This window comes from Pseudomonas sp. C 49-2 (assembly GCF_003970195.1).
Taxonomy (GTDB): Bacteria; Pseudomonadota; Gammaproteobacteria; order Pseudomonadales; family Pseudomonadaceae; genus Aquipseudomonas; species Aquipseudomonas canadensis.
On record NZ_RXYG01000001.1, the window covers coordinates 453,181 to 563,583 of the forward strand.

A 110,403-nucleotide genomic window follows, 5' to 3' on the forward strand; every position below is an offset into this window, starting at 1 on the left:
CATTTCAGGTCAACTATGCAGTCCAGGGAGACTTGCGGATCACCTCCACAAAATTCATCGGCTTGAATCCCGGCTCCTGATCCACCAGCACATCCGTCTTCACGTTGCCAAACGTGGTCTGCGGACGATGGCGCAAGCCGTCGGCAAACGCGCAAATGATGCACTCCTTGAACCCTTCACCGCGTGGATGCGCATGCACCACAGCTTCGCGCTGCACGCTGGAAAACGCGGCGTAGTCCATGCCCAGCACGTCCATTTCCACACCGGCCGTCACCAGCGCCACAGTCGGACGCAGATGCTGCGGTACGCCCGGTGTGGTGTGCAGGGCGATGGACAGCCACACTTGTTCGATGTCGTCATCGCTCAGCCCGTAAGGCTTGAGGAAAGCGGCGGCGGCGTTGGCACCGTCGACTTCGAAGCGCTCGTTGTCACTGCGAAGGCCTTCCACCAGGCCCAGGTCATGGAACATCGCGCCGACGTAGAGCAGCTCCGGGTTGTAAGCGAGTTGCTTGCGTTCGCCGCTCAAGGCGCCGAACAGGAATACCCGGCGAGAGTGGTGGTAGAGCAGGTCGGATTCGACGTCGCGGATGTATTCGGTGGTGGCCTTGGCCAGGGCGCTGTCCGGGATCTGGATGCCGGCGATGGTGGTGCTCATGGTCGTTCTCCTCTGGAAAGATTCCAGTCTGGTCTTGTGCCAGCGAAGGGGCCATTGCGGCGAGGGAGCAATCCCGGCCAATGTGGTTGTACATCGTGCCAAAGGTGTACTCGGTCAAATGTGGGAGCTGGCTTGCCTGCGATAGCATCGACTCGGTATACCTGAATGATCGAGGCGTCTGCATCGCAGGCAAGCCAGCTCCCACAGGGGTTCTGTGTTTATCCAGTTAGAGAAGGTGTGCCTGCTCATGAGCAAAACCGTCGCCATCCTGATCTTCCCCGGCGTCCAGTCACTGGATGTGACCGGCCCCATGGATGTTTTCTGCGAAGCCAACCGCTTTCTGCCGCCGCAAGACCATTACCAATTGGAAGTTATCGGCTTCAGCCACGGCAACATGGCGGCTTCCAACGGCCTGTCATTGCAGGCCCACCGGCACTACAGCGAAGCCCTGCGAGCCTACGACCTGCTGCTGGTCGCCGGCGGCCCGCAGTTGCCCTTCGAAGACTTCGGCGCCGAGTTTGATGACTGGCTGCGCGGCGCTACCGCCCGTGCGCAACGTTTCGGCTCGATCTGCAACGGCGCCTTCATGCTGGCACGCGCCGGGCTGTTGGACGGCAAAACCGTGACCACCCACTGGAATGACGCGGCGGATCTGGCGCGCCTGTGCCCCACAGCCCAGGTCGAAGCCGACCGCCTCTACGTGCAGGACGGCAATCTCTACACCTCGGCCGGGGTTACGGCAGGCATCGATCTGTCGCTGTATTTGCTGGCCCAGGATCACGGCCCGGAAGTCGCGTTGAGCGTGGCCAAGCGCCTGGTGGTGTTCACCCAGCGCTCGGGCGGGCAGTCACAGTTCAGTCCGTTCCTCACACCCCACGCCGAAACCACCTCGGCGGTGGCGCTGGTGCAACTGTACGTGTTGGCGAACCTGACAGGGGATTTGACCATTGCCGACCTGGCCAAGGCGGCCAATATGAGCGCGCGTAATTTCTCCCGGGTGTTTGCCCGAGAGGCGCGGATCACGCCAGCGGAATTTGTCGAGCGGGCGCGGGTAGACGCGGCACGGGTCATGCTCGAAAGCAGCCCCGCGCCGCTCAAGACCGTTGCCTACCAATGCGGCTTTCGCGACGCCCAGCACATGCGCAGTGTGTTTAACCGCCGGCTGGGCGTGACGCCGCAACAGTTCCGGCTTAACTTTGCGGCGCCGGTTTGAGGGTGTCGTAGGCTTCCAGTGCGCGCAACGAGTAGATGTACGCCGCACCCGCATTCAGCGAGATCGCGGTGGCCAGGGTTGCGGCGACTTCTTCGCGAGTGGCGCCGGCCTTGATCGCCGCGTCGGCATGCACGCCGATGCAGCCGTCGCAGCGCGTGGTGATGGCCACGGCGATGGAGATCAGTTCACGGGTCTTGGCGTCGAGCACGTTGTTTTCTTCGGCGGCCTCGCCCAGCGCCATGTAGGCTTTGACCATCTTCGGGTTGCTCTTGCCCAGTGTGCCAAAGGCTTTCTTTACGGTAGGCAGCAAGTCGGACCAGTTATTGAACATTGCGGTAACTCCTGAACAGGTGTGGGTGGTGTGGAGCCAGTCTCTTCCGTTCAGAGTTAGCGGTATTGTTCAATCCGCTCATCTTTTTGACCGATGCTCGCAAATGAATTCGATCGACACGCTCATCGCGCTGGCCAACCTGCGCGGCAGTCTAGATCTACGTTGCCAATTCCAGGGGGAGTGGGCCCTGGGTCATTCACCGGAAAGCCTCGGCGTGGCGCCTTACCACATCGTGCTCAGCGGCACCTGTCGTGCCGAGTTGTCCGGCGGGCAGCAGGTGACGCTGGAGGAGGGCGATATCCTGCTGATGCCCGGCGGTGCCACCCATTTGCTGCGCAGCCAGGGTGCGCGGATTCGGCCGATGCAACCGCAAGTGGTCAGCGGTGGCCTGCTCCCGGTGCATCGCCTGGGCGGCGACCGACCAGACTTGGACATGCTCTGTGGCAGTTTCCACTACAACCGTCAGTCATTGCTGCTCGGCGCGTTGCCGGAGTACCTGGTGGTGTCCAGCCGCGAGTGGCAGGGCGACGGCCAACTGGCGGCGTTGATCGCGTTGTTGCGCAGTGAAGCGGACGGCCAGCAATTGGGTGCGCGCTCCTTTATCGATGCGTTGTCGTCGGCGCTGTTCACCCTGATCCTGCGTACTTGGCTGGCCCGTCAGACACCCGTGGCCGGCACCTTCGCGTTGCTCGCCGACAAGCGCTTGAGCAAAGCCTGGCAAGCGATGCTGGCCGATCCGGGGCATGAGTGGACCATCGACAGCCTGGCGGCTGCCGCGACGATGTCACGCGCCACCTTCATGCGTGCGTTCGTGAAAGTGGCGGGCGTATCGCCGTGGGTGCTGCTGACCCAGTTGCGCATGGAGTTGGCCTTCAACCTGTTGCGCCAGTCGCACCTGAGCCTGCTGGATATCGCCGCCCAGGTGGGTTACCAGTCCCAGGCGGCGTTCAGCAAGAAATTCAAGGAGGCCTATGGCGAGGCGCCGGGGCGCCTGCGTTCATCGGGCGGGTAGCAGCTTGAGAGTGCCACGGGTGTTGGCGGTGACTTCCTCGTCGGTGAAATGCGCCTGCTCATAGCCGCCTTCGATGTAGGTTTCTGCCTGGTCGCCATAGTGCTTGTCGAACGGCACACCGCTTTGGCCGACCGGGTTGATGGTCAGCGCGTGGGCCGCGTCGGCGAAGTCGATCAGGCGGCGAGTCGAAGGCCCGTAGGTGACGGGCCACGGTGCCGGGCCGATGTTGGCTGACTGGTTGTTCGGCACTTCGTGGGTGCCCGGCGCCGGGAACGGGCCGACATTGACGATCAGGTCCAAGGGTTTCTGCGAGCCCAGCGGATGGCCGTGGGTCAGGGTATGGGCCTTGCCCCACTGCCATTGGCTAGGATCATCGCCAAAGGTGGCCTTGAGGTGCGTTAGGCTGTTGTCCCAGGCGAGCTTGACGGTGTCGGCGCGCTTGCCGTCCCACCACGGTGAATCCGGCGCGGCGGCCAGGCGTGGCAAGGCAGCGTCGATCACGCGGGTGCCGAGCAGGGTCTTGAACATTCCGTCACCCAGTTTCGGGTGGAAGGCGGCGTCGGCCAGGTTGAACAGGAACTGGTTGAACAGCGTGGCGCTGGTCGAGTCCAGCGGGTAGTCACCTTTCCAGCTTGCAAGCTGCTCCACCAGTTTCAACTGTGCCGGATCCTTGACCACCTCACGCAGCACCGGCAACAGCGGCGCCAACAGGCGTGGGCCAAAGGCGGTGGTGGTGCCGAGCTGCAAGGCCTGGCTGTTGTTCACATCCCACTTCACGCTCTTGTCGCTCAACTGCGCGTTCAACTGTTGGCCGCGATCGGCCAGGTTGTAGTAACCGGGAATCTCCATGCCAGTCGGCGAGACCGGCTGGGCATTGGCCGATACCACGTAACCGCGCCCCGGATTTTCTTCCTGGGGGTTGGCGCTGAAAGGGTAGAAGCCCAGCTTGTCGGCCTGGGCGGTGCTGCCGTCAAGGATAAACCCGGCGTTGACCCCGGCCGGGCGGATCGGCAACTGCGCCGCCGCCCACCAGCCGATATCGCCCTTGGCGTTGGCCCACACAATGTTCAGCCCCGGCGCCGACACCTTGGCCGCCGCCGCACGGGCCTTCACCAGCGTGTCGGCACGGTTGAGCTGGTAGAAGCCCTCAAGGATCGGGTTCTGGGTATCGAGAAACGCCCACCACATGGCAATCGGCGTCTTGCCGGCGTTTTCGCCCAGCACGTCATTGATGATCGGGCCGTGGGGGGATTGACGCAGGGTCAACGTCACCGGCGCCTGGCCTTTCACGGCGATTTGCTGCTCGGCGCTGCTCATGTCGACCCATTGGTCGTGGTACCAGACCTGGTTGGGGTTGTCCGGGTTGACCTTCTCGGCGATGAGGTCGAGGTCATCGTTCTGGAACATGGTCAGGCTCCAGCCGAAGTCCAGGTTGTGCCCCAGGAACGCCACCGGCACCAGTGCGTTGTGGTAGCCATATAGCTCGAACCCCGGCGCAGACAGCTGCGCCTCGTACCACACCGACGGTACCGAAAAACGGATATGCGGGTCACCGGCCAGCAACGGTTTGCCGCTCTTGGTGCGGTTGCCGCTGATGGCCCAGGCGTTGCTGCCTTCGAACTGCGGCAGGCCGTTGTCGGCCAGGGCCTGTTCGCTCAGGGCGGCGATGGCACCGAGGGCCTGCCAATCGCTGGTGGCGAGGTTGAGGGCGCCCTTGGGCTGCCAGTCCAGGTCGAAGACTTTCAGGTAGTCACTGCCCAGTTGGTCGCGGATGTACGTCAGCACAGGCTCGGTACGAAACGCGGCGGCAAAGCTGTAGGCCATGTACCCGGCGACGCTGATGGTGTCCTCGGCGGTAAACGGTCGTTTAGGGATGCCCAGCACGTCGAACTCCATCGGGCTGGCGTGGTTGTCCTGATACTGGTTGATCCCGTCCAGATAGGCTTGCAGGGCCTTCCAGTGCGCTGACTCGTGGTCGAGTTGCGCGACATAGGTGGCCGCACGGTCGCGAATGCGCAGGCTGCGGAACAACTTGTCGGTCTCCAGCACCTTGGGCCCGAGCACCTCGGCCAGCTCGCCCCGGGCCAGGCGCCGCATGATCTCCATCTGGAACAGCCGGTCCTGGGCGTGCACGTAGCCCAGGGCGCGGTAAAGATCGGTTTCGTTCTCGGCTTGGATGTGTGGCACGCCACGGTCGTCGTAACGCACGGTGACCGAGCCTTGCAGGTTGGCCAGTGTTGCCGTGCCCTGGCGGGTGGGCTGCTTGCTGTACAGGTACCAACTGGCGCCGAGGGCGACCAGCACGACAAGAACCGCGAGAACCCGCAAGACGCGCTTCATGAACATTCCTTACCAAGAGTGGGGTGGCGAGTTACGAGCCTTTTGGCCACGAACAATAGCAGCCCACCGCCAGGGTGTGCGTGGCATTTACCTCGCGTCCTGTTTCAAGGGCCTTCAAGATCGGCTCAATAAAACTGTTGCTGGAATTACACGTGAGGCCTTCGCTGTAGGGCCCGAAGTACGCGAGCTTGCCGCTGCGATCCCAGATACCCACGGCCGGGCTGGCCGGCACCTGCTCCGCGCCGGGCAGGGCGGTGAGGGTTTTCATGCTGCGCAGGTTGTCGGGCAGTTGGCCGTGGCTGCCGGGCTTTTGCAGCGCGTAGAACTCAACGCCTTGGGGCGCGTACTGCTCGATCAGCTCGCCCAGGTGCTGCTGGTTGCCGACGTTGCACGGACAAGCCGGGTCCCAGAAGTGCACCAGGCGAATCGGGCCGGGGCCGGCAAGGTCGGCGGGTAGCTTCAACGGGTCGCCGGAAAACACCGCCGTGTGCTCGCTGAAGGCGCGCAGGTAGCGGCCCTGGAACCAGTCATACGCCGCCCACAGCACGCCGGTGCAGATAACCAGGATCAGGCTGGCGAACAAGGCGGTGCGGTAGGGCTGTCGCATTCAGTTGTATCCTCGAAGGTCGCGTAGCTTGCCATGCTTGTCCTGACAGATGAATATCGCAGCTCGATATTCATCTTTGCCGCAAGTCTGGAAGCCTTTATGCCTGTTACCTTTGACCCTGATCATCTGCGCGAAAGCTTGCGGCCCCTGGTGGATGCGCAACCGCTTTCAGCCGAGGCGCGGGTCTACCAGCGTTTTTACGGTCTGGACCAGGCCGTGAGCCGTCTGGGGCGTTTCGAGGTGGAGGATTTTGAGGTGGTGGCGCAGGTGTGGTGGCCGCCCACGCCGGTGGCGACGATGTTCATGTTCCACGGTTTCTACGACCACATGGGGCTGTACCGCCATGTGGTGAAGTGGGCGCTGGAGCAGGGTTTCGTGGTGATCGCCTGCGATTTACCGGGGCACGGCCTGTCCAGTGGCGTGCGTGCCAGCATCGATGATTTTGCGGTGTATCAACAGGTGGTGAATGCGCTGTTCACCCAGGCGCAAGCGCTGCAACTGCCGCAACCCTGGCACCTGTTCGGGCAAAGCACCGGCGGCGCAGTGGTGGTGGATCACCTGCTCAACCATGGCGCCGACAGCCCGGCTCAGGGCAAGACTTTCCTACTGTCACCCCTGGTGCGGCCGCGTGCCTGGGGGTGGTCGCAGGTCAGTTACTACTTGTTGCGTCCTTTCGTCAAAGGCATTGCGCGGCGATTCAGCGAGAATACCCACGATCCGGCATTCAAGCCGTTCCTGGAAGCCGACCCGCTGCAGCCGCGCCAACTGCCGACCGCCTGGGTCGGCGCCTTGGCGCGCTGGATCAAACGCATCGAAGCCGCACCGCGCAGCGCCCGGCGACCGGTGATCGTTCAAGGTGAGGAAGATATGACGGTGGACTGGCAGCACAACCTGCAGGTGTTGCGCGGCAAGTTCGACCAGCCCGAGGTGTTGATGCTGCCGCGTGGCAGGCATCACCTGGCCAATGAGATTCCGGAGATTCGTGAGCAGTACTTCCGGTATCTCACTGACCACCTGCGGTAACACTATCCAAATGTGGGAGGGGGCTTGCCCCCGATAGCGGTGGTTCAGCAAACAATAGATGTCTGACAAATCGCCATCGGGGGCAAGCCCCCTCCCACATTTTTTACTGCGTGAGGCTTGAGGTGCTCTGACCGACTGCAAGTCCGGCGCGAATGGCCGCAAGGGCCGCCTGGTAATACGCCTTGCCCTCCGGCGACTCGGCAAACGTCGCGAATTCTTCCAGCTCCGGGTCGGACAAATCCCGATAGACGTACAGCAGCGTGTTGTTCAGATCCTTGTCGATCTGCTGCATCAACCGCTCACGCTGGCCGTTCAACATGCCTTGGGCCTGCCCGCCGCCCAACAGGCCGGGAATCATCTGGCTCAGACTATCGGCCGCCACACCAGCAATCGCCAGGCTGACTTCCGCGCCCGCTTCACGGGCCGGCAGGGCCTGGGCCAGGTGGCCGATGATCAGGCTGCGAGTCGCGTCGGCTTCGATTTTCGGCAGGCCTTGGGCGTTTTTCGCCAATTGATCACGGCGCGTGGCGAGCAACTCGGCGGCGACAATCTTGCGGCCCAGGGGCGATTGGAAAAACGCCAGGGCCGGCTTAGGGTCCGCCAGGTTTTTGCGCAACTGTGCTTCGGCACGCTGGTCCACCGCCTGGGCGGCGAAGCGCTTATTGCTGTTGTCCACCAGCGCCTGGTACACCGCCGGCGGCAGGCTGTTGCGGTAGCGCTGCTGGGCGGCACTGAGGGCGTCATTGAAATGCGCACGTTGTTCGGCCCAGCCGGCGACCTTGTACAACTGGTCATGGCCGTCTGCCCAGGCGGGCAAAACGCAGAACATCAGCAAGGAAAAAAACAAACGACGCATATGGACTCCTGTCAGTCGGCCACTATTGTCCGTGTCGGGCGTAGGATTTGTCGAGAAGTCCTATCAGTCACCTGACTAAAGTGCAGTCAGACGCTCGGTGGCTCTGTCGGATTCACAGGCGTATGGATACTATGCGCGCCATGCAAATACCCCTCGATCACCCCTTGCTGCAACGTATTGTCGACGACCTGGCCGAAAAGGGCTGGTCCCGGCAGGACGGCTTCCTGCCCCAGGCTCTGACCCTGGAACTGGCGGCTGAGTGCCGTAAACGTGCGGCCGAGGGTGAACTGGCCCCAGCGGCGGTAGGGCGTGGCCCGGCCCAGGAGATTCGCGAAGGCATTCGCGGTGACCATATCCAGTGGCTGGAAGAGGGCGATGCGGCGGTCTGCGACACCTATATGGCTTTGATGGACAGCCTGCGCCTGGCGATGAACCGCAGCCTGTTCCTGGGCCTGGAAGACTTCGAAAGCCACTTTGCGATGTACCCGCCGGGGGCGTTCTACCTCAAGCACCTGGACCGTTTTCGCGACGATGACCGCCGCATGGTCTCGGCAGTGATCTACTTGAACGATGCCTGGCTGCCCGAGCATGGCGGCCAGTTGCGCATGTACCTCAAGGACGGCGTCGAATACGATGTGGTGCCCACCGGCGGTTGCCTGGTGGTGTTCCTGTCGGGCGAAGTGCCCCACGAAGTCCTGCCCGCCACGCGCGAACGCCTGTCCCTCACCGGTTGGTTTCGCCGGCGGGGTAACGAGCCGTTCTGAGTATGCAAAAGATTCTGATCAGCCGCTGCCTGCTGGGGCACAAGGTGCGCTACGACGGTGGCGCCAGCGGGCCGTTCGACCAACTGGCGGTATGGCAGGCCGAAGGGCGTGTGGTTGCCATCTGCCCGGAAGTGTCGGGTGGTTTGCCGACGCCACGCCCCGCTGCCGAAATTCCAGGCGGGCAAGGCGTGGATGTCTGGGAGGGCCGCGCCCAGGTACTCACAGCCGAGGGCGAAGATTTCAGCGCGGCGTTCCTTGAGGGTGCGCGCCAGGCCCTGGCGCTGGTGCAGCGCCATAACATCCGCATCGCCGTGCTCAAGGCCAATAGCCCGTCGTGCGGCAATCTGCTGACTTACGACGGCACCTTCAGTGGCGTGAAGGTGAGTGGCGAAGGTGTGACGGCTGCGCTGCTCAAGCAGCATGGGGTGTTGGTGTTCAGTGAGCTAGAACTGGCACAAGCCGCGCAGGCATTGCAGGCCGGCGGTTATTGAGTCTGGGCCGCCGGACGGTTGGGGTAATCTACAAGCCACTTCTGCAACAGCTCCCTGAATCGATCGTCGGATTTGAGTCGTTGCAGTGCGTTGTTCAGGCTTGACTTGAATGCCGGGTTGCCCTTCTGGAACGGCATCGCATAAAGGGTCGACGGGCCTGTCATGCGCCCACGGGATTCGCCGTAAGGCTCACTGAAATCGAACCGATCCTGCAATTCGGGAGTCACAGCGATATAGTTCATCGCTACGTCGTACTTGCCGCTTTCCACTCCTGGCAGCAGGTCAGTCGCATCGGTGGTGATGAACGATGCGCGCACGTCCATCTCCTTGGCCAGTTGCTCGCCGAGTTCTACTTCCAAACCGGTGAGTTTGTTTCCTTCCTTGAAACTGTATGGCGGGTTGTCGGCCACGAGTGCAATGCGCAGTTCGCCTCGATCAAATACATCATCGAGCAGTTCGGCATGCGCCAAGGGACTTAGAAGGGGAAGCAGCAGTAACAGGCCAGGCGAAAAGCGCATGGTCACTCCTAGAGATTTTTAATGTGCGAGGCGCCGTTCAGCATCGCTTTGCTATGGTGTTGAGTGCCTTGGACAGCAATTTGTCGCGAAGTTGTCATAACCCTACAGATTTCATAGAAAAACTGGAGAAGCGAATGAACGCCTTTTTGTCCCGTGCCACCCTGGCCTCCCTGATGCTGGGTGCTTCGATGTTGGCCACTGCTGCGGACGGTATCCCGCGCAGCGCTCCACCTGCAGATGCCAAAGTATTTATCGTCTCGCCAAAAGACGGCGCCACGGTCGATAAAACCTTCACCGTGAAGTTCGGCATGGAAGGCTTGAAGCTGGCCCCGGCCACCAGCCAGAACCCAGGCACCGGTCACCACCATCTGCTGATCGACCAGCAAGAGCTGCCTGACGCCAGCGTGCCGATCCCGGCCACAGACACGGTGATCCACTACGGCAAGGCCCAGACCGAAGCCGAACTGACCCTCACCCCAGGCAAGCACACCCTGCAACTGGTGGCCGGGGACAAACTGCACATGCAGTTCAACCCGACTGTATCCTCTAAAGTGATCACGGTTAACGTCAAATAAGATTTGTTCAGATGCAAAAAAGGGAGCCCCGAGGGGCTCCCTTTTTCATGTTGCGGCGAAACCTTAGAACAACACGCGGCTACGAATCGTACCGTTGATGTGCTGCAGCTTCTCTTGCGCCAGGTCCGAGTACTCGGCGTCGACGTCGATCACCACGTAGCCAACCTTCTCGTTGGTCTGCAGGAACTGACCGGAGATGTTGATGCCGTTTTCCGCGAAGACCTTGTTGATCTCCATCATCACGCCAGGGATGTTCTGGTGGATGTGCAGCAGACGGTGCTTGCCTGGGTGAGCCGGCAGGGCCACTTCGGGGAAGTTCACCGACGACACCGAGGTACCGTTGTCGCTGTACTTGACCAGCTTCTCCGACACTTCCAGGCCAATGTTGGCTTGGGCTTCAGCGGTGGAACCGCCGATGTGCGGGGTCAGGATCACGTTGTCCAGGCCACGCAGCGGGCTTTCGAAGATGTCGTCGTTGGAGCGCGGCTCCACCGGGAACACGTCGATGGCGGCGCCGATCAGGTGCTTGTCCTTGATCGCGTCGGCCAGGGCGTCCAGCTCGACCACGGTGCCACGGGCAGCGTTGATCAGGATGCCGCCTTTCTTGATGGCGCGGATTTCCTTCTCGCCGATCATCCACTGGGTCTCAGCGGTTTCCGGAACGTGCAGGGTCACGATGTCGGACATGCCCAACAGCTCGGTCAGGCTGGCCACTTGCGTGGCGTTGCCCAATGGCAGCTTGGTCAGGGTGTCGTAGAAAAACACCTGCATGCCGAGGCCTTCAGCCAGGACCGACAACTGAGTACCGATCGAGCCGTAACCGACGATACCCAGCTTCTTGCCGCGGATTTCGAAGGAGTTGGCTGCGCTCTTGATCCAGCCGCCACGGTGGCAGGAAGCGTTCTTCTCTGGAATGCCGCGCAGCAACAGGATCGCCTCGGCCAGCACCAGTTCCGCAACGGAGCGGGTGTTGGAGTACGGTGCGTTGAACACCGCGATGCCGCGCTCGCGCGCTGCGTTGAGGTCGACCTGGTTGGTGCCGATGCAGAAACAGCCGACCGCCACGAGTTTCTTGGCGTGATCGAAGATCTCTTCGGTCAGCTGAGTGCGGGAGCGAATGCCGATGAAGTGCGCGTCGGCGATCTTTTCCTTGAGTTGGGCTTCCGGCAGAGAACTGGTGATGTACTCAATGCTGGTGTACCCGGCGGCTTTCAGAACGTCGACAGCCGATGGGTGGACGCCTTCCAGAAGAAGGAACTTGATCTTGCTCTTATCGAGAGAAGTCTTGCTCATCTGCGTAAACCTGTATCCCGGAGAAAAATGGCAGGGAATCGAGCAGCACAAGCTGACCCGGACGGCAGGAAAGCCGTCACCGCAGAAACGCCCTTGGGCTCTGTCCTGCGGGGGCGGTATGCTAGCATACGCGCCCCGCTAAACACCTATTCCTGCGACGTGAAGCGTTCTCAGGATGACCATGAATTGTTCGAGAGTTCTGTCGATGACCCATCCTGCCCTGATTGATGAGCTAAAGACCCTGGTTGAGCCCGGCAAAGTGCTGACCGATGCAGACTCCCTGGAGGCTTACGGCAAGGATTGGACCAAGCACTTCGCACCCGCGCCGACCGCCATCGTCTTCCCCAAGACCACTGAGCAGGTCCAGGCCATTGTGCGCTGGGCCAATACCCACAAGGTGGCGCTGGTGCCATCGGGCGGTCGTACCGGCTTGTCGGCCGCTGCCGTGGCGGCGAATGGCGAAGTGGTTGTGTCGTTCGACTATATGAACCAGATCCTCGACGTGAACCTCACCGACCGCACCGCCGTGTGCCAGCCGGGCGTGGTCACCAAGCAATTGCAGAACGTCGCTGAAGAAAAGGGCCTGTACTACCCGGTGGACTTTGCATCGTCCGGTTCCAGCCAGATTGGCGGCAATATCGGCACCAATGCCGGCGGGATCAAGGTGATTCGCTACGGTATGACCCGCAACTGGGTGGCCGGCATGAAGGTTGTCACCGGCAAGGGCGACGTACTGGAGCTGAACCGCGACCTGATCAAGAACGCCACCGGCTACGACATGCGCCAGCTGTTCATCGGCGCCGAGGGCACCTTGGGCTTTGTGGTCGAAGCCACCATGCGCCTGGACCGTGCGCCGAAAAACCTCACCGCGATGGTGCTGGGCACCACCGACTTTGATTCGATCATGCCGGTATTGCACGCGTTCCAGAGCAAACTGGACCTGACCGCCTTCGAATTCTTCTCCGACAAGGCTCTGGCCAAGGTCATGGGCCGTGGCGATGTGCCGGCGCCGTTCGACACCGAGTGCCCGTTCTACGCGCTACTGGAATTCGAAGCCACCACCGAAGAAGTCGCCAACCACGCGCTGGAAACCTTTGAGCATTGCGTCGAGCAGGGCTGGGTGCTGGACGGCGTGATGAGCCAGAGCGAAACCCAACTGCACAACCTGTGGAAACTGCGCGAGTACATCTCCGAAACCATTTCCCACTGGACCCCGTACAAGAACGATATCTCGGTAACTGTCTCCAAAGTACCGGCGTTCTTGAAGGAAATCGACGCGATTGTCGGCGAACACTACCCAGATTTTGAAATCGTCTGGTTCGGCCACATCGGCGATGGCAACCTGCACCTGAACATCCTCAAGCCAGAAAACCTGAGCAAGGACGAGTTCTTCGCCAAGTGCGCCACCGTGAACAAGTGGGTGTTTGAAACCGTCGAGAAGTACAACGGTTCGATCTCCGCCGAACACGGCGTGGGCATGACCAAGCGTGACTACCTGACCTACAGCCGCTCGCCGGTTGAAATCGAATACATGAAGGCCGTCAAAGCCGTGTTCGACCCGAACGGGATCATGAACCCTGGCAAGATTTTCGCTGTTTAATCGCCCTGAAGGAGTCGTTCCATGAGCTACCAGCACAAGTATGTCGACGGCACCAACATCCACTTTCCGCTCGGCAAAGTGGTGTGTATCGGGCGTAACTATGCCGAACATGCCAAGGAACTGGACAACCCGGTGCCCACCGAGCCGCTGCTGTTCATCAAGCCGGGTAGCTGCGTGGTGCCGCTGGAAGGCGGTTTCAGCATCCCGACCGAACGCGGCTCGGTGCACTACGAGGCGGAAATCGCGGTATTGATCGGCAAACCCTTGTCGACCAAGCCCAGCCGTGAAGAAGTGTTGGATGCGATTTCCGGCTTCGCCCCGGCCCTGGACCTGACTTTGCGCGACAAACAGGCCGAGCTGAAAGCCAAGGGCCTGCCGTGGGAAATCGCCAAATCCTTCGATGGTGCGGCGGTAATCGCGCCGTTCGTGGTGGGCAGCACCTTCCCGGACGTGACCGACATCGGCATCCGCCTGAGCATCAATGGCGAAGTGCGCCAGGATGGCAACAGCGCGCAGATGCTCAACCCGATCATTCCGATGATCCAGCACATGGCCGGCTGCTTCTCGCTGCAAGCGGGCGATGTGATCCTCACCGGCACCCCGGCCGGCGTGGGCCCGCTGAATGTAGGCGATGAGCTGGTGTTGGAGCTGTCGGGTGTGAACCGCTTCGAAAGCAGCGTTCGCTGAACTCTGGCGAAACGCGGTTAAAAATGTGGGAGCTGGCTTGCCTGCGATAGCATCACCCCGGTGTCATCTGAAAAACCGAGGTGCCTGCATCGCGGGCAAGCCCGGCTCCCACAAGTTCTGTGTGTGCCTTGAGTTCTGTGTTTTGCATTTTTTTCACACGCCATCCGGATAATCCTCAGCCTCTTGCGCGCGGGCCTGTGGTTCCTGTGCTATCACCTAACGCTGTCTTTCCGGAAAAAGCGCTCAATGGCCGTGTCCTTGCCCTCCGCTACACCCAAGCCGCGTTCTCGTTTTGCCTTGCGCTGGTATTCCTGGCTGTTGCTGGTGGGAGTGATTTCCTACGGCGTAGCCTGGATCATGCACTGGGATGATCGGGGTGTGCTGTGGGTGTTGGAGCGTTTTGAATCGCCGGCTGAACGCCAGGAAAGCATCTGGCTGCCGGACTACCACGCCGTGATCGATGGCAAGCTTTTGCCGGGCATGGAGAAGGACGAAGCGTCCGACGTCTCCTACAACCCTCAGACCAAAACCCTGTTTTCCGTGATGGGCAAGAACCCGTTCCTCGCTGAGTTGAGCCTGCAAGGCGATGTGCTGCGCAAGATGCCGCTCAACGGCTGGGATAACCCGGAAGGCGTGACAGTGATGGAAAACGGCCTGATCGCCGTGGTCGATGAGCGCCAGCACACACTGACCATCGTCAAGGTTGACGCCACCACCGCGGCGTTGAACAAGGCCGATTTCCCGAGTTATGACCTAGGCCCGTCCAAAGACCAGAACAAAGCCTTTGAAGCCATCACCTGGGACAAGCGCAACCAGCAACTGGTGCTGGGCGAGGAGCGCCCGCCGGCGCTGTTCACCTGGAAAAGCGACGGAGGCCCGACCCTGTCTGGCGATAAGCAAAAGCTGACCAGCAAAGAATTGGACATGCGTAACCTCTCGGCCCTGGCCGTCGACCCGCGCACCGGGCATCTGCTGGTGCTGTCGGCCGACTCTCACCTGCTGCTGGAGTTGGACGAGAAGGGTGAGCAAGTCAGCTTCATGACCCTGCTCGGCGGTTTCAACGGTCTCAAAAACACCATTCCACGGGCGGAAGGCGTGACCATGGATGAGGACGGCACGCTGTACATTGTCAGTGAGCCAAACCTGTTCTATCGTTTCGAAAAGCAGAAATAGCACACCGATTACGTCGGATATGTCTCTATGAGCGGCATTCGCCAGACATCAGGGCGCGTTTAAGTTTAAATTCAGACAGGCGTGATATTCATTCGCCACTTTTGATTTTGAGCCCGCCCGATGCGACGACTAGCCAGCCCCAAACCCCTTCTCATCATGCTTGCACTGATCGCCTTGGTCAGCGCCGGGGCCGTTGCGCAACATTTCCGCCTGTTCGAGCGCGCCTGGTTCAACTGGCAGGCGTGGCGCCAGCCGACGGATGAGCGCTCCATTGGCCTGGCGGACTACCGTGTGACCCTGGAAGCCCAAGTGATCGAGGGGTTGGACGACGATGTGTCGGCCTTGACCTTCGACCCGGTGCGCAAAAGCCTGTTTACCGTCACCAATAAAAACGCCGAACTGATCGAGCTGTCCCTTGAGGGCAAGATCCTGCGGCGGATTCCCTTGATAGGGTTTGGCGATGCCGAGGCGGTGGAATTCATCAGCGACAACATTTACGTGATCAGCGATGAGCGCCAGCAGCGGCTGATCAAAGTGCATGTGGACGACGACACCCAATTCCTCGACGCCGCCGATGCGGAGCAAATGACCCTGGGCCTGCACGTGGGCGGCAACAAGGGGTTTGAGGGGCTGGCTTATGACTCGGTGGGCAAGCGCCTGTTCGTGGCTAAAGAGCGTGATCCGATGCTGATCTACGAGGTCCACGGTTTTCCCCACTTCAAGCCGGAAAAAACCTATTCGGTGCACGTGATCAACAACCCGAAGCGTGATGCCGGATTGTTTGTGCGTGACCTGTCGAGCCTGCAATACGATGAGCGCAGCGGCCATTTACTGGCGCTGTCGGATGAGTCGTTCCTGGTGCTGGAACTGGATATCGACGGTCGCCCGCTGAGCAGTCTGTCACTGCTGAACGGGCGCCATGGCCTGAAAAAGCGGGTGCCTCAGGCCGAAGGGATCGCCATGGATGACGAGGGCGCGTTGTACCTCGTCAGCGAGCCGAACCTGTTTTACGTGTTCAAGAAGCCTTGAGGGTTTTCACGCCTTCGGAGGTGCCCAGCAACAGCACATCCGCCGGACGCGCGGCGAACAGGCCGTTGGTGACCACGCCGACGATCGCGTTGATCTGAGTTTCCAGCTCCACCGGATTAGTGATCTGCATGTTGAACACGTCGAGGATGATGTTGCCGTTGTCGGTCAATACGCCTTCGCGGTACACCGGGTCGCCGCCCAGTTTTACCAGCTCGCGGGCCACGTGACTGCGGGCCATAGGGATCACTTCCACCGGCAGCGGGAACGCGCCGAGTACGGGCACCAACTTGCTGGCGTCGGCGATGCAGATAAAGGTCTTGGCCACGGCTGCGACAATTTTCTCGCGGGTCAGGGCTGCGCCGCCGCCTTTGATCAGGTTCAGGTGCTCGTCGCTTTCATCGGCGCCGTCGACGTAGAACTCCAGGTCGCTCACGGTGTTGAGCTCGTACACCGGAATACCATGGCCTTTCAGGCGCGCGGCAGTGGCTTCGGAGCTGGCCACGGCGCCGTCGAATGCGCCCTTGTGTTGGGCCAGTGCGTCGATGAAGCAGTTGGCGGTGGAGCCGGTGCCGACACCGACGATGCTCTTGTCGTCGAGTTTAGGAAGGATTAAATCGACGGCGGCCTGGGCCACTGCCTGTTTGAGTTGATCCTGGGTCATGCGGGCTCCGGAACGGGCGGGGAGTTATCGAGGGGCGCGAGTATAACCCAACAAAACCTCTGGATTCGTGTGGTCGCCCGGCCAAACGCTGGGTTAGACTCCTTGGCCCTGCCCAACCTGCTCAGTGATTCCCGCCGATGCTTGAACAGTACGTCAAAAAGATCCTCACCTCGCGCGTCTACGACGTTGCCGTAGAAACCCCGTTGCAGACCGCCCGCCAGCTCTCAGAGCGGCTGGGTAATAAGGTCTGGCTCAAGCGTGAAGACTTGCAGCCGGTGTTCTCGTTCAAGATTCGCGGCGCGTACAACAAGCTGACCCAACTGACGGCTGAGGAACGCGCACGCGGCGTGGTCACGGCGTCGGCCGGCAATCATGCCCAGGGCCTGGCCCTGGCGGCCAAGGTGCTCGGGGTGAAAGCCACTATCGTGATGCCCAAGACCACCCCGGAAATCAAGGTCGAAGGCGTGCGCTCGCGTGGCGGCAAAGTGGTGCTGCATGGTGATTCCTTCCCGGAAGCCCTGGCCTACTCGCTAAAACTGGTCGACGAAAAAGGCTACGTCTACATCCATCCTTATGATGATCCGCACACCATTGCCGGGCAGGGCACCGTGGCGATGGAGATCCTGCGCCAGCATCCGGGGCCTCTGGACGCGATTTTCGTCCCGGTGGGCGGCGGCGGGCTGATTGCCGGGATTGCGGCGTACGTGAAATACCTGCGCCCGGACATCAAGATCATCGGTGTCGAGCCGGACGACTCCAATTGCCTGCAAGCCGCCCTGGCCGCGGGCGAGCGCGTGGTGTTGCCAACCGTTGGTATCTTCGCCGATGGCGTGGCGGTAGCGCAGATCGGCCAGCACACGTTTGATATCTGCAAAGATTATGTAGACGAAGTGATCACCGTGAGCACCGATGAAATCTGTGCGGCGATCAAGGACATCTACGACGACACCCGTTCCATCACCGAGCCGGCAGGGGCATTGGGTGTGGCCGGGATCAAGAAGTACGTCGAGACCCGTGGCGTCACCGGGCAGACCCTGGTTGCCATCGACTCCGGCGCCAACGTCAACTTCGACCGCCTGCGCCATGTGGCCGAGCGCGCCGAGTTGGGTGAGGGCCGCGAAGCCATCATCGCCGTGACCATCCCCGAGAAGCCCGGCAGCTTCAAGGCGTTCTGCGAGGCCGTGGGCAAGCGCCAGATCACCGAATTCAACTACCGCTTTCACTCCGGCAGCGAGGCGCACATCTTTGTCGGCGTGCAGACCCACCCGGAAAACGACCCACGCAGCGCGCTGATCGCCAGCCTGACAGGCCAGGGTTTCCCGGTGCTGGACCTGACCGAGAACGAACTGGCCAAGTTGCACATCCGCCATATGGTCGGCGGCCATGCGGCTCACGTCAGCAATGAAGTGGTGTTTCGCTTCGAATTTCCGGAGCGTCCGGGGGCCTTGTTCAACTTTCTTAACAAATTGGGCGGGCGCTGGAACATCTCGATGTTCCACTATCGCAACCACGGCGCAGCCGACGGTCGTGTGGTCGCCGGCCTGCAAGTGCCGGCGAACGAGCGTCACCTGGTACCGGCAGCCCTGGAGGCCATCGGCTACCCGTACTGGGATGAAAGCGATAACCCGGCCTACAAACTGTTCCTCGGTTGAGCGACTACGCTGATTGGGGCGGCCTTTAAGGAAGACGAGACATGGAAACCCTGATCACCCTGAAAGTTATCCACATCGCGGCCACGGTATTGCTGCTGCTTAGCGGCCTGGGCCTGGCGATACTGGCCTGGCGCAAACGCAGCGCGGGCCCGGCGGTGACCGTGCAGCGCCCGTGGGCGTTCGTCTGGTTGTTGATGGGCGTGTGTGTGGTGAGCATGCCGTTTACCGGTTGGTGGCTGGTGCACCTGGTCGGCTGGCCGCTGGGGCAGACCTGGATCCTGGGTTCCAGCCTCCTCTATACCGTGGCGGCGCTGGCCTGGTTCTGGTTGGTGGCGCGGCTCAATCGCCTGCGCAAGGGAGAGGGTGGTAGCCTGAACTTCACGCTGGTGCTGGCGGTGGTCAGCCTGGTGGGGTTCGTGGCGATTGCCGGATTGATGGGTGCCAAGCCGGTTTAAGGCTTTGGACCGCGTTGATTGCATCGGGGGCAAGCCCCCTCCCACACAATGTGGGAGGGGGCTTGCCCCCGATAGCTTCATCAGTTGCGCAGCGTGATCACCGGCCAGCCACGCTTTAGCGCCTCGGCCCGCAGATTCGGATCCGGATCCACCGCCACCGGGTGAGTCACTTGCTCCAGCAACGGCAAATCATTCATCGAATCGCTATAGAAGTAACTGTCTTCCAGGCTATACCCCGTCTCTGCCAGCCAACGGTTCAAGCGCGTCACCTTGCCCTCACGGAAGCACGGCACGTCGGTGCTGCGCCCGGTGTAGCGGCCGTTTTCCATCTCGCATTCGGTGGCGATCAGGGTTTCCACGCCCAGGCGTGCGGCAATCGGCGCGGTGACGAAACGGTTGGTGGCGGTGATGATCACCAGCTTGTCACCGGCGGCGCGGTGCTTGGCCAGCAGTTCCACGGCTTTAGGCAGCATCAGCGGTTCGATGCAGTCGCGCATGAAGTCGTTGTGCCACTCGTCCAGTTGGGCCCTCTCGGTGCGGCCGAGGATTTCCAGGCTGAAGTTCAGGTAGGCGGCGTTGTCGAGCTTGCCGGCCAGGTAGTCCTGGTAGAACTCGTCGTTGCGCGCCTTGTAGGCCACCGGGTCAAGAATCCCGCGTTCACAGAGGTAATCGCCCCAGGCGTGATCGCTGTCACCGCCGAGGAGGGTGTTGTCCAAGTCGAATAAAGCCAGGCGCATTGCAGTTACTCGCTGAAATGTCTGTAAAAAGGCGTCCAGAATACGGTCTTTTCACAAGAGTGCACATAAGGTAAGAAGCCTCGTTGCCGCTTCATCAACCTTTGTGGAACAATGCGGCGACATGCGTTTGCGAGGTTGTTGCCGTGATCGACCCCGATGGTTTCCGTCCTAATGTCGGGATTATTCTTACGAATGATGCCGGACAGGTGCTATGGGCTCGCCGAATCAACCAAGATGCCTGGCAGTTTCCTCAAGGTGGAATCAACCCCGACGAAACCCCTGAAGACGCCTTGTACCGTGAGTTGAATGAAGAAGTCGGCCTTGAGCGCGAAGATGTACAAATTCTGGCCTGTACCCGTGGCTGGTTGCGCTATCGTTTGCCGCAACGCCTGGTACGTACCCACAGCCAACCGCTGTGCATCGGCCAGAAGCAGAAATGGTTTCTCCTGCGCCTGATCTCCAACGAGCAGCGGGTGCGGATGGATTTGACCGGTAAACCGGAGTTCGATGGTTGGCGCTGGGTCAGCTATTGGTACCCGTTGGGCCAGGTGGTGACATTCAAGCGCGAAGTTTATCGTCGCGCTCTCAAAGAGCTTGCCCCGCGCCTTTTAGCGCGCGACTGACGACGGAGTTCGACCCCGAGCCATGCTCAATACGCTGCGCAAGATCGTCCAGGAAGTTAACTCCGCCAAGGATCTCAAGGCGGCGTTGGGGATTATTGTGTTGCGCGTCAAGGAAGCCATGGGCAGCCAGGTCTGCTCGGTTTACCTGCTGGACCCCGAGACCAACCGTTTTGTGCTGATGGCCACCGAGGGCTTGAACAAGCGCTCGATCGGTAAGGTCAGCATGGCGCCCAATGAAGGTCTGGTGGGCCTGGTGGGGACGCGTGAAGAACCCCTGAACCTTGAAAACGCGGCCGATCACCCGCGTTACCGCTACTTTGCCGAAACCGGCGAAGAGCGTTACGCCTCGTTCCTAGGCGCACCGATCATTCACCACCGCCGCGTCGTCGGCGTGTTGGTCATCCAGCAAAAAGAACGCCGCCAGTTCGACGAAGGTGAAGAAGCCTTCCTCGTGACCATGAGCGCGCAGCTTGCTGGGGTTATCGCCCACGCCGAAGCCACCGGTTCGATTCGCGGCCTGGGGCGTGAGGGCAAGGGCATCCAGGAAGCCAAGTTCGTCGGCGTGCCGGGTTCACCGGGCGCTGCGGTCGGTACGGCGGTAGTCATGTTGCCGCCAGCGGACCTGGATGTGGTGCCGGACAAGACCGTCAACGACATCGACGCTGAAATCAAACTGTTCAAAACCGCCCTGGAGGGCGTGCGCGCCGACATGCGCAACCTGTCGAACAAGCTGGCCACCCAGCTGCGCCCCGAAGAGCGTGCGCTGTTCGACGTGTACCAGATGATGCTCGACGACGCGTCGCTGGGTAACGAAGTCAAGACGGTGATCAAGACCGGCCAGTGGGCCCAGGGCGCACTGCGCCAGGTGGTCACTGATCACGTCAACCGTTTCGAAATGATGGATGACGACTACCTGCGTGAGCGGGCCTCGGATGTGCGCGACCTCGGTCGCCGTCTGCTGGCCAAGCTGCAGGAAGACCGCACCACCAACCTGGTTTACCCCGACAACACCATCCTTATCAGTGAAGAACTGACCGCCACCATGCTCGGCGAAGTGCCCGAGGGCAAGTTGGTGGGCCTGGTCTCGGTACTCGGTTCGGGCAACTCCCACGTTGCGATCCTGGCGCGTGCCATGGGCATCCCGACGGTGATGGGCCTGGTCGACCTGCCGTATGCCAAGGTCGACGGCATCGGCATGATCGTCGATGGCCATCGCGGTGAAGTGTTCACCAACCCCAGCGAAGTGTTGCGCAAGCAATACGCCGAAGTGGTTGAGGAAGAGAAACAACTGGCGCTGGGCCTCGATTCATTGCGCGAACTGCCGTGCGTAACCACCGACGGCCATCGCGTGCCGCTGCTGGTCAACACCGGCCTGCTGGCCGACGTGGCCCGTGCGCAACAGCGCGGCGCTGAAGGCGTGGGGCTGTACCGCACCGAAGTGCCGTTCATGATCAACCAGCGTTTCCCGAGCGAGAAGGAGCAGCTGGCGATTTATCGCGAGCAACTGCAGGCCTTCCACCCGTTGCCGGTGACCATGCGCAGCCTGGATATCGGCGGCGACAAGTCACTGTCTTATTTCCCGATCAAGGAAGACAACCCCTTCCTGGGCTGGCGCGGCATTCGCGTAACCCTCGACCACCCTGAAATTTTCCTCGTACAGACCCGCGCCATGCTCAAGGCCAGCGAAGGCCTGAACAATCTGCGCATCCTGCTGCCGATGATCTCCGGCACCCACGAGCTGGAAGAGGCGCTGCACTTGATCCACCGCGCCTGGGGCGAAGTGCGCGACGAAGGCGCCGACGTACCGATGCCGCCGATTGGCGTGATGATCGAAATCCCGGCGGCGGTTTACCAGGCCAAGGAGCTGGCGCGCCAGGTGGACTTCCTCTCGGTAGGTTCCAACGACCTGACCCAATACCTGCTGGCCGTGGACCGTAACAACCCACGGGTGGCCGACCTTTACGACTACCTGCACCCGGCGGTTCTGCAAGCACTGCAACATGTGGTGCGCGACGCCCATGCCGAAGGCAAGCCGGTGAGCATCTGCGGCGAAATGGCCGGCGACCCGGCGGCGGCAGTGCTGTTGATGGCGATGGGTTTTGACAGCCTGTCGATGAACGCCACCAACTTGCCGAAAGTGAAGTGGATGTTGCGCCAGGTTGAGTTGAGCATGGCCAAGGACTTGTTGGCGGAGTTGATGACCATCGACAACCCGCAAGTTATCCACAGCTCGCTGCAGTTGGCGCTGAAGAATCTGGGGCTGACGCGAATGATCAACCCGGCCTCCGCTAAAACCCTCTAGACCGAGTCGCCTTTTTCGCAGGCAAGCCAGCTCCCACATTGGAATGCATTTCAACTGTGGGAGCCGGGCTTGCCCGCGATAGCGCTCGCTCAAGCACCGCTAAATCCTCAGTTCGACCTCGCCAAGTCGGCCACCATGCGGCCCAAAACTACGCTCCACCATCCGCCGCGTCCCGTCGGCATTTACAATCAGCGCCGTACTCGCCCGCGTCCCATAACTTGGGCTGGCGATAAACACGCTGGATAAAAGACTTTCCGTCGCCAAGCCCACTCCGGTATCTGGCAGGTCTGCAAACGGCGCCGTTTGAGGATCACTCAAAATCCCCAACAAGGCTTCCGGCTGTGGATCATCCAATACCGCGCTCAACGCCGTCTTGGCTTTGAGCAACTTTGGCCACGGCGTATCCAACCCGGCGTTGGACAACCCATACACCCCGGCCTCCAATCGCGTCGGCTCGGTGTGATTGGCGTTGTAATGCCACAGCTCATCGCGCGTGCCTATGAGCAGGTTAAACCCGGCATATTCAATCGAGCGGCCGTTAACGTCGGCCAAATACTGTTCAATCGGCAGCGAACCGCTGAGAAATCGCGCGACCAACTCGCCACGGGACTTACGGGCCGGTGGCTGGTGCGGGTCGCGGATATTGGTCAGCGCGGCAAAGCGTCCATCGGCATTCACCCCCAGCCAAGTACCGCCGGCTTCCTGGTCACGGCCGGCGTAGACCTCGGGCGCATCCAGCCACTGGGCCAGCGGCAGGCTGGGGCGGGCGTAGAACTCATCGCGGTTGGCCGCGACGATCAGTGGCTGGGCGTGGCCCGGCCGCCAGGCGAAAACAATCAGGCACATCAGGCGATCCCTTTTGTGTTTTTAGCCACTCTACCCACTCAAGCCGAGGCGTTCCATCGTATGCAGTTGGGTCGCATGCCTTCCATCCGTTAACATGCCGGACTTGGTTCGGGGGCTCCCATGGAATTTCTGCTGTATTTGCTGCTCGGTGCCTGTGCGGGTGTACTCGCCGGGCTGTTCGGCGTGGGCGGCGGGATCATCATTGTGCCGGTACTGGTGTTCAGCTTCACCTTGCAGGGCTTCGACCCGCAGGTGCTGACCCACCTGGCCGTGGGCACCTCCCTGGCGACCATCATTTTTACCTCGGTGAATGCTGTGCGCGAGCATCATCGACGGGGCGCGGTGCGTTGGCCGATCTTTGTGTGGATGACCGTGGGCATCCTGATCGGCGCCGGTTTTGGCGCATTGACCGCCGAGGCGATTTCCGGCCCGCACCTGCAAAAGATCATCGGCGTATTTGCCTTGCTGGTGGCCGTTCAACTGGCACTGGAGGTGAAGCCCAAGGCCAGCCGGACGGTGCCGGGCAAGTTTGGCTTGACCGTCGCCGGTACGTTTATCGGCTGGGCCTCGGCGATTTTCGGGATTGGCGGCGGCTCGCTGACAGTGCCGTTTTTGACCTGGCGCAGCGTGCCTATGCAGCAAGCGGTGGCCACTTCATCGGCTTGCGGCCTGCCGATTGCGCTGGCCAGTGCATTAAGTTTCATGATTCTGGGCTGGCATGACCCGCTGTTGCCCGCTCATAGTCTAGGGTTCGTGTATTTGCCGGCGCTGCTGGGCATTGCCCTGACCAGCATGGTGTTTGCCCGCTTCGGCGCACGCTTGGCACATCGATTGTCGCCGCGTCTGCTCAAGCGCTTGTTCGCCGGGCTGTTGTTCTGTGTCGGTCTGAACTTTTTGCTTTAAAGAATTTGAATAATGCAGGCTTAATCGCGGCCCGGCATGGTCCCGGTCGCCATAACGAATGATTAACGAGGAGTCGCAATGCTGCCTTACCCGCAGATCGACCCGGTGGCCCTGGCCATCGGTCCGCTGAAAATCCACTGGTACGGGTTGATGTACCTGATCGGCATCGGCGGTGCCTGGTTTCTGGCCTCTCGACGCCTGAACCGGTTCGACCCGACCTGGACCAAGGAGAAACTCTCCGACCTGATTTTCTGGCTGTCGATGGGGGTGATTGTCGGCGGACGCCTGGGGTATGTGTTGTTCTACGATCTCTCCGCGTACATCGCCAACCCGACGCTGATCTTCGAGGTGTGGAAGGGCGGCATGGCGTTCCACGGCGGCTTTATCGGCGTGATGATCGCCGCCTGGTGGTTCGGCCGTCGCAACGGCAAATCGTTCTTCCAGCTGATGGACTTCGTTGCGCCGATGGTACCGATCGGCCTGGGCGCCGGGCGTATCGGCAACTTTATCAACGCCGAACTGTGGGGCAAGCCGACCGACGTGCCGTGGGCCATGGTGTTCCCGCCGTTCAGTGACCCGGCGCAACTGCCGCGCCACCCGTCGCAGCTTTATCAGTTCGCATTGGAAGGCGTGGCGCTGTTCCTTATCCTGTACATCTTCTCGCGCAAACCGCGCCCCACCATGGCGGTGTCGGGCATGTTCGCGTTGTTCTACGGGATCTTCCGCTTCATCGTCGAGTTCGTGCGCGTGCCGGATGCACAGTTGGGCTATTTGGCGTTCGGTTGGGTGACCATGGGCCAGATCCTCAGCTTGCCGATGATCCTCGGCGGCCTGGGCTTGCTGTGGTGGGCGTACAATCGCCCGCAACCTTTGAAGAACACCGCGCTTTAAATTCGAATGCCGAGGCTGTTGCGCAGCCTCTGCTTCAACGATACGGGTAAAAAAATGAAGCAATATCTCGAACTACTGAACGACGTCGTGACCAATGGATTGACCAAGGGCGATCGCACCGGCACCGGCACCAAGGCCGTGTTTGCCCGTCAGTATCGGCATAACTTGGCCGACGGCTTCCCGCTGCTGACCACCAAGAAGCTTCACTTCAAAAGCATCGCCAACGAACTGATCTGGATGTTGAGCGGCAACACCAATATCAAATGGCTCAACGAAAACGGCGTAAAGATCTGGGACGAATGGGCCACCGAAGACGGTGACCTGGGCCCGGTGTACGGCGAACAGTGGACCGCCTGGCCGACCAAGGACGGTGGCACGATCAACCAGATCGATTACATGGTCCACACGCTGAAGACCAACCCCAACAGCCGCCGCATCCTGTTCCACGGCTGGAACGTCGAGTACCTGCCCGACGAGACCCAGAGCCCGCAGGAAAACGCGCGCAACGGCAAGCAAGCCCTGCCGCCGTGCCACCTGCTGTACCAGGCGTTTGTGCACGACGGTCACCTGTCGATGCAGTTGTACATTCGCAGCTCCGACGTGTTCCTCGGCCTGCCGTACAACACCGCCGCGCTGGCCTTGCTCACCCATATGCTGGCCCAGCAGTGCGACCTGATCCCTCACGAGATCATCGTCACCACCGGCGACACCCATGCCTATAGCAACCATATGGAGCAGATCCAGACCCAGCTGGCGCGCACGCCGAAGAAACTGCCGGAGCTGGTGATCAAGCGCAAGCCTGCGTCGATCTACGACTACAAGTTTGAAGACTTCGAAATCGTCGGTTACGACGCCGACCCAAGCATCAAGGCCGACGTCGCCATCTGATCAATGTGGGAGCGAGCAAGCCCGCTCCCACATTTAGCCGGTGTTCACTTGATTTAGTGGCCGTGGCTTCTGCCTACATGCGAGGGTTCAGCCTCGCTGGCTGCCACACTCCCGCTGACTTCCAGCCGCTGCAGAATCCCGCACTCGGGCCCGCCGCCACAGCGTTGGCGCAAGTCCAGCAATTGCTCCTGCAACGCCAACAGCCCATCGATCCGCGCCTTCACATGGTGGATGTGCTCGTCAATCAACGCATTCACGTTTTCACACTGGTCCTGGGGGCTGTCGCGCAAGCCCAATAGGCTGCGGATTTCCTCCAAGGTCATGTCCAGGCTGCGGCAATTACGGATAAACACCAGTCGCTCGGTGTGCGCTTGGGTGTAAACGCGGTAATTGGCGTCGGTGCGCGCCGGGGGTGGCAGCAGGCCTTCCTTCTCGTAGTAACGGATGGTTTCCACCGGGCAGTCGGTCAGTTTGGCCAGTTCGCCGATCTTCATCGCAGCAATCTCCAAATGGGTGCTTGACCCTATAGTGGCTACAGGGTCTTTACTTGGCAACAGGCACCTTTACGGACGCGACAGAATGAGCGATTCCATCCACACCCCGCATAAACACGAGCATGATCACGACCACGATCATGGCCCGAAAAAACTCACGCCTGTGCATGACCACGGCCACGGCGGTTCCTGCTGTTCCGGTACTCCGGCCCCGGCGTTGGTGCAACTGAGCGAGGCGCCCACCGCCGGTTCGCGTTTGAGCACCTTCCGCATCGAAGCCATGGACTGCCCCACCGAGCAGACGCTGATCCAGAACAAGCTGGGCAAGCTGGCCGGCGTGCAGCAGCTGGAGTTCAATCTGATCAACCGCATCCTCGGCGTCACTCATGACTTGCCGAGTACTGCACCGATCATCGAAGCGATCAAATCCCTGGGGATGCAGGCTGATCCGATCGAAGAGGGCACCCCGGCCGCAGAGCCACCGGCCAAGAAACGTTGGTGGCCCCTGGCGTTGTCCGGCGTGGGTGCGTTGGGTGCCGAAGTGCTGCACTTCAGTGGCGTCGCGCCCACCTGGGTGATCGCATTGGTAGCGTTGGTGTCGATCCTCAGCGGCGGCCTCACCACGTACAAAAAGGGCTGGATTGCCCTGAAAAACCTCAACCTGAACATCAATGCCCTGATGAGCATCGCCGTCACCGGTGCGATCCTGATCGGGCAATGGCCGGAAGCCGCCATGGTGATGTTCCTGTTCACCGTGGCCGAGTTGATCGAAGCCAAGTCCCTGGACCGTGCGCGTAATGCCATCAGCGGCTTGATGCAGATGACGCCGGAGCAAGCCACGGTGCGGCAGGTGGATGGTTCCTGGGTTGAAAAAGAAGTCAAAAGCATTGAGTTGGGCGCAATCGTGCGGGTAAAACCTGGCGAGCGCATTGGCCTGGACGGGGAAGTCACCGCCGGCCAATCCACCATCGACCAGGCACCGATCACTGGTGAAAGCCTGCCAATCGAAAAGACCGTGGGCGACAAAGTCTTCGCCGGCACCATCAACCAGGCCGGTTCCCTGGAATACAAAGTCACTGCAGCGGCCAACAACTCCACCCTGGCGCGCATCATTCACGCGGTGGAACAGGCCCAGGGCGCGCGCGCGCCGACCCAGCGCTTTGTCGACAGCTTCTCGAAAATCTACACCCCGGCGGTGTTCCTGTTCGCCCTCGGCGTGGCCATTATTCCACCGCTGTTCATGGCCGGCGCCTGGTTCGACTGGATCTACCGCGCCCTGGTGCTGCTGGTGGTGGCGTGCCCGTGTGCGCTGGTGATTTCCACCCCGGTGACCATCGTCAGCGGCCTGGCGGCGGCGGCGCGCAAAGGCATCTTGATCAAGGGCGGCGTGTACTTGGAGGGTGGTTACAAGCTCGACTATTTGGCCCTCGACAAGACCGGCACCATCACCCACGGCAAGCCGGTGCAAACCGATTACCTGGCGCTGTTCCCCAATGTTGCAGACAGCGCGCCGGCTTTGGCCGCCAGCCTGGCTGGGCGTTCCGATCACCCGGTGTCGCTGGCGATTGCCAACGCGGCTGTGGATAAAAACCTGCCCACCCATGTTGTGGATAACTTCGAGGCCCTGGCCGGTCGGGGCGTGCGTGGCGACATCAACGGCGAAACCTACCACCTGGGCAACCACCGCCTGGTGGAAGACCTGGGTCTGTGCTCGTCGGAACTGGAAGAAAAACTCTTCGCCCTGGAAAAACAGGGCAAATCGGTGGTGCTGTTACTCGATAAGTCCGGCCCATTGGCACTGTTCGCTGTGGCCGACACGGTCAAGGACAGCAGCCGCGAAGCTATCCAACAACTGCACGAGCTGGGCATCAAGACCCTGATGCTCACCGGCGACAACACCCACACCGCCCAGGCGATTGCCGCCCAGGTGGGCATCGACCAGGCTCAGGGTGACCTGTTGCCGACGGACAAGCTGCAAGCCATCGAAGCACTCTACGGCCAAGGCCACCGCGTGGGTATGGTCGGTGACGGCATCAACGATGCCCCGGCGTTGGCCCGTGCCGAGATCGGTTTTGCCATGGCCGCAGCGGGCACCGATACCGCCATCGAAACCGCCGACGTGGCCTTGATGGACGATGATTTACGCAAGATTCCGGCATTCATTCGTCTGTCGCGGCAAACGTCGAGTATCCTCAAGCAGAACATCGCCCTGGCGTTGGTGATCAAGGCGATCTTCCTGGCGGTCACCTTCCTGGGCATGGCCACCATGTGGATGGCGGTGTTCGCCGACATGGGCGTGAGCCTGCTGGTGGTGTTCAATGGTCTGCGCCTGTTGCGCAAATAGAGATGAGAGGGTGGTGTGCTGAGTGCCGAGTTAAAGGCTTTTTTCATGGTCGCCCGCCTGGGTAGCATCACCCAGGCGGCGAAAAAGCTCGGCCTGAGCCAACCCACGGTCACCACCCAGATCCGTAACCTGGAAAGCCAGTACGGCGTCGAGCTGTTCTACCGCGGCGGCCGCCGCCTCACCGTCAGCGACGAGGGTGCGCGGCTCCTGCCGATGGTCAAGGCGCTGTTGCAGCAAGAAGCGGACATCGAGTTTTTCTTGCGCAACAGTGGCCAGGTCCAGGGCGCATTGAGGATTGCCGCCACGGCGCCTTACTACATCCTCGACCTGGTCAAAGCCTTCCGCGAGCGTCTGCCGCAAGTGGAAGTGTCGGTGGAAATCGGCAACTCCCAACAAGTGCTTGAAGCCTTGGACGACTACCGCGTCGACGTCGCCGCTTCCTCGCAACTGCTGGAGGACCCGCGCCTGATCCGCCGTGTGCTGGGCACCGACCCGCTGGTGCTGGCAGTGCATCGCAACCATCCGCTGGCCAAGCTGGATCATGTGCCGCTCTCGGCGTTGGCCGGGCACACATTGTTGATGCGCGAGGCGGGCTCAACCACGCGGAGCCTGACTGAAGAACTCTTGTAAAGCGCCAACGTGAGCTACGGCCCCTTGCTGGAAATCGGCAGCCGCGAGTCGATCCGTGAGGCGGTGTTGCGCAACATTGGCATCAGCATCATTGCGCGGCAGGAAGTGCCACACGATCCGCAATTGCGGGTGCTGACCTTCGAGAATGCGCCGCAGATTCCCGAGTATCTCTACTGTCTCAAGGAACGCAAAGGCGCACGGTTGCCGGCGGCATTTCTGGGGTTGGCGCAGGAAATGTCGCCGCTTTAACCAAAATCCACCAATACCACTATCACTCCCTTTTGCCTTTCTGCCACATGAGGGACGCATTGCCTGCCTAGCATGGGCTTCATCAGTTCGATGAGGTGCCTTGCATGAACACAGCCCTGACCCAACCCGGCGCGCCGATGAAAGTGCGCGGTATCCAGAAACGCTTCGGCGCCTTTACCGCGCTGGACAACGTCTCCCTGGACGTCGCCGCCGGCGAGCTGGTGTGCCTGCTGGGCCCGTCCGGTTGCGGCAAGACCACCTTGCTGCGTTGCATCGCTGGCCTGGAGCGCCAGGACAGCGGCGAACTGTACCTGGGCAGCCGTGATGTTTCCCTACTGCCGCCCCAGGCACGGGACTACGGCATTCTGTTCCAGTCCTACGCGCTTTTCCCCAACCTTACCGTCGAAGCGAACATCGGCTACGGCCTCACCGGCAGCGGTCGCGAGGAAGTGCGCAAGCGTGTCGGGCAGATGCTGGAATTGGTCGGCCTGGTCGGCAGCGAAAAGAAATACCCCGGCCAACTCTCCGGCGGACAGCAACAACGCGTCGCCTTGGCCCGTGCTTTGGCGCCTGCGCCTTCGTTGTTGTTGCTGGACGAGCCAATGTCGGCCCTCGACGCCCGCGTCCGTGAGCATCTGTGCACCGAGTTGCGCCAACTGCAACGCCGCCTGGGCGTCACCACGCTGATGGTCACCCACAACCAGGACGAAGCCATGCTGATGGCCGACCGCATCGCCGTGATGAACAACGGCAAGGTCGAGCAGTACGCTACGCCCCAGGAAATCTACGACCGCCCGGCCACGCCGTTCGTGGCGGAGTTTGTCGGCCAGGGCAACTGGCTGCCGTTCAGTCGCAACAGTGCCAGTCACGCCCAGGTCGGTGGGATGAACATGCGCCTGGCCGACGATGCCGGTGTGGCCAAGTCCGGCCGCTTGTTCTGCCGCCCTGAGGCGATCAGCGTCAACCCGCCGGTGCATGAAGAAAACCTGTTTCCGGCCAAGGTCCGCGAGATCACTTTCCTCGGCAACCGTTGCCGCATGAGTTTCGAACTGGAGCAACTGCCCGGTCATCCGCTGCTCGCTGAATTGGCCCCGGAAGCCATGCCGCGCCTGGGCGCCCAGGACATCTGGGTGGCCTTGCCGCCGCGCAGCCTGCAGGTGTTTGCCTGAGATGGCCGCTGTCATGACGCTGCCACGACCGGTGTCCCGCGCCGAAACCGGTGACCGAATTTTCGTCGTCGGCGGCAAACTGCTGTGGCTGTTGTTGCTGGGCCTGGCTGTCTTGATGCCGCTGCTGGCGATCTTCTGGCGCGGTTTCAGTAGTGAAGCCGGGCAGGGCGGTGGTCTGGTGGCTGCACAGGAACTGATCACCAGCGCCAACTTCCACTGGCTGCTGGGCAATAGCCTGAAAGTTGCCCTCAGCGTGGCGGCTATCGTCGTACCGCTGGCCTACCTGTTTGCCTACGCCCTGCAACGCACGTTGATCCCCGGCAAAGCGATCTGGCGCGGCATGTCGTTGCTGCCGTTGATGGCGCCGTCGATGTTGCCGGGCATTGCGCTGGTCTACCTGTTCGGCAACCAGGGCATGCTGCGCGGGTTGCTCTCGGACAATATCTACGGCTTCTGGGGCATTGTGCTGGGTGAGGTGATCTACACCTTCCCACACGCTTTGATGATTTTGCTGTCGGCGCTGTCCCTGGCGGATGCGCGCCTGTTCGATGCGGCCTCCAGCATGGGCGCCAGCCCGGCGCGGGCGTTTCGCAGCATTACCTGGCCGGCCACGCGCCAGGCCGTATTCGCCGCGTTCTGCCTGGTGTTCACCCTGACCATCACCGACTTCGGCGTGCCCGTGGTGGTTGGCGGCGATTATCAGGTGTTGGCGCTGGAAGCCTACAAGGCGGTGGTCGGCCAGCAACAGTTCGGTCGCGGCGCGCTGATCGGCATGGTGTTACTGCTGCCGGCGCTGTTCAGCTTTGCTGTGGATGCCTGGCTGCGCCGCCGTCATGGCGATTCCATGAGCGGCCGTGCCCAAGTGTTCCAACCGGCGCCATCGCGCATGAGGGACGGCTGCTACCTGGCCATCGTGCTGCTGATCTGCGCCGTGTTACTGCTGGTGTTCGGCATGGCGGTGTATTCGTCGCTGGTGAAGTTCTGGCCGTACAACCTGTCGCTGTCGCTCAACCACTACCAGTTCGAAGACACGGCTGGCGGCGGCTGGCTGGCCTATCGCAACAGCCTGACCATGGCGCTGTGCACCGCATTGATCGGCAGCGTGTTGATCTTCACCGGCGCGTACCTGATGGAAAAGACCAAGGGCCAGAAGGGGCTGAACCTGGCCCTGCGCATGCTCAGCTTCGTACCGATGGCCGTACCGGGCCTGGTGCTGGGCTTGGGCTACGTGTTCTTTTTCAACCTCAATGGAAACCCGCTGCATGTGTTCTACGGGACCATGACGTTGCTGGTGGTGTGCACCATTGCTCACTATTTGACCACCGCGCAGATGACGGCCACCACGGCGCTGCGCCAACTGGACGCCGAGTTCGAAGCCGCCGCCTTGTCCCTCAAGGCACCGCTGTACCGGCATTACCTGAAAGTGACGGTGCCGATCTGCCTGCCGGCGTTGCTGGACATCGTGCGCTACCTGTTTGTGTCGGCGATGACCACTGTGTCAGCCGCGATTTTTCTCTACAGCCCCGACACCATCCTCGCCGCCGTCGCCGTGTTGAACATGGACGACGCCGGCAACGTGGGCGGCGCGGCGGCCATGTCGACCCTGATCCTGTTCACCTCAGCCGGCGTCTCGCTGCTGCTGGCGTGGGCCTCACGTGGCGCGTTGCGCCGCTCCCAAGCCTGGCGCCAGAGCGCACCCGGCCAATAAATATCCCTGAAGGAGGTGCTCCATGTTCAAGCCCCTGGCGCTGGTCGCTGCCGTACTGACTGCATTCAGCCTGAATGCCTTCGCCAAGACCGAGTTGACCGTGTACACGGCCCTCGAAGCCGAGCAGTTGAAGACCTACAAAAAGGCCTTCGAACAGGCCAACCCTGATATCGAAATCAAATGGGTGCGCGACTCTACCGGCATCATCACCGCCAAGCTGCTGGCCGAGAAAGACCGCCCGCAAGCCGACGCAGTCTGGGGTCTGGCCGCTTCCAGCCTGGCGATCCTCGATCAGCAGGGCATGCTGGACAACTACGCGCCGAAGGACCTGGACAAGATCGGCAAGAACTACCGCGACACCGCCAACCCGCCGGCCTGGGTCGGCATGGATGTGTGGGCCGCAACGATTTGCTTCAACACCGTCGAAGCCGAAAAGCAGGGCCTGACCAAGCCGGTGAGCTGGCAGGACCTGACCAAGCCTGAGTACAAGGGCAAGATTGTCATGCCCAACCCGGCCTCCTCCGGCACCGGTTTCCTGGACGTCAGCGCCTGGTTGCAGACCTACGGCGAGAAGCAAGGTTGGCAGTACATGGACGACCTGCACCAGAACATCGGCCAGTACGTTCACTCCGGCTCCAAGCCGTGCAAGCTCGCGGCTTCGGGTGAGTTTCCGATCGGTATTTCCTTCGAATACCCGGCCGTGCAGTTGAAACGCCAGGGCGCGCCGCTGGACATCATCCTGCCGAAAGAAGGCCTGGGCTGGGACATCGAGGCCACTGCCGTCATGAAAGGCACCCACAACGCCGACGCCGCGAAAAAGCTCGCTGATTTCTCCGCCAGCCCGGCTGCCATGGACCTGTACAAGGACAACTTCGCCGTCCTCGCTCAGCCTGGCATTGCCAAGCCGCAGACCGAATTGCCGGCCGACTATGAACAACGCCTGATCAAGAACGACTTCGCGTGGGCCTCGAAGAACCGTGACAGCATTTTGACCGAATGGCGCAAGCGCTATGACGGCAAGTCGGAGAAGGTAGCGGGTCAATAAGGTTTTCGTTAGGGCTGATGGCCTCTTCACAGGCAAGCCAGCGCCCACATTTGAAGGTGTTCGCAATTCAAAATGTGGGAGCTGGCTTGCCTGCGAAGGCGGCTTCGAATACAGGACATCACTTCATGACACACCACAGCGATCTGCTGATCATCGGCGCCGGCATCCTCGGCCTGTCCCACGCCTTTGCCGCCGCCAAACGCGGGCTCAAGGTCAAGGTGTTCGAACGCAGCGCCACGCCACTGGGCGCCTCGGTGCGCAACTTCGGCCAGGCCCTGGTCACCGGGCAACCGCCGGGGCCGATGCTTGACCTGGCACGGCAAAGCCGTGACATTTGGGGCCATTGGGCGCAAGTCGCCGGGCTGCAACTCAAGCTCAACGGCGCGTACCTGTTTGCCCGCACCGAAGCGGAAGAGCACTTGCTGGAAGCCTTCTGTGAGGGGCGTGCACACGAGCACGGCTACAACGTCGAACTGCTGCAAGGCGCGGCGATGAAGGACCTGTATGGCGGCCAGTTTCGTCATCACCGCGCTGCGCTGCACGGCAAGGACGATCAGCAACTGTATTCCCGTGAAGCGATCCCAGCGCTGATCAACTACCTGGCGCAAGAGCTGAACGTGGAGTTTTATTTCTCCACGTTGGTGCGTGATCTCGAACCGGGCCAGTTGCACAGCACGGCAGGCAGCTTTCGCGGCGAACAGATCATTGTGTGCTCCGGCCACGACTACCAGACCTTGCTGGCCGAAGCGATGGCCGAACTCAATCCGAGTATCTGCCGTCTGCAAATGTTACGTGCCCGGCCCGCCGTCAACCTGAACCTGCAACACGCGTTGCTCACCGGCTTGAGCTGCGTGCACTACGGCGCTTTCGCCGACCTGCCGGAAGCGGCGCCGGTGCAGGCGCAAATCCTGCGCGATGCTCCGTACCTGCACGAACACGGCATTCACCTTCTGATCAGCCCGACGCCCCATGGCGAATTGATCATCGGTGATTCCCATGACTACGGCAGCGACGCGTCGCCCTTCAACGCCGAGCAGGTGGATGACTGGATGATCGAACTGGCTGAGCAGACCTTGGGCTGCAAAATCCAGGTGGTGGAGCGTTGGCAGGGTGTGTACGGCTCGCGGGGGCCGGGGCCGTTTTCATTCCTGCGCGTGGCGCCGGGAGTGAGCGCCGCGTTGATGCACACGGGCGTGGGCATGAGCGTGGGGCCGGCGATGGCCGAGCACAATATCAGTACCCTGTGGGGAGCTGCGTGATGAACCCGGAACAGACCATCGCCGAGGTCTTCGGCTTGTATGAGCAGCACGGCACGGCGGATTACATCGGCGAGCCGGTGTCGCAGATCGAGCACATGTCCCAGGCCGCGCAACTCGCCATGGCCGAAGGCTTTGATGATGAAGTGGTGCTGGCGGCGTTTTTCCACGACATCGGGCATCTCTGCGGCCAGGGCGAGGAAAACATGGGGGGTTATGGCGTGGTCAGCCATGAACGGCTGGGGGCCGACTATCTGCGTCGCGCAGGGTTCAGCGAGCGCATGGCCACGTTGGTGGAGTATCACGTGCAGGCCAAGCGCTACCTGACCTTCAGCCAGCCGGACTATTACGCGTGCCTGAGCGAAGCCAGCCGTCGCACCTTGGCGTATCAGGGTGGGGTGATGAGTGCCGAGGAGGCTCAGGCGTTTGAGCAGGACCCGCTGTGCGCCGTGAGTTTGCGCATGCGTCATTGGGATGAACAGGCCAAGCAGAGGCATGTGCCGGTACTTGACCTGCAGATGCTCAAGGCAAAGGCTGCGCGGCTACTGGTTGCGTAGACAGGCCTTACAACCAACGCAGACTCGCCGTCTGGAGGCGGGGGCATTGCGTCGTTAAGGTGTTTGCTTCTTACCTTAAGGAGCAACACGGATGCGTTACTTGAAAGCCACTGCCCAGGACATGAGTGGTAATGGCCGCGCCGATACGGTCATCCTGCATTTTTATGAGCATCAGGCAGGTTGCCCGGATGAACTGGTTCACGAGATCTTCGCGGTGGACATGAGTGCCGATGGCCGTGTCGATCTACAGTGGGCGGAGGATCTGAACCCCGTCAGCCGGCCACGTGTGCTGGATACAGAGCAGGTTGATAGTTTTGCCGACAGTTTCTTGAAACTGGGCTGGTTCAATCAGCGCAGCCATTGGCAGCGTACGTTGACGATGTACGTCGATCACTTCGGTAAAACCGGAACGCCCAACGCGATCAAGCTCGACTTCCATGAGCGCACGACGTCTGGGTGCAGGTCGTCGCTGGTTTACCAAGCGGCTGCTTATGACGGCGACAGTGACGGCGTGTTGGAGTCGTTCACCAATAGCGACATCGACCGCAATGGGGTGGCCGATAAAGCCGATAAAGAACTGATTCGCTCGCTCTGTAGGGCTTTCCTGGCGTTTGGGTGGTTTGTGCAATAACTCGGTCAGGTCTCATCAAGCCGAGCGGCCAGGGCTTCGACCTGCTCCTGGCGCTCAGCCTGGCTCAACTTGGCGTGAGGATTGAGGGACGACCATTGCGGATGGGCGCGGGCTTTGTGTAGTGCGTCCGGCAACTTGCCTTCGCGCCAGGTCTTGTCCTGGGGTGTGTCGACCTTGATGCTGTGCATCGCCGCATGGCCGCGCAGGTTCAGGGCCTTGAGCAACTGGCGTTGACGCAAAGCGAGCAGGCGCAGCACGCTGTCATCGACGGTCAGCTCGCGCTGGCCTTTGATTTTGCCCAGCAACCGGCTGCCATAGCTGCGCGCAGTCTGCAGGGCGCCACCGGCAATCGCGCCGGCCAGGGCGGCGGCGCCCAAGGTCAGGCCGCCGACTAGCAGGTCCACACCCGCACCGGCTGCCGCGCCTGCGGCGATCCCGCCACCGACGCGCACGCCGAGTTGCTTGAGGGTTTCCGGATTGAACAGGTCATCGCCCCAGCGCCCGTCGAGCAAGGGCAAGTCACTGGCAGCGGCGTCCTGCGGGCGGAAGCCGAACAGTTTGAGCAGGGCTTCCACACATTTTTGTTCACGCTGGCGCACGGCTTTGCGCAGGTCGCTGATGGCTTGTTGCTCATCTTCAGTGACCACACTGCGGCGACAGGCGGCGCAGTCGATCAGCAGCTCGGCGATCAGTCGCGCAGCACTTTGCTGGCGGGCCTGGCGCTGGGCCTCCTGGTCAAGAATCAAGCGCTCCAACTGTGGTCGCGCGCTTTCCAGTAGCAGGGCGAGGCTTTCGTACAAGCGCCGTTCGCCGTCTTCCGGCGGCGCTACGCTGTCAAATCGCACCAGCGCATGCAGGCCAAGGCGGGCCAGGGCCTCGCGCCAGTCTGGCTCGCGGTGGTCGCTGCTGCTGACGAAATTAAGCACGGGCAGCAACGGCTTGCCGCAACTGGCCAGCACTTGCAGCTCGTCGCGATACTTGGCCAGCACCGGCTCGCGGGCGTCGATCACATACAAGCCGGCATCGGAGGCCAGCAGTTGGCGCAGCACCTTGGCTTCCTGTTCGAAACGCTGGCGGGCTTCGCTGCCTTCCAGGAAGCGCGTCAGGCGGGCCGGCCCATCGAGGCGTTCGCCGGGGCGATCCAGGCGTTCCAGGTAATCGAGCAGGGCGATGGCGTCTTCCAGGCCGGGTGTGTCGTACAGCTCCAGCAAGGCTTCGCCGTCCACCGACAAGCGCGCGCCTTCCACATGCCGTGTCGTGCTGGGGCGATGGGAGACTTCACCGAAGCCAACATCACGCGTGAGGGTGCGCAGCAACGACGTCTTGCCGACATTGGTGTGGCCGACCACGGCGAGTTTCAGCGGTTTAGTCATGACCCGTCTCCAGCCAGTTCAACGGCGCGCAGTCGGCGAAAGGTAACTCCAGTTGCTGCAACGCGGCGTGCCAGTCGCCTAGGCGTTCGGCGTCCAGCGCCTGGCCGGGTGGCGCTTGCAGCAGCCACACGCGGGTGGCGGTGGCGCTGCGCGCGAGTTCGGCGATCAGCGCCAGGCTGCCGCGATCCGGCGAGCGCCGTGGGTCGCAGGCGACGGCCAGGCGTGCAGGCGGGAAGCGCGAGAGTTGCTCCAGCAGTTTGTGGCGTGATTCGCGGCTGTCGAGGATGCCGGCGTTCTTCACGCTGGCGGGCAGTTTGGGCGGCCAGGGATGTTGGTCGTCCAGTTCGATGGCAACCAGCAGGGCGCCGTCGCTTTCCAGTTCACTGACGCCGCCGCTGACGTGGTGCAACTGCTCGGGCGCGGCATCGTTGACCCCAAGGCGTTCGCTGCTCGGCATCAGACGCTCGCGCAATTGGCTGTAGCCGGGCAGGTTGAGGTCCAGGCGCAGGGCGGCGCGCCCGCGTTTCCAGCGCCACAGGCACAGCAACCCGAGGATCAGGCGGGGCAGCAGGCCATAGACCAGCAGCACGCCGACCAGCCAGGCGGCCCAGGCTTGGCGGGCGCTTTCGATATTCAGGGCGGAGTCGCCGCTGGCGCGGATCATCTCGACGGTCGGCACATTGAAGCCCAACAGAGCAGGCAAGGTGCCGAGGGCCTGGGTGACGGCGACGAAGGTGTCGGCACCGAGAATGGTGGTTTCCCACACGAAGCCGTAGCGGCGGGTAGCGAGTAGCGTAAGCAGAATCACCATGGCGCTGAGCAACGCCAACAACCATAGACTGTTGACCAGCACGCCTACGGCCCAGCGATTGAGTTTCTGCCGTTGCAGTAGCAGTAACAGTGCTGGCGCCAGTTGGGCGGCTTTGGCATCACGGGCGAATTTTTCGCTGAGCCACAACCATAGTCGCCCCAGGCTGGCACTGTGCTCACCGGCAAACAGCAGGCCCAACGCCCAACTGATCAGAAGGATCAGGTTCAAGCCAAGCAGGCTGCCCAAGGCCCAGAACACATTCACCGGCGTTAGACCGTTGCCCAGTGCAGCAAACGCCAGCCCTGCGCCGCTGATGACCGCGACGATTGCCAGCAGCACCAGCGCCAGACGCGCACCTTGCAGCCAGCGAGTGAGGGCCGCCGCTAGCCCATCGCGTTCGGCCAGGTGCAAGGCGCGCTGCTGGATACGTGTCGGCAGGTCGCCCCCGGCCGAGCGGGCCAGGCGGTTGGCTTCCAGGTCTTCCAGCGGGCCTGCGTGTTCTTCGCGCAGGCGCACGGTTTCTGTCAGCCAGAGTGTGTGCAGTGGAGTCACGCGTAGTCCTGTTGTGTTTGTGAGCCTGGAGCATAACCCCTGGCTCGGGGCTCTGGTATTCTCGTCGCCATGAAAAAAACTCTCCCTTTAAGCCTGATCGCAGCCCTCGGTGAAAACCGTGTGATCGGCGTCGACAACAGCATGCCCTGGCATTTGCCGGGGGATTTCAAATATTTCAAGGCCACTACCCTGGGCAAGCCGATCATCATGGGGCGCAAGACCTGGGATTCCCTGGGCCGACCGTTGCCGGGGCGCTTGAACATCGTGGTTAGCCGTCAGACCGATCTGGCGCTTGAAGGTGCGGAAGTTTTTCCGTCACTGGAGGCGGCGGTAGAACGCGCTGAAGAATGGGCCAAGGCGCAAGGCGTGGACGAGCTGATGCTGATCGGCGGTGCGCAACTGTATGCGCAGGGGCTGGAGCAGGCGGATCGGCTTTATCTGACGCGGGTGGCGTTGAGTCCGGAAGGGGATGCTTGGTTTCCGGAGTTTGATACGAAGCAGTGGAAGCTGGTGTCGAATGTCGAGAATGCGGCTGAGGGAGATAAGCCGGCGTATAACTTCGAGGTTTGGGAAAAGGCCTAGGAGCATCGCCGGCAAGCCGGCTCCTACAGTTGATTGCGTTACCCTGTAGGAGCCGGCTTGCCGGCGATAGCGGTCCATCAGGCCTGCGCTAACTCAGCATGCTCATCGGCATTCAACAACGCTTTATCCGTCTGCCCCATGACCTGGCTGGTGATCGCACCGGCCGTCATCGATCCATTTACGTTCAGCGCCGTGCGGCCCATGTCGATCAGCGGCTCTACGGAAATCAGCAGCGCCACCAGTGACACCGGCAAGCCCATGGCCGGCAGTACGATCAGCGCAGCAAAGGTCGCACCGCCGCCCACGCCGGCAACGCCTGCCGAACTCAAGGTCACGATCGCCACCAAAGTCGCGATCCACAGCGGGTCCAGCGGGTTGATGCCTACGGTCGGCGCGACCATCACCGCCAACATCGCAGGATAAAGACCGGCGCAACCGTTCTGGCCGATGGTCGCGCCAAACGAGGCAGCGAAACCGGCGATGGACTGTGGGATGCCCAGGCGACGGGTCTGCGCTTCAATGCTCAGCGGGATCGCCGCTGCGCTGGAGCGGCTGGTGAAGGCAAAGGTCAGCACCGGCCACACTTTGCGGAAGAAACGCAGCGGGTTGATCCCGGCCAGGGACAGCAGCAGGCCGTGCACCACGAACATCAGGCCCAGGGCCAGGTACGACACCACCACAAAACTGCCGAGCTTGATGATGTCTTGCAGGTTGGAACCGGCGACCACTTTGGTCATCAGCGCCAATACGCCGTACGGGGTCAGCTTCATCACCAGGCGCACCAGACGCATGACCCAGGCTTGCAGGGTGTCGATGGCGTTGAGGACTTTCTGGCCTTTTTCCACGTCATCCTTGAGCAGTTGCAGCGCGGCAACCCCCAGGAAAGCGGCGAAAATCACCACGCTGATGATCGAGGTCGGCTTGGCCCGGGCCAGGTCGGCAAACGGGTTGGCCGGCACGAACGACAGCAGCAGTTGCGGGATATTCAGGTCGGCAACCTTGCCGGCGTAATCACTCTGGATCACTTGCAGGCGCGCCATTTCCTGGGTGCCGGCCACCAGGCCCTCGGCGGTGAGGCCGAACAGGTTGGTCAGGCCGATACCGATCAACGCCGCAATCGCTGTGGTGAACAGCAGCGTGCCGATGGTCAAGAAGCTGATCTTGCCCAACGACGACGCGTTGTGCAGACGGGCCACGGCGCTGAGGATCGAGGCAAATACCAGCGGTATCACGATCATTTGCAGCAGTTGTACGTAGCCGTTGCCGACCAGATCGAACCAGCCGATGGAGGCCTTGAGCACCGGATTGCCATCGCCGTAGATCGTGTGCAGAACGGTGCCGAACACCACCCCGAGTACGAGGGCGAACAGGACCTTCTTGGCGAGGCTCCAGTTAGTACGACGGGTTTGTGCCAGGCCCAGCAACAGGGCCACGAACACCAGTAAGTTGAGAATCAGGGGCAGATTCATTGAAGCTCCGTTGAGAAGGCAGCCAATCGCGTGAGCCTGCGATTGCGAACCGGAAAGCCTAACAGCTTGAAATATATTGATTTAATACCGATATGGAATGGTGACTGTCGTTTTTGGAATAAGCGTTTGACGCTCAGGCACATGCCGTTGGCGCGATCACGACGCAAGCGGTCGCGCTCGGGAGATAACTGTCACAGGGATTTGTTAGCGTCGGTGTCTTTCACTCAGGGAGAAAACGCATATGAAGCTCGCTTCGAGATTGTTTGCCGCCGCGCTGTGCCTTGGCCTTGCCGGCCAAACCATGGCCGCCACCGAGTTGAAACACTGGCCGGCCCCCGCCGCCAAGCAACTGAACGAAATGATCGCCGCCAACGCCAACAAGGGTAACTTCGCGGTGTTCGACATGGACAACACCAGTTACCGCTACGACCTCGAAGAATCCCTGCTGCCCTACATGGAAAACAAAGGCCTGATCACCCGCGACAGCCTTGATCCGTCGCTCAAGCTTATGCCTTTCAAAGACACCGCCGACCATAAGGAAAGTCTGTTCAGTTACTACTATCGCCTCTGCGAAGTGGACGACATGGTCTGCTATCCGTGGGTCGCCCAGGTGTTTTCGGGGTTCACCCTCAAGGAACTCAAAGTGCAGGTCGATGAGCTGATGGCCTCCGGCAAGCCCGTGCCCGTCAGCTATTTCGAAGGCGATGTGGTGAAGAAGTCCGAGGTGCAACCGCCGAAAGTCTTCACCGGCCAGGCCGAGCTGTACAACAAACTGATGGAAAACGGCATCCAGGTGTATGTGATGACCGCCGCCTCGGAAGAACTGGTGCGCATGGTCGCCGCCGATCCCAAGTACGGCTACAACGTCAAACCCGAGAACGTCATCGGCGTGACCACCCTGCTCAAGGACCGCAAGACCGGCGAACTGACCACCGCACGCAAACAGATCACCGCCGGCAAATATGACGAGAAGGCCAACCTCGGCCTGGAACTCACCCCTTACCTGTGGACCCCGGCGACCTGGATGGCGGGCAAGCACGCGGCAATCCTCACCTACATCGACGAGTGGAAAAAACCGGTATTGGTAGGTGGCGACACGCCGACCAGCGATGGCTACATGCTGTTCCACGATGTGGACGTGGCCAAGGGCGGCATCCACCTGTGGATCAACCGCAAGGACAAATACATGACCCAACTGAACGGCATGATCGCCAAGCATGCGGCGGCGCAGGCCAAGGAAGGGTTGCCGGTGACGGCGGACAAGAACTGGGTGATCGTCAAGCCGGAGGAGATTCAGTAACACTGAGTCGCCTGCATCGGGGGCAAGCTCCCTCCCACATATTGATGTGTGAACACATTCAAATGTGGGAGGGGGCTTGCCCCCGATGGCGGCCTCAATAACACCGCAAAGCCTAGGCAAAAATAGATATCAATTGCGAACCAATCTCATCCTCTGCTAGCGTGCGCACTTCCTGAACCCTCCGTTCTTCTCAAGGTAGTGCTGTGTCCTCCTGGAATTCGCAGATCGCGCGCCTGTTCGCGGAGCAGAAGAAAGCCCTCGAAGCCTTCGTCACCCGTCGCACGGGTAGCGCTCAGGTGGCCGCTGACTTGACCCAGGAATCGTTCCTGCGCCTGGCGCGCCTGGATTCCGGCGAGAAGATCGACAACCTCCCAGCCTTCCTTTTCACCATCGCCAGCAACCTGGTGCGTGATCACCAACGCCAGGCCATCCGCCGCGAGCGCCTGGATGCCGGTGAACCCAGTGAAGAACTGCCTTGCAGCAATCCTGGCGCCGATGAGCAATTGGCCGCCTATCAGCAGGAGCAACTGATGCAGGACGCTATCCTGGCGTTGCCCGAGGCGACTCGGCAGATCTTCCTGCTCTATCATGTCGACGAACTTTCCTACCGCGAGATTGGCGAGCGACTGTCGATCACCCCGCGCAGCGTGGAATACCAATTGCGTCGCGCCTTGATTGAATGCCGCGCCTACATCAAGACGCGGCTCGCCAGCGACACACAAGGACGTCGGTCATGACCGCCACACCCACTGCCGACGAATTGTTCGAAGAAGCGTCTGGCTGGTATTTCCGCCTACAGGCCGAAGATGTCACGGCAGCCGAAATGGACGCCTTTGCCGCCTGGCTTGGGCAGGGCCAGCCACAGGATGACGCTTGGCAGGAAGTGCAGGCCATGCTCGGCGGTTTGCGTGAACCGGCGCGGGTGATCCGCCGCGCCGAACAGGCTGCCTGGCGCCAACCTGCGCGCCGTTGGGCATATGCCGCTGCCATATTGCTAGCAGTGGGCCTGACCGTGCAAAACACCCCCTGGCTCGACCGCCTGCGCGCGGACTACGCCACCCGCACCGGCGAATCGCGCACTGTCGAACTGGCCGACGGCTCCCAGTTGCAACTCAACACTGACAGCGCGATTCAAGTGCGCATGAGCGGCGGTGAGCGTCAGATTCGTCTGCTGCGTGGTGAAGGGTTTTTCAGCGTGACCAAGGACCCGGCGCGGCCTTTCGTGGTGCAGTCCGGCGATGGCTGGGTGAAAGTGGTCGGCACACAGTTCAGCGTGGCGCGGCGTGATGCACAGACGCGTGTGCAGGTGGCTCAGGGCAAGGTGCAGGTCAGTGCGGGCAGTGGTGAGCCGGTCTTCCTGGAGCCAGGCCGGGCGGTGGAGTATCAGGACCAGCACCTCGCAGAGGTACATGGCTTCGACCCGGCCAGCGGTTTCGCCTGGCGCCAACGGCAACTGGTGTTCCGCCAGCAGCCCCTGTCGGAAGTGGTCAGCGAGTTGAATCGCTACTGGCCCGGCAAGACTCTGGTGCTGGGCGATGCGCTGCGCAATCGCGTGGTGTCCGGCGTGTTCGAGATCGACAAACCCGACGCCGTGATCAAGGCGCTGGAATACACCCTCAATCTGCAGGCCGAGCACTACACCCCGTATTTGCTGGTGTTGCGCGAAGGCAAAGCGTCCTGACGACAACTTTTTCAAAATAGTTTCAGGGTTTCCCCGCAAGCCATCGTCCTTGATCACTGAGGCGTAAATAGTAAGCACTCTCAAGTAGTGCGGCGCCGATCACAGACTTTTTTGCACCGGGGAGCTTCATCCATGGCACACCGATACGCCGCACGGCCTTTGCTGGCACTGGCCATTTCCTTGGCCTGCGGCACTGCACCGCTGTACTTGCAGGCCGCTGAGACCACTCAAGCACAGACCTACCGTTTTGATATTCCAGGGCAGAGCCTGGACGGTGCGCTGGCAGCGTTTTCGGCGGTGACACGGGTGCAGGTGTTGGTGAGTGGTGAATTGACCGAGGGGGTGGTGTCGCCGGGGGTGAGTGGCAACCTGGGCCAGCGTGAAGCCTTGGGGCAACTGCTCGGCGGCACTGGGCTGAGCGCGGCGTTTATCAACGCCGATACCGTCACCCTGGAAAAACGCGTGGACACCGGTGGCGCCCTCGAAGTCGGTGCCACCACCATCAGCGCTGAACGCTTGGGTGCGACCACCGAAGGCACCGGCTCCTACACCACCGGTGTCGTGACCATCGGCAAAGGCGAGCAAAAGCTAAAGGACATCCCGCAATCGGTCAGCGTCATGACCCGCAAGCAGATGGACGACCAGAACACCACCAAACTCTCCGAAGTGGTCAAGCGCACCCCCGGCCTGACGGCGACCAAGTCCCCAGGCCCCGGCATGTTTATCTTCTCCCGTGGTTTTGAGGTCGGCACCCTGCAATACGACGGCGTCGGCATTCCGCGCAACACCTACGCGCTGGGCAGCTACCTCACCGAAAACATGGCGATCTATGACCGCGTGGAAACCCTGCGTGGCCCGGCCGCCTTGCTGCAGGGCGCGAACAGCCCCGGCGGCACGATGAACCTGGTGCGCAAGCGCGGGCAACAGGCGCCGACCGTCACCGTCACTGCCAAGGCCGGTTCCTGGGACCACTACGGCACACAAGTGGACGCGGGTGGCCCGCTCAATACCGAAGGCACCTTGCGCGGCCGTTTTGTGGCGGACTACGACACGACCGATTCTTTTGTCGATTACGCCGGCGGTTGGAACCAGACGGTTTATGCAGCGGTGGACTACGACTTCACGCCAGACACCACCGTCGGCGTGGGCATCAGCAACCAGAAGGGGCACTCGCGGCCCAACTTCATGTCGCTGCCCCGGTACGCCAACGGCAGCGATATCGGCCTGTCGCGCTCGACCTTTGTCGGCGCCAGTTGGAACCGCAACGTCAATAACCAGACCCAGGTGTTTGCCGATATCGAGCATCGCTTCAACGATGACTGGAAAGTGAAGGCCGCTCTGGTGGCCATGGATGAACACAACGACGCGACCTACCAGGCCACGTGGGACACCATCCCCAATCCCGGTGACACCGGCACCGTGCGTTACGTGGACTGGGTCACTGACTTCAACACCAAGAGTCGCGGTGTGGACGTGTATGTCGACGGCAAGTTCGAAGGCCTGGGGTTGCGGCAGGAGATGGTGGTGGGCGCCAACTATTCCAAACTCACCACGGATGATTTCTGGGCGCGCGCGGCGACGCCGGGGGCAGATATCTTCAACATCGACCACAACCGTCCGCAGCGCGACAGGAACCAGTTGTTCCAGGCTGGGAATGCGACGAAGAGCTGGTATGACATTCGCCAGAAGGGGATTTATGGCACCTGGCGCGTCCAAGTACTGGACCCGCTGACGTTGATCCTCGGTGCGCGTACCAGTTGGTATGACTATTCCTATCAGGACGAGAGCGGTGCCAGGGGGGTGTACGGAGAGCCGACCAGCAGCACCACGCAAAGCAATGGTCACGTCACGCCCTACGCCGGCCTGGTTTATGCGCTCAACGAGCAATGGTCGGCCTATGCCAGCTATACCGACGCCTTTGAGCCCCAAACCAACCTGACCACCTCATTGACCGTGCTCAAGCCCATTGAGGGCCAGAACTACGAGCTGGGCCTGAAGGGCGAACTGGCGGATGGCCGCCTCAATACGTCGTTCGCTGTCTTTCGCTATGACCAGGAAAACCGTGCGGCTCAAGATCTGCAAGGCGGCAAGGTTTGTGGCGGCTGGTACTGCTCGCTCGCGTCCGGCAAGGTTCGCAGCCAGGGCTTCGAGGCCACCTTGAGCGGTGAGGTGCTGCCGGGCCTGCAACTGGTTTCCAGCTACACCTACAACACCACCAAATTCATCAAGGACGACACTTACGAGGGCAAGATCTTCAGCACCTGGACGCCCAAGCACCTGCTCAAGGTCTGGGGTGACTACCAGTTGCCGGGGGACTGGAGCAACGTCAGCGTCGGCGCCGGTGTGACCGCGCAAAGCAGCACCGTCGCCTATGACCGCACATTCAGCGTGCCCGGCAATGCCTTGTGGGATTCGCGGGTGGCCTACAAGATCAATCAGGAATTCACCGTCGCGGCGAACCTGAACAATATTTTCGACAAGAAGTACTACATCCCTGCGTATAACGCGAACTGGGGCAGTAACTACTATGGCGACCCGCGCAATGTGATGTTCACCATGACCTACACGCCGCAGTTCTGATTACGATCGGCAAAAAAATGCCCCGCACTTGGCGGGGCATTTTTATGGGCGCAGCTTACAGACCGTCAAGCATCGCCTTGTTACGCACAGCACCCTTGTCGGCACTGGTGGCCAGCAGGGCGTAAGCCTTCAACGCGGTAGTCACTTTGCGTGGACGCTTCTCCACTGGCTTCCAACCCTTCTTGTCTTGCTCAACCCGGCGCGCGGCCAGCTCTTCATCGCTGATCAACAGGTTGATCGAACGGTTCGGAATGTCGATCAGCACCTTGTCACCATCCTGCACCAGGCCAATCGCGCCGCCGGCAGCGGCTTCTGGCGAAGCGTGGCCGATGGACAGGCCCGACGTACCACCGGAGAAACGGCCGTCGGTCAGCAGAGCGCAGGCTTTGCCCAGGCCCTTGGATTTCAGGTAGGACGTCGGGTACAGCATCTCCTGCATGCCCGGGCCGCCTTTCGGGCCTTCGTAGCGGATGATCACGATGTCGCCTTCCTTCACTTCGTCGGCGAGGATGCCGCGAACCGAGCTGTCCTGGCTTTCGTAGATCTTGGCGCGGCCTTCGAAGACGTGGATGGACTCATCCACACCGGCGGTTTTCACCACGCAGCCGTCGAGGGCGATGTTGCCGTAGAGAACGGCCAAGCCGCCTTCTTGGGAGTAGGCGTGCTCGACACTGCGGATGCAGCCGTTTTCACGGTCGTCGTCCAGGGTGTCCCAACGGGTCGACTGGCTGAACGCAGTTTGCGTAGGGATACCCGCTGGGCCTGCCTTGAAGAAGGTGTGCACGGCTTCGTCGTCAGTCTGGGTGATGTCCCACTTGGCGATGCCTTCGGCAATGGACTTGCTGTGCACGGTCGGCAGATCGGTGTGCAGCAGGCCACCACGGGCCAGCGAACCGAGGATCGAGAAGATCCCGCCGGCGCGGTGCACGTCTTCCATGTGGTACTTCTGGATATTCGGCGCGACTTTGCACAGTTGCGGCACGTGACGGGACAGGCGGTCGATGTCGCGCAGGTCGAAATCGATCTCGGCTTCCTGGGCCGCAGCCAGCAAGTGCAGGATGGTGTTGGTGGAACCGCCCATGGCGATGTCCAGGGTCATGGCGTTCTCGAACGCCTTGAAGTTGGCGATGTTGCGCGGCAACACCGACTCATCGTTGTCGTGGTAGTAGCGTTTGCACAGTTCGACGATGGTGCGGCCGGCCTGCAGGAACAGTTGTTCACGGTCGCTGTGGGTCGCCAGCGTGGAACCGTTGCCCGGCAAGGCCAGGCCCAGGGCTTCCACCAGGCAGTTCATCGAGTTGGCGGTGAACATGCCGGAGCACGAACCGCAGGTTGGGCAAGCGCTGCGCTCGTATTCCGCGACCTTCTCGTCAGAAGCGCTGGAATCGGCTGCGATGACCATGGCGTCGACCAGGTCGAGGCCGTGGGAGGCGAGCTTGGTTTTGCCGGCTTCCATCGGGCCGCCGGAAACGAAGATCACCGGGATGTTCAGGCGCAGGGAGGCCATCAGCATGCCGGGGGTGATCTTGTCGCAGTTGGAGATGCAGACGATGGCGTCGGCGCAGTGGGCGTTGACCATGTATTCCACGGAGTCGGCGATGATCTCGCGGCTCGGCAGGGAATACAGCATGCCGTCATGGCCCATGGCGATGCCGTCATCTACGGCGATGGTGTTGAATTCTTTGGCGACACCGCCGACGCGTTCGATCTCGCGGGCGACCAGTTGGCCGAGGTCCTTGAGGTGGACGTGGCCCGGTACGAATTGGGTGAACGAGTTGGCAATCGCGATGATCGGCTTCTTGAAGTCGTCATCTTTCATCCCCGTGGCACGCCACAGTGCGCGCGCGCCGGCCATGTTGCGGCCGTGGGTGGATGTTTTCGAGCGGTAATCAGGCATTGGAGCACTCCGGGCGGCTAATCGGTATCAATGGGGAGTGAGCTTCTATTGACGTCTGGAACACTCAGAAATGGCCGTGTGTCCGGAAGTTGCCACTCGCATCGCGGGATCGCCGCTTGCTTGGGCCTCGAGCTCATAAACCCGCCGGGGGATGACTGGCGATGAATAGCGTCGATTCTACACCGCTGGCGGCTGGAGGGAATGGCCGAAACCGTGAAGATAACGGCTACGGGACGTGCGGGTGGCGCCGCGCCCATGCGTTCAAGACCAGGGCGGCGATGCTCAGGATCAGAAAGCACAGACCCAGCGCCGTGCTCAGGTGGTAGGTAAAGGTGCTGATGAACGCACTGATGAGACCTCCCGCAATAAATAACTCGGCTGCCACGGCAGAGGCTGCCGTACCTGCATTGTCTGGGAACAGGCCCATGGCTTCAGAGTTGGAGATAGGTCGGGTGATGGTGGTGCCCGCTGTGCAGAGCAACATGGGGATCAGCACGGTCAGGGTTGATAAGCCGAACTGGTAGGTCAGAAAAAGCATGACCACGCCAGAGATCGCGATCAGCACCAGCCCGATGGCCATCTGGGTAGCTGCAGCAAGCCGTTTGTGCAGGATGCCTGCACAGATACCACCCAGTACGTAAGCGCCGCCGTAGAGGAGCAAGGTTAAGGAGTACTCGTGGGGCGACAGCTTGAGTTGGTCCATGAAAATGAGTGGAGAAACCACGATGAATGAGAAATGGCAGGCGAAGGTAATCGCCGAAATCGTGGCATAGCTGGTGAAATGGCGGTTGGCGAAGACCTTGGTGTAGGCCTTGAGAATACTCTGTTGGCGTGGTGCCGCTCGAGCCAGTCCGCCATGCAGTAACCGCTGAGCCATGATCAAGGTTGCTGCACTGAGGGCTATAAACACGTAGAAGCTGGCTTGCCATCCCCAGTGCAGTTGCAACCACGCGCCCAGTAACGGAGAAATTGATATGAAGATGCCCCCGGCCGTGGCCATTGCTATGCGCAAACGCACTTGTTCCCTGCCGGAAAAAAGGTCCTGCACCAGCGCTTGAGACAGTATGAAACCTCCGCAGCCGATGGCTTGAATGACGCGGAAGAACAGGAATTGGGGCGTGTTGCTGGCAGCCAGGCACCCGGCCGCGCCAATGATTGCAACGACCATGCTTGCCAGTAGCAGCTTCTTGCGGCCGATCCTGTCGGACAGCGGGCCGATCAGCAGCATGGAGCAGGAAAAGCCAATGGCGAACAGGCTGACTGAGCGGGCGATCTGGGTGGTCGAGGTGGAGAAGTGTTCCGCCAGGGCGGGAAAGGACGGCAGCACGACGTCAAGCGGGAAGACGCCCAGCAGCGTCATGGTCATCAGCCAGAAAACAATGAAGGGTTTTTCAGCGTGCGTGATTGCCGACGACATGGACGAGCCTCGATTCCTTGAGGGAGTGGAGAATCGAGCCTTCGCGGAGGAAAGTCAAAGCATGGCGTGCGATGAAACTTCCTGAAAACCTGTAGGAACCCGGAGGCTCCTACAGGCCAACGGCATCAGCTGTTCGGCAGCAACCGGCACGTAATGCTCTTGATGTAACGCGTCTCGGCAATTGCCGGATGCACCGGGTGGTCCGGGCCCTGGCCGCCACGCTCCAGCATCTGGATATTGCGATCCAAATGACGGGCGCTGGTCAGCAGGATGTTTTGCAGGTCATCTTCCGGCAGGTGCATGGAGCACGACGCGCTGACCAGGATGCCGTCCTTGCTGAGCAGGCGCATGGCTTGCTCATTCAAGCGGCGGTAGGCGCCTTCGCCGTTCTTCATGTCTTTTTTGCGTTTGATGAAGGCCGGTGGGTCGGCGACGATCACGTCGAAGCGTTCTTCGCTGGCTTTCAGTTCTTTCAAGGCTTCAAACACGTCGCCTTCGATGCAGGTCATCTTCTCGGCAAAGCCGTTCAGCGCGGCATTGCGCTCCACGCCGTCGAGGGCGAAGGCGGAGGCGTCGACGCAGAACACTTCACTGGCGCCGAAGGCCGCAGCTTGCACGCCCCAGCCGCCGATGTAGCTGTACAGGTCGAGCACGCGCTTGCCTTTGGCATACGGGGCCAGGCGTGCGCGGTTCATGCGGTGGTCGTAGAACCAGCCGGTCTTCTGGCCCTGGATCACCGGGGCTTCGAATTTCACGCCGTTTTCTTCCAGCGCAACCCACTCCGGCACCAGGCCGAACACGGTCTCGACGTAGCGGTTGAGGCCTTCGGCGTCGCGCGCGGCGGAGTCGTTCTTGAACAGGATGCCGCTTGGCTTGAGCACTTGGGTCAGCGCGGCGATCACGTCTTCTTTATGCGCTTCCATGGTCGCCGAGGCGATCTGCACCACCAGGATGTCGCCGAAACGGTCGACCACCAGGCCTGGCAACAGGTCGGAATCGCCGTAGACCAGGCGGTAGAACGGCTTGTCGAACAGGCGATCACGCAGGGACAGGGCGACGTTCAGGCGGTGCACCAGCAGCGACTTGTCCAGTGGCAACTTGATGTCGCGCGACAGCAGGCGGGCGCAGATCAGGTTGTTCGGACTCATGGCCACGATGCCCAGGGTCTTGCCGCCGGCCGCTTCCAGGATAGCCTGGTCGCCTGCCTGGAAGCCGTGAAGTGGGGTGGCGGCCACGTCGATTTCGTTGCTGTAGACCCACAGGTGGCCGTTGCGCAAACGACGATCGGCGTTGGCTTTGAGACGCAGGCTTGGCAGGGACATGACGTCGCTCCGGAAAAAAGAGCGGGAGTATACCTGTTGCGGCGCGGTTCATGTGGGAGTGGGCTTGCCCGCGATGCAGGCGGCGCGGTGTATCTGACGTACGGCGGTGATGCAATCGGGGGGCAAGCCCCCTCCCACATTTAGTCCGATTTCAATCGGGCATTTGGGTGTCGGTCAGGTTTGCTTAGAGGTTAGAATCCCCGCCTAGCCCAGAGTGTGTACTTATGTCCCAAGAGCTTTCCGCCGAACAGATCCAACAGGCCCTGCAAGGCATCAGCGTGCCGCCCCAACCGCAAATCATGGTGGATTTGCAGATGGAGCAATACATGCCTGACCCGGACCTGGAAGTGATCGCACGGTTGATCGCCCAAGACCCGGGCCTGTCCGGTGCATTGCTGAAGATCGTCAACTCGTCGTATTTCGGCCTGAGCAACAAGATCGCCTCGATCCAGCGCGCCGTGAACCTGCTGGGCAGCCGTTCGATCATCAACCTGATCAACGCGCTGTCGATCAAGGGCGAAATGAGCGACGACACCATCGTCACCCTCAACCGCTTCTGGGACACCGCGCAGGATGTGGCGATGACCTGCCTCACCCTGGCCAAGCGTACCGGCGCCCAGGCGGTGGACGAGGCTTATGCCCTGGGCCTGTTCCACGATTGCGGCGTGCCGCTGATGCTCAAGCGTTTCCCCAATTACATGTCGGTACTGGAGCAGGCCTACGCCAATGCCGGCCCCGACTGCCGCGTGGTCGACACCGAGAACAACGCGTTCAACACCAACCATGCCGTGGTTGGTTACTACACCGCCAAGTCCTGGCGCCTGCCGGAACATGTGACTGACGCCATCGCCAACCACCACAACGCCCTGGCGGTGTTCAGCGATGAGTCTTCGCGCAATTCTCAGCTAAAAAATCTGCTGGCGATCCTGAAGATGGCCGAGCACATCTGCTCGTCCTATCGTGTGCTGGGCAACCAGGCGGTGGACCATGAGTGGAATGCCATCGGCCATCTAGTGCTGGACTACGTGGGCCTGTCGGACTACGACTTCGAAAGCATGAAGTTGTCGATCCGCGAACTGGGCGCCCACTGACCCTTTCTTCAAGAGGTACACATGCCCGAGTTACCCGAAGTCGAAACCACCCGACGCGGCATCGCGCCACACCTGGAAGGCCAGCGGGTCAGCCGCGTGGTGGTGCGTGAACGGCGCCTGCGCTGGCCGATCCCGGAAGACCTCGATGTGCGCCTGTCCGGGCAGCGCATCGTGCTGGTGGAGCGGCGGGCCAAATACCTGCTGATCAATGCCGAAGTGGGCACCTTGATCAGCCACTTGGGTATGTCGGGCAACCTGCGTCTGGTGGAAGTCGGCATGCCAGCGGCCAAGCATGAGCATGTGGATATCGAGTTGGAGTCGGGCCTGGCCCTGCGTTACACCGACCCCCGACGTTTCGGCGCGATGCTCTGGAGCCAGGACCCGCACAACCATGAACTGCTGATCCGCCTGGGACCCGAGCCGCTGACGGATCTGTTTGACGGCGAGCGCTTGTTCCAGCTGTCCCGTGGTCGTTCGATGGCGGTGAAACCGTTCATCATGGATAACGCGGTGGTGGTGGGTGTGGGCAATATCTACGCGACGGAAGCGCTGTTCGCGGCGGGCATTGATCCGCGTCGCGAGGCGGGCGGCATTTCGCGAGCGCGTTACTTGAAGCTGGCGATTGAGATCAAACGCGTGCTGGCCGCTGCCATCGAGCGCGGCGGTACCACGTTGCGGGACTTTATCGGTGGCGACGGGCAACCGGGGTATTTCCAACAGGAATTGTTCGTCTATGGCCGTGGTGGCGAGGCATGCAAGGTCTGCGGGAGCGAGTTGCGCAATGTGGTGCTGGGGCAGCGCGCGAGTGTGTTTTGCCCCAAGTGCCAGAGCTGATGCTGCGTGAGGCCTTCAGGCTTTACCGGTAATCAACCGGTACTTGGCCATCAACTGCTCTTCCGTCTCCGGATGGGCTTCATCCAGCGGGATGCAATCCACCGGGCACACTTGCTGGCACTGAGGCTCGTCGTAGTGGCCGACACACTGGGTGCACAGGTTGGGGTCGATCACGTAGATCTCTTCGCCCTGGGAAATTGCGGCGTTCGGGCACTCGGGTTCGCAGACGTCGCAGTTGATGCAATCGTCGGTGATGATCAGGGACATGGAAACTCCTGCCAGGGCTGTCAGCCAAGGCATCTGAAAACTAATGCGCGCAATTGTGCCGCATTGGCGCCCGCAGTGCGAGCAGGCGCCGATTGAACGGTGTTACTTCTTGAAGCGCAGCGTCAACGCATCCGCCACAGCCGGATGCACGAACTTGGTGATATCCCCGCCCAAAGCGGCGATTTCACGGACCAACGTCGAGGAAATGAACGAATAACGTTCCGACGGGGTGAGGAACAGGCTCTCCACGTCCGGCGCCAGTTGGCGGTTCATATTGGCCAGCTGGAATTCGTATTCGAAGTCCGACACCGCACGCAGGCCGCGCAGGAACACATTGGCGTTCTGTTCTTTGGCGAAATGCGCCAGCAGCGTCGAAAAGCCCACCACTTCGACGTTGGGCAGGTGCTTGGTGACCTCACGCGCCAGTTCCACGCGCTGTTCCAGGGGAAACAGCGGATTTTTCTTGGGGCTGGCTGCGACCGCGATGATCACATGGTCGAACAAGCGTGAGGCACGTTCGACCAGATCGCCATGGCCTTTGGTAATCGGGTCGAAGGTTCCTGGGTACAACACTCGGTTCATCGCGTCGTCCTGGCGGAGTCCGTTGGGGAACCGGATGGTATCGCAGCCATCCCGGTCGGCCAAGTCGACTTATGTAGATACATACCGCTAATCGCGCGTTTTTTCATGCCGTTTTCAGACGTTCGGCCAAAGCTGTCGCCAGTTGGGCAGTTAAACCGTACACCGATAATTGTGGGTTGGCCCCAATGCTGGTGGGGAATAAAGACCCGTCGTGGATCGACAGGTTGCGCAATTGGTGGTGGCGACCGAGGCTGTCGGCCACTGCATTTTTCGGGTCCTCACCCATGGCACAACCGCCCATCACATGGGCGCTGCCCAGACAAGTGCGGTGCAATTCCAGGTTGAGCTCCTCGATCATCGTTCGGGCTTCGCCCAGTGTTTTCACGTAGCGCGCATCGTGATGCAGCGGCTTGACCGACTTGGCGCCCGCGGCGAACTGGATCTCGGCCATGCTGTGGAACGCACGGCGCAATCCATCCCAGGCGTAATCCGATACCTGGTAGTCGAGCACCGGCGTGCCATCACCGCGCAGCTCCACGCTGCCGCCCGGGCTGTCGGGGTGGAAACCATCGCGCAGCAGCGCCAGCATCGCGTGGGTATTGGGCAATTGGCTCATGTCCAAGGCGTTCTGAGTGCCATAACCGCCGAGCAACGTGCTGGCCAACGCAGGATGTAGAGGCGGTGCCTCCAGCTTGTAGGACATTTTGCCGGTGGTGCCGTCCTGCCACTGGAAATGGTCGGAATAGATCGATTGCGGCGCACCGTAGAACGGGTTGATGACCTCATCGAACAACCCGGCGGAGAAATTCACCAGGTGCAGGAAGGTGCGTTTGCCCAACCGTTTGTGCGGGTCGGGCGCATTCGAACGCATCAGCAGCGCCGGGCTGTTGATGCCGCCGCCGGAGAGCACATAGTGCTTGGCCTTCACTGTGATTTTGCGGCCAGTCGGCGCCACGCACAGGTTATCCATGGCCACGCATTCCAGGCTGCTGATCGTGTCGCCGCTGTAGAGCAGACGTTCGGCGCGGGCCAGGTAGAGCAGTTCGCCGCCTTTTTCCAGGGTGGACGGGATTGTGGTCACCAGCATCGATTGCTTGGCATTGACCGGGCAACCCATGCCGCAATACCCCAGGTTGAAGCAACCACGCACGTTGCGTGGGATCACGTGCCAGCTGTAGCCGAGCTTCTCGCAGCCTTTGCGGATCACATCGTTGTTGGGGTTGGGCGGCAGGGCCCAGGGCGCGATGCCCAAGCGCTGCTCCATCTTTTCGAACCACGGTGCCATTTCGGCGCTGCTGTGGCCCTTCACCGCGTATTCGCTGGCCCAGTGGCTGAGGGTGGCGTCCGGCGTACGGAAGCTCGACGTCCAGTTGATCAGCGTCGTGCCGCCCACTGCACGGCCCTGCAGGATGGTGATCGCGCCATCCTTGCTCATGCGGCCGATGCCCTCCTGATACAGGCTGGTGTAGGCCTCGTCTTCCAACAGCTTGAAGTCGCTGCTGGTCTTGAGCGGGCCTTCTTCGATTAGCAGTACTTTGTAGCCGGCGGCGCTGAGGATTTCGGCGGTGGTGCCGCCACCGGCACCGCTGCCGATGATCGCCACATCGGCTTCCAGAGTCAGGTCGTTGTCGAGGGCGGCGCCATTGTGGGTTTTCCAGCCACGGGCCATGCCGTCGCGGAAGGGATCGGGTACGGGCATCAGGGTCGTCTCTAGTTTTTATTGTGGGGGGAGGCGATTCAAATTTTCGGCGGCCCGGGGTAGCCGCAATGGGCCCAGGACGCCGGCTGGAAATACCAGGCCATGATCACCAGCTTGAGTAGCGAGCCCTGGCCCATGCGCAGCAGGTTGAGGTAGCTGTTTTCCCAGCGGTGCAGAAAGTTGCGGATTTGCTCGCCGCTGGCGTTTTCCCAACTGCCCCAGATCCCGGTCAGCGGGCCACGGGTGATGGCCATGCCCAGCACGTCGAACAGTTGCTGGGTGAGCTTGAACATCTCCGGCGACAGGCGTTGCAGGCTGAAGTCGAGTTTCTTGAGGGTGTCTTCAACGCCGCTGGCAACTGCCTGGGCACTGGCCACACCTTCCAGCAGCACCGGGATCACGGCGCGCAGGAACGGTAGATCACTGCTACGCAACATCACGAAACCGCTGGCCGGCGTGCTGCTGGAGCAACCGCTGAGACTGGCACCCAGCCCGGCGGTAGCCAGGAAGGCGCTGGCACACAGGCCGATTTTCAGGACGCCGCGCCGCGACAGCGCGGGTGTTTCAGTCAGGCTAGGGTTCATTGTTATTGTTATCCCGTGGGTGGCGGTTTCAGCGGACGAACAGTTTCTGGATCAACTTCTGGATCGATTTGCCGTAAGGCGGATAGATCAACTTCGCCGCGTTCAGGCGCTGTTTCACCAGCACGCCTTTGGCTTTGCTGAAGGTGAGGAAGCCTTCGTGGCCGTGGTAATGGCCCATGCCCGACGGGCCGATACCGCCGAACGGCATGTCGTCCTGGGCCACATGCAGCAAGGTGTCGTTCAGGCAGACGCCGCCGGAATGGGTTTCGTGGAGCACACGATCCTGCTCGCCCTTGTTGTAGCCGAAGTAATACAGGGCCAGTGGGCGAGGGCGTTGGTTGATGTAGGCAAAGGCTTGGTCGATGCCGCGATAGGGCACGATCGGCAGCACCGGGCCGAAGATTTCGTCCTGCATCACGGTCATGTCGTCGCTGACATTCAGCAACAGGCTATGGGCCATGCGCCGCGCTTGGCCTTGGTCGTATAGCGGAATCAGGGTGGCGCCTTTGTCGGTAGCGTCCTTGACGTAGGCGTTGAGCCGGGCCAGTTGTCGTTCGTTGATGATGGCCGTGTAGTCCGGGTTGTCGACCAGGGTCGGATAAAACCCGCGAACGGCCTGGGTGTAGGCTTCGACAAAACCTTCGACGCGATCCTCCGGCACCAGCACGTAGTCGGGTGCCACGCAGGTTTGCCCAGCGTTCAGCGCTTTTCCGAAGGCGATGCGCTCGGCGGCGTCCTTGAGCGGCACATCGGCGGACACGATGGCGGGCGACTTGCCACCCAATTCCAGGGTGACCGGCGTGAGGTGTTCGGCCGCCGCACGCATCACGTGCTTGCCAATGCTGGTGGCGCCGGTAAACAGCAGGTGATCGAAGGGCAGCTTGGAGAACGCCATGCCCACTTCGGCCTCACCCAGCACCACGCACACCAGGTCCTCGGGGAAGATCTTCGCCAGCAGCGTCTTGAGCAGCTCGCCGGTGGCGGGTGTCGATTCGCTGAGCTTGAGCATCACCCGGTTACCCGCCGCCAATGCGCCGACCAACGGGCCGATAGCCAGGTACAACGGATAGTTCCAGGGCACGATCACGCCGACCACACCCAGGGGTTGATAGATGACTTTGGCTGACGCGGGCTGGAAGGCAATGCCTACGGCGCGACGGGAAGGTTTCATCCAACCCTTGAGGTGTTTGCTGGCGTAGTGAATGCCGTGCAGGCTGGGCATCAGTTCAGCGAACAGGGTTTCGTCCGCACTGCGGTGGCTGAAGTCCTGGCTGATCGCGTTGATCAGCGCCTGACGCTCGTCGCTGAGCAGGTCACGCAGGGCCTTGAGCCATTGCTGGCGTTGTGCGGCCGGCGGCATCGGGTTGGCGGCGTAGGCTCGGCGCTGGGTGTCGAACAGGCTCTGGAGCTGGTCCAGCGCCTGGGAATCTTGCAGGTAGGCAACGTTGGCAGACATGGCGGCGTTCCCGATTGTTATAGGTCTGCCTGGATTTTTAGAGTCATTGCTCTAAATTGTCAAATATCATTACGCAGTTGCGGATTTATCCTCGCAAGATTAGGCCGTAAGATGCCCCATCACGTGTACAGAAGCTGATCCCCTATGGCACCCCGAGTAAAGACCAGCGAGCGCATTGTGCAAACCAGCCTGGAGCTTTTTAACCAGCAGGGCGAGCGCAGCGTGAGCACCAACCACATCGCCGCCCATATGGAAATTTCGCCGGGCAACCTGTACTACCACTTCCCCAACAAGCAGGCGATCATCGCCGTGCTGTTTCGCGAATATGAAGCGCTGGTGGACAGTTTCCTGCGCCCGCCCCAAGGTCGCGCCGTTACTGTCGAAGACAAGCGTTTCTACCTGCAGGCCGTGTTGGCCGGCATGTGGCGCTACCGTTTCCTGCACCGCGACCTTGAACACCTGCTGGAAAGCGACCCGGAACTGGCCACCGGCTATCGGCGCTTCTCCCAGCGTTGCCTGACCCAGGGCGGGGCTATTTACCAAGGGTTCGTCGACGCCGGCATCCTCAATATGGACCCGGTGCAAACCGAAGCCCTGACCCTCAATGCCTGGATCATCCTCACCTCCTGGGTGCGTTTCCTGTGCACCACCAATGAAAACTCTGCCCACTTGAGCGCCGAGGCGATCAAGCGCGGGGTGTATCAGGTGCTGGTGCTGGAGGCTGGGTTTGTCACGCCCCAGGCCAAAGAGGCGGTAGATGCCTTGTTCAAAGAGTTTTACGTGCCGTTGAATCAAGCATTGGAAGAAGTGAAGTAGGACCTTTCCCGAATCTGTTCACTAGGAGTCCGTCATGCCGCTTGCCCAACTGATCAGCCCCCAGCAACTGGCCGAGCGCCAGAAGGCCGGCGGGGTGGTGATCCTGGATTGCCGTTTTGCCTTGGAAGACCCGGACTACGGGCGTTGCAGCTATGCCGAAGGGCATATCGAAGGCGCGCAATACGCCGACCTGGAGCGACACCTCAGTGGCCCGGTGACCAAGGGGGTCACTGGACGTCACCCATTGCCGGCGGCGGACACCTTGGTTCAGCAATTGCGGGCCTGGGGCATCAGCGCAGATACCGATATTGTGCTGTATGACGACGGCCCCGGCGCCTATGCCGCCCGCGCCTGGTGGCTGCTGGCCTGGCTGGGCAAGCGCGATGGCGTGTTTATCCTGGATGGCGGCCTCAAGGCCTGGCACTCCGCCGGTTTCCCGCTGAGCCTGGACGCGCCGCTGGTTGAGCCTGGGAGCTTCGCCGGTACGCCGGACAACCGCCTGCTGCTGGACGCCGAACACCTGCAAAAACGCTTGGGCCAGCCGGGTCTGACCCTGATCGACGCCCGCGCTCAACCACGTTTTCGCGGCGAAGTGGAGCCGATCGACCCGATCGCCGGGCACATCCCTGGCGCGCAATGTGCGGCCTTCAACGAAAACCTGGGCGCCGATGGCCGCTTCCTTCCGCCTGAACAGCTCAAGCAGCGTTTCGCCGCCCAACTGCAAGGCCGCTCGCCGGATGAACTGGTGGCGTATTGCGGTTCCGGCGTGACGGCCTGCCACAATCTGTTCGCCCTGAGCCTGGCGGGTTATCCGTTGGGCAAGTTGTATGCGGGGTCGTGGAGCGAGTGGATTACTGATCCGGCACGGGCAATCGCTACCGGCGACTGAGCAACCAGGCGGGAATGCGGCGCTCCAGGTAATAACCGGGGCGCTTGAGGGTTCCATCGACAAAACCGACATGCCCACCCTTGGCCAGCAGCTCAAACTCCGTGCATGCCGACAATTCGCTCGCCTCAGGCAGGCTGTGGGCGAACACAAACGGGTCATCGGCAGCCTGGATGATCAGGGTGGGCGTGCGGATATCGCCCAGGTAATAACGGCTCGATGCGCGGCGGTAATAGTCCTCGGCACTCAGAAACCCGTGGAGCGGCGCAGTCACCCGGCCATCGAAATCCCAGAACGTACGCATCTTCTCCAGTGAGCCCAAGGCTTCCAGGGTTTTGAGCCCGTCTGCCCGGCCATCCTGCAGAAAACGGCTCTGCTTGACGCGGATATACGCCAGCATCTCACGCATGAAATGCCTCTGATAAACCCGCGAGAAGCCCAGGCCGATGCGGTCCGCACATTGGTCCAGGCGAAACGGCACCGACACCGCCGCCGCGCCTTGCAGTCCCGATGCCGCGCCGGTTTCACCCAGATGCTTGAGCAGCACATTGCCGCCCAGCGAATAACCCACTGCATACAGCGGCGCCAACGGGCGCTTGGCGTGCAGATGGGCGATCGTTGCCGCGAGGTCTTCGCTGGCGCCCGAGTGATAGCTGCGCGCCAACAAGTTCGGTTCACCCGAGCAGCCACGCCAGTTCAACGCAGCGCTGGCCCAGCCTTGCACAGCCAGGGCTTTTTGCAGGCCGGCCACGTAGGGCGAGTTGGATGAACCGGTCAGTCCGTGCAGCACCAGCACCAACGGCGCTTGCGCGTCATGGGGGCCGTGCCAGTCGAGGTCGAGGAAGTCGCCGTCGTCCAGCCACAGGCGTTCGCGTTGGCGTTCGATGTGGGTGGTGGGACGCCACAACGGCCCCCACAGTGTTTGCAGGTGGGGGTTGCCGAGGCCGAAGGCGGGGGTGAACAAGTCGACGGAAGGCTTCATGAAACTCTCGGTGGCGAACGCACTTAATTGTGGTGAGCGGCGCTCTCGACCAGCCGATGCCACAACGCGTAATACACCCGCCCAGACTTCTGTTCCCGGTGCAGGCGCCAGCCTGCCGGCAGGCCCAGGGTCGAAGGCGCGGTCTCGCTCTCAGTGTAGATCCACGCATCCGGCGCCAGCCATTGGCGCTCTTCCAGCAGCGTGCACACGGTCGGCAGCAGGTTCTGGTTGAACGGCGGGTCGAGGAACACCACGTCGAACTGGCTGGCCGGCTGGGTTTCCAGGTAGCGCAGGGCGTCGGCGGTCTGGACCTGGCCGGTGGTGCAACGCAGGGTGCCAAGGTGTTCCTTGAGGCTGGAAACGGCCACGTTGCTGGCGTCCAGCGCCTGGCCCAGGGCGGCGCCACGGGACAGCGCCTCCAGGAACAACGCGCCACTGCCGGCAAACGGATCCAGCACCTTGGCACCGGCGATGTAGGGCGCGAGCCAGTTGAACAGGGTTTCACGTACGCGGTCCGGCGTCGGGCGCAGGCCTACGACGTCGGGGAAACTCAGCTTGCGGCTGCGCCATTCGCCGCCAATGATGCGCAGCTGGCCCACACCGTTATGCACGTTGTGGACAGGTTTTTTCGGGCGAGATGAACTGGCCATTAATGCTCCGGAACCCCGAGCGGCTGCTCGGCGGGTTTATCAGTGGGGGGCGGTAGTGGCTTTTGCGCAATCGTCGGGCCGGCGGTCACGATGACCATCTTGTCGGCGCTCAAGTGTTTGTTCATGGCAGCCTTGACCTGCTCTACGGTCAGGGCCTGGGATTGTTTCATGAAATCTTCCAGATAGGTCAGCGGCAGGTTGTAGAAACCCATTGCACCCAACTGCCCGACGATATCGGCGTTGCTCGCGGTGGACAGCGGGAAGCTGCCGGCCAGCTCACGCTTGGCGTCATCCAGTTCCTTTTGCGTCGGGCCGTTGTCGAGGTAGTCCTTCACCACGTCTTCCACCAGGCGCAGGGTGCCGCCGCTCATTTCGGCGCGGGTCTGCAGCTGGATCATGAATGGGCCGCGTACCTGCATCGGTGAAAAGCCGGAGTACACACCGTAGGTGAGGCCGCGTTTTTCACGCACTTCGCTCATCAGGCGGGTGCCAAAACCACCGCCGCCGAGGATCTGGTTGCCCAGGGACAGGGCTGCATAGTCCGGGTCGGCACGGTCGATGCCCAGTTGGGCGAACAACAGGTGCGTCTGCTTGGACGGGAATTCGATGCGGTTCAAGCCAGGCTTGGGTTCAGTCGGTTGGGCGATTTTCGGCAAGGCCGGGCCTTTAGGCAGCGAGGCGGAAATCTTGCCCGTCATGGCTTCGGCCTCGGCGCGGGTCAGGTCGCCCACCACTGCGATCACCGCGTTGCCGGCCGCATAGCCTTTGGCGTGGAATGCCTGCAACTGCGCCAGGGTAATCTTCGGAACGCTTTCTGGCGTGCCTTCGCTCGGGTGTGCGTAAGGGTGATCGCCGTACAAGCGCTTGAACAGCTCCAGACTCGCCAGCTTGCCGGGGTTCTGCTTCTGGTACTCAAAGCCGGCGAGGATCTGGTTCTTGATCCGCGCCAGGGAATCGGCGGGGAAGGTCGGCTGGCCGATCACCTGGTCAAACAGGCTCAGGGCGGCGTCACGTTTATCGCTGTCACTGAGGCTGCGCAGGGACACCAGCGCCATGTCGCGGTACGCGCCATTGCCAAAATCTGCGCCCAGGCCCTCGAAGTCACGGGCGATCTGGCTTACATCCTTGCCCGGCACGCCTTCGTTGAGCATGGCGTTGGTCATCAGCGCCAGGCCCGGCACGTTGCCGTCCTGGCTGCTGCCGGCGGCGAACAGGATGCGCACGTCGAACATCGGCAGTTCATGGGCTTCGACGAACAGCACCTTGGCGCCTTCGGCAGTGTTCCAGGTTTGTACGTCGAGCTTGCGGTTGGTCGGTGCCTTGTCGTCCAGCTCTGCCAGGGATTGTAGCTTGTTGCTCGACTGGGCTTTTTCCAGTGCCGGGCTGGCGACGGAGTCACTCGGGCGCAGGAAATACACGGCGGTGGCGGCGATCAGGGTGACGACGATCAGGCCGGGGAAGATCAGGCGGCTGCTTTTGCGATCACTCATGAGCGGTCTCCAGAGGCAAGACATGGGCGACGCTGAGACGTTCGCGGGTGAAATAGGTGCGCGCGGCTTTCTGGATATCTTCCGGGGTCACGCTTTGCAGGTCGGCCAGTTCCGTGTCCATCAGTTTCCAGGACAGGCCCACGGTCTCCAGGGAGCCAATGGCTGTGGCCTGGCTGGTAATGGAGTCACGCTGGTAGACCAGGCCGGCAATCACCTGGGCGCGGATGCGTTCCAGTTCTTCGGCGGTCGGCGGCTTGGCCTTCAGCTCTTCCAGCAGGCGCCACAGGCCGGCTTCGGCTTGGGCGACGGTCTTTTTCTTCTGCTGGTTGGGGGTGGCGGTTAGCATGAACAGGGTGTCGCCACGGGTGTAGCCGTCGTAGTTGGTGGAGGCAGCGGAAACCAGCTCTTCACCGCGTTCCAACTGCTCGGAGATCCGTGCACTGTAGCCGCCGTCCAGCAAAGCCGAGATCAGGCGCAGGGCCTGTACCGAGCGCTTGTCTTCGGCGGTGGCCAGGCTTGGCACGTTGAAGCCCAGGATCACGCTCGGCAGTTGGGTCTGCACTTTCATGGTCAGCAGGCGCTCGCCGGGCTCGGCCAATTCCATCGGGATCTTGGCCGGTGGCACGTCACGCTTGGGAATCGGGCCAAAGTAGCGCTGGGCCAGGTTTTTCACTTCGTCCGGGGTGACGTCGCCGACCACCACCAACGTGGCATTGTTCGGCACGTACCAGGATTGGTACCAGTGGCGCAGCTCTTCGACCTTCATGCGGTCCAGGTCGGCCATCCAGCCGATGGTCGGCGTGTGGTAGCCGCTGGCCGGAAAGGCCATGGCCTTGAAGCGTTCGTAGGCCTTGGACATCGGGTTATCGTCGGTGCGCAGACGGCGCTCCTCTTTGATGACCTCGATTTCGCGACTGAACTCGTCGGCCGGCAGGCGCAGGCTGGCCATGCGATCGGCTTCCAGCTCGAAGGCCACGCCCAGGCGATCACGGGCCAGTACTTGGTAGTAGGCGGTGTAGTCGTCGCTGGTGAACGCGTTCTCTTCGGCGCCCAGGTCGCGCAGGATCAGCGAGGCTTCGCCGGGGCCGACCTTGGCGCTGCCCTTGAACATCATGTGCTCCAGGGCGTGGGACAAACCGGTCTGGCCCGGGGTTTCGTAGCTCGAACCGACCTTGTACCAGACCTGGGAAACCACCACGGGCGCACGATGATCTTCGCGCACGACGACCTTGAGGCCGTTGTCCAGGGTGAATTCGTGGGTGGGTTGTGGGTCGGCAGCCAAGGCTGAAAGAGGCAGACAAACTGTGCTGAACAGCAGGCCTGCGGCGCGGCGGGCTAGAGCATTCATTCGTTTTTAAACCTGTTGGGCTGCCCGCTTGGTCTTAGCGTCGGCGGGCGAGGAGGTGCTAGGATACTGATCCGACTGAGTGACGGCCACTGCGGCTGTCTTGTTGAGGCCCTATTTTGGCCTTCAAAATGTTGCGCATGAACGAGCTGGCTAAAAAACAGTCTGTTACGCATCGAATTTTATTTACCGACGCGCCTACTGGCGCGTCGCTACCTTGAGATAGCCGTCTCCATGTTTGGTTCCAACGACGACAAGAAGACCCCAGCTGCGGCTGGCGAGAAAAAAGGCCTGTTCGGATGGCTGCGCAAAAAGCCGCAGGAAACCGTCGACGAACAGCCGCCGGTTCAGCCTGAACCTATCCCTGAGCCAATAGTAGAAGCCGAGCCGGTTGCCGAAACCCCGGAGCCGGTGGTGTTGACGATGGCCGAGCCGGTGTTGCAGCCGGTGGTCGAAGCTGAGCCAGAGCCAGAGCCAGAGCCAGAGCCAGAGCCAGAACCAGAACCAGAACACAAGGCATGGCCCGAACTGCCGGTGGCCGAAGAGCCCGTGGCACTGGTTGAAGATGTGCAGGCTGAGCACGTGACTCCGCCCATTCCGGCTGTGGTCGAGGTCGCTGCACCTGCGGTTATCGAGCCAGAACCCGTAGTGGCTGCCGTCGAAACCAACAAGACCGGCTTCTTTGCCCGCCTCAAGCAAGGCCTGAGCAAGACCAGCGCCAGCATTGGCGAAGGCATGGCCAGCCTGTTCCTCGGCAAAAAAGTCATCGATGACGAACTGCTGGAAGACATCGAAACCCGCCTGCTCACCGCCGACGTTGGCGTCGAAGCCACCGCCGTGATCATCCAGAGCCTCACCCAGAAGGTCGCGCGCAAGCAACTGACTGATGCCGACGCGCTGTACAAATCCCTGCAGGCCGAACTGGCGGCGATGTTAAAGCCGGTGGAAGCACCGCTGGTGATCACCCCGAACAAGCCGTTCGTGATCCTGGTAGTGGGCGTCAACGGCGCCGGCAAGACCACCACCATCGGCAAGCTGGCCAAGAAGCTGCAGTCCGAAGGCAAGAAAGTCATGCTGGCCGCTGGTGACACCTTCCGCGCCGCAGCGGTTGAGCAACTGCAAGTCTGGGGCGAGCGCAACAAGATCCCGGTGATCGCCCAGCACACCGGCGCGGATTCCGCCTCGGTGATCTTCGACGCCGTGCAAGCCGCCAAGGCCCGCAACATCGACGTGTTGATCGCCGATACCGCCGGTCGCCTGCACACCAAAGACAACCTGATGGAAGAGCTGAAGAAAGTCCGTCGCGTGATCGGCAAGCTGGATGCAGACGCGCCGCACGAGGTTCTGTTGGTGCTTGACGCGGGCACGGGCCAGAACGCCATCAGCCAGGCCAAACAATTCAACCAGACGGTGCAACTGACTGGCCTGGCATTGACTAAGCTCGACGGCACGGCCAAGGGCGGCGTGATCTTCGCCCTGGCCAAACAGTTCGGGTTGCCGATTCGTTATATCGGCGTCGGTGAAGGCATCGACGACCTGCGCACCTTTGAAGCCGAACCCTTTGTACAGGCACTGTTTGCCGAGCGGGAGCGTTCATGATTCGATTCGAGCAGGTCGGTAAACGCTATGCCAACGGGCATGTGGGCTTGCATGAGCTGAGCTTTCGGGTGCGTCGCGGCGAGTTTCTGTTTGTAACCGGCCACTCCGGCGCCGGCAAAAGTACCCTGTTGCGCCTGCTGCTGGCCATGGAGCGCCCGACCACCGGCAAACTGCTGCTGGCGGGCCAGGACCTGGCCACCATCAGCAATGCACAGATTCCGTTCCTGCGCCGCCAGATCGGTGTGGTGTTCCAGAACCACCAGTTGCTGTTCGACCGCACTGTATTCAATAACGTGGCGCTGCCGCTGCAGATACTCGGGTTGTCCAAGGCCGAGATCGTCAAACGCGTGGATTCGGCCCTGGAGCGCGTGGCGCTGTCGGACAAGACCGACCTCTACCCTGGCGACCTGTCCACCGGCCAGCAACAGCGCGTGGGCATCGCCCGCGCCATCGTGCACCGCCCGGCCCTGCTGCTGGCGGACGAACCCACCGGTAACCTCGACCCGCGCCTGGCGGCCGAGATCATGGGGGTGTTCGAAGACATCAACCGCTTGGGTACCAGCGTACTGATCGCCAGTCACGACCTGGCGCTGATCGCGCGTATGCGCCATCGCATGCTCACCCTGCAACGCGGCCGCTTGATCGGTGACGGGGAGGCCGGCGTATGAGTGCGACACGCAGCCCTAAAGTCTCCGAGCGCGTGGCGCCGAAACCGGCCGATCCGCAACCGCCGAAGAAAAAACACGATCACGACGATGACGGTCCGGACTTCAGCACCCTGCTGCGCGCCTGGATCGAAAGCCATCGCGCCAGCCTGGTCGACAGCCTGCGCCGGCTGGGCAAGCAGCCGATTGGCAGCTTTTTCACCTGCCTGGTGATGGCGGTGGCCCTGAGCCTGCCGATGGGTTTGTCGTTGCTGCTGAATAATGTGGAGCGCCTCGGCGGTTCCTGGCAGCGCGCGGCGCAGATCTCGTTGTACCTGAACATCGACGCCAGCGCCAAAGACGGCGAAGCGTTGCGCGACGACATCAAGAATATCCCAGGTGTGGCGGATGCCGAGTACATCAGCCGCGACCAGGCCCTTGAAGAGTTCCAGCAACAATCCGGCCTGGGCGAGGCGCTTAAAGAGCTGCCGCAGAACCCGCTGCCGGGCGTGGTACTGGTGACGCCGAATGAAGTCGACAAGCCGGCGCTGGAAGCCCTGCGACAAAAACTCGCAGAGATGCCCAAGGTGCAGCAGGCGCAACTTGATCTAGTCTGGGTAGAGCGCCTGGCGGCGATCCTCAAGCTGGGCGACCGCTTTGTGTTCGGCCTGACGGTGCTGTTGGTGTCTGCATTACTTTTGGTGATAGGTAATACCATTCGTCTTCATATTGAAAACCGTCGCACCGAGATAGAAGTGATTAAACTGGTCGGCGGCACGGACAGCTATGTGCGTCGTCCTTTTCTGTACATGGGCGCGCTTTATGGCTTTGGTGCCGGGATTTTGTCCTGGGGCGTCCTGGCTTTTGGCTTGGACTGGCTGAACGACGCGGTTATCGGGCTGGCTGGCTTGTACGGCAGTGATTTCGCGCTGGCCGGTGTGCCGGTAGCCGATGGTCTGAGTCTCTTGCTTGGCGCGGTATTGTTGGGGTATATCGGTGCTTGGATTGCGGTCGCTCGTCATTTACGCGAGTTGGCACCGAAGTAGTTAATGTCAGATTAATGTGGTTTCGTTTGTATTGACCGTATTGGTGGTTTAGGGAACTTGTCCTACGGTTCCCGGTCAATTTTCGCAGTGCTTCACTGCACGAGTTATGTGAGTCGGAGGTTTTTTCGTATGACCACTTCTTTGCAACCTGCTTATGCCTTGGTCCCGGGTGCGAACCTGGAAGCCTATGTGCACACGGTCAACAGCATTCCATTGCTGACGCCTGAGCAGGAGCGTGAACTGGCCGAGAGTCTCTACTATGAGCAGGATTTGGGGGCGGCTCGGCAGATGGTGCTCGCCCACCTGCGTTTTGTTGTACATATCGCCCGTAGCTACAGCGGCTACGGCCTGGCCCAGGCTGACCTGATCCAGGAAGGCAACGTCGGCCTGATGAAGGCTGTGAAACGCTTCAACCCGGAAATGGGTGTGCGTCTGGTGTCGTTTGCTGTGCATTGGATCAAGGCGGAAATCCACGAGTTCATCCTGCGCAACTGGCGCATCGTGAAAGTGGCGACCACCAAGGCCCAGCGCAAGTTGTTCTTCAACCTGCGCAGCCAGAAAAAACGCCTGGCGTGGCTGAACAACGAGGAAGTCCACCGCGTGGCCGAAAGCCTCGGTGTGGAACCGCGTGAAGTGCGCGAAATGGAAAGCCGCCTGACCGGCCATGACATGGCCTTCGACCCCGCTGCTGAAGCGGACGACGACAGCGCCTTCCAATCGCCGGCCAACTACCTGGAAGACCACCGGTACGACCCGGCGCGTCAACTGGAGGATGCGGACTGGAGCGACAACTCCAACCACAACCTGCACGAAGCGCTGGAAGTGCTGGACGACCGAAGCCGTGACATCCTCTACCAGCGCTGGCTGGCGGAAGAGAAAGCCACGCTGCACGACCTGGCACAGAAGTACAACGTGTCGGCCGAGCGAATTCGTCAGCTTGAGAAAAGCGCGATGAACAAGCTGAAGTTGTCGATCGCCGCCTAAAACGCTGCGAAAAGATAAAAAAATGCCCCGATCGAAAGATCGGGGCATTTTTGTTTGTGCTCAAAGAGTCTCAGGTCAACTCGGTTTAATGTGGGAGCTGGCTTGCCTGCGATGAGGCCGTGTCAGCCAAAATAACTGTTGACTGACCCACCGCTATCGCAGGCAAGCCAGCTCCCACAGGAATCGCGGGGTGTCAATCGGACCAGGGTGCTTTGCGTGAGTTGTTCAGCTCAACCAGATACCCATCCCCACCCAACTGGCTCATCTGCTGGCGAATCCAAGCCGCTCGCCTCGCCACATACGCCGTCGGGTGACTGGCACTCCACACCCTCGGGTTAGGCAGTACAGCAGCCAAATAGCTGGCCTGCTGTCGCGATAAGCCCTTGGCACTCACCCCAAAGTGATGCCGAGCCGCTGCTTCCGCGCCAAACACCCCCTCATCCCACTCAACACTGTTGAGGTACACCTCAAGAATCCGCTGCTTGGGCCACAACACCTCGATCAGCCCGGTAAACCAGGCTTCCAAGCCTTTGCGCAAATAACTACGGCCGGCCCACAGGAACAGGTTCTTCGACACTTGCTGGCTCAACGTACTGGCGCCGCGAATCGAGCCACCGCGCTCGTTGTGCAGGATCGCCGCCTGGATCGCGCCGAAGTCAAACCCCCAATGCTGCGGGAAGCGCTGGTCTTCACCCGCCATCACCGCCACTTTGAGGTCGTCGGAGATCTCATCCCACGGCACCCAGCTGCGCTGCAGGTCAATGGGTTCGCCGTCGAACCAGGATTCAACCTTGCGTTCCACCATCAGCGCGGTGAACGGCGGCGGGACGACACGAAACAGCAGCACCAGCAGCACACTGCCGATGGCAAACCATTTCACAAGGGTGAGAAAGCGTTTGAAGAGGAGACGCAGCATAGAGATGGCTTGGCCGAACCCGTTGAGCGGGCCATTATACAGACCCGGCCCTTTGAGTCTGACTGGAGTTCCTCATGTTGCGTGGCTTTCTGATGTTGGCTGCCTTTTTCGGCTTTACCGGCGTGGCCCTCGGTGCGTTCGCCGCCCATGGCCTGAAAAACCGCTTGAGCGCCGAGTACCTGGCGATCTTCCATACCGGCGTGACCTACCAACTGGTCCATACCCTGGCGCTGTTCGGCGTGGCGTTGCTGGCGGCGCATATTCCTGGCCGGTTGGTCAGCTGGGCGGGCATCTCGTTTACCGTCGGCATCCTGCTGTTCTCCGGCAGCCTGTATGTGCTGACCCTGACCGGGATCAGCAAGCTAGGCATCATTACGCCGTTTGGCGGGCTAGCGTTCCTTTTAGGTTGGTTTTTCCTCGGTCTGGCGGCGTGGCGCTTGCAGGCCGCCTGACCAAGGGGCTTGGGCCGGCAACGTCAATCGGGCTAGAATGCGGGCCCCTAAAAACGATGGCGGCCCGTGGCATGCGCATTCAGTTGAACGGCGAATCCTTTGAACTACCCGACGGTGAAACCGTTGCGGCCCTGCTGACCCGTCTGGAATTGACCGGACGTCGTGTTGCAGTGGAACTCAATCTGGATATCGTCCCGCGTAGCCAGCAAGCCGAAACCACGCTCACCGAGGGTGACCAGGTCGAAGTGGTCCACGCCATCGGCGGCGGTTAGTCGCGCAGCTTCCTGAATTCTGCAGAACCTCACCCCATTTCGAGGATTTCCCATGAGCATCGTTCGTAGCGACAAGCCCTTCGTCCTGGCCGGTCGTACCTACCAGTCCCGTCTGCTGGTCGGCACCGGCAAGTACCGCGACATGGAAGAAACCCGCCTGGCCATCGAAGCCTCGGGCGCCGAGATCGTCACCTTCGCCGTGCGCCGCACCAATCTGGGCCAGATCGAAGGCGAGCCGAACCTGCTCGAAGTGCTGTCGCCGGATCGCTACACCTTCCTGCCGAACACCGCTGGTTGCTACGACGCCATCGAGGCCGTGCGCACCTGTCGCCTGGCCCGTGAGCTGCTCGACGGCCACAACCTGGTGAAGCTGGAAGTGCTGGCCGACCAGAAAACCCTGTTTCCCAACGTGATTGAAACCCTCAAGGCCGCCGAAACCCTGGTCAAGGAAGGTTTCGACGTGATGGTCTACACCAGCGATGACCCGATCATCGCGCGCCAACTGGCGGAAATCGGCTGTATCGCCGTCATGCCGTTGGCCGGCCTGATCGGTTCCGGCCTGGGTATCTGCAATCCGTACAACCTGCAGATCATCCTGGAAGAAGCCAAGATCCCGGTGCTGGTGGATGCGGGTGTAGGCACAGCCTCAGACGCAACCATCGCCATGGAGCTGGGCTGCGACGCGGTGCTGATGAACTCCGCCATCGCCCACGCCCAGCAGCCGATCATGATGGCCGAAGCCATGAACCATGCCATCGTCGCGGGCCGCCTGGCCTACCTCGCCGGTCGCATGCCGAAAAAACTCTACGCCAGCGCCTCCTCGCCGCTGGATGGTCTGATCAAGTAAGAGCCATTGATGACTGAATCAAACGAAACGCCGAACACTGTAGAAGAAGGCGACGAGTCCAAGCACCGCCGCATCAAGAGTTTTGTGATGCGCGCCGGTCGCATGACCGAAGGCCAGCAAAAGGGCCTGGAGCAAGGTACGCCGCTGTTCGTGTTGCCCTTGGCCGACGCGCCGGTGGACTACGACCAGGTGTTCGGCCGTTCGGCCCCGCGCTCCCTGGAAATCGGCTTCGGCATGGGCCACTCCCTGCTGGAAATGGCCGCCGCCGCCCCGGACCAGGACTTCATCGGTGTGGAAGTGCACCGCCCAGGTGTCGGCGCGCTGCTCAACGGCGTACTCACCCAGGGGCTGACCAACCTGCGGGTCTACGATTGTGATGCGATTGAGGTGCTCAACCGCTGCATCGCCGACAATAGCCTTGACCGCCTGATGTTGTTCTTCCCCGATCCTTGGCACAAATCCCGTCACCACAAGCGCCGTATCGTCCAGGCCTCCTTTGCGGAACTGGTACGCAGCAAGCTTAAGGTTGGCGGCATCCTGCATATGGCCACCGACTGGGAGCCGTATGCGGAATACATGCTGGAAGTGATGAATGTCGCCCCCGGCTACCGCAACATCGCCGAAGACGGCAAATGCGTGCCACGCCCGGCTGAGCGTCCGATCACCAAGTTTGAACGCCGTGGTGAGCGGTTGGGGCATGGGGTTTGGGATTTGAAGTTCGAGAAGGTTGACTGACAAACCGTTGGTTTGGAATGCGGTCAAAAATGTGGGAGCGGGCTTGCTCGCGAATGGGGTCGATCAGTCAATATCTCCAGTGACTGACACTCCGCATTCGCGAGCAAGCCCGCTCCCACATGTGTATCTGCGTTGGCGTGGGAGTCAGCGGCGGTCTGCTACTACGCCAATCAACACCAGCACTACCACCAACACCGGCGCCAGGCTGTAGTTATTGAACTGGCTCAACCCCCGCACAATCCACGGCGTGGCGTAGATCAATGCGGCGCCGCTGCCGATCATGCACACCAACGCCATCAACGGTACGCGCAATGCGCCGGCGATGCTGCCCAAGCGCGCTTCCACCCAGCCTTTGATATCAGCGCCAAACAGCACCAGCAGGCAGCCGACGAGGGCCAGGGAGATTTCTGACAGGTTGCTGCGGCTCCAGCGGGATACGGTGGCGAGCAGGTCGAGTACCAAATCCATTCGATTTCCTTAAGAGCGGTCAGCTCAAAAACTTCTGCAACAGGTCATTGAGAAAGAGTTGCCCACGGTCGGTCGCCGCCAGGCGTGACGGTTCGACCTGCATTAAGCCACTTTGTTCTGCCTCGCGGCGGCCTTCATCCAGGCTCGCCAGTTCCAGGCCGGTACGCTCGGCGTAGAGCTTGGCCTCGACGCCATCGGTGAGGCGCAACGCGTTCATCAGAAACTCGAACGGCAGTTCTTCGTTGGTCAGTTCTTTCGCGCCGGCCTGAAAGCTTTTGGCCGGGTTGAGATAGTCCTTCGGTGCTCGGGTCTTCCAGGTGCGTACGATGCGCCCGTCGGGGTGGCTAAGCTTGCCGTGGGCTCCGGCGCCAATGCCGATAAAGTCGCCGAAGCTCCAGTAATTCAGGTTATGCCGCGCCGGGCGGCCGGGTTGGGCGTAGGCCGACACTTCATACTGCGCGTAACCGTGTTCAGCGAGCAGCGCCTGGCCGGCTTCCTGAATATCCCACAGCGTGTCGTCTTCCGGCAGCGCGGGTGGCTGGTTCCAGAATACGGTGTTTGGCTCTAGCGTAAGTTGATACCAGGACAGATGCGTCGGCTTCAGCGCGATGGCCTGGCGTAAGTCGCTCAGGGCATCGTCCAGGGATTGATCGGGCAAACCGTGCATCAAGTCCAGGTTGAAGTTATCGAACCCGGCCAGGCGCGCCATGCCAGCGGCACGCACGGCTTCGTCGCCATTGTGGATACGGCCGAGGGCCTCAAGCTTTTCCTGCTGGAAGCTCTGGATGCCGATGGACAGGCGGTTGATCCCCAGCTTGCGATAGGCGACGAACTTCTCTTGTTCGAAGGTCCCTGGGTTGGCTTCCAGGGTGATTTCGATATCGCTGGCAAACGGGATGCGCGCTTCCACACCCTTGAGCAGGCGGCCCAATGCGGCGGCGCTGAAAAGGCTCGGCGTACCCCCGCCAAAGAAGATCGAACTCAGCTCGCGACCGTACACAGCGTGCAGGTCCTGATCGAGGTCGGCCAGCAGTGCGTCCACATACTCCTCTTCCGGCAGCACCTTGCTGGCGGTGTGGGAGTTGAAGTCGCAGTAAGGGCATTTGCGCACACACCACGGGATGTGGATATACAGCGCCAGGGGCGGCAGTACCGGCAGGGCCGCCCGAGGTGTTTGCGCGCCGCCGTGGATCAGCGGCTGCGCAGAGGTGTTCTGGGTCATTTCAGGCTCAGGCGTTGGCGCAGCAAATCCATTGCGCGAGCACGGTGGCTGATCTGGTTCTTGTCGGCCGGGCTCAGTTCGGCGCTGGAGACATTGCGCTCCGGCACCCAGAACAGGGGGTCATAGCCAAAGCCATGTTCGCCACTGGCTGCATGCAGGATGCGCCCGTGCCACAGGCCTTCACACAGGATCGGCAGCGGGTCATCGGCGTGGCGCACCAGGGCCAGCACGCAGACGAACTGCGCGCCGCGCTCGGCGTCCGGCACGTCCTTGAGCGCGTCTAGCAGTTTGGCGTTGTTGGCCGCGTCGCCCTTGCCGTCGGCATAACGCGCCGAGTAGATGCCAGGGGCGCCGCCGAGGAAGTCCACCGCCAGCCCAGAGTCATCCGCCAGCGCCGGCAGGCCGGAGATACGTGCAGCATTACGCGCCTTGAGGATGGCGTTCTCGACGAACGACAGGCCGGTCTCTTCCGGCTCCACCTGGCTGAATTCGCCAATCGAGCGAAGCTGCACGGAGTCGCCGAGCATCGCCTGCAGTTCTTTGAGTTTGCCGGCGTTATGGCTGGCGAGTACGAGTTGGGTGAGTTTCATCATTCGGCCGGGAAGAGTTCTTGGTTGAATTGGAAGCTATGGGCTTTGCCGCCGGTTTCAACATTGATGGTAAACGTCTTGTATTCCCGCTGGGTCACGGAGTAGGGCGCGAGATAATTGACGCCGCCTTTCTCGTTGATTTGCTTGAAGGTCAGGACCTCACTCTTGCCGCCCAGGTCCTTGATGGTGCCGGTGACTTGCGCGGCCACCGGGGTTACGCCCTTGATCACGGTCACGTTGATCAGGCCCTTCTCCTTGCTGCGTACCACGCCGACTGCCTGGGCAGTTTCCGGTTGCAGGAAGCTGGAGGTGAAAGTGTTGTAGTGCACGGTGATGTCACCGAAGTCTTTCTTGCGGTTAGCGTCTATTGCGTCTGCGGCCACGGCGCTGGCGCCCAGGCAGGCGGTCAATAGAAAAATAGCCAAACGACTCATGAGCGTCCCTCTTGAAGATGATTAGACGGCAATCTTGTGGTCGGTCAGGCCAGGACTGCTGACCCGGTAAATACCAATTTCGCCCAAAAGGTTGGGCCATAGTTTACTCGCCCAGCCGTGGCGGTGCTGTTGATCGACGGCAAGGCGGTTGATCACCTTGGCTTCACGCTCGCCACACAAGGCTTCGAAGTCTTCGAAGGTGCAGAAGTGGATGTTCGGCGTGTTGTACCAGGTGTAGGGCAGGAAGTCCGACACCGGCATGCGGCCCTTGGTGGCCAGGTACCAGCGGCAGCGCCAGTGGCCGAAGTTGGGGAAGGTGATGATGCACTGGCGGCCGACGCGCAGCATTTCGTCGAGGATGCGGTCCGGGTAGTGCACCGCCTGCAGCGCCTGGGTCATCACCACGATGTCGAAGCTGTTGCTGGCAAAGTTGCCCAGGCCCTTGTCCAGGTCCTGTTCGATCACGTTGATGCCCTTGGCCACGCACTGGGCGATGTTGTCCGGGTCGTTTTCCAGGCCGTAGCCGGTGACTTGCTTGTTGTCGCGCAGCCAGCTCAGCAGTTCGCCATCGCCGCAGCCCAAGTCGAGCACGCGGCTGCCGGCGGGGATCCATTCTTGGATGATTTCCAGGTCGGCTCTCATGGCGTTCTCACACAGTAATCCGGTTCATGTAATTGCCGAACGCCTGCAAGTAACGCGGGATCGGAATCAGGAAGGCGTCGTGGCCTTGCGGCGCATCGATTTCCAGGTAGCAAACGTCTTTGCGCGCGGCCATCAGCGCATCCACCAGCTCACGGGAGCGGGCTGGCGAGAAGCGCCAGTCGGTGGTGAACGACATTACGCAGAACTTGGCCGTGGCGCCTTCGAAGGTTTTCGCCAGGTCGTCGTCGTGATTGGCGGCCGGGTCGAAATAGTCCAGGGCCTTGGTCATCAGCAGGTAGGTATTGGCGTCGAAACGCCCGGAGAACTCCTCACCCTGATAACGCAGGTAGCTTTCCACCTGGAACTCGACGCTGTGGAAGTCGTAGTTGAGCTTCTCGCTCTTGAGGCCACGGCCGAATTTTTCGCCCATGGAGTCATCGGACAGGTAGGTAATATGCCCCACCATCCGCGCCAGCATCAGGCCACGCTTGGGGATTACCCCGGCTTCCTGGAACGAACCGCCGTGGAACTCCGGGTCGGTGAGGATCGCCTGGCGCGCTACTTCGTTGAAGGCGATGTTCTGCGCTGACAGCTTGGGGGCCGAGGCGATGGCCAGGCAATGGCGCACGCGGTCCGGGTATGTGATGGTCCATTGCAGCGCCTGCATGCCGCCCAGGCTGCCACCGATCACGGCGGCCCACTGGTGGATGCCGAGCAAGTCGGCGAGGCGGGCCTGGCTGTGCACCCAGTCTTCCACGGTCAGTACCGGGAAATCGGCGCCGAACGGCTTGCCGGTTTCCGGGTTGATACTGCTAGGGCCGGTGGAACCGTTGCAGCCTCCGAGGTTGTTCAGGCTGACCACGAAGAACTTGTTGGTGTCGATGGGCTTGCCGGGGCCGATGCAACTGTCCCACCAGCCGGGCTTGCGGTCGTCGACCGAGTGAAAGCCGGCGGCGTGATGATGGCCGGACAAGGCGTGGCAGATCAGCACGGCGTTGCTCGCCGTGGCGTTCAGTTGGCCGTAGGTTTCATAGATCAGGTCATAGGCAGGCAGCGAACGCCCGCAGGCCAGGGCCAGCGGTTCGCTGAAGTGCGCCACTTGGGGCACGACCAGTCCAACAGAATCGGGGGGGAAGGCAGCTGGCATCGACCCTGCTCTCGTTTAAATGAGGCGTAAGTCTAAAGACCGCTGCACCTAGCGGCAAGCGAACCCTGACCCTGTAGGAGCCGGCAAGCCGGCTCCTACAAGGGCGTTAGATCAGCAGGCGCAGGATATCTGGCATCCCGGTCATGGCTGCCAGGTTGTTGATCACCAGCATATCCAGCAACTTGAGCACCATGAACGCCAGGATCGGCGAAATATCCAGGCCGCCCAGGTTCGGCAGCAGGCGGCGGAACGGCGCCAGGGCCGGTTCGCAGATCTGGTTCACCAGCTCGGCGCCAGGGTTGTGGCTGCCCGGGGCGACCCAGGACAGGATCACGCTGATGATCAGGGCGAAGAAGAAGATCTTCAGGAACAGCGCGGTCACGCCGATGATGGACCAGACCAGCAGTTGGACGAAGTTGCCGGTGGTGCCATAGGTCAGCAACAAGGTCAGCGCCATCAAGGCCAGCTGTACCAGGATCGCCAGGACCAGCGACGACATATCCAGGCCGAACAGGCTTGGGATGATCCGACGCAACGGTTTGAGCAGTGGCTGGGTGGCCTTGACGATGAACTGGCAGAGCGGGTTGTAGAAGTTCGCGCGCACCAGTTGCAGCACGAAGCGCAATAGCACGATCAGCAGGTACAGGCTGCCGAGGGTTTGCAGCACGTAGACGGCTGCGGTGTTCAAACCAATCATGTTGGCTCCTTATTTGCCCAGTTGTTCGGCGAGTTCCGCCGAGCGGTGCGCAGCGGCACCCAATGCTTTTTCTACCAGGGCTTCAAAGCCCCCGGCCTGGAACGACTCGATGGCCGCCTGTGTGGTACCGCCTGGCGAGGTCACGCGACGGCGCAACTCGGCGGCGTCCACATCGCTGGCCACTGCCATATGCGCGGCGCCCAAGGCAGTCTGCTCGGCCAGTTGCTCGGCAACCTCCTTGGACAGGCCCAGTTTCACGCCGGCGGCGGTCATGGCCTCGATCAGCAGAAAGAAGTACGCCGGGCCGCTGCCGGACACGGCGGTGACCGCGTCCAGTTGCTGCTCCTGCTCCAGCCACAGGGCGAGGCCCACGGCAGACAGCAGCTCTTGCGCCTGGTCACGTTGTTCGGCGCTCACTTCGGCGGTGGCGTACAGCCCACTCACGCCTTGGCTGACCAGTGCCGGGGTATTGGGCATGCAGCGCACGATTGGCTGGGCACCGAGCCAGGTGTTCATGCTGGCGCAGGTGATACCGGCAGCGATGGACACCACCAGTTGATGCGGTTGCAGGCTCGGACGCAGGCTTTCGCACACGGCTTTCATGGCCTGCGGCTTAACGGCCAACACGATGACATCGACGCCCTGGATGGCCTCGGCGTTGTCGGCAAAGGTATCAATGCCGTGCTCGGCGCTGACGCGGGTACGGGTGTCGGCGCCCGGGTCGCTGGCGCGAATCTGCGCGGCGTCCAGGCCCTTGGCCCGCAGGCCACCGATCAGGCTGGCCGCCATGTTACCGGCGCCGATAAAGGCAATACGCGTGTTGCTCATGACAGGTCCTTACTCAGAGGGAAGTCAGCCATGTTCATGGCTGGCCGTAGTCGCGGGCGCCAAACAGGGCGGTACCAATCCGCACCCAGGTGGCGCCTTGGGCGATGGCCGACTCAAGGTCGTGGCTCATGCCCATGGAAAGTGTGTCCAGCGGCAGGTTCAGGCTGTTTTGCAGGTCGCGTACCGCGGCGAACGCTGCGTCTTGCGCGGTCCGATCTTCAGTCGGCTCCGGAATCGCCATCAGGCCACGCAGCTTCAAGCGTGGCAGGGCGCTGATGGCGTCGGCCAGGGCCGGCAGGTCGGCGGGTGTACAGCCGGACTTGCTGGCTTCGCCACTGACATTGACCTGGATGCAGATGTTCAGCGGTGGCAGGTCGGCCGGGCGTTGTTCGGACAAGCGTTGAGCGATTTTCAAGCGGTCCACGGAATGCACCCAAGCGAAGTTCTCGGCGATAGCGCGCGTCTTGTTCGATTGAATGGGGCCGATGAAGTGCCAACTCAAGGGCAGGTCGGTTAATTCGGCCTGTTTGCCCAGGGCTTCTTGCAGATAGTTCTCGCCAAAGTCGCGCATCCCGGCGGCATAGGCTTCGCGCACGGCTTGCGCGGGTTTGGTCTTGCTCACGGCCAGCAGGTGGATGCTGCTTGCGTCACGTTGCACGGCGTCGGCTGCGGCGCGGATGCGCTGGCTAACCTGGCCGATGTTGTCTGCTATCGTCGACATTCAAGATGCGCCCGTGGATATGGAGTCCGCGGCATTCTACTGGAAATGGAAAGCCCTATGGATATCACTGAATTACTCACGGCCAGCGTGCGCCGTGGTGCGTCCGACCTGCATTTGTCTGCCGGCCTGGCGCCGATGTTGCGCGTGGATGGCGAGGTCTGGCCGCTGGATGGGCCGGTGCTTTCACCTACGCAAGTAGCGGACTTACTGAGCCCTTTGCTCAATCAGTACCAACAAAAGGATTTCGAAACATCTCTTGAAACAGACTTTGCCTTCGAACTGCCCGGCGTGGCGCGGTTCCGGGCCAATGTGTTCCGGCAGGATCGCGGCATGAGTGCGGTGTTTCGCACCATTCCGTCTGAGGTCCAGAGTCTGGAAGGTCTTGGCCTTGGCGAAGTGTTCCGGCGTATAGCCCAACTGCCACGGGGCCTGGTTCTGGTTACCGGCCCGACCGGCTCGGGCAAGTCTACGACTCTGGCGGCGATGATCGATTTCCTCAATCAGCATCGGCGCCATCACATTCTCACCCTTGAAGACCCCATCGAATTTATCCACACGCCGAAAATGGCGTTGATCAATCAGCGCCAGGTGCATCGCGACACCCATTGTTTTTCCACCGCCCTGCGCTCGGCGCTGCGGGAAGACCCGGACGTGATCCTGGTGGGCGAACTGCGTGACCTGGAAACTATTCGCCTGGCGCTGACGGCGGCTGAGACCGGGCACCTGGTGTTTGGCACCCTGCACACCAGTTCAGCGGCAAAGACCGTAGACCGGCTGGTGGACGTGTTCCCGGCTGGGGAAAAGGCCATGGTCCGCTCGATGTTGTCGGAGTCGTTGCAGGCGGTGGTGTCCCAAGTGCTGGTAAAGAAGATCGGCGGCGGACGCGTGGCGGCCCATGAAATCATGCTGGGCACGCCGGCCATTCGGAACTTGATCCGGGAGGACAAGGTGGCGCAGATGGTTTCAGCGATACAGACCGGTGGGGCGTTGGGGATGAAGACGTTGGATATGAGCTTGAAGGCGTTGGTCGGGGAGGGGGTGATCAGCCGGGAGGATGCGCGGGAGAAGGCGAGAGTGCCTGGGGAAATATGAAGATCCAAATGTGGGAGGGGGCTTGCCCCCGATAGCAGTGGATCAGTTAGCTTATTTGTAGCTGACCCACTGCAATCGGGGGCAAGCCCCCTCCCACATTGTTTACCGCATTCCAGCCTGGAATCAGCGTTGCACGACTCGCAGGTTGTTCTGCTCTTTCGGCAACACCCGCTTGGCAATCACGTAGTTCTTGTCCCAGAACGGCTTCTTCAGCGTATCGATGCTCACCGACTTGCCACGGCGCGGTGCGTGGATGAAGCGGTCATTGCCCAGGTAGATGGCAACGTGGTTCACCTGGCGGCTCTTTAGTTTGAAGAACAGCAGGTCACCGGGTTTCAGGTCCTTGCGATCGACCTTCTGCCCGTGGCCGGCGGCCATGGCGTTGGAGGTGCGCGGTAAATCCACGGCGGCTACGTCGTTAAACGCATATTTCACCAAACCACTGCAGTCGAACCCTTTACTTGGGCTGCTGCCGCCCCAACGATAAGGAGTACCGAGCACGTTGACGGCGCGGCTGAGGACGGTGCTGCTCTGCTTGGTGTTAACGCCAACCAGACCTGGAACGGCTTTACCGCTATGGGTCTTGCTCAGTTGAGTCGGGCGGTTGACGGTCAGCTTGACCGACTTGGCGGTGCTTGGCGTACTGTGGACTTTAGGGGTGAAACCGTTAACGTTAGGAAGTCGTTGCTCACGATTGGTGGCGTGGGCGGCCAGTGGCATTAATAGGCAAATGGTTAGCCATGTCTTGAAAAATGGTCGCATTAGGCGTGGCTCTTATGGGTTTGCGCGCAACTTTATAACAGCTTTTTGTGTCGTTCTCAGGCCGTTTGTCGACTGAACCTTGACGTCAAAATCAGGAAAAACGCGACGATTCGCCGCAATTGTCCTACACAAGTCAGGTGGCATAAGGCTTTCAGGGCAGGGAAGATACCATTTGCCGTACGTCGGGCGCCTGTAAAAAAGTCACAAAGAAAATGAAAAAATTTATCTATCGAGGCAAAAGAGGTACGCGATGAACACCTATCAGCAGATTGGTCCACAGCAAGACACCCACAGTAAGGTGATCGGTTACCTGCTGTGGATTTTCGGTTTTACCGGGGCGCATCGCTTCTATTACGGCAAACCAGTGACCGGCACGATCTGGTTTTTCACCCTCGGTCTGTTGGGTATTGGCTGGTTGATCGACTTTTTCCTGATTCCGGCCATGGACCGTGAAGCGGACCTGCGTTTTACCGCCGGGCCTATCGAATACAACGTGGCCTGGATACTGTTGGCGTTTCTGGGGGTATTTGGCGTGCACCGCATGTACCAGGGCAAATGGATCACCGGCCTGATCTACCTGCTGACCGGCGGTTTGTTCCTGGTGGGGGTGCTGTATGACTTCTGGACATTGAATACGCAGATTTCGATCCGCAATGCCGAGCGCAACGCCGGACGGTAAGCCTGCACACAATCCAATATGGATGCTGGCTTGTGTGGGAGCTGGCTTGCCTGCGATGCAGACACCTCGGTCTTTCAGCTAAACCGAGGTGATGCTATCGCAGGCAAGCCAGCTCCCACATGGGCCTTGTCCACATCAGGCGTGTTTTATCAGGCCTGGTAACTGATACGGCCGTCGACCAAGGTGTAACGCACCGTCGCCGGCAGGCTATGCCCAATGAACGGGCAGTTTTCGCCTTTCGACAGCCACTGCTCCCCGGCAACCGTGGAGCTGGCCGGATCAAACAGCACCAGATCCGCCGCCGAACCCACTGCCAACTTACCCGCCGGCAGGCGCAATGCCTCAGCCGGGCCGGCGCTCAGGCGTGCCAGCAAGGTCGGCAAGTCCAGCAGCCCATCCTCCACCAACGTCATCGCCAGTGGCAGCAACAGTTCAACACTGCTGATACCCGGCTCTGTCGCGCCAAACGGTGCCAGCTTGGCATCCCGCTCATGGGGCTGGTGATGGCTGGAAATCGCCGAAACCACACCCGACTTCACCGCCGCGCGCAAACCGTCACGATCGGCCAGGGTGCGCAACGGCGGCTGCACGTGGTACAGGCTGGAGAAGTCGATCAACGCTTCATCCGTGAGAATCAGCTGATACAGCGCCACATCCGCCGTCACCGGCAAACCACGGGCCTGGGCCTGGGCAATCAAGGCCACGCCGCGAGCGCTGGTCAACTGGCTGAAGTGCGCGCGCACGCCGCTTTGTTCCACCAGCAGCAGGTCACGGGCCAGGGCCACGGTCTCGGCGGTTTCCGGAATGCCCGGCAAACCGAGGAAGCTGGCCACGGCGCCTTCATGGGCCAGGCCGCCTTCGGCCAGGTCGCGGTCCTGGGAATGGAAGATCACCGTCAGGTCGAAGGTGGCCGCGTATTCCAGAGCGCGCAGCAGCGTGCGGGTGCTGCGGAAGCTTTCCAGGCCATTGCCGAACGCCACGCAACCGGCGTCGCGCAGGGCGATCAGTTCGGCGAGTTGTTCGCCTTCCAGGCCTTTGCTCAGGGCGCCGATAGGGAACACTTTGCAATTGCCGGCTTCGCGGGCGCGGTCGAGGATCAGCTCGGTCACGGCCGAGGTGTCGAGGATCGGCTTGGTGTGGGGCGGGCAGCACAGGCTGGTCACGCCACCGGCAGCGGCGGCGCGGGTTTCGCTGATGATGTTGCCCTTGCGGCTGTAACCCGGCTCGCGCAGGGCGACGTTCAGGTCGACCAGACCAGGCGCGGCCACCAAGCCTTTGGCGTCGATGGTTTCAGTCGCGCTGAAACCCGCAGGGGCGGCGCCGATGGCGATGAGCTTGCCGGCTTCCAAGTGCAGATCAGTCACTTGATCCAGGCCACTGGCCGGATCGATAACGCGAGCGCCAAGAATGCTGAGCTTCACTGGGCGTTCTCCTGCTCGAATTGACGTTGCGCGGTTTGCCCGCTCATGGCCATGGACAGCACGGCCATGCGGACGGCGATGCCGTAGGTGACCTGGTTCAGGATCACCGACTGAGGGCCGTCGGCAACCGCCGACTCAATCTCCACCCCACGGTTGATCGGGCCTGGGTGCATCACGATGGCATCCGGCTTGGCGCCGGTCAGGCGTGCGGTGGTCAGGCCGAACAGGCGGTAGAACTCGCCTTCGCTCGGCAGCAGGCCACCGGCCATGCGCTCGCGTTGCAGGCGCAGCATGATCACCACGTCCACATCCTTGAGGCCTGCGGCCATGTCGGTATAGACCTTTACGCCGTACTGCTCGATGCCGATCGGCAGCAGGGTTTTCGGGGCGATCACGCGGATATCCGGGCAACCCAGGGCTTTGAGGGCCAGCATGTTCGAGCGTGCAACCCGCGAGTGCAGGATGTCGCCGACAATGGCCACTGAGAGGTTTTCAAAGCTGCCCTTGTGCCGACGGATGGTGAGCATGTCGAGCATGCCCTGGGTCGGGTGGGCGTGACGGCCGTCGCCGCCGTTGATGATCGCCACCTGCGGGCACACGTGTTCGGCGATGAAGTGCGCGGCGCCGGAGTCGCCATGGCGCACCACGAACATGTCGGCGGCCATGGCCTCCAGGTTGCGCAGGGTGTCGAGCAGGGTTTCGCCCTTGCTCGCTGACGAGGTGGACACGTTCAGCGTGATCACGTCGGCCGACAGCCGCTGGGCCGCCAGTTCAAAGGTGGTGCGGGTGCGCGTGGAGTTCTCGAAGAACACATTGCAGATGGTCTTGCCGCGCAGCAGCGGGACCTTCTTCACCGCGCGGCCACCGACTTCAAGGAACGAGTCGGCGGTGTCGAGGATTTCGGTGAGCAGTTCGCGGGGCAAACCGTCGAGGGACAAGAAGTGTTGCAACTGGCCCTGAGCATTGAGCTGCAGCGGGCGCTTGGCATCGAGAGGCGTCATCGCGGGGACTCTTTACAAGGCGGTTTAAAGGGCGAGGTCTTGCAGTTCGAGTTCGAGCGGCGTGGGACCGGACAATTTTACCCGTTGGTGGGCTTGCAGCGACAGTGTGGCGCCGACCACATCCGGGCTAATCGGCAGTTCGCCGGCATCCAGGTCGAGCAGGCACACCAGGGTCACGCTGGCCGGGCGGCCGTAGTCGAACAGTTCGTTCATGGCGGCGCGGATGGTGCGGCCGCTCATCAGCACATCGTCGATCAGCACCAGGTGTTGGCCTTCGATCTCGAACGGCAGGGCCGACGGGCGCACTTGTGGATGCAGGCCGTTCTGGCTGAAGTCGTCACGGTAGAAGGACACGTCGAGGGTGCCGAGGGGCGAGTCGCTGCCCAGTGCTTCCAGCAAGGCCTGGGCCACCCACACACCACCGGTGCGAATGCCGATGAAGCGCGGCTCGCTGATGTTGCGGTGTTGCAGATGGGCCGTGAGGCTTGTGGCCATCTGGCTGATCAGTTCGGCGGGGTTCGGCAGGCTCATGCAGGCTCCTTCAGGACCTTGGCGCAGGCAAGGTCCGGGCTCAAACGTAAAAAGACGCGGCAAGCCGCGTCAGTCAGGATTCAAATAAAGCAGTGTTTTCATCCAACCATCCCTGCAACAACAGGGCGGCGGCGATGGCGTCCACGGGGTTGTCGCGGTAGCTGCCCTTTTGCCCGCCACGGTCACGGCGCTCACCCTTGGCTTCAAAGGTGGTGAGGCGTTCATCGTGGGTATAGAAGGGCAGGTTGTAGCGGCCATTGAGGCGGCGGGCGAATTTTTCGGCGCGCAGGCACATGTCGCTGGGGGTGCCGTCCATGTTCAACGGCAGGCCGACCACCACCGCATCGGGCTTCCACTCTTTAATGAGGGCTTCGACCTGGTTCCAGTCCGGCACGCCGTTCTGGGCTTTCAACGTGCACAACTCGCGGGCCTGGCCGGTGATGACCTGGCCGACGGCGACGCCGATCTGTTTGGTGCCGTAGTCAAAACCCAGGATCAGTCGCAAAGCCATCAGGCGTGCCCCGCCTGGCTGGTCAACAAGCTGAGGTTGACCCGCAGCTTGGCGGCAGCCGCTTCCAGGCGCAGTTCGCTGGGCGTGTTGAACAGGATGTCGGCATCGAAGGGGCACGTCAGCCAGGCGTTGCTGGCGAGTTCAGCCTCCAACTGGCCGGCTTCCCAGCCCGCGTAACCGAGGGTGATCACACTTTGCTCGGGGCCCACACCGTCGGCGATGGCGAACAACACGTCCTGGGAGGTGGACAGTGACACACCGTCCAGGTCGACCGTGGCCTGGAACTTTGGCCCGGTCGGGTGCAGCACAAAACCGCGATCGGTCTGCACCGGCCCGCCGATGTAGATCGGCACGCCCTTGCAACGCGTGGGCGGATCGACTTCCGGGCGCAGTTGCTCAAGGATATCCGCCAGGTTCAGCTCTTGCGGGCGGTTGACCACCAGCCCCATCGCACCATTGGCCGTGTGCTCGACGATGTAGGTCAAGGTCTGCGCAAAGTTCGGGTCGGCCATATGGGGCATGGCGATCAGGAATTGATGCTTGAGGTAGGTCGGGCTGACGTTTTTCATGTTCGATAGTGTGGCGGTGGAGGGGCGAACTGACAAGCTGGTGATGTGCCACAGGTGGCAATTGTCATCAATTGCTCGACAACCGATCGCCCTTGGCGAACTTCCAGGTGCGGATGATTTCCAGGCGGTCGACGTCGTTCAAATCACCGCTGAACGGCGCGAAAGGCGCGGCCAGGCGTACGATGCGCTGGGCGGCCTGGTCCAGCAGCGGCTGGCCGGACGACTCCAGCACCTGCACTTCATATAACGTGCCGTCGCGGTTGATTGAAACCAATAGACGCAAATTGCCGTAAATCTGCTGGCGCCTGGCTTCTTCCGGGTAGTTGAGGTTGCCGATACGCTCGACCTTCTTGCGCCACTCATCTTTGTACCAGGCACCTTTGTCGCGCATGGTCGAGGCGGCGTTGAGCCTATAGATGCGCGGGCGCTTGGCGTACAACTGTTGTTCGTTTGCCAGTTCGGCTTCGAGGCTGGAGATTTCGTCGGACAGGGTCGAGCTGTCGAAGGTCGGCGCTGGCTTTACGGGCTCGGGCGTGGGTTCGGTCTTGGTCTTTTCGCGCTGGGTCGGGGCTTTTTGCGGCTTGGGCGCGACGGTGGTCACCGCAGCCTTGGGCGCGGCCTGCTTGACCTCGGGCTTGGGCACCGGCGGCGGGGTGACTTTATTCACCTTGTTGTCCTGGAACGGCGCCACTTCGGTGGTCTTGGGCACGGCTTTCTTGTCGAGGGTACCGCTGCCTTGCTGATTGTCCTGGGCGAGGAAGTCAGCCTTCTCGGGCTTCTTTTCACTTTTGAACGTGGCCAGGGTGATTTCCAGGGTTTTGCTGATCTGCTTGGGCTCGACCATGGTGAAACCCACGCCGAGGATCAGGGCCAGGTGAATCAACGCGGCCAGGAACAGGGTAAATCCGAGCCGATCAGCCGGGCGCACGCCGCTGTGGGAGAGTTCGGGGGGCAGTTCGGACGGGAGTGTCATGACAAAAAAACCAACATCGCGCGTTTCACAGGTGGGGCATGATAGCGCAATGTTGGTGCGTGTCCGGCTGTTCTATGTCACTTGGCTTGTAGCTTGCGCTCAATGGCGGCCATCAACATTTCGCCGATGTTCGTGCCAAATGCGTTGTCGATCTCGCGAATGCAGGTCGGGCTGGTGACGTTGATTTCAGTCAGGTTCTCGCCGATCACGTCCAGGCCGACAAACAGCAGGCCCTTTTCTCGCAGGGTCGGGCCGACCTGGGCGGCAATCCAACGGTCCTTGTCCGACAGCGGGCGTGCTTCACCCCGACCACCGGCCGCCAGGTTCCCACGGGTCTCGCCCGCTGCCGGGATGCGCGCCAGGCAGTAATCCACTGGCTCGCCGTCGATCATCAGGATGCGCTTGTCGCCGTCCTTGATTGCCGGCAGGTAGGCCTGGCCCATGATCTGCTGGGTGCCCAGGGCGGTCAGGGTTTCCAGGATCACCGACAGGTTCGGGTCACCGGCGCGGTGGCGGAAGATCGAGGTGCCGCCCATGCCGTCCAGCGGCTTGAGGATCACATCGCCGTGCTTGGCAGCGAATTCACGCAGCACGTCGGCGCGGCGGCTGACTACGGTGGGCGGGGTGCACTGCGGGAAGAGGGTGGCGAACAACTTTTCATTGCAATCGCGCAGGCTTTGCGGCTTGTTGACGATCAGCACGCCAGCGCGTTCGGCCTGTTCCAGCAGGTAGGTGGAGTAGACGAACTCCATGTCGAACGGCGGGTCCTTGCGCATCAGGATCACGTCCAGATCGCTCAGCGGGCTGTCGATTTCGTCCTGCAATTCGAACCACTTTTCAGGGTTGGCAAATACCTGCAGCGGGCGCATGCGCGCGCGGGCCTCGCCGTCGCCCTGGTAAAGATCGCGCTGTTCCATATAGAACAGGGTCCAGCCGCGGGCCTGGGCGGCCAGGAGCATGGCCAGCGAGCTGTCCTTTTTATAGGAAATGCTGGCGATAGGGTCCATGACAATGCCGACGCGAACGCTCATGGGGGATTTCCTCTAGCAAATAAGGGCGCATAAAAGTGGCGTCAGAGTGGCGCTGCGGCTGTTGTGGGTCAAGGAAAAACCACCTGGCCGGTTGCTCGATAGATTGCGCCCGGAGACTGTGCTAAAAAGACTCCCACGGCGCAGCAGCCCTTGAATTCCAAGGCTTGCGGCGCTCATCCTGTGCAACATCAGGCAGTACACACCGAAAACCGATTCGCTGTGGCGATGGCAGAGCAGATATGGAACAGCATTCCAACGCCTTGAGAGTGATGGTGATCGATGATTCGAAGACGATCCGCCGCACCGCTGAAACCTTGTTGAAGAACGTGGGGTGCGATGTCATCACGGCCATCGACGGTTTCGATGCCCTGGCCCGGATTGTTGATCATCACCCGCATATTATTTTTGTCGACATCATGATGCCGCGCCTGGATGGCTATCAGACCTGCGCGCTGGTGAAGAACAACCCGGCGTTCAAGTCGATCCCGGTGATCATGCTGTCGTCCAAGGACGGCCTGTTCGACAAGGCCAAGGGGCGCATCGTCGGTGTCGATCAGTTTTTGACCAAGCCTTTCAGCAAGGAAGAACTGCTGGGCGCGATCAAGGCCTACGTGCCGGGGTTCGCCGCAGTAGAACAAGCACACTGACACCGCCTCACAAGGGCTGGCGTCCACCTATGTAGTGGGGAAAACCATGGCACGTGTTCTGATCGTCGACGATTCGCCGACCGAAATGTACAAATTGACCGGCATGCTGGAAAAGCATGGCCACCAGGTCCTCAAGGCCGAAAACGGCGCGGACGGCGTGGCCCTGGCCCGCCAGGAACTGCCCGACGCCGTGCTGATGGATATCGTGATGCCGGGCCTCAATGGCTTCCAGGCCACCCGCCAGCTGTCCAAAGAGCCGGAAACCAACGGCATCCCGATCATCATCATCACCACCAAGGACCAGGAAACCGACAAGATCTGGGGCGCGCGCCAGGGCGCCAAGGATTACCTGACCAAGCCGGTGGATGAAGAAACCCTGATTGCCACCCTGAACAAGGTGCTGGCCGGCTGACGGTTTGCCATCATGACCGAGTCGCAAACCGCCTTCGAGCTGCTGTTGGACATCGACCGCCGCTGCCGTCTGCTGGCCGCTGACCTGCCGTCCCAGGAAACCCGCCTGCAACGCTGGAGCGGGATCGGCTTTCGCCTGGGCCAGCACTGGTATGTGGCGCCCATGGGCGAAGTCGCCGAAGTCCTGCATGAGCCGCGTTGCACGCTGATGCCTGGGGTCAAGGCCTGGGTCAAGGGCGTGGCCAACCTGCGTGGGCGCCTGTTGCCGGTGATGGACTTGGGTGGGTTCCTCGGCCTTGAGTTGTCCAAGGCGCGCAAGCAACGGCGAGTACTGGTGGTGGAGTTCAACGACTTGTTTGTCGGGCTGCTGGTCGACGAGGTAGTGGGGATGCAGCATTTCGCGCAAGACGCCTGGCGGGCGAACGCTACGCCTGACGTATCGTTTATTCAGGGCCGGTTCGACGGCGATCCGTCGTGGCAGGTGTTCAGCCCCTTTGCTCTGGCCCAGGCCCCAGGCTTCATGGATGTTGCCGCATGACCACCGCTACCGCACTCAAACCCCAGGCCGGCTCACGCAGCCGCTCGCAGATCATCGTGCTGTTCATCGCACTGATCGTGTTCATCATGTTGCTGTTCGCCAACTTCGCGTACCTCAATACCCAGTCCACCTACGACAAACAGTACATCGGCCACGCCGGTGAGCTGCGCGTGCTGTCCCAGCGTATTGCCAAGAACGCCACCGAAGCCGCCGCCGGTAAGGCTGCGGCGTTCAAGTTGCTGGGCGATGCGCGCAACGACTTCGCCCAGCGCTGGGGCTTCCTGAAAAAAGGTGACCCGGACACCGGCCTGCCCGCCGCGCCAAGCGCCGTGCGCGCCGAAATGCGCGCAGTGCAGACCGACTGGGAAGCGCTGCTGAAAAACACCGACGCGATTCTCGCCAGCGAGCAGACCGTGCTGTCGTTGCACCAGGTGGCCGCGACCCTGGCCGAAACCGTGCCGCAACTGCAGATGGAATCGGAAAAGGTCGTCGATATCCTCCTGCAACGTGGCGCCCCGGCGAGCCAGGTGGCCCTGGCCCAGCGTCAGTCACTGCTGGCCGAACGTATCCTTGGCGCGGTGAACACCGTGCTGGCCGGCGACGAAACCGCCGTGCAGGCCGCCGATGCCTTTGGCCGCGACGCCAACCGCTTCGGCCAGGTGCTCAATGGCATGCTGCAGGGCAACCCCGGTTTGCGCATCACCCAGGTCGAAGACCGCGACGCCCGCGCGCGTTTGGCGGAAATTGCCGAACTGTTCGAATTCGTTTCCGGCTCCGTGGATGAAATCCTCGAGACCTCGCCACAGTTGTTCCAGGTGCGGGCCTCGGCGAGCAATATCTTCAACCTGTCGCAAACCCTGCTCGATGAAGCCTCGCACCTGGCCACCGGGTTCGAAAACCTCGCCAGCGGGCGCAGTTTTGACACCATCGGCGGCTATGTCCTGGGCCTGCTCGCACTGACCTCGATCATCTTGATCGGGCTGGTGATGGTGCGCGAAACCAACCGCCAATTGCACGAAACCGCCGAGAAGAACGAACGCAACCAGAACGCGATCATGCGCTTGCTGGACGAAATCGAAGACCTGGCAGACGGCGACCTCACCGTGACCGCCTCGGTGACCGAAGACTTCACCGGCACCATCGCCGATTCCATCAACTATTCCGTTGACCAACTGCGCGACCTGGTCGCCACCATCAACCTCACCGCCGGGCAAGTCGCCGGTGCCGTGCAGGACACCCAGGCTACCGCGATGCACTTGGCCCAGGCCTCGGAGCACCAGGCCCAGCAGATCGCCGAGGCGTCCACCGCGATCAACCAGATGGCCCAGTCCATCGACCAGGTCTCGGCCAACGCTGCCGAGTCCTCGGCGGTGGCAGAGCGCTCGGTGGAAATCGCCAACAAGGGCAACGAGGTGGTGCACAACACCATCCACGGCATGGACAACATTCGCGAGCAGATCCAGGACACCGCCAAGCGCATCAAGCGCCTTGGCGAATCTTCCCAGGAGATTGGCGACATCGTCAGCCTGATCGACGACATTGCCGATCAGACCAACATCCTCGCCCTCAACGCAGCTATCCAGGCAAGCATGGCCGGCGACGCCGGGCGTGGTTTTGCGGTGGTCGCCGATGAAGTGCAGCGCCTGGCCGAGCGTTCATCGGCGGCGACCCGGCAGATTGAAACGTTGGTGCGGGCGATCCAGGCCGACACCAACGAAGCCGTTATTTCCATGGAACAGACCACCACCGAAGTGGTGCGCGGCGCGCGGCTGGCCCAGGACGCCGGGGTGGCACTGGAAGAGATCGAAGGCGTGTCGAAAACCCTGGCGGCGCTGATCCAGAGTATCTCCAACGCAGCGCAGCAACAGACCTCATCGGCCGGGCAGATATCGCTGACCATGAACGTGATCCAACAGATCACTACCCAGACCTCGTCGGGGTCGACGGCCACCGCCGAAAGCATCGGCAACCTGGCAAAAATGGCCAGCCAACTGCGCCGGTCGGTGTCGGGTTTCACCTTGCCGCCACCGAAGCAGGTCGACGATTGAAATGCAGTGCCAATGTGGGAGGGGGCTTGCCCCCGATAGCAGTGGGTCAGTCACCCAATCTTTGACTGATGCATCGCCATCGGGGGCAAGCCCCCTCCCACATTTGATCTCTATCTGTCTTGAGATCTCGTACCACCAGCAACCCACGAATTCTAAGCGGAGCAGTTATGGTTGATCGGCACGATTACGTGGCCCTCGAATGGGTCAAGGGCGACATTGCCGAAACCCTGAAACAGGCCCGTTCGGCGCTAGACGCGTACGTCGAAACCTCAGACGCCGAAGCGATCAGCGAGTGCCTGGCGTGTGTCCATCTAGTGCATGGCGCGTTGCAGATGGTCGAGTTCTACGGCGCGGCGCTGTTGGCGGAAGAAGTCGAAGCGCTGGCGCTGGCCCTGCAAGCCGGGAGTGTCGGTCAGCGCGACGAAAGCATCCGCCTGCTGCAACAGGCCCTGACTCAATTGCCGTTGTACCTGGACCGCGTGCACAGCGCCCGCCGCGACCTGCCGCTGGTGGTGTTGCCGCTGCTCAATGACCTGCGCAGTGCCCGTGGTGAAAGCCTGCTGTCGGAGACCAGCCTGTTCAGCCCGCAACTGCTGACGATTGCGCCGCTGCCCGATGAAGCCCTGGCCCAACGCGCGGCGCCCGACCTGAAAGAGCAATTGCGCCAGTGGCACCAGCTTTTGCAGCAGGCGCTGGCCGGGCTGCTTCGTGAAGACCATGGCCCCAGCAACCTGGAAGACATGGCGCGGGTGTTCGCACGCCTCGAAGCACTGTGCCAAGGCGCGCCGCTGTTGCCGCTGTGGCAGGTCACCTCGGCGCTGGTCGAAGGCATGCTCACCGGCGTGATCGCCAACAGCCCGGCGTTGCGCAGTCTGCTCAAGGCCAGTGACAAGCAACTCAAACGCCTGCTGGCCCAGGGCATCGGCGGGATCAACCAGCCGGCGCCGGATGAATTGCTCAAGAGCCTGCTGTTCTATGTCGCCAAGGTCACCCGTCCGACGCCGCGCATGCAAAGCCTCAAGGAACGCTACGGCCTGGATGAAGCCTTGCCTGACAGCGCGGTGGTCGATGCCGAACGCGCCCGCCTGGCCGGGCCGGATCGCAACGCCATGGGCTCGGTGCTGGGCGCCTTGTGTGAAGAGCTGGTTCGGGTCAAAGAACGCCTCGATTTGTTCGTACGCAGCGACCGTCAGCACACCAGCGACCTTGATGCACTGCTGGCGCCGTTGCGGCAGATCGCCGACACCCTGGCGGTGCTAGGCTTCGGCCAGCCACGTAAAGTCATCATCGACCAACTCGCCGTGGTGCTGAGCCTGGTCCAAGGCCAGCGCGAGCCCAACGACGCGGTGCTGATGGATGTCGCCGGCGCCTTGCTCTACGTCGAAGCCACGTTGGCGGGCATGGTTGGCACCGTCGAACCGGAAAGCCGCGAAGAAAGCCGCTTGCCCACCACCGACCTGACCCAGATCCACCAGTTGGTGATCCGTGAATCCTGCCAGTGCCTCAAGCAAGCCAAGGAACTGGTGATCGACTGCATCGAAGCCGATTGGGATCGCCAACGCCTGGAGTCCTTGCCGGAGCTGCTGAGCCAGGTGCGTGGCGCCCTGGCGATGATTCCGTTGCCCCGCGCGGCAAGCCTGATGCGCGGCTGCACCGATTACGTCGACGAGCAGTTGATGGGCAACGATGCACCGCCTTCCGAGATGCAACTGGCGCATTTCGCCGACGTGATCAGCAGCCTGGAATATTACCTGGAGCGCATGCTCCAGGACCCGGATGCGGCGGGTGAGCGTGTGCTGGAATTGGCCACCCAAGGCTTGGCCGCACTGGGTTACCTGCCCGCCGAAAAACCCTGGCGCCAGGCCCTGGTCGTACCGGATGGCGCGCTCTCGGCCGAGGTTACGCCGAGTCAATCGCAGTTCGACGCACTCGCCAGCCCAACGTCGCGGCTGAACCCGCCGGCCCTGCAGCGTCCTGGCAGTCTGTTGCCGCCGCCGGCCGATGAAGAGCCTATCGATGATGAACTGCGCGAAGTCTTCCTTGAGGAGACCGACGAAGTCCTCGAGGTGCTGCACCGTTACCTGCCTAACAGCGCGGACAAAACCGCCCAGGCCGAAATGCGCCGCGCCTTCCACACCCTCAAAGGCAGCGGGCGCATGGTGCGCGCCCTGGTCTTGGCGGAGTTGGCCTGGGCTGTGGAAAACCTGCTGAACCGTGTGCTGGAACGCAGCGTGACCCTCGGTCCGGATGTGCAGCAGGTGCTGGACGAAGCGGTGGCCTTGCTGCCGGAGTTGATCGCTGACTTTGCCATCGACGACCAGCGTCAACGCGATGAAGTCGACGCCCTGGCCGCCCGTGCCCACGCCTTGGCCAGCGGTACACAGGTAGCGGCCGCCGAGCCCCATGACCCGATGCTCCTGGAGATCTTCCGCAACGAAGCCCAAAGCCATCTGGACAGCCTCGATCACTTCCTGCAACAGGCCGCCGAGCATGTGCCGCTGCAAGTCAGCGATGAACTGCAACGCGCCCTGCACACCCTCAAGGGCAGCGCCTATATGGCTGGCGTGCTGCCCATTGCCGAGCTGGCGCGCCCGCTCGACCACCTGACCCGCGAGTACAAGGTCCACCGCCTGCCGCTGGACCTGGACGAAGTGGAGTTGTTGCTGGAAGCCGAAGGACTGTTCCAGCGGGGTCTACGGGATCTGGAGAGCGATCCCCTGGCGCCGATCAACGGTGCAGAGGACTTGATCAGCCGCACCCAACGTTTGCTGGATCAGCAACTTGAAGCACTGCTCGACGTGCGCATCAAGCGCGATCCACAACTGATCGCCAACTTCCTGGCCCAGGGCATGGACATCCTGCTCGACGCCGAGAGCCTGCTGCGTCGCTGGCAGCAACACCCCGGCGATCGCCAGGAACTCACTGCGCTGCTGGATGAATTGACCACGTTGGGGGAGGGCGCGCACGTTGCCGACCTGTACGCCATCGACGCACTCTGCGAAGCCTTGCTCGATCTGTACGGCGCCGTTGAGGAAAGCAGCTTGGCGGTCAGCGAGCGGTTTTTCCATGAGGCCGAACAGGCCCATGAAGCGCTGATCAGCATGCTCGACCAACTGGCCGCCGGCCAGGAAATCAGCCCGGCGCCGGCTCGTGTCCAAGCCCTGCGTGAGCTGCTGGATGAAGCCCTCGACCCGTCCGCCACCGGCCTGATCAAAAGCGATGGCAGCCGTGCGCTGAGCATTGCCGAACTGGGCGCCGCCACACAGCAGTTGGATCACCAAACGGCGATGGACGACGAGATCGTCGAGATCTTCCTCGAAGAAGCCGTGGACATCCTCGACAGCGCCGGGCAGTCGCTCAAGCGTTGGTTGCTGGAGCCCGACAACGCCGCGCCGCTGTCGTCGTTGCAACGCGATCTGCACACCCTCAAGGGCGGTGCGCGCATGGCTGAAATCGAGCCGATTGGCGAGCTGGCCCACGAGTTGGAATGCCTGTATGAAGGGCTGGTGGACCGCCGCTACAGCTACTCTGCCGAACTGTCCCACGTGCTGATGGCCAGCCATGAGCGCCTCGCCTTGCAGCTTGAAGAACTGCACCATCACCAGCCCCTGAGCGATAGCGCGGAGCTGATCGCCAGGGTGCGCGCACTGCGCCAAGGCAGCGCGCCAGCGGCACCGGTCGCCGCGCCGCCCGCGTCCGGCGCCGACCCTGAGCTGCTGGATATCTTCCTCGAAGAGGCCGCAGACATCCTCGACAGCTCCAGTGCTGCGCTGTCGCGCTGGCAGGCCGAGCCCGGCAATCGCCAGGAAGTGGAGACCCTGCTGCGCGACCTGCACACCCTCAAGGGCGGCGCGCGCATGGTTGAGATTGCGCCCATTGGCGACCTGGCCCATGAGCTGGAATTTCTGTATGAAGGCCTGTCCGCCGGATTGCTCGCGCCATCCTCGGAGTTGTTCGCGTTGCTGCAAGGCTGCCATGACCGCCTGGCGCAGATGATCGACGCGGTGGCGGACGGCTTGCCGGTCGGCTCGGTGGACAAGCTCATCGAGCGCATCAAAAGCCTGGTGCACCCGAGCGATGAGCCCGTGACGCCATTGGCGTTGCCGGCGGGCAAGGCGGAGGCCGTGGTCGATCCGATGGCCGACATGGTGAAGATCTCTGCCGAGCTGCTCGACGACCTGGTCAACCTGGCCGGTGAAACCTCGATCTTCCGTGGCCGCATCGAACAGCAAGTCAACGACGCACGCATCGCCCTGACCGAAGTGGAAACTACGATTGAGCGCATGCGCGACCAACTGCGTCGCCTCGACACCGAAACCCAGGGTCGTATCCTCAGCCGCCAGCAAGCCGAGGCTGAGCGCCTGGGCTATGAAGACTTCGACCCGCTGGAAATGGACCGTCATTCGCAGTTGCAGCAACTGTCTCGCGCGTTGTCCGAATCTGCCTCTGACCTGCTCGACCTCAAGGACACCCTTGAGCGCCGCAACGAAGACGCCCACGACCTGTTGCAGCAGCAGGCACGCATCAACACCGAGTTGCAGGAAGGCCTGATGCGCACGCGCATGGTGCCGTTCGAGCGCATGCTGCCGCGCCTCAAGCGCATCGTGCGCCAGGTGGCGGGGGAGCTGGGCAAGGACGTGGAATTCATTGTCGGCAATGCCGAGGGCGAGATGGACCGCAACGTGCTGGAACGCATGGCCGCGCCGCTGGAGCATATGCTGCGCAACGCCGTCGACCACGGCCTGGAGTCCCGCGATGCACGGCTGCTGGCCGGCAAGCCCGAGAAAGGTCGCATCACCCTGGACCTGACCCACGAAGGCGGCGACATCGTCTTCGACATGCGCGACGACGGCGCGGGTGTGCCGCTGGAGGCGGTGCGGCGCAAGGCGATCAAGCGCGGTTTGCTCGATCCCAATCAGGAGATCAGCGACCGCGACGTGTTGCAGTTCATCCTGCAACCGGGCTTCTCCACGGCGGAAAAGATCACGCAGATTTCCGGGCGTGGTGTGGGTATGGACGTGGTGCATGAGGAAGTGCGTCAGTTGGGCGGTTCGATGTTCATCGACTCGACGCCGGGTATGGGCGTGCACTTCCGTATTCGCCTGCCGTTCACCGTGTCGGTCAACCGCGCGCTGATGGTGCAATGTGCGGACGACCAATATGCGATCCCGCTCAACACCATCGAAGGCCTGGTGCGTGTGTTGCCCCATGAGCTGGCGGGGCACTACCAGCAAGATCCACCGCGTTATGAATACGCCGGCCAGCGTTACGAGCTGTTTTACCTGGGCGACCTTTTGCACACCGTCAGCCGCCCGAAACTGTTGGGCCAATATCAACCGGTCCCGGTACTGCTGGTGCAATGCAACGAGCGGCGCGTGGCGATCCATGTGGACGCCATGGCCGGCACGCGGGAAATCGTGGTCAAGGGCCTGGGGCCGCAGTTTGCCGGCGTGCAGGGTTTGTCTGGCGCGACGATTCTGGGCGATGGCCGCGTGGTGTTGATCATCGACTTGCTGGCACATATCCGCGCCCGCCCAGCGGCCTTGCCGGCGCAGTCAGTGGATGCGCCGCTGATCCTCAACGACCCGCTGAAAAAGCGTCCATTGCTGGTGCTGGTGGTGGACGACTCGGTCACTGTGCGCAAAGTCACCAGCCGCCTGCTGGAACGCAACGGCATGAACGTGCTCACCGCCAAAGACGGCATCGACGCCCTCGCCGTGCTCGAAGAGCACACCCCGGACCTGATGCTGCTCGACATCGAAATGCCGCGCATGGACGGCTTCGAAGTCGCCACCCAAGTGCGCAACGACCCCCGGCTGATGCGCCTGCCGATCATCATGATCACCTCGCGCACCGGCCAGAAACACCGCGACCGCGCCATGGCCATCGGCGTGAATGACTACCTCGGCAAGCCGTACCAGGAATCGGTGCTGCTCGAAAGCATCGCCTACTGGAGCAAGTCCCATGCTTGACCACCGCACCAGCCAACTCACCGGCCTGCTGCTGCCCCTGGCCGACCGCCATCTGGTGCTGCCCAACGTCGCCATCGCCGAACTGATCGACTTTCAGCGCGGCGAACCGGCCAGCGATGCACCGCCGTGGTATTTGCGGCAAGTGACCTGGCGCGATCGGCAAATCCCGTTGATCAGCTTTGAAGCGGTGTGCGGTGAAGCCAGCGTGACCGGCGAACGCTCGCGGATAGTGGTGTTGAACGCGTTGGGTGGGCGGCCGACGCTGAAATTTATTGCGCTGGTGATCCAGGGGATTCCCCGGTCGTACAAGCTCGACAGTGAGTTGAGCTATGTGGATGTGCCGCTGTGCCCGCTGGAGCTGGCGGCGGTGCAGGTGGGCGAGCATGTGGCGAAGGTGCCCGATCTGATGGGGCTTGAGGCCCTGCTGGTCGAATCCGGTTTGGCATAGATCCCTGTAGGAGCCGGCTTGCCGGCGATGACGGTCTGCCAGCCCACTCATTAACAAATGACCCACCGCTATCGCTGGCAAGCCAGCTCCTACACTAAATCGCGCTCGTTCCCAGGCTCTGTGTGGAGAAAACCAATATGTCGGAACGGGATGGAGTTGTTGTAGGCAAGTTCTGTATCTGGATTGCGCGGGATGTTCAGTGCCAGGTGGGGTGCTAGGTTCAGCGCTCCTCACAGCCAGCAAGGATTCGCAAATGGCCGTACCGTTAATGCCGCCGGGTGTTTCTCTTCTCGAAAATATGGCGACCGCCAAGTGTAAAGGCACTCATCTCCAGCCAGGCTCGGCATTCGCTTATTCCTGGTTTTACTCACAGGTCAGGGCTGCCGGCCCATGGAACTACAAGAAGCGAGGGCGTCAGTACGAAGCTTTTGGTAACTTCAATTATGGTGCTACAGGTACGGTGCTGGGCATTCCCGAGCATGTTCTGTTACGGGCAGCAGGTGTCGCTCAAGCATTCGCAAAAACCACCAAGCCGGAATTTGGATCATGGTGGGGCGCAGACCCTTTTGGCGATGATCCTCGAGATCAATATTGGATAAGGAGGGGTATTGAGTATGCAATTTCTCAGGGCTACTAAGGGCCTCTTGCCGGTCCTGCGCAACTGCCTGCTGGTAGCCTGCCTGATTTATATCGGGGGCAATTGGATCATGTCATCCGGTACACCGGATTTGGACGAAGTGGTTTTGAAACACTCCTTGGGCAACGGCAGCTCAATTTATGGAGCACGTGACGGTCAGGGCGGCGCGACAGTGGGATTTTCCTACAGGTACTACGTTCATAAAGACTTAGGTAGTGATCGGGAGATACTGACAGCGCTGGTTTCGGCACATCCCTTTTTGAAAACCAAAGCGCCGGATGTTCAAGTGACCCGGCAGGATGGCGTCATCCACCTCACTGTTCGTGGTGAGGTTTATGAGTACCGCAGCTATCCGCTTGAAGGTTTGGGGGCTGTGAGAGTAGACATGAAGTTGTAGACCGGCTGGCTTCGGATTTTTCCTGCAAGATTTTGGGCTGTGCATGAACTTGTCGCGTGCCGTCAGCGCGCCTAGTCTTCGTCCTGTTATCGCAAAAAACGGTGACACGGACGTGCAAGTCCGACGAAACTGTTTAGGCGTACGAACGCCCAGCCATCCAACGGGCGTTTTTTGTGCTCGCTGCTTTATGGCGGCTGCGCGCAGGAGGTCTTCGGGCCTGCTGGGTGTCCTAAACAGGCCCGGTCTTGCACACCTGCGCACGGTCGCCACCCTCATTCGCGTGCAAGCGAGCGGTGGCGCTCCTCACTCACTGTTTAGGAGCTTCATCATGGCCAAACCTACCCCCAACCCGCCGCTCTTCACCGTAAACCCGCACGAAAACACCGAAACCCTGCTGGTCAACGCCAGCGAAACCCTGTCCTCCCTCAACGCACTGACCCGCAATCTCGCTTTCGACCTGGACACCTCCCAGCGCGCAGTCATGCTCGGGATTCAGCAAATGGCGGAGTTGGGGCAGTTGTTGGTTGATAGAGCGTTGGAGCAAGTCAGCCCGTCGCCAGCCTCTTGAAACGGTCCTAAACAGGGACTGATTGTTCCCTGATTGGGACCGCTATTTAACCAACACCATCGATCAAATGTGGGAGCTGGCTTGCCTGCGATGGCGGACTACCAGTCGACTTGTCGCCAGATGACACACCGCTATCGCAGGCAAGCCAGCTCCCACATTTTGATGTCATCAGGCTCACGATCAGCATTCGCAAGGACTTCGTTACTCCAGCCGTAATAATCCGCCGCCGAGCTTGATTGATGGCCCTCTGAATCACTCCTAAGGTACAGCCCACGACAGCAAACCCGTGGAGCGACCATGACAACAACAATCACCCCCGACTCGCGCTGGACGCGGCGGCGCGACGAGAAGCAGCGGCGGCTCGGGCTGGTCAAAAAATACGCAGACGGGGCGGTGTTGCCCAGTGACAGGATCGTCGAGGCGCTTGAGGCCCTGATCCTGCCCGGCGACCGTGTGGTGTTGGAGGGCAATAACCAGAAGCAGGCGGATTTCCTCTCGCGCTCCCTCGCCAAAGCCGACCCGTCCAAGCTCCACGATTTGCACATGATCATGCCCAGCGTCGGCCGTTCCGAGCACCTGGACCTGTTTGAAAAAGGCATCGCCCGCAAGCTGGATTTCTCCTTCGCCGGTACCCAATCCCTGCGCATCAGCCAATTGCTGGAAGACGGTCTGCTGGAAATCGGCGCGATCCACACCTACATCGAACTCTATGCGCGGCTGGTGGTGGATCTGATCCCCAACGTGGTGCTTTCCGCCGGGTTCATGGCCGACCGCGCCGGCAATATCTACACCGGCGCCAGCACTGAAGACACCCCGGCGCTGATCGAGCCCGCCGCGTTCAGCGATGGCATCGTGATCGTGCAGGTCAACCAGTTGGTGGATGACGTCACCGATTTGCCGCGCGTGGATATCCCGGCGAGCTGGGTGGATTTTGTGGTGGTGGCCGACAAGCCGTTCTATATCGAGCCGCTGTTCACTCGCGACCCGCGCCATATCAAGCCGGTGCACGTGTTGATGGCAATGATGGCGATCCGTGGCATCTACGAAAAACACAATGTGCAGTCGCTTAACCATGGCATCGGCTTCAACACCGCCGCCATCGAGTTGATCCTGCCGACCTACGGTGAATCCCTTGGCCTTAAGGGCAAGATCTGCCGCAACTGGACCCTCAACCCGCACCCCACGCTGATTCCTGCAATTGAAAGCGGCTGGGTGGAAAGTGTGCATTGCTTCGGCACCGAACTGGGCATGGAGAACTACATCGCCGCACGGCCGGATGTGTTCTTCACCGGCCGCGACGGCTCGATGCGTTCCAACCGGATGTTTTGTCAACTCGCCGGCCAATACGCGGTGGACCTGTTTATCGGTGCGACGCTGCAAGTCGACGGTGACGGCCATTCCTCTACCGTGACCCGTGGCCGCCTCGCTGGGTTTGGTGGCGCACCGAACATGGGGCACGACCCGCGCGGTCGCCGCCATGGCACGCCGGCGTGGCTGGATATGCGCCACGACGATGCGCCCGAAGCCTTGTTGGAGCGCGGCAAAAAACTTGTGGTGCAAATGGTCGAGACCTTCCAGGAAGGCGGCAAACCCACCTTCGTCGACACCCTCGATGCTGTGGAAGTCGCCCGCAAAAGCGGCATGCCCCTGGCGCCGATCATGATCTACGGCGATGACGTCACCCACTTGCTCACCGAAGAGGGCATTGCCTATTTGTACAAGGCGCGCTCCCTGGAAGAGCGGCAGGCGATGATCGCTGCCGTTGCAGGCGTCACCGCCATCGGCATGCGCCACAACCCCAAGGACACCGCGCGCATGCGCCGCGAAGGGTTGATTGCCTTGCCCGAAGACTTGGGCATCCGCCGCACCGACGCCACCCGCGAACTGTTGGCCGCCAAAAGCGTGGCCGACCTGGTGGACTGGTCCGGTGGCCTGTACAACCCGCCCGCCAAATTCAGGAGCTGGTAAATGCGCGCACTCAAACTGCATGAATTGAGCCTCGCTGAACGCCTGGCGGACATGGCCGTCGATGCGCTAATCGATGAAGCGGACCTGTCGCCCAAACCTGCCTTGGTGGACCGTCGCGGCAACGGCGCCCATAGCGATCTGCACCTGGGCCTGATGCACGCCTCGGCGTTGTCGCTGTGGCCGATGTTCAAGGAGATGGCTGAAGCCGCGATTGAGTTCGGTGAAGTCGGCTTGCCCCTGCGCGAAGCCCTCGGCCGTATCGGGCGTGAAGGTGAGCAAGCAATGCTCGTCACCACCCACGGCGTGAATACCCATCGCGGCGCGATCTGGGCCCTCGGTTTACTCACCGCAGCGGCGGCGCTGGAGCCACGCGCCATCACCCTGAACGCCGCCAGATTAGCCTTGCTGAATGACCGCTATGCCCCGCAACCGATGAGTCACGGCGCCCAGGTTGCCCAGCGCTACGGCGCACGCGGTGCCCGTGAAGAAGCCCAGTTGGGCTTTCCCTCGGTGGTGCAACGTGGCTTGCCGCAACTGCATAAAAGCCGCCAGCAAAATGCAGGCGAACAGAACGCCCGCCTGGACGCCTTGCTGGCGATCATGACCGAACTGGCCGACACCTGCGTGCTTTACCGCGCCGGTCCCGAAGGCCTGTTAGCGATGCAGCAGGGCGCTCAAGCGGTGCTCGATGCAGGTGGCAGCGCAACGCTGGCCGGGCGTCGCCAACTGCATGAGTTAGACCTTCAACTGCTGTCCCTGAATGCCTCCCCCGGCGGCGCCGCCGACCTGTTGGCTGCCTGCCTGTTTATCGACCGCCTCGACGGAGCGTTGTGATGGAAACCTTGTCCTTTGAATTCCCCGCCGGGCAGCCGCCAAAAGGCCGTGCGCTGGTGGGTTGCGTCGGCTCGGGCGATCTGGAGGTGCTGCTGGAACCGGGTACGCCGGGCACGCTGACCATCCAGGTGCAAACCTCGGTGAATGGCGCCGAGCAACGCTGGCAGCATCTGTTCGAGCGCATCTTCCAGGAGCAGACCCCGCCGGCCTTGAACATTGATATCCACGACTTCGGTGCCACCCCCGGCGTGGTGCGTTTGCGCCTGGAGCAGGGTTTCGAGGAGATCGGCCATGACTGACTTACTCGCCAAACACAGCTTCGTTGAGCTGGGCGCTCGGCAGCGGGCCAAGGCGTTGCTGGACGCCGGTTCCTACCGCGAATTGATCGACCCGTTCCAGCGCGTCATGTCGCCGTGGCTCAGTCGCCAAGGTGTAGTGCCGCAGGCCGATGACGGCGTGGTGATCGCCAAGGGCAGCATCGACGCAAAGCCTGTGGTGGTTGCCGCCATTGAAGGCAACTTCCAGGGCGGCAGCCTCGGCGAAGTCGGCGGTGCAAAAATCGCTGGCGCCTTGGAGCTGGCGGCCGAGGACAATCGCAAGGGCATTCCCACCTGCGCCGTCCTGTTGCTGGAAACCGGTGGCGTGCGCTTGCAGGAAGCCAACCTGGGCCTGGCGGCCATCGCGGATATCCACGCGGCGATTGTCGATCTGCGCCAACACCAGCCGGTGATCGGCGTGGTGGCGGGCAGTGTCGGTTGCTTTGGCGGCATGTCGATCGCGGCCGGGTTGTGCAGTTACCTTGTTGTCACCCGCGAAGCACGCCTGGGTTTGAATGGCCCGCAAGTCATCGAACAGGAAGCGGGGCTTGAGGAGTACGACTCCCGCGACCGGCCTTTCATCTGGAGCCTGACCGGCGGTGAGCAACGCTTCAACAGCGGCTTGGCCGATCGCTATGTCGCTGACGATGTGGCCGAGATTCAACAGACCGTCAGCGCATTGCTGCAACAAGGCCTGCCCACCCAACAACGCAGTCGTCAGGCCGACTATTACCTGGCGCGCTTGGCCGAACTGGACGCAACGCCGCAAATCGACCCGGCGACGGTACGCGCGCTGTTTCAAGGAGATCGCTCATGAGAGGTTTGCAGTGGTTCAACGCATTGAGTGCCGGAGCGACAGCCGTTGAGGGTTTGCCACACTCGTTGAAAGTCGCCGATGGTGTGTTGGCTGAACAACCCGTGCGCTATATCGCTGTGGTCACCGACGCGCAAAACCGCTTCCCCCGCGCACGCAACGGCGAAGTCGGCCTGCTGGAAGGCTGGGGTCTGGCGAAGGCCGTCGATGAAGCCATCGCCCTTGGCGACAAGCGCCCGATCATCGCCATCGTCGATGTACCGAGCCAAGCCTATGGCCGTCGCGAAGAAGCCCTCGGCATCCACCAGGCCTTGGCCGCCGCCGCCGACAGCTATGCCCGTGCGCGTCTGGCGGGGCACCCGGTGATTGCGCTGTTGGTCGGCAAGGCGATGTCCGGTGCGTTTCTCGCTCATGGGTACCAAGCCAATCGCCTGATTGCCCTGCGCGATCCCGGTGTGATGGTGCACGCCATGGGCAAGGCCTCGGCCGCGCGCGTGACGCTGCGCAGCGTTGAAGAGTTGGAAGCCCTGGCCGCCAGCGTGCCGCCCATGGCCTACGACATCGACAGTTACGCCAGCCTGGGGTTGCTGTGGGAAACCTTGTCGGTCAGCCAGATTGAACAGCCCACGCCGGAGGATGTGGCGCGGGTCAGCGATTGCCTGGTGAGTGCGATCAAGGATATTGGCAGCATCGACTTGAGCGGCCGCCTTGGTGCGACCAACCGCGCGGCTTCCAGCCACGTACGCCAACTGCTGCGGGAACAATGGTGAACGCCCATGACTTGCTCTGGGGCATGACCCCGGCGCATCTACCTGCTGACGCTCCGGCGTGGGCGGTGGAGGCAGTAGGCACGGTGGTGGTGCGTCGTGCCACCGTCACGCCGGGCTGGGTCGCGGTAGGCGTGCGCGGGCGTTTGCGCGAGCAGCGGTTTGCCGCCGAAATGCCGATTGCCGCGGTGCAGCGGCGAGTAACGCCGGAAGCGCTGCGTGATGTTGCCTCGACACGGGACTTACCGGCCTTGCAGGCACTGGAACAACTGCGGCCGGTGCTGGCGCCCTTGAATTGGGGGGTTACGGGCAGCGCGGGTTTTGAGCTGGCCACGGGCATTGAAGCGCTGCATGCCCAGAGCGATCTGGACCTGATTCTGCGCACGCCCGAGCCGCTGGATCGCAACGATGCACGCGACTTGCTGGCAGCCTTGGACAAAGCCGCGTGCGCTGTGGATATGCAACTGCAAACACCTTTCGGCGCTATCGCCCTGCGCGAATGGGCCGGTCCATCGCGGCGGGTGCTGTTGAAAACGGTCAGCGGTGCGCACCTCGTCCTCGACCCTTGGCAGGCCGTAGCATGAGCAGCCTTCTTGTCTTCCCCGGCCAGGGCGCCCAACGCCCCGGCATGCTCCAGGCGTTGCCGGCCGATGTGTTGGAACACGCCAGCGAAGCCTTGGGTGAAGACGTTCGTGCATTGGATTCGGCGCACGCCCTGGCGAGTACTCGCGCCGTGCAGCTTTGCCTGCTGATCGCCGGCGTGGCCCACGCCCGCTTGCTGCAGCACACGCCGGATTACGTCGCAGGGCTGTCCATCGGTGCTTACCCGGCAGCGGTGATTGCCGGTGCGCTGGATTTCGCCGACGCTCTCAAGCTGGTCAGCCTGCGCGGCGAGCTGATGCAAAACGCTTATCCACAGGGCTACGGCATGACCGCGATCATCGGCCCGGAGTTATCCACCGTCGAAAACCTGCTGGCCGAAATCCACAGCCCCGAAACCCCGGTGTACCTGGCCAATATCAACGCCGACAACCAGACGGTGATCGCCGGCAGCGACCAGGCCATGAGGCTTGTCGCCAGTCGCATCAAAGGCAACGGCATCGCCAAGCGACTGGCTGTCAGCGTGCCGTCTCATTGCGCGTTGCTGGAGCAGCCAGCCCAGGCTTTGGCGCACGCCTTCGTGCCGCTCAAGGCACCGCGTATCACCTACCTGAGCAGCACCCGTGCGCGGCCGATCCACAACCCCGAACAATTGCGCGACGACCTGGCCTTCAACATGTGTCGCATCGTCGACTGGCGCGGCACCGTGCAAAGCGCCTACGAGCGCGGCGTGCGCCTGCAAATCGAACTGCCGCCCGGCGCCGTGCTCACTGGCCTGTCACGCCGCGTATTCGAACAAGGCACGGTGATCGCCTGCGAAGGCGCGCGCCTGGACACCTTGCAGACCCTGCTGCAAGAGGAGGAGCGCCGCCACCGATAAAGCATCACCCAAGGCTTTCGAAGCACAACAACAACAATTTCGATCGAGCACTTTGAGGACAACAACAATGATTATCTACGGTGTGGCACTGCTGGCGATCTGCACGCTTGCGGGCGTGATCATGGGCGACATGCTTGGCGTGTTGCTGGGCGTCAAATCCAACGTGGGCGGGGTGGGGATCGCGATGATCCTGCTGATCTGCGCCCGCCTGTGGATGCAAAAGCGCGGCGGCATGACCAAGGACTGCGAAATGGGCGTGGGCTTCTGGGGCGCGATGTACATCCCCGTGGTGGTGGCGATGGCTGCGCAACAAAACGTGGTCACCGCCCTGCACGGTGGGCCGGTGGCGGTGCTCGCCGCGATTGGGTCGGTGGTGGTATGTGGTTGCACCATCGCCCTGATCAGCCGCACGCACAAGGGTGAACCGCTGCCCGATGAAGAGCCGCTGATCGCACCGGTAGGAGGTCGCTGATATGTGGGATCTCATTGAAAAAGGTTTGGAACACAACGGCCTGATTACCGCGTTTGCCTTCGTTGGCGTGGTCATGTGGATTTCGGTGGTGCTGTCCAAGCGCCTGACCTTCGGGCGCATCCATGGCTCGGCGATAGCCATTGTCATAGGCCTGGTCTTGGCCTGGGTCGGCGGCACGATCACCGGCGGCCAGAAAGGCCTGGCGGACCTGGCGCTGTTCTCCGGCATCGGCCTGATGGGCGGCGCGATGCTGCGCGACTTCGCCATCGTCGCCACCGCGTTTGAAGTGCAAGCCACTGAGGCGCGCAAGGCCGGGATGATCGGTGTGGTTGCGCTGCTGTTGGGCACGATCCTGCCGTTTATCGTCGGTGCGAGCATGGCCTGGGCCTTTGGTTATCGCGATGCGATCAGCATGACCACCATCGGTGCGGGTGCCGTGACCTATATCGTCGGCCCGGTGACCGGTGCGGCGATTGGCGCGACGTCGGATGTGATGGCGCTGTCGATTGCCACCGGGTTGATCAAGGCGATTCTGGTGATGGTCGGTACGCCTGTGGCGGCGCGCTGGATGGGCTTGGATAACCCGCGTTCGGCGATGGTGTTTGGTGGGTTGGCCGGCACGGTGAGCGGCGTGACCGCTGGCTTGGCTGCGACAGATCGGCGGTTGGTGCCGTATGGCGCGCTGACGGCGACGTTCCACACCGGGCTGGGCTGCCTGCTCGGGCCTTCGTTGCTCTATTTCATCGTGCGCGGGTTGGTCGGTTGATTTGAATCGTCTGTGAGGGCCCTATCGCAGGCAAGCCAGCTCCCACATTTGAATGTGTTCACAGATCAAAATGTGGGAGCGGGCTTGCCCGCGATAGCGGTTTGTCAGACTGTCGCTTGGCGATTGGCATACATCCGACACTCCGCCAACAACGCCAGCAAGTTCGGGTCACGCTCCTTGGCCTTCAAGAACACCACGCCAATATGCTGCTGCAACCGGTACCGGGGTTGCAGCGGTATCAACTTCACGCGGTTCTCATACACCGCCGCAATCCTGCCCGGCAACAGCGCATAACCCACGCCTGAACTGACCATGCTCAACAGCGTGAAGATGTCATTGACCTGCATCGCCACCTTCGGCTCGAACCCCGCCTGTTTGAACACGCGATTGCCATCCTGGTGCGTGGCGAAGCCTTGGGTGAGGGTGATGAAGGTTGCGTCGCGCACATCCGCCAGGTCGATCTGTTGATCGCGGTCGAGCGGTGAATCCGCCGGGGTGGCGAGGAAGATATCGTCGGAGAACAAGGCAATCTGTTCGCAGTCCGGGTCGTTGGCGTGCTCGTCGAGGGAGATGAGGATCGCGTCCACTTCCATGTTCTTGAGCTTGTAGAGCAGGTCGAAGTTGGAGCCCAGGATCAGGTCGATATTGAGTTCGCTGCGGCGGATCTTCAGGCCCATGATCAGCTGCGGCACGGTCTTCACCGTCAGCGAGTACAGTGAGCCGAGCTTGAAGCGTTCGGCCGAGAAGCCGGCCGCTTCGCGGGTGAGGCGTACGCTGTCGACCACATCGGCCACCAGCTTCTGTGCGCGTTCTTCCAAGACGTAGGCGCTTTCCAGCGGCGTGAGGTTGCGCCCTTCGTGCTTGAACAGCGGGCAGCGCAGGGCATTTTCCAGGGAATGGATGGCGCGGTGCACGCTGACGTTGCTGGTTTGCAGCTCGGCGGCAGCGCGGGCCAGGTTGCCGGTGCGCATGAACGCCAGGAAGATCTCGAGCTTTTTGAGGGTGAATTCTTCGTCGATCAGCATGGCCGTGGCTCTTGTTCGAATACCCTCGATTGTGCCCGCAAAACCGCGCGCCGTCCCCGGAACGTCACACGCCACTTGCACTCTTATGCGCAAGGCTGGACGCTTGCCCGTCAGCCCTTAACGGTTACAGGAGGTCAGCGGCACATGTACCACGGGGAACGATTCAACGCTTGGAGCCATTTGCTCGGTGCAGTCGCGGCGTGTATTGGCGCCGTATGGATGTTGGTAGTGGCAAGCCTGGACGGCAGCCCCTGGAAGATCGTCAGCGTGGCGATTTACGGCTTTACGCTGATGGTGCTGTACAGCGCGTCCACGGTGTACCACAGCGTGCGTGGGCGTCGAAAAGAGATCATGCAAAAGGTTGATCACTTTTCGATCTACCTGCTGATCGCCGGCAGTTACACGCCCTTCTGCCTGGTGACCTTGAGAGGGCCGTGGGGCTGGACGCTGTTTGGCATCGTGTGGGGGCTGGCGGTGATTGGCATCCTGCAGGAGATCAAGCCGCGCTCCGAGGCGCGCATCCTGTCGATCGTGATTTACGCGGTGATGGGCTGGATCGTGCTGGTGGCGGTCAAGCCGCTGCTCGCCGCATTGGGCACGGCGGGGTTTATCTGGCTGGCGTCGGGCGGCGTTTTATACACCGTCGGCATCATCTTTTTTGCCTTGGAGGATCGCCTTCGCCACTCCCATGGGATCTGGCATTTGTTTGTGATCGGCGGGAGTTTGCTGCACTTCGTGGCGATCATGCATTACGTCCTATAAACGCTCCAGAAGCTCACGGGCTCGGTGGCCAAAAATCTGCAGCAGATTGGCCAGCATGTGCGGCGGTGGTTCATCGGCTCGGGTGAGGGCGTACAGGGTAATCGGCAGCGGCGGCGTGAGTGTGCGGATGCACGTGGTGGCTGTCGAGGCACCGAGGGCAGTAAAGGGGTCGATCACCGTCAGGCCGGCGCCGGACTCCACCATGGCGCGGGCCAGGGAGTAGGTTTGTACGGAGATTGTCACCCGCGGCGGTGGGTCGACGTTTTCCAGGTAACTGTCGAGTTTCGCTGCCAGCGGGTCGGCGCTGGAAAGACCAATCAATGCGGTGCCTGCCAGGTCCGCCAGGGGTAGCGGCTGGCTCAGCTCGGCGTCGGACCAATAGCCTTTGGACGCCAGTGCCACCAGCACACCGTTGGCCAGCACCTGCGTGGTCAACCCCGGATGGCCGGAGAAGTTGAGCGTCAGCGCCAGGTCGATCTCACGCATCAGCAGCTTTTGCACCAACTCGCGGCTGTGGTCGCTGGACAGCTCGCAGGCCATGTCCGGATAGTCGCGCTTCCATTCCAGAATCGCCGGTGGCAGCAACGAAAGGGCCAGCGCCGGGATCGCGCCAATGCGTACGCTCTGGCCCGGCGCACGGCGCAGACTCTTGGCCAGGCGCCGCACCCCTTGCAGGCTTTCGGTGACTTTCTCCACTTCGCTTTCCAGCGCCAGGGCTTCCGGGGTGGGCTGCAATTTGCCGCGTACCCGCAGGAACAGGGGGAAGCCCAGCTGCAATTCGGCGTGTTGCAACACCTTGGTCACTGCCGGTTGCGACACGTGCAGCAACTGCGCGGCGGCGCTGACGGAGCCGGTTTGGCGGATGGCCTGGAAGATTTCGATATGACGCAAGCGCATGGCAAGTCCATAACCTTTGTTTATAGGTGAGCCATCTTTATTCATTGTCGGCGACCTGTCACCTGCCCCTAGGCTTGAGGCCTCTTGATTCAACGGCGGGTGGCGGCAATGGTGTGCATCATCGGGGGTGGAGTGATTGGTCTGGCCAGCGCCTATGCGTTGGTGCGTGCAGGTCATGAGGTGACGGTGATCGATGCGCGCCAGACCCTGGGCAGCGAGACCAGCTTTGCCAACGGTGGGCAGCTGTCTTATCGCTACGTCGCGCCACTGGCCGATGCCGGTGTGCCGCTGCAAGCCATTGGTTGGTTGTTGCGAGGTGACTCGCCCTTGAAGCTGCGCCCGCGTCTCGACCCACAACAGTGGCGCTGGATGGCGGCGTTTCTCGGTGCCTGCCGTGGCTCGGTGAACAAACGCAACGCCGCGCACCTGCTGCGCCTGGCATCCCTGAGCCAGGACACCCTGCATCGGTGGCGTGACGAAGATCACCTGGATGGCTTCGATTGGCGGCGCAACGGCAAGCTGGTGACCTTCCGCAATGCCGGCTCTTTTGAACAGGCGCGCAGCAAGGTCGCCGATATCCTGCAACAGCAAGTGCTTTCGGGCGCCGATTGCGCACGCCTGGAACCCGCGCTGGCGGGCGGTGGTTTTGTCGGCGGGATCTACACGCCCAATGAGGAGGTCGGTGATTGTCACGCCTTCTGCCAGCAGTTGGCGGCGCGGTTGGAAGCGTCGGGACGATGCCGCTTTTTGCTGGGTCGCAAGGTCACCGGCATTCGTCAGGCTGGCGGAGTGGTGCAGGCCATCGAGTTGGGCGATGAGGTCATGCCGGTCGAGCATCTGGTGCTGGCGGCCGGGTATCGCAGCGCCAAGTTGGGCGTGTCGTTGCCGCTGTACCCGCTCAAGGGCTACAGCCTCAGCGTGCCGATTGGCATGCAACATCGGGCGCCGAATGTGAGCATCACCGACTACGACCGCAAGATCGTCTACGCGCGTATTGGTGAGCAACTGCGGGTAGCCGCGATGGTGGATATCGTTGGCTTCGACGCCCGCCTTGAACCCAAGCGCCTTGCGTTGATGAAACGTCAGGCTCTGGAGACCTTTCCACTGGCGGGCGATTACACCCATGCGGTGGAGTGGGCCGGTATGCGCCCCGCCACCCCGACTGGCGTACCGCTGATTGGTGCCAGTATGTATCGCAACCTGTGGCTGAACCTTGGCCACGGCGCTCTCGGTTTTACCCTGGCCTGCGGTAGCGGCCAACTGCTGGCCGAGCTGATCAGCCAGCGCGCCCCTTCCATTGATATGCAGGGCCTTGCGCCCCGCGCTGCATGAGGATGCACCGATGACCATCACCCGAATCAGCAGCAATGAACGCCTGAGTAGCGCGGCCATTTTCAAGGACCTGGTGTTTCTCTCGGGCCAAGTGCCCGGTGAAGGCCAGGATGTGGCCACGCAGACCCGCGAAGTGCTGGCCAAGATCGATGCGCTGTTGGCCCAGGCAGGCAGCGACAAGGATCACTTGCTCAACGCGACGATTTACCTGAAAGACATCGGTGCAGGTTTTGCGCCGATGAATGATGAGTGGTCAGCCTGGCTGTCGCCCGGCATGGCGCCGACGCGTACCACCTTGCAAGCAGAACTGGCGCGACCGAGTGTGCTGGTGGAAATCAGTGTGATCGCTGTACGTAAGTAACTTCAAAGACCAACGGAGAATAACAATGAAAAAGATCCTGTTGACCGGCTGCACCCTGGGGCTTTTGTTCAGCGCACAGGCGTATGCGAATCAAGCGCCGCTGGACGGCACGCTGGCCAAGATCGCCAGCTCCAAGTCTATAACCTTGGGCTATCGCGATGCGTCGGTGCCGTTTTCCTATGTGGGGGATCACAGTGGCAAGCCCATGGGCTATTCGGTGGAGCTGGCGAACAAGATCGTCGAGCGCATCCAGC

General features: G+C 61.6%; 111 protein-coding genes and 1 pseudogene (1 of these 112 only partly in view). 66 read left to right on the forward strand and 46 right to left on the reverse strand.

All coding sequences use genetic code 11. The annotated features are described in order from the left end of the window. Window positions 1–13: 13 nt before the first annotated feature. Window positions 14–655 carry an HD domain-containing protein gene (locus tag EJ576_RS02105; RefSeq protein WP_028618366.1) on the reverse strand — a complete coding sequence of 214 codons (642 nt, stop codon included), beginning with the start codon at window positions 653–655 and terminating at the stop codon, window positions 14–16. A 247-nt stretch (window positions 656–902) separates the two neighbouring features. On the opposite strand from EJ576_RS02105, the gene EJ576_RS02110 reads away from it, so the two are divergent. Then, window positions 903–1,868 (forward strand): GlxA family transcriptional regulator, encoded by a 966-nt coding sequence (locus tag EJ576_RS02110; RefSeq protein WP_126569487.1) that lies wholly within the window; start codon window positions 903–905, stop codon window positions 1,866–1,868. Here the strand turns inward: EJ576_RS02110 and EJ576_RS02115 are convergent. Next, complete coding sequence (locus tag EJ576_RS02115) at window positions 1,846–2,199, reverse strand: carboxymuconolactone decarboxylase family protein (RefSeq protein ID WP_028618364.1); 354 nt, start codon at window positions 2,197–2,199, stop codon at window positions 1,846–1,848. The genes EJ576_RS02110 and EJ576_RS02115 overlap by 23 nt on opposite strands. 103 nt (window positions 2,200–2,302) lie before the next feature. Here EJ576_RS02115 and EJ576_RS02120 point away from each other — a divergent pair, with 103 nt between their 5' ends. After that, window positions 2,303–3,211, forward strand: a complete 909-nt coding sequence (locus EJ576_RS02120) for an AraC family transcriptional regulator (protein ID WP_126569488.1) — start codon at window positions 2,303–2,305, stop codon at window positions 3,209–3,211. Here the strand turns inward: EJ576_RS02120 and EJ576_RS02125 are convergent. Both EJ576_RS02125 and EJ576_RS02130 read right to left on the reverse strand, forming a co-directional pair. Next, window positions 3,197–5,551 carry a penicillin acylase family protein gene (locus tag EJ576_RS02125; protein WP_126569489.1) on the reverse strand — a complete coding sequence of 785 codons (2,355 nt, stop codon included), beginning with the start codon at window positions 5,549–5,551 and terminating at the stop codon, window positions 3,197–3,199. The two genes, EJ576_RS02120 and EJ576_RS02125, sit on opposite strands and share 15 nt — an antisense overlap. A 31-nt stretch (window positions 5,552–5,582) precedes the next feature. Continuing rightward, window positions 5,583–6,158, reverse strand: coding sequence for a DUF6436 domain-containing protein (locus tag EJ576_RS02130; protein WP_123474860.1), 576 nt, complete (start codon window positions 6,156–6,158; stop codon window positions 5,583–5,585). A gap of 99 nt (window positions 6,159–6,257) precedes the next feature. Here EJ576_RS02130 and EJ576_RS02135 point away from each other — a divergent pair, with 99 nt between their 5' ends. Beyond that, the gene (locus EJ576_RS02135; protein WP_123474862.1) at window positions 6,258–7,181 is read left to right on the forward strand and encodes an alpha/beta hydrolase; all 924 of its coding nucleotides are present in this window, start codon (window positions 6,258–6,260) and stop codon (window positions 7,179–7,181) included. Window positions 7,182–7,284: 103 nt separating this feature from the next. Here EJ576_RS02135 and EJ576_RS02140 read toward each other — a convergent pair whose 3' ends face one another. Further along, window positions 7,285–8,037: a DUF2059 domain-containing protein gene (locus EJ576_RS02140; RefSeq protein ID WP_122729739.1), complete on the reverse strand. Its 753-nt coding sequence runs from the start codon at window positions 8,035–8,037 to the stop codon at window positions 7,285–7,287. Between the two features lie 131 nt (window positions 8,038–8,168). Between EJ576_RS02140 and EJ576_RS02145 the strand changes: the two genes are divergently transcribed. Together EJ576_RS02145 and EJ576_RS02150 are read left to right on the forward strand one after the other, a co-directional pair. Beyond that, entirely contained in the window at window positions 8,169–8,801 is a 633-nt protein-coding gene (locus tag EJ576_RS02145) for a 2OG-Fe(II) oxygenase (protein WP_123474864.1), read from the forward strand. Window positions 8,802–8,803: 2 nt separating this feature from the next. Beyond that, window positions 8,804–9,292: a DUF523 domain-containing protein gene (locus EJ576_RS02150; RefSeq protein ID WP_122729735.1), complete on the forward strand. Its 489-nt coding sequence runs from the start codon at window positions 8,804–8,806 to the stop codon at window positions 9,290–9,292. Here EJ576_RS02150 and EJ576_RS02155 read toward each other — a convergent pair. Further along, window positions 9,286–9,810 carry a transporter substrate-binding domain-containing protein gene (locus EJ576_RS02155; RefSeq protein ID WP_122729732.1) on the reverse strand — a complete coding sequence of 175 codons (525 nt, stop codon included), beginning with the start codon at window positions 9,808–9,810 and terminating at the stop codon, window positions 9,286–9,288. The genes EJ576_RS02150 and EJ576_RS02155 overlap by 7 nt on opposite strands. Window positions 9,811–9,944: 134 nt before the next feature. Between EJ576_RS02155 and EJ576_RS02160 the strand changes: the two genes are divergently transcribed. Continuing rightward, entirely contained in the window at window positions 9,945–10,385 is a 441-nt protein-coding gene (locus tag EJ576_RS02160) for a DUF4399 domain-containing protein (protein WP_126569490.1), read from the forward strand. Window positions 10,386–10,448: 63 nt separating this feature from the next. Here the strand turns inward: EJ576_RS02160 and serA are convergent, their stop codons facing one another. After that, on the reverse strand, window positions 10,449–11,678 hold the full coding sequence (gene serA, locus EJ576_RS02165; protein ID WP_003195214.1) for a phosphoglycerate dehydrogenase: 1,230 nt from the start codon (window positions 11,676–11,678) through the stop codon (window positions 10,449–10,451). Window positions 11,679–11,883: 205 nt separating this feature from the next. On the opposite strand from serA, the gene EJ576_RS02175 reads away from it, so the two are divergent. From EJ576_RS02175 to EJ576_RS02190, 4 genes are all read left to right on the forward strand, one after another. Next, entirely contained in the window at window positions 11,884–13,278 is a 1,395-nt protein-coding gene (locus EJ576_RS02175; protein ID WP_099493155.1) for an FAD-binding oxidoreductase, read from the forward strand. Between the two features lie 21 nt (window positions 13,279–13,299). After that, on the forward strand, window positions 13,300–13,965 hold the full coding sequence (locus tag EJ576_RS02180; RefSeq protein WP_016979016.1) for a fumarylacetoacetate hydrolase family protein: 666 nt from the start codon (window positions 13,300–13,302) through the stop codon (window positions 13,963–13,965). Window positions 13,966–14,211: 246 nt separating this feature from the next. Beyond that, window positions 14,212–15,138, forward strand: coding sequence for an SdiA-regulated domain-containing protein (locus EJ576_RS02185; protein ID WP_126569491.1), 927 nt, complete (start codon window positions 14,212–14,214; stop codon window positions 15,136–15,138). Between the two features lie 120 nt (window positions 15,139–15,258). After that, a complete protein-coding gene (locus EJ576_RS02190; RefSeq protein ID WP_122729726.1) occupies window positions 15,259–16,167 on the forward strand; it encodes an SdiA-regulated domain-containing protein in 909 nt (302 codons plus the stop codon). Here the strand turns inward: EJ576_RS02190 and rpiA are convergent. Further along, a complete protein-coding gene (gene rpiA / locus EJ576_RS02195) occupies window positions 16,154–16,828 on the reverse strand; it encodes a ribose-5-phosphate isomerase RpiA (protein WP_122729725.1) in 675 nt (224 codons plus the stop codon). The genes EJ576_RS02190 and rpiA overlap by 14 nt on opposite strands. 137 nt (window positions 16,829–16,965) lie before the next feature. On the opposite strand from rpiA, the gene ilvA reads away from it, so the two are divergent. Further along, a complete protein-coding gene (gene ilvA / locus EJ576_RS02200) occupies window positions 16,966–18,480 on the forward strand; it encodes a threonine ammonia-lyase, biosynthetic (RefSeq protein ID WP_126569492.1) in 1,515 nt (504 codons plus the stop codon). A 41-nt stretch (window positions 18,481–18,521) separates the two neighbouring features. Then, on the forward strand, window positions 18,522–18,935 hold the full coding sequence (locus EJ576_RS02205; protein WP_028618349.1) for a DUF2269 family protein: 414 nt from the start codon (window positions 18,522–18,524) through the stop codon (window positions 18,933–18,935). A gap of 80 nt (window positions 18,936–19,015) precedes the next feature. Here the strand turns inward: EJ576_RS02205 and EJ576_RS02210 are convergent, their stop codons facing one another. Then, a complete protein-coding gene (locus EJ576_RS02210; RefSeq protein ID WP_126569493.1) occupies window positions 19,016–19,672 on the reverse strand; it encodes an HAD family phosphatase in 657 nt (218 codons plus the stop codon). A 143-nt stretch (window positions 19,673–19,815) separates the two neighbouring features. Between EJ576_RS02210 and EJ576_RS02215 the strand changes: the two genes are divergently transcribed. Continuing rightward, a complete protein-coding gene (locus EJ576_RS02215) occupies window positions 19,816–20,295 on the forward strand; it encodes an RNA pyrophosphohydrolase (protein WP_003176750.1) in 480 nt (159 codons plus the stop codon). Window positions 20,296–20,317: 22 nt separating this feature from the next. Beyond that, entirely contained in the window at window positions 20,318–22,597 is a 2,280-nt protein-coding gene (gene ptsP, locus EJ576_RS02220; protein WP_028618347.1) for a phosphoenolpyruvate--protein phosphotransferase, read from the forward strand. 99 nt (window positions 22,598–22,696) lie between these two features. On the opposite strand, the gene EJ576_RS02225 is transcribed toward ptsP, so the two are convergent. Then, complete coding sequence (locus EJ576_RS02225) at window positions 22,697–23,443, reverse strand: NRDE family protein (protein ID WP_122729721.1); 747 nt, start codon at window positions 23,441–23,443, stop codon at window positions 22,697–22,699. Window positions 23,444–23,563: 120 nt separating this feature from the next. Here EJ576_RS02225 and EJ576_RS02230 point away from each other — a divergent pair, with 120 nt between their 5' ends. The 3 genes from EJ576_RS02230 (at window position 23,564) to EJ576_RS02240 (ending at window position 26,125) form a co-directional block, all read left to right on the forward strand. After that, the gene (locus EJ576_RS02230; protein ID WP_028618345.1) at window positions 23,564–24,346 is read left to right on the forward strand and encodes a sulfite exporter TauE/SafE family protein; all 783 of its coding nucleotides are present in this window, start codon (window positions 23,564–23,566) and stop codon (window positions 24,344–24,346) included. A gap of 78 nt (window positions 24,347–24,424) precedes the next feature. Continuing rightward, complete coding sequence (gene lgt, locus EJ576_RS02235) at window positions 24,425–25,237, forward strand: prolipoprotein diacylglyceryl transferase (RefSeq protein ID WP_010207296.1); 813 nt, start codon at window positions 24,425–24,427, stop codon at window positions 25,235–25,237. A 54-nt stretch (window positions 25,238–25,291) separates the two neighbouring features. Further along, window positions 25,292–26,125 (forward strand): thymidylate synthase, encoded by an 834-nt coding sequence (locus EJ576_RS02240; protein ID WP_028618344.1) that lies wholly within the window; start codon window positions 25,292–25,294, stop codon window positions 26,123–26,125. 53 nt (window positions 26,126–26,178) lie between these two features. Here the strand turns inward: EJ576_RS02240 and cadR are convergent, their stop codons facing one another. Then, entirely contained in the window at window positions 26,179–26,619 is a 441-nt protein-coding gene (gene cadR, locus EJ576_RS02245; RefSeq protein WP_016979028.1) for a Cd(II)/Pb(II)-responsive transcriptional regulator, read from the reverse strand. Between the two features lie 85 nt (window positions 26,620–26,704). Here cadR and EJ576_RS02250 point away from each other — a divergent pair, with 85 nt between their 5' ends. The 8 genes and pseudogenes from EJ576_RS02250 (at window position 26,705) to EJ576_RS02285 (ending at window position 36,208) form a co-directional block, all read left to right on the forward strand. Beyond that, on the forward strand, window positions 26,705–28,963 hold the full coding sequence (locus tag EJ576_RS02250; protein ID WP_126569494.1) for a heavy metal translocating P-type ATPase: 2,259 nt from the start codon (window positions 26,705–26,707) through the stop codon (window positions 28,961–28,963). A 15-nt stretch (window positions 28,964–28,978) separates the two neighbouring features. Beyond that, window positions 28,979–29,842: pseudogene (locus EJ576_RS02255) on the forward strand (LysR family transcriptional regulator). Window positions 29,843–29,946: 104 nt separating this feature from the next. Then, window positions 29,947–31,011, forward strand: a complete 1,065-nt coding sequence (locus EJ576_RS02260) for a putative 2-aminoethylphosphonate ABC transporter ATP-binding protein (RefSeq protein ID WP_123474879.1) — start codon at window positions 29,947–29,949, stop codon at window positions 31,009–31,011. Between the two features lies 1 nt (window position 31,012). Further along, window positions 31,013–32,719 (forward strand): putative 2-aminoethylphosphonate ABC transporter permease subunit, encoded by a 1,707-nt coding sequence (locus EJ576_RS02265; protein WP_122729713.1) that lies wholly within the window; start codon window positions 31,013–31,015, stop codon window positions 32,717–32,719. Between the two features lie 22 nt (window positions 32,720–32,741). Next, window positions 32,742–33,764: a putative 2-aminoethylphosphonate ABC transporter substrate-binding protein gene (locus EJ576_RS02270; RefSeq protein WP_122729711.1), complete on the forward strand. Its 1,023-nt coding sequence runs from the start codon at window positions 32,742–32,744 to the stop codon at window positions 33,762–33,764. Between the two features lie 125 nt (window positions 33,765–33,889). Next, the gene (locus EJ576_RS02275) at window positions 33,890–35,023 is read left to right on the forward strand and encodes a TIGR03364 family FAD-dependent oxidoreductase (RefSeq protein ID WP_126569495.1); all 1,134 of its coding nucleotides are present in this window, start codon (window positions 33,890–33,892) and stop codon (window positions 35,021–35,023) included. Continuing rightward, complete coding sequence (locus EJ576_RS02280; protein ID WP_126569496.1) at window positions 35,023–35,577, forward strand: phosphonate degradation HD-domain oxygenase; 555 nt, start codon at window positions 35,023–35,025, stop codon at window positions 35,575–35,577. The genes EJ576_RS02275 and EJ576_RS02280 overlap by 1 nt, the downstream gene beginning before the upstream one ends. Before the next feature lie 91 nt (window positions 35,578–35,668). After that, a complete protein-coding gene (locus EJ576_RS02285; protein ID WP_126569497.1) occupies window positions 35,669–36,208 on the forward strand; it encodes a hypothetical protein in 540 nt (179 codons plus the stop codon). A 5-nt stretch (window positions 36,209–36,213) separates the two neighbouring features. On the opposite strand, the gene EJ576_RS02290 is transcribed toward EJ576_RS02285, so the two are convergent. Together EJ576_RS02290 and EJ576_RS02295 are read right to left on the reverse strand one after the other, a co-directional pair. After that, window positions 36,214–37,581 (reverse strand): DUF3482 domain-containing protein, encoded by a 1,368-nt coding sequence (locus EJ576_RS02290; RefSeq protein ID WP_122729702.1) that lies wholly within the window; start codon window positions 37,579–37,581, stop codon window positions 36,214–36,216. After that, a complete protein-coding gene (locus EJ576_RS02295) occupies window positions 37,574–38,944 on the reverse strand; it encodes a DUF2868 domain-containing protein (RefSeq protein WP_126569498.1) in 1,371 nt (456 codons plus the stop codon). The genes EJ576_RS02290 and EJ576_RS02295 overlap by 8 nt, the downstream gene beginning before the upstream one ends. A gap of 69 nt (window positions 38,945–39,013) precedes the next feature. Between EJ576_RS02295 and EJ576_RS02300 the strand changes: the two genes are divergently transcribed. Beyond that, window positions 39,014–39,526: a dihydrofolate reductase gene (locus tag EJ576_RS02300; protein ID WP_122729698.1), complete on the forward strand. Its 513-nt coding sequence runs from the start codon at window positions 39,014–39,016 to the stop codon at window positions 39,524–39,526. A 77-nt stretch (window positions 39,527–39,603) separates the two neighbouring features. On the opposite strand, the gene EJ576_RS02305 is transcribed toward EJ576_RS02300, so the two are convergent. Continuing rightward, a complete protein-coding gene (locus EJ576_RS02305) occupies window positions 39,604–40,995 on the reverse strand; it encodes an L-cystine transporter (protein ID WP_028618333.1) in 1,392 nt (463 codons plus the stop codon). Window positions 40,996–41,236: 241 nt separating this feature from the next. On the opposite strand from EJ576_RS02305, the gene EJ576_RS02310 reads away from it, so the two are divergent. The 4 genes from EJ576_RS02310 to EJ576_RS02325 all read left to right on the forward strand — a co-directional run bounded on the left by EJ576_RS02310 (window position 41,237) and on the right by EJ576_RS02325 (window position 46,556). After that, window positions 41,237–42,295, forward strand: coding sequence for a haloacid dehalogenase-like hydrolase (locus tag EJ576_RS02310; RefSeq protein ID WP_126569499.1), 1,059 nt, complete (start codon window positions 41,237–41,239; stop codon window positions 42,293–42,295). 203 nt (window positions 42,296–42,498) lie between these two features. After that, window positions 42,499–43,032: an RNA polymerase sigma factor gene (locus tag EJ576_RS02315; protein WP_028618331.1), complete on the forward strand. Its 534-nt coding sequence runs from the start codon at window positions 42,499–42,501 to the stop codon at window positions 43,030–43,032. Next, on the forward strand, window positions 43,029–43,976 hold the full coding sequence (locus EJ576_RS02320; protein ID WP_122729689.1) for a FecR family protein: 948 nt from the start codon (window positions 43,029–43,031) through the stop codon (window positions 43,974–43,976). The genes EJ576_RS02315 and EJ576_RS02320 overlap by 4 nt, the downstream gene beginning before the upstream one ends. A 132-nt stretch (window positions 43,977–44,108) precedes the next feature. Further along, window positions 44,109–46,556 carry a TonB-dependent siderophore receptor gene (locus tag EJ576_RS02325; RefSeq protein WP_126569500.1) on the forward strand — a complete coding sequence of 816 codons (2,448 nt, stop codon included), beginning with the start codon at window positions 44,109–44,111 and terminating at the stop codon, window positions 46,554–46,556. 55 nt (window positions 46,557–46,611) lie between these two features. On the opposite strand, the gene ilvD is transcribed toward EJ576_RS02325, so the two are convergent. The 3 genes from ilvD to EJ576_RS02340 form a co-directional block, all read right to left on the reverse strand. After that, the gene (ilvD, locus tag EJ576_RS02330) at window positions 46,612–48,453 is read right to left on the reverse strand and encodes a dihydroxy-acid dehydratase (RefSeq protein ID WP_126569501.1); all 1,842 of its coding nucleotides are present in this window, start codon (window positions 48,451–48,453) and stop codon (window positions 46,612–46,614) included. Between the two features lie 226 nt (window positions 48,454–48,679). Next, a complete protein-coding gene (locus EJ576_RS02335; protein ID WP_126569502.1) occupies window positions 48,680–49,870 on the reverse strand; it encodes an MFS transporter in 1,191 nt (396 codons plus the stop codon). A 125-nt stretch (window positions 49,871–49,995) separates the two neighbouring features. Continuing rightward, the gene (locus EJ576_RS02340; RefSeq protein WP_003195152.1) at window positions 49,996–51,192 is read right to left on the reverse strand and encodes a class I SAM-dependent rRNA methyltransferase; all 1,197 of its coding nucleotides are present in this window, start codon (window positions 51,190–51,192) and stop codon (window positions 49,996–49,998) included. 278 nt (window positions 51,193–51,470) lie between these two features. Between EJ576_RS02340 and EJ576_RS02345 the strand changes: the two genes are divergently transcribed. Both EJ576_RS02345 and mutM read left to right on the forward strand, forming a co-directional pair. Continuing rightward, a complete protein-coding gene (locus EJ576_RS02345; RefSeq protein WP_177002757.1) occupies window positions 51,471–52,283 on the forward strand; it encodes an HDOD domain-containing protein in 813 nt (270 codons plus the stop codon). Between the two features lie 21 nt (window positions 52,284–52,304). Continuing rightward, window positions 52,305–53,117, forward strand: coding sequence for a bifunctional DNA-formamidopyrimidine glycosylase/DNA-(apurinic or apyrimidinic site) lyase (gene mutM / locus EJ576_RS02350; RefSeq protein ID WP_016976014.1), 813 nt, complete (start codon window positions 52,305–52,307; stop codon window positions 53,115–53,117). Between the two features lie 15 nt (window positions 53,118–53,132). Here mutM and EJ576_RS02355 read toward each other — a convergent pair whose 3' ends face one another. The 5 genes from EJ576_RS02355 to EJ576_RS02375 form a co-directional block, all read right to left on the reverse strand. Beyond that, window positions 53,133–53,384: a YfhL family 4Fe-4S dicluster ferredoxin gene (locus EJ576_RS02355; protein ID WP_017139475.1), complete on the reverse strand. Its 252-nt coding sequence runs from the start codon at window positions 53,382–53,384 to the stop codon at window positions 53,133–53,135. 102 nt (window positions 53,385–53,486) lie between these two features. Then, window positions 53,487–53,966: a pantetheine-phosphate adenylyltransferase gene (gene coaD / locus EJ576_RS02360; protein WP_003176711.1), complete on the reverse strand. Its 480-nt coding sequence runs from the start codon at window positions 53,964–53,966 to the stop codon at window positions 53,487–53,489. A gap of 103 nt (window positions 53,967–54,069) precedes the next feature. Next, entirely contained in the window at window positions 54,070–55,665 is a 1,596-nt protein-coding gene (locus EJ576_RS02365; protein ID WP_126569503.1) for a GMC family oxidoreductase, read from the reverse strand. Between the two features lie 38 nt (window positions 55,666–55,703). Further along, on the reverse strand, window positions 55,704–56,249 hold the full coding sequence (locus EJ576_RS02370) for a twin-arginine translocation pathway signal protein (protein ID WP_123474919.1): 546 nt from the start codon (window positions 56,247–56,249) through the stop codon (window positions 55,704–55,706). A gap of 28 nt (window positions 56,250–56,277) precedes the next feature. Continuing rightward, window positions 56,278–57,705: a coniferyl aldehyde dehydrogenase gene (locus tag EJ576_RS02375; protein ID WP_122729679.1), complete on the reverse strand. Its 1,428-nt coding sequence runs from the start codon at window positions 57,703–57,705 to the stop codon at window positions 56,278–56,280. 144 nt (window positions 57,706–57,849) lie between these two features. Between EJ576_RS02375 and EJ576_RS02380 the strand changes: the two genes are divergently transcribed. Together EJ576_RS02380 and EJ576_RS02385 are read left to right on the forward strand one after the other, a co-directional pair. Further along, window positions 57,850–58,521, forward strand: coding sequence for a TetR/AcrR family transcriptional regulator (locus tag EJ576_RS02380; protein ID WP_016976019.1), 672 nt, complete (start codon window positions 57,850–57,852; stop codon window positions 58,519–58,521). Between the two features lie 34 nt (window positions 58,522–58,555). Beyond that, window positions 58,556–59,410, forward strand: a complete 855-nt coding sequence (locus tag EJ576_RS02385; RefSeq protein WP_123474923.1) for a sulfurtransferase — start codon at window positions 58,556–58,558, stop codon at window positions 59,408–59,410. On the opposite strand, the gene EJ576_RS02390 is transcribed toward EJ576_RS02385, so the two are convergent. The 4 genes from EJ576_RS02390 to EJ576_RS02405 are packed head-to-tail and all read right to left on the reverse strand — an operon-like array spanning window position 59,397 to window position 63,877. Further along, the gene (locus EJ576_RS02390) at window positions 59,397–60,389 is read right to left on the reverse strand and encodes a hydrolase (protein ID WP_126569504.1); all 993 of its coding nucleotides are present in this window, start codon (window positions 60,387–60,389) and stop codon (window positions 59,397–59,399) included. The genes EJ576_RS02385 and EJ576_RS02390 overlap by 14 nt on opposite strands. Before the next feature lie 23 nt (window positions 60,390–60,412). Then, window positions 60,413–61,039: a 16S rRNA (guanine(966)-N(2))-methyltransferase RsmD gene (rsmD, locus tag EJ576_RS02395; protein ID WP_122729672.1), complete on the reverse strand. Its 627-nt coding sequence runs from the start codon at window positions 61,037–61,039 to the stop codon at window positions 60,413–60,415. Beyond that, window positions 61,039–62,529 carry a pitrilysin family protein gene (locus EJ576_RS02400; protein ID WP_126569505.1) on the reverse strand — a complete coding sequence of 497 codons (1,491 nt, stop codon included), beginning with the start codon at window positions 62,527–62,529 and terminating at the stop codon, window positions 61,039–61,041. The genes rsmD and EJ576_RS02400 overlap by 1 nt, the downstream gene beginning before the upstream one ends. Beyond that, window positions 62,522–63,877 (reverse strand): pitrilysin family protein, encoded by a 1,356-nt coding sequence (locus tag EJ576_RS02405; RefSeq protein WP_126569506.1) that lies wholly within the window; start codon window positions 63,875–63,877, stop codon window positions 62,522–62,524. Before EJ576_RS02405 ends, EJ576_RS02400 begins: the two co-directional genes overlap by 8 nt. Before the next feature lie 231 nt (window positions 63,878–64,108). Between EJ576_RS02405 and ftsY the strand changes: the two genes are divergently transcribed. From ftsY to rpoH, 4 genes are all read left to right on the forward strand, one after another. Further along, complete coding sequence (gene ftsY / locus EJ576_RS02410; RefSeq protein ID WP_126569507.1) at window positions 64,109–65,473, forward strand: signal recognition particle-docking protein FtsY; 1,365 nt, start codon at window positions 64,109–64,111, stop codon at window positions 65,471–65,473. After that, window positions 65,470–66,141: a cell division ATP-binding protein FtsE gene (gene ftsE, locus EJ576_RS02415; protein WP_003234627.1), complete on the forward strand. Its 672-nt coding sequence runs from the start codon at window positions 65,470–65,472 to the stop codon at window positions 66,139–66,141. The genes ftsY and ftsE overlap by 4 nt, the downstream gene beginning before the upstream one ends. Next, complete coding sequence (gene ftsX, locus EJ576_RS02420; RefSeq protein WP_123474928.1) at window positions 66,138–67,163, forward strand: permease-like cell division protein FtsX; 1,026 nt, start codon at window positions 66,138–66,140, stop codon at window positions 67,161–67,163. Before ftsE ends, ftsX begins: the two co-directional genes overlap by 4 nt. A gap of 129 nt (window positions 67,164–67,292) precedes the next feature. Next, the gene (gene rpoH, locus EJ576_RS02425; RefSeq protein ID WP_003176698.1) at window positions 67,293–68,147 is read left to right on the forward strand and encodes an RNA polymerase sigma factor RpoH; all 855 of its coding nucleotides are present in this window, start codon (window positions 67,293–67,295) and stop codon (window positions 68,145–68,147) included. A gap of 193 nt (window positions 68,148–68,340) precedes the next feature. On the opposite strand, the gene mtgA is transcribed toward rpoH, so the two are convergent. Further along, complete coding sequence (mtgA, locus tag EJ576_RS02430) at window positions 68,341–69,063, reverse strand: monofunctional biosynthetic peptidoglycan transglycosylase (protein ID WP_122729662.1); 723 nt, start codon at window positions 69,061–69,063, stop codon at window positions 68,341–68,343. 74 nt (window positions 69,064–69,137) lie between these two features. Between mtgA and EJ576_RS02435 the strand changes: the two genes are divergently transcribed. From EJ576_RS02435 to trmB, 4 genes are all read left to right on the forward strand, one after another. After that, window positions 69,138–69,515, forward strand: coding sequence for a DUF423 domain-containing protein (locus EJ576_RS02435; protein WP_016976028.1), 378 nt, complete (start codon window positions 69,138–69,140; stop codon window positions 69,513–69,515). Between the two features lie 71 nt (window positions 69,516–69,586). Beyond that, a complete protein-coding gene (gene thiS / locus EJ576_RS02440; protein ID WP_178083516.1) occupies window positions 69,587–69,787 on the forward strand; it encodes a sulfur carrier protein ThiS in 201 nt (66 codons plus the stop codon). A 52-nt stretch (window positions 69,788–69,839) separates the two neighbouring features. Next, complete coding sequence (locus EJ576_RS02445; RefSeq protein ID WP_015886353.1) at window positions 69,840–70,634, forward strand: thiazole synthase; 795 nt, start codon at window positions 69,840–69,842, stop codon at window positions 70,632–70,634. A gap of 9 nt (window positions 70,635–70,643) precedes the next feature. Next, entirely contained in the window at window positions 70,644–71,369 is a 726-nt protein-coding gene (gene trmB, locus EJ576_RS02450) for a tRNA (guanosine(46)-N7)-methyltransferase TrmB (RefSeq protein WP_122729660.1), read from the forward strand. Between the two features lie 144 nt (window positions 71,370–71,513). Here the strand turns inward: trmB and EJ576_RS02460 are convergent, their stop codons facing one another. The 9 genes from EJ576_RS02460 to EJ576_RS02500 all read right to left on the reverse strand — a co-directional run bounded on the left by EJ576_RS02460 (window position 71,514) and on the right by EJ576_RS02500 (window position 78,118). Next, window positions 71,514–71,837 (reverse strand): DUF3392 domain-containing protein, encoded by a 324-nt coding sequence (locus tag EJ576_RS02460; RefSeq protein WP_016972961.1) that lies wholly within the window; start codon window positions 71,835–71,837, stop codon window positions 71,514–71,516. Window positions 71,838–71,856: 19 nt separating this feature from the next. Next, the gene (gene hemW / locus EJ576_RS02465) at window positions 71,857–73,059 is read right to left on the reverse strand and encodes a radical SAM family heme chaperone HemW (protein WP_122729658.1); all 1,203 of its coding nucleotides are present in this window, start codon (window positions 73,057–73,059) and stop codon (window positions 71,857–71,859) included. Then, window positions 73,056–73,652 carry an RdgB/HAM1 family non-canonical purine NTP pyrophosphatase gene (gene rdgB / locus EJ576_RS02470; RefSeq protein ID WP_028618310.1) on the reverse strand — a complete coding sequence of 199 codons (597 nt, stop codon included), beginning with the start codon at window positions 73,650–73,652 and terminating at the stop codon, window positions 73,056–73,058. The genes hemW and rdgB overlap by 4 nt, the downstream gene beginning before the upstream one ends. Then, window positions 73,649–74,083: a DUF4426 domain-containing protein gene (locus tag EJ576_RS02475; protein ID WP_028618309.1), complete on the reverse strand. Its 435-nt coding sequence runs from the start codon at window positions 74,081–74,083 to the stop codon at window positions 73,649–73,651. Before EJ576_RS02475 ends, rdgB begins: the two co-directional genes overlap by 4 nt. Before the next feature lie 21 nt (window positions 74,084–74,104). Beyond that, window positions 74,105–74,725: a methionine biosynthesis protein MetW gene (metW, locus tag EJ576_RS02480; RefSeq protein ID WP_010207236.1), complete on the reverse strand. Its 621-nt coding sequence runs from the start codon at window positions 74,723–74,725 to the stop codon at window positions 74,105–74,107. A 7-nt stretch (window positions 74,726–74,732) separates the two neighbouring features. After that, window positions 74,733–75,872, reverse strand: coding sequence for a homoserine O-acetyltransferase (locus EJ576_RS02485; RefSeq protein ID WP_123474938.1), 1,140 nt, complete (start codon window positions 75,870–75,872; stop codon window positions 74,733–74,735). A gap of 106 nt (window positions 75,873–75,978) precedes the next feature. Continuing rightward, window positions 75,979–76,569, reverse strand: a complete 591-nt coding sequence (locus EJ576_RS02490) for a YggT family protein (RefSeq protein ID WP_122729647.1) — start codon at window positions 76,567–76,569, stop codon at window positions 75,979–75,981. A gap of 9 nt (window positions 76,570–76,578) precedes the next feature. Continuing rightward, complete coding sequence (gene proC, locus EJ576_RS02495) at window positions 76,579–77,397, reverse strand: pyrroline-5-carboxylate reductase (RefSeq protein ID WP_126569509.1); 819 nt, start codon at window positions 77,395–77,397, stop codon at window positions 76,579–76,581. A gap of 34 nt (window positions 77,398–77,431) precedes the next feature. Beyond that, window positions 77,432–78,118, reverse strand: a complete 687-nt coding sequence (locus EJ576_RS02500) for a YggS family pyridoxal phosphate-dependent enzyme (protein WP_028618305.1) — start codon at window positions 78,116–78,118, stop codon at window positions 77,432–77,434. 57 nt (window positions 78,119–78,175) lie between these two features. Here EJ576_RS02500 and EJ576_RS02505 point away from each other — a divergent pair, with 57 nt between their 5' ends. Further along, window positions 78,176–79,210: a type IV pilus twitching motility protein PilT gene (locus EJ576_RS02505; RefSeq protein WP_126569510.1), complete on the forward strand. Its 1,035-nt coding sequence runs from the start codon at window positions 78,176–78,178 to the stop codon at window positions 79,208–79,210. A gap of 123 nt (window positions 79,211–79,333) precedes the next feature. Here the strand turns inward: EJ576_RS02505 and EJ576_RS02510 are convergent, their stop codons facing one another. Then, window positions 79,334–79,972, reverse strand: coding sequence for a C40 family peptidase (locus EJ576_RS02510; RefSeq protein ID WP_123474943.1), 639 nt, complete (start codon window positions 79,970–79,972; stop codon window positions 79,334–79,336). 268 nt (window positions 79,973–80,240) lie between these two features. Between EJ576_RS02510 and EJ576_RS02515 the strand changes: the two genes are divergently transcribed. Further along, the gene (locus EJ576_RS02515; RefSeq protein ID WP_164393875.1) at window positions 80,241–80,651 is read left to right on the forward strand and encodes a TM2 domain-containing protein; all 411 of its coding nucleotides are present in this window, start codon (window positions 80,241–80,243) and stop codon (window positions 80,649–80,651) included. Between the two features lie 149 nt (window positions 80,652–80,800). On the opposite strand, the gene EJ576_RS02520 is transcribed toward EJ576_RS02515, so the two are convergent. From EJ576_RS02520 to gshB, 7 genes are all read right to left on the reverse strand, one after another. Further along, complete coding sequence (locus EJ576_RS02520) at window positions 80,801–82,072, reverse strand: dihydroorotase (RefSeq protein WP_122729638.1); 1,272 nt, start codon at window positions 82,070–82,072, stop codon at window positions 80,801–80,803. Continuing rightward, window positions 82,069–83,073 (reverse strand): aspartate carbamoyltransferase catalytic subunit, encoded by a 1,005-nt coding sequence (locus EJ576_RS02525; protein ID WP_126569511.1) that lies wholly within the window; start codon window positions 83,071–83,073, stop codon window positions 82,069–82,071. The genes EJ576_RS02520 and EJ576_RS02525 overlap by 4 nt, the downstream gene beginning before the upstream one ends. Before the next feature lie 24 nt (window positions 83,074–83,097). Then, on the reverse strand, window positions 83,098–83,604 hold the full coding sequence (gene pyrR, locus EJ576_RS02530) for a bifunctional pyr operon transcriptional regulator/uracil phosphoribosyltransferase PyrR (protein ID WP_016976043.1): 507 nt from the start codon (window positions 83,602–83,604) through the stop codon (window positions 83,098–83,100). Between the two features lie 73 nt (window positions 83,605–83,677). Further along, window positions 83,678–84,115 carry a Holliday junction resolvase RuvX gene (gene ruvX, locus EJ576_RS02535; protein ID WP_003195067.1) on the reverse strand — a complete coding sequence of 146 codons (438 nt, stop codon included), beginning with the start codon at window positions 84,113–84,115 and terminating at the stop codon, window positions 83,678–83,680. Continuing rightward, the gene (locus EJ576_RS02540; protein WP_122729633.1) at window positions 84,115–84,684 is read right to left on the reverse strand and encodes a YqgE/AlgH family protein; all 570 of its coding nucleotides are present in this window, start codon (window positions 84,682–84,684) and stop codon (window positions 84,115–84,117) included. Before EJ576_RS02540 ends, ruvX begins: the two co-directional genes overlap by 1 nt. 67 nt (window positions 84,685–84,751) lie before the next feature. Next, entirely contained in the window at window positions 84,752–85,657 is a 906-nt protein-coding gene (locus tag EJ576_RS02545; RefSeq protein ID WP_010207219.1) for an energy transducer TonB, read from the reverse strand. Between the two features lie 77 nt (window positions 85,658–85,734). Further along, on the reverse strand, window positions 85,735–86,688 hold the full coding sequence (gene gshB / locus EJ576_RS02550; protein ID WP_028618297.1) for a glutathione synthase: 954 nt from the start codon (window positions 86,686–86,688) through the stop codon (window positions 85,735–85,737). Window positions 86,689–86,927: 239 nt separating this feature from the next. Here gshB and pilG point away from each other — a divergent pair, with 239 nt between their 5' ends. From pilG to madM, 18 genes are all read left to right on the forward strand, one after another. Next, window positions 86,928–87,335 (forward strand): twitching motility response regulator PilG, encoded by a 408-nt coding sequence (pilG, locus tag EJ576_RS02555; protein ID WP_010564379.1) that lies wholly within the window; start codon window positions 86,928–86,930, stop codon window positions 87,333–87,335. Between the two features lie 46 nt (window positions 87,336–87,381). Beyond that, the gene (pilH, locus tag EJ576_RS02560) at window positions 87,382–87,747 is read left to right on the forward strand and encodes a twitching motility response regulator PilH (protein ID WP_016976047.1); all 366 of its coding nucleotides are present in this window, start codon (window positions 87,382–87,384) and stop codon (window positions 87,745–87,747) included. A gap of 12 nt (window positions 87,748–87,759) precedes the next feature. Beyond that, on the forward strand, window positions 87,760–88,284 hold the full coding sequence (locus EJ576_RS02565) for a chemotaxis protein CheW (RefSeq protein ID WP_028618296.1): 525 nt from the start codon (window positions 87,760–87,762) through the stop codon (window positions 88,282–88,284). Further along, window positions 88,281–90,332, forward strand: a complete 2,052-nt coding sequence (locus EJ576_RS02570; protein WP_122729631.1) for a methyl-accepting chemotaxis protein — start codon at window positions 88,281–88,283, stop codon at window positions 90,330–90,332. The genes EJ576_RS02565 and EJ576_RS02570 overlap by 4 nt, the downstream gene beginning before the upstream one ends. Before the next feature lie 167 nt (window positions 90,333–90,499). Further along, window positions 90,500–96,304: an Hpt domain-containing protein gene (locus EJ576_RS02575; RefSeq protein WP_126569512.1), complete on the forward strand. Its 5,805-nt coding sequence runs from the start codon at window positions 90,500–90,502 to the stop codon at window positions 96,302–96,304. Further along, on the forward strand, window positions 96,297–96,752 hold the full coding sequence (locus EJ576_RS02580; protein WP_010207210.1) for a chemotaxis protein CheW: 456 nt from the start codon (window positions 96,297–96,299) through the stop codon (window positions 96,750–96,752). The genes EJ576_RS02575 and EJ576_RS02580 overlap by 8 nt, the downstream gene beginning before the upstream one ends. Before the next feature lie 253 nt (window positions 96,753–97,005). Continuing rightward, window positions 97,006–97,389 (forward strand): polymorphic toxin type 44 domain-containing protein, encoded by a 384-nt coding sequence (locus EJ576_RS02585; RefSeq protein ID WP_122729626.1) that lies wholly within the window; start codon window positions 97,006–97,008, stop codon window positions 97,387–97,389. Then, complete coding sequence (locus EJ576_RS02590) at window positions 97,367–97,786, forward strand: hypothetical protein (RefSeq protein ID WP_122729624.1); 420 nt, start codon at window positions 97,367–97,369, stop codon at window positions 97,784–97,786. The genes EJ576_RS02585 and EJ576_RS02590 overlap by 23 nt, the downstream gene beginning before the upstream one ends. A 328-nt stretch (window positions 97,787–98,114) precedes the next feature. Then, on the forward strand, window positions 98,115–98,354 hold the full coding sequence (locus tag EJ576_RS02595; protein WP_126569513.1) for a DUF6124 family protein: 240 nt from the start codon (window positions 98,115–98,117) through the stop codon (window positions 98,352–98,354). A 297-nt stretch (window positions 98,355–98,651) separates the two neighbouring features. After that, the gene (mdcA, locus tag EJ576_RS02600; RefSeq protein WP_126569514.1) at window positions 98,652–100,322 is read left to right on the forward strand and encodes a malonate decarboxylase subunit alpha; all 1,671 of its coding nucleotides are present in this window, start codon (window positions 98,652–98,654) and stop codon (window positions 100,320–100,322) included. Next, window positions 100,323–101,156 carry a triphosphoribosyl-dephospho-CoA synthase gene (locus EJ576_RS02605; protein WP_126569515.1) on the forward strand — a complete coding sequence of 278 codons (834 nt, stop codon included), beginning with the start codon at window positions 100,323–100,325 and terminating at the stop codon, window positions 101,154–101,156. It begins immediately after the preceding gene. Further along, window positions 101,156–101,455, forward strand: a complete 300-nt coding sequence (locus EJ576_RS02610) for a malonate decarboxylase subunit delta (protein WP_015886328.1) — start codon at window positions 101,156–101,158, stop codon at window positions 101,453–101,455. The genes EJ576_RS02605 and EJ576_RS02610 overlap by 1 nt, the downstream gene beginning before the upstream one ends. Then, entirely contained in the window at window positions 101,448–102,290 is an 843-nt protein-coding gene (locus EJ576_RS02615) for a biotin-independent malonate decarboxylase subunit beta (RefSeq protein WP_122686890.1), read from the forward strand. Before EJ576_RS02610 ends, EJ576_RS02615 begins: the two co-directional genes overlap by 8 nt. Continuing rightward, window positions 102,287–103,057, forward strand: coding sequence for a biotin-independent malonate decarboxylase subunit gamma (gene mdcE / locus EJ576_RS02620; protein WP_126569516.1), 771 nt, complete (start codon window positions 102,287–102,289; stop codon window positions 103,055–103,057). The genes EJ576_RS02615 and mdcE overlap by 4 nt, the downstream gene beginning before the upstream one ends. Next, the gene (locus tag EJ576_RS02625) at window positions 103,051–103,638 is read left to right on the forward strand and encodes a malonate decarboxylase holo-ACP synthase (protein ID WP_126569517.1); all 588 of its coding nucleotides are present in this window, start codon (window positions 103,051–103,053) and stop codon (window positions 103,636–103,638) included. Before mdcE ends, EJ576_RS02625 begins: the two co-directional genes overlap by 7 nt. Next, window positions 103,635–104,534 carry a malonate decarboxylase subunit epsilon gene (gene mdcH / locus EJ576_RS02630; protein WP_122729611.1) on the forward strand — a complete coding sequence of 300 codons (900 nt, stop codon included), beginning with the start codon at window positions 103,635–103,637 and terminating at the stop codon, window positions 104,532–104,534. The genes EJ576_RS02625 and mdcH overlap by 4 nt, the downstream gene beginning before the upstream one ends. Before the next feature lie 67 nt (window positions 104,535–104,601). Further along, window positions 104,602–105,006 carry a malonate transporter subunit MadL gene (gene madL, locus EJ576_RS02635; RefSeq protein ID WP_015886323.1) on the forward strand — a complete coding sequence of 135 codons (405 nt, stop codon included), beginning with the start codon at window positions 104,602–104,604 and terminating at the stop codon, window positions 105,004–105,006. 1 nt (window position 105,007) lies between these two features. Next, the gene (madM, locus tag EJ576_RS02640) at window positions 105,008–105,772 is read left to right on the forward strand and encodes a malonate transporter subunit MadM (protein ID WP_123474961.1); all 765 of its coding nucleotides are present in this window, start codon (window positions 105,008–105,010) and stop codon (window positions 105,770–105,772) included. Between the two features lie 104 nt (window positions 105,773–105,876). On the opposite strand, the gene EJ576_RS02645 is transcribed toward madM, so the two are convergent. Then, window positions 105,877–106,797, reverse strand: a complete 921-nt coding sequence (locus EJ576_RS02645) for a LysR substrate-binding domain-containing protein (RefSeq protein WP_126569518.1) — start codon at window positions 106,795–106,797, stop codon at window positions 105,877–105,879. A gap of 144 nt (window positions 106,798–106,941) precedes the next feature. Here EJ576_RS02645 and EJ576_RS02650 point away from each other — a divergent pair, with 144 nt between their 5' ends. Next, complete coding sequence (locus tag EJ576_RS02650) at window positions 106,942–107,559, forward strand: hemolysin III family protein (RefSeq protein ID WP_010207192.1); 618 nt, start codon at window positions 106,942–106,944, stop codon at window positions 107,557–107,559. Here EJ576_RS02650 and EJ576_RS02655 read toward each other — a convergent pair. Further along, on the reverse strand, window positions 107,554–108,456 hold the full coding sequence (locus EJ576_RS02655; RefSeq protein ID WP_122729606.1) for a LysR family transcriptional regulator: 903 nt from the start codon (window positions 108,454–108,456) through the stop codon (window positions 107,554–107,556). The genes EJ576_RS02650 and EJ576_RS02655 overlap by 6 nt on opposite strands. Before the next feature lie 99 nt (window positions 108,457–108,555). Between EJ576_RS02655 and EJ576_RS02660 the strand changes: the two genes are divergently transcribed. The 3 genes in view from EJ576_RS02660 to EJ576_RS02670 are tightly spaced (at most 25 nt apart) and all read left to right on the forward strand, a layout consistent with a single transcriptional unit that may run on beyond the window. Beyond that, window positions 108,556–109,788 carry a D-amino acid dehydrogenase gene (locus tag EJ576_RS02660; protein ID WP_126569583.1) on the forward strand — a complete coding sequence of 411 codons (1,233 nt, stop codon included), beginning with the start codon at window positions 108,556–108,558 and terminating at the stop codon, window positions 109,786–109,788. Window positions 109,789–109,798: 10 nt separating this feature from the next. After that, window positions 109,799–110,149, forward strand: a complete 351-nt coding sequence (locus EJ576_RS02665; protein ID WP_126569519.1) for a RidA family protein — start codon at window positions 109,799–109,801, stop codon at window positions 110,147–110,149. 25 nt (window positions 110,150–110,174) lie between these two features. Beyond that, window positions 110,175–110,403: the beginning of a transporter substrate-binding domain-containing protein gene (locus EJ576_RS02670; protein ID WP_126569520.1), read on the forward strand. 674 nt of this gene lie beyond the right edge of the window; 229 of the gene's 903 nt are visible here — the first part of the coding sequence; it begins with the start codon at window positions 110,175–110,177; its stop codon lies beyond the right edge, outside the window.

What these genes read in the sequence shown, in the direction of transcription:
- EJ576_RS02105 (WP_028618366.1), bottom strand. Translation starts at nt 655, where the DNA reads ATGAGCACCACCATCGCCGGCATCCAGATCCCGGACAGCGCCCTGGCC.
- EJ576_RS02110 (WP_126569487.1), top strand. Translation starts at nt 903, where the DNA reads ATGAGCAAAACCGTCGCCATCCTGATCTTCCCCGGCGTCCAGTCACTG.
- EJ576_RS02115 (WP_028618364.1), bottom strand. Translation starts at nt 2,199, where the DNA reads ATGTTCAATAACTGGTCCGACTTGCTGCCTACCGTAAAGAAAGCCTTT.
- EJ576_RS02120 (WP_126569488.1), top strand. Translation starts at nt 2,303, where the DNA reads ATGAATTCGATCGACACGCTCATCGCGCTGGCCAACCTGCGCGGCAGT.
- EJ576_RS02125 (WP_126569489.1), bottom strand. Translation starts at nt 5,551, where the DNA reads ATGAAGCGCGTCTTGCGGGTTCTCGCGGTTCTTGTCGTGCTGGTCGCC.
- EJ576_RS02130 (WP_123474860.1), bottom strand. Translation starts at nt 6,158, where the DNA reads ATGCGACAGCCCTACCGCACCGCCTTGTTCGCCAGCCTGATCCTGGTT.
- EJ576_RS02135 (WP_123474862.1), top strand. Translation starts at nt 6,258, where the DNA reads ATGCCTGTTACCTTTGACCCTGATCATCTGCGCGAAAGCTTGCGGCCC.
- EJ576_RS02140 (WP_122729739.1), bottom strand. Translation starts at nt 8,037, where the DNA reads ATGCGTCGTTTGTTTTTTTCCTTGCTGATGTTCTGCGTTTTGCCCGCC.
- EJ576_RS02145 (WP_123474864.1), top strand. Translation starts at nt 8,169, where the DNA reads ATGCGCGCCATGCAAATACCCCTCGATCACCCCTTGCTGCAACGTATT.
- EJ576_RS02150 (WP_122729735.1), top strand. Translation starts at nt 8,804, where the DNA reads ATGCAAAAGATTCTGATCAGCCGCTGCCTGCTGGGGCACAAGGTGCGC.
- EJ576_RS02155 (WP_122729732.1), bottom strand. Translation starts at nt 9,810, where the DNA reads ATGCGCTTTTCGCCTGGCCTGTTACTGCTGCTTCCCCTTCTAAGTCCC.
- EJ576_RS02160 (WP_126569490.1), top strand. Translation starts at nt 9,945, where the DNA reads ATGAACGCCTTTTTGTCCCGTGCCACCCTGGCCTCCCTGATGCTGGGT.
- serA (WP_003195214.1), bottom strand. Translation starts at nt 11,678, where the DNA reads ATGAGCAAGACTTCTCTCGATAAGAGCAAGATCAAGTTCCTTCTTCTG.
- EJ576_RS02175 (WP_099493155.1), top strand. Translation starts at nt 11,884, where the DNA reads ATGACCCATCCTGCCCTGATTGATGAGCTAAAGACCCTGGTTGAGCCC.
- EJ576_RS02180 (WP_016979016.1), top strand. Translation starts at nt 13,300, where the DNA reads ATGAGCTACCAGCACAAGTATGTCGACGGCACCAACATCCACTTTCCG.
- EJ576_RS02185 (WP_126569491.1), top strand. Translation starts at nt 14,212, where the DNA reads ATGGCCGTGTCCTTGCCCTCCGCTACACCCAAGCCGCGTTCTCGTTTT.
- EJ576_RS02190 (WP_122729726.1), top strand. Translation starts at nt 15,259, where the DNA reads ATGCGACGACTAGCCAGCCCCAAACCCCTTCTCATCATGCTTGCACTG.
- rpiA (WP_122729725.1), bottom strand. Translation starts at nt 16,828, where the DNA reads ATGACCCAGGATCAACTCAAACAGGCAGTGGCCCAGGCCGCCGTCGAT.
- ilvA (WP_126569492.1), top strand. Translation starts at nt 16,966, where the DNA reads ATGCTTGAACAGTACGTCAAAAAGATCCTCACCTCGCGCGTCTACGAC.
- EJ576_RS02205 (WP_028618349.1), top strand. Translation starts at nt 18,522, where the DNA reads ATGGAAACCCTGATCACCCTGAAAGTTATCCACATCGCGGCCACGGTA.
- EJ576_RS02210 (WP_126569493.1), bottom strand. Translation starts at nt 19,672, where the DNA reads ATGCGCCTGGCTTTATTCGACTTGGACAACACCCTCCTCGGCGGTGAC.
- ptsP (WP_028618347.1), top strand. Translation starts at nt 20,318, where the DNA reads ATGCTCAATACGCTGCGCAAGATCGTCCAGGAAGTTAACTCCGCCAAG.
- EJ576_RS02225 (WP_122729721.1), bottom strand. Translation starts at nt 23,443, where the DNA reads ATGTGCCTGATTGTTTTCGCCTGGCGGCCGGGCCACGCCCAGCCACTG.
- EJ576_RS02230 (WP_028618345.1), top strand. Translation starts at nt 23,564, where the DNA reads ATGGAATTTCTGCTGTATTTGCTGCTCGGTGCCTGTGCGGGTGTACTC.
- lgt (WP_010207296.1), top strand. Translation starts at nt 24,425, where the DNA reads ATGCTGCCTTACCCGCAGATCGACCCGGTGGCCCTGGCCATCGGTCCG.
- EJ576_RS02240 (WP_028618344.1), top strand. Translation starts at nt 25,292, where the DNA reads ATGAAGCAATATCTCGAACTACTGAACGACGTCGTGACCAATGGATTG.
- cadR (WP_016979028.1), bottom strand. Translation starts at nt 26,619, where the DNA reads ATGAAGATCGGCGAACTGGCCAAACTGACCGACTGCCCGGTGGAAACC.
- EJ576_RS02250 (WP_126569494.1), top strand. Translation starts at nt 26,705, where the DNA reads ATGAGCGATTCCATCCACACCCCGCATAAACACGAGCATGATCACGAC.
- EJ576_RS02260 (WP_123474879.1), top strand. Translation starts at nt 29,947, where the DNA reads ATGAACACAGCCCTGACCCAACCCGGCGCGCCGATGAAAGTGCGCGGT.
- EJ576_RS02265 (WP_122729713.1), top strand. Translation starts at nt 31,013, where the DNA reads ATGGCCGCTGTCATGACGCTGCCACGACCGGTGTCCCGCGCCGAAACC.
- EJ576_RS02270 (WP_122729711.1), top strand. Translation starts at nt 32,742, where the DNA reads ATGTTCAAGCCCCTGGCGCTGGTCGCTGCCGTACTGACTGCATTCAGC.
- EJ576_RS02275 (WP_126569495.1), top strand. Translation starts at nt 33,890, where the DNA reads ATGACACACCACAGCGATCTGCTGATCATCGGCGCCGGCATCCTCGGC.
- EJ576_RS02280 (WP_126569496.1), top strand. Translation starts at nt 35,023, where the DNA reads ATGAACCCGGAACAGACCATCGCCGAGGTCTTCGGCTTGTATGAGCAG.
- EJ576_RS02285 (WP_126569497.1), top strand. Translation starts at nt 35,669, where the DNA reads ATGCGTTACTTGAAAGCCACTGCCCAGGACATGAGTGGTAATGGCCGC.
- EJ576_RS02290 (WP_122729702.1), bottom strand. Translation starts at nt 37,581, where the DNA reads ATGACTAAACCGCTGAAACTCGCCGTGGTCGGCCACACCAATGTCGGC.
- EJ576_RS02300 (WP_122729698.1), top strand. Translation starts at nt 39,014, where the DNA reads ATGAAAAAAACTCTCCCTTTAAGCCTGATCGCAGCCCTCGGTGAAAAC.
- EJ576_RS02305 (WP_028618333.1), bottom strand. Translation starts at nt 40,995, where the DNA reads ATGAATCTGCCCCTGATTCTCAACTTACTGGTGTTCGTGGCCCTGTTG.
- EJ576_RS02310 (WP_126569499.1), top strand. Translation starts at nt 41,237, where the DNA reads ATGAAGCTCGCTTCGAGATTGTTTGCCGCCGCGCTGTGCCTTGGCCTT.
- EJ576_RS02320 (WP_122729689.1), top strand. Translation starts at nt 43,029, where the DNA reads ATGACCGCCACACCCACTGCCGACGAATTGTTCGAAGAAGCGTCTGGC.
- EJ576_RS02325 (WP_126569500.1), top strand. Translation starts at nt 44,109, where the DNA reads ATGGCACACCGATACGCCGCACGGCCTTTGCTGGCACTGGCCATTTCC.
- ilvD (WP_126569501.1), bottom strand. Translation starts at nt 48,453, where the DNA reads ATGCCTGATTACCGCTCGAAAACATCCACCCACGGCCGCAACATGGCC.
- EJ576_RS02335 (WP_126569502.1), bottom strand. Translation starts at nt 49,870, where the DNA reads ATGTCGTCGGCAATCACGCACGCTGAAAAACCCTTCATTGTTTTCTGG.
- EJ576_RS02340 (WP_003195152.1), bottom strand. Translation starts at nt 51,192, where the DNA reads ATGTCCCTGCCAAGCCTGCGTCTCAAAGCCAACGCCGATCGTCGTTTG.
- mutM (WP_016976014.1), top strand. Translation starts at nt 52,305, where the DNA reads ATGCCCGAGTTACCCGAAGTCGAAACCACCCGACGCGGCATCGCGCCA.
- EJ576_RS02355 (WP_017139475.1), bottom strand. Translation starts at nt 53,384, where the DNA reads ATGTCCCTGATCATCACCGACGATTGCATCAACTGCGACGTCTGCGAA.
- coaD (WP_003176711.1), bottom strand. Translation starts at nt 53,966, where the DNA reads ATGAACCGAGTGTTGTACCCAGGAACCTTCGACCCGATTACCAAAGGC.
- EJ576_RS02365 (WP_126569503.1), bottom strand. Translation starts at nt 55,665, where the DNA reads ATGCCCGTACCCGATCCCTTCCGCGACGGCATGGCCCGTGGCTGGAAA.
- EJ576_RS02370 (WP_123474919.1), bottom strand. Translation starts at nt 56,249, where the DNA reads ATGAACCCTAGCCTGACTGAAACACCCGCGCTGTCGCGGCGCGGCGTC.
- EJ576_RS02375 (WP_122729679.1), bottom strand. Translation starts at nt 57,705, where the DNA reads ATGTCTGCCAACGTTGCCTACCTGCAAGATTCCCAGGCGCTGGACCAG.
- EJ576_RS02380 (WP_016976019.1), top strand. Translation starts at nt 57,850, where the DNA reads ATGGCACCCCGAGTAAAGACCAGCGAGCGCATTGTGCAAACCAGCCTG.
- EJ576_RS02385 (WP_123474923.1), top strand. Translation starts at nt 58,556, where the DNA reads ATGCCGCTTGCCCAACTGATCAGCCCCCAGCAACTGGCCGAGCGCCAG.
- EJ576_RS02390 (WP_126569504.1), bottom strand. Translation starts at nt 60,389, where the DNA reads ATGAAGCCTTCCGTCGACTTGTTCACCCCCGCCTTCGGCCTCGGCAAC.
- rsmD (WP_122729672.1), bottom strand. Translation starts at nt 61,039, where the DNA reads ATGGCCAGTTCATCTCGCCCGAAAAAACCTGTCCACAACGTGCATAAC.
- EJ576_RS02400 (WP_126569505.1), bottom strand. Translation starts at nt 62,529, where the DNA reads ATGAGTGATCGCAAAAGCAGCCGCCTGATCTTCCCCGGCCTGATCGTC.
- EJ576_RS02405 (WP_126569506.1), bottom strand. Translation starts at nt 63,877, where the DNA reads ATGAATGCTCTAGCCCGCCGCGCCGCAGGCCTGCTGTTCAGCACAGTT.
- ftsY (WP_126569507.1), top strand. Translation starts at nt 64,109, where the DNA reads ATGTTTGGTTCCAACGACGACAAGAAGACCCCAGCTGCGGCTGGCGAG.
- ftsE (WP_003234627.1), top strand. Translation starts at nt 65,470, where the DNA reads ATGATTCGATTCGAGCAGGTCGGTAAACGCTATGCCAACGGGCATGTG.
- ftsX (WP_123474928.1), top strand. Translation starts at nt 66,138, where the DNA reads ATGAGTGCGACACGCAGCCCTAAAGTCTCCGAGCGCGTGGCGCCGAAA.
- rpoH (WP_003176698.1), top strand. Translation starts at nt 67,293, where the DNA reads ATGACCACTTCTTTGCAACCTGCTTATGCCTTGGTCCCGGGTGCGAAC.
- mtgA (WP_122729662.1), bottom strand. Translation starts at nt 69,063, where the DNA reads ATGCTGCGTCTCCTCTTCAAACGCTTTCTCACCCTTGTGAAATGGTTT.
- EJ576_RS02435 (WP_016976028.1), top strand. Translation starts at nt 69,138, where the DNA reads ATGTTGCGTGGCTTTCTGATGTTGGCTGCCTTTTTCGGCTTTACCGGC.
- thiS (WP_178083516.1), top strand. Translation starts at nt 69,587, where the DNA reads ATGCGCATTCAGTTGAACGGCGAATCCTTTGAACTACCCGACGGTGAA.
- EJ576_RS02445 (WP_015886353.1), top strand. Translation starts at nt 69,840, where the DNA reads ATGAGCATCGTTCGTAGCGACAAGCCCTTCGTCCTGGCCGGTCGTACC.
- trmB (WP_122729660.1), top strand. Translation starts at nt 70,644, where the DNA reads ATGACTGAATCAAACGAAACGCCGAACACTGTAGAAGAAGGCGACGAG.
- EJ576_RS02460 (WP_016972961.1), bottom strand. Translation starts at nt 71,837, where the DNA reads ATGGATTTGGTACTCGACCTGCTCGCCACCGTATCCCGCTGGAGCCGC.
- hemW (WP_122729658.1), bottom strand. Translation starts at nt 73,059, where the DNA reads ATGACCCAGAACACCTCTGCGCAGCCGCTGATCCACGGCGGCGCGCAA.
- rdgB (WP_028618310.1), bottom strand. Translation starts at nt 73,652, where the DNA reads ATGATGAAACTCACCCAACTCGTACTCGCCAGCCATAACGCCGGCAAA.
- EJ576_RS02475 (WP_028618309.1), bottom strand. Translation starts at nt 74,083, where the DNA reads ATGAGTCGTTTGGCTATTTTTCTATTGACCGCCTGCCTGGGCGCCAGC.
- metW (WP_010207236.1), bottom strand. Translation starts at nt 74,725, where the DNA reads ATGAGAGCCGACCTGGAAATCATCCAAGAATGGATCCCCGCCGGCAGC.
- EJ576_RS02485 (WP_123474938.1), bottom strand. Translation starts at nt 75,872, where the DNA reads ATGCCAGCTGCCTTCCCCCCCGATTCTGTTGGACTGGTCGTGCCCCAA.
- EJ576_RS02490 (WP_122729647.1), bottom strand. Translation starts at nt 76,569, where the DNA reads ATGATTGGTTTGAACACCGCAGCCGTCTACGTGCTGCAAACCCTCGGC.
- proC (WP_126569509.1), bottom strand. Translation starts at nt 77,397, where the DNA reads ATGAGCAACACGCGTATTGCCTTTATCGGCGCCGGTAACATGGCGGCC.
- EJ576_RS02500 (WP_028618305.1), bottom strand. Translation starts at nt 78,118, where the DNA reads ATGTCGACGATAGCAGACAACATCGGCCAGGTTAGCCAGCGCATCCGC.
- EJ576_RS02505 (WP_126569510.1), top strand. Translation starts at nt 78,176, where the DNA reads ATGGATATCACTGAATTACTCACGGCCAGCGTGCGCCGTGGTGCGTCC.
- EJ576_RS02510 (WP_123474943.1), bottom strand. Translation starts at nt 79,972, where the DNA reads ATGCGACCATTTTTCAAGACATGGCTAACCATTTGCCTATTAATGCCA.
- EJ576_RS02525 (WP_126569511.1), bottom strand. Translation starts at nt 83,073, where the DNA reads ATGACGCCTCTCGATGCCAAGCGCCCGCTGCAGCTCAATGCTCAGGGC.
- pyrR (WP_016976043.1), bottom strand. Translation starts at nt 83,604, where the DNA reads ATGAGCCTGCCGAACCCCGCCGAACTGATCAGCCAGATGGCCACAAGC.
- ruvX (WP_003195067.1), bottom strand. Translation starts at nt 84,115, where the DNA reads ATGGCTTTGCGACTGATCCTGGGTTTTGACTACGGCACCAAACAGATC.
- EJ576_RS02540 (WP_122729633.1), bottom strand. Translation starts at nt 84,684, where the DNA reads ATGAAAAACGTCAGCCCGACCTACCTCAAGCATCAATTCCTGATCGCC.
- EJ576_RS02545 (WP_010207219.1), bottom strand. Translation starts at nt 85,657, where the DNA reads ATGACACTCCCGTCCGAACTGCCCCCCGAACTCTCCCACAGCGGCGTG.
- gshB (WP_028618297.1), bottom strand. Translation starts at nt 86,688, where the DNA reads ATGAGCGTTCGCGTCGGCATTGTCATGGACCCTATCGCCAGCATTTCC.
- pilG (WP_010564379.1), top strand. Translation starts at nt 86,928, where the DNA reads ATGGAACAGCATTCCAACGCCTTGAGAGTGATGGTGATCGATGATTCG.
- pilH (WP_016976047.1), top strand. Translation starts at nt 87,382, where the DNA reads ATGGCACGTGTTCTGATCGTCGACGATTCGCCGACCGAAATGTACAAA.
- EJ576_RS02565 (WP_028618296.1), top strand. Translation starts at nt 87,760, where the DNA reads ATGACCGAGTCGCAAACCGCCTTCGAGCTGCTGTTGGACATCGACCGC.
- EJ576_RS02570 (WP_122729631.1), top strand. Translation starts at nt 88,281, where the DNA reads ATGACCACCGCTACCGCACTCAAACCCCAGGCCGGCTCACGCAGCCGC.
- EJ576_RS02575 (WP_126569512.1), top strand. Translation starts at nt 90,500, where the DNA reads ATGGTTGATCGGCACGATTACGTGGCCCTCGAATGGGTCAAGGGCGAC.
- EJ576_RS02580 (WP_010207210.1), top strand. Translation starts at nt 96,297, where the DNA reads ATGCTTGACCACCGCACCAGCCAACTCACCGGCCTGCTGCTGCCCCTG.
- EJ576_RS02585 (WP_122729626.1), top strand. Translation starts at nt 97,006, where the DNA reads ATGGCCGTACCGTTAATGCCGCCGGGTGTTTCTCTTCTCGAAAATATG.
- EJ576_RS02590 (WP_122729624.1), top strand. Translation starts at nt 97,367, where the DNA reads ATGCAATTTCTCAGGGCTACTAAGGGCCTCTTGCCGGTCCTGCGCAAC.
- EJ576_RS02595 (WP_126569513.1), top strand. Translation starts at nt 98,115, where the DNA reads ATGGCCAAACCTACCCCCAACCCGCCGCTCTTCACCGTAAACCCGCAC.
- mdcA (WP_126569514.1), top strand. Translation starts at nt 98,652, where the DNA reads ATGACAACAACAATCACCCCCGACTCGCGCTGGACGCGGCGGCGCGAC.
- EJ576_RS02605 (WP_126569515.1), top strand. Translation starts at nt 100,323, where the DNA reads ATGCGCGCACTCAAACTGCATGAATTGAGCCTCGCTGAACGCCTGGCG.
- EJ576_RS02610 (WP_015886328.1), top strand. Translation starts at nt 101,156, where the DNA reads ATGGAAACCTTGTCCTTTGAATTCCCCGCCGGGCAGCCGCCAAAAGGC.
- EJ576_RS02615 (WP_122686890.1), top strand. Translation starts at nt 101,448, where the DNA reads ATGACTGACTTACTCGCCAAACACAGCTTCGTTGAGCTGGGCGCTCGG.
- mdcE (WP_126569516.1), top strand. Translation starts at nt 102,287, where the DNA reads ATGAGAGGTTTGCAGTGGTTCAACGCATTGAGTGCCGGAGCGACAGCC.
- EJ576_RS02625 (WP_126569517.1), top strand. Translation starts at nt 103,051, where the DNA reads ATGGTGAACGCCCATGACTTGCTCTGGGGCATGACCCCGGCGCATCTA.
- mdcH (WP_122729611.1), top strand. Translation starts at nt 103,635, where the DNA reads ATGAGCAGCCTTCTTGTCTTCCCCGGCCAGGGCGCCCAACGCCCCGGC.
- madL (WP_015886323.1), top strand. Translation starts at nt 104,602, where the DNA reads ATGATTATCTACGGTGTGGCACTGCTGGCGATCTGCACGCTTGCGGGC.
- madM (WP_123474961.1), top strand. Translation starts at nt 105,008, where the DNA reads ATGTGGGATCTCATTGAAAAAGGTTTGGAACACAACGGCCTGATTACC.
- EJ576_RS02645 (WP_126569518.1), bottom strand. Translation starts at nt 106,797, where the DNA reads ATGCTGATCGACGAAGAATTCACCCTCAAAAAGCTCGAGATCTTCCTG.
- EJ576_RS02650 (WP_010207192.1), top strand. Translation starts at nt 106,942, where the DNA reads ATGTACCACGGGGAACGATTCAACGCTTGGAGCCATTTGCTCGGTGCA.
- EJ576_RS02655 (WP_122729606.1), bottom strand. Translation starts at nt 108,456, where the DNA reads ATGCGCTTGCGTCATATCGAAATCTTCCAGGCCATCCGCCAAACCGGC.
- EJ576_RS02665 (WP_126569519.1), top strand. Translation starts at nt 109,799, where the DNA reads ATGACCATCACCCGAATCAGCAGCAATGAACGCCTGAGTAGCGCGGCC.